98 protein-coding genes and 1 riboswitch (2 of these 99 cut by a window edge) are annotated in these 115,343 nt (G+C 44.6%); of the genes, 53 read left to right on the top strand and 45 right to left on the bottom strand.

All coding sequences use genetic code 11. The features are described from left to right. Both accB and aroQ read right to left on the bottom strand, forming a co-directional pair. A protein-coding gene (gene accB, locus KJ365_RS10840) for an acetyl-CoA carboxylase biotin carboxyl carrier protein (RefSeq protein ID WP_214451673.1) crosses the window boundary here: on the bottom strand, positions 1–17 show its 5' portion. The gene continues 430 nt to the left of window position 1, outside the view; only the first 17 of its 447 coding nucleotides appear in the window; it begins with the start codon at positions 15–17; its stop codon lies off the left edge, out of view. Between the two features lie 33 nt (positions 18–50). Continuing rightward, positions 51–476: a type II 3-dehydroquinate dehydratase gene (gene aroQ / locus KJ365_RS10835; protein ID WP_214451672.1), complete on the bottom strand. Its 426-nt coding sequence runs from the start codon at positions 474–476 to the stop codon at positions 51–53. A gap of 355 nt (positions 477–831) precedes the next feature. Here aroQ and KJ365_RS10830 point away from each other — a divergent pair, with 355 nt between their 5' ends. After that, positions 832–2,493, top strand: a complete 1,662-nt coding sequence (locus tag KJ365_RS10830) for a GGDEF domain-containing response regulator (protein ID WP_214451671.1) — start codon at positions 832–834, stop codon at positions 2,491–2,493. Positions 2,494–2,506: 13 nt separating this feature from the next. On the opposite strand, the gene KJ365_RS10825 is transcribed toward KJ365_RS10830, so the two are convergent. The 11 genes from KJ365_RS10825 to KJ365_RS10775 form a co-directional block, all read right to left on the bottom strand. Next, positions 2,507–3,556 carry a protein-glutamate methylesterase/protein-glutamine glutaminase gene (locus KJ365_RS10825; protein WP_214451670.1) on the bottom strand — a complete coding sequence of 350 codons (1,050 nt, stop codon included), beginning with the start codon at positions 3,554–3,556 and terminating at the stop codon, positions 2,507–2,509. A gap of 21 nt (positions 3,557–3,577) precedes the next feature. Beyond that, complete coding sequence (cheD, locus tag KJ365_RS10820) at positions 3,578–4,183, bottom strand: chemoreceptor glutamine deamidase CheD (RefSeq protein WP_214451669.1); 606 nt, start codon at positions 4,181–4,183, stop codon at positions 3,578–3,580. Positions 4,184–4,185: 2 nt separating this feature from the next. Beyond that, on the bottom strand, positions 4,186–5,013 hold the full coding sequence (locus KJ365_RS10815) for a CheR family methyltransferase (RefSeq protein WP_214451668.1): 828 nt from the start codon (positions 5,011–5,013) through the stop codon (positions 4,186–4,188). A 3-nt stretch (positions 5,014–5,016) separates the two neighbouring features. Then, positions 5,017–7,008, bottom strand: a complete 1,992-nt coding sequence (locus tag KJ365_RS10810; RefSeq protein WP_214451892.1) for a methyl-accepting chemotaxis protein — start codon at positions 7,006–7,008, stop codon at positions 5,017–5,019. A 1,120-nt stretch (positions 7,009–8,128) separates the two neighbouring features. Continuing rightward, positions 8,129–8,635: a chemotaxis protein CheW gene (locus tag KJ365_RS10805; RefSeq protein ID WP_214451667.1), complete on the bottom strand. Its 507-nt coding sequence runs from the start codon at positions 8,633–8,635 to the stop codon at positions 8,129–8,131. Continuing rightward, entirely contained in the window at positions 8,625–10,532 is a 1,908-nt protein-coding gene (locus tag KJ365_RS10800) for a chemotaxis protein CheA (RefSeq protein ID WP_214451666.1), read from the bottom strand. Before KJ365_RS10800 ends, KJ365_RS10805 begins: the two co-directional genes overlap by 11 nt. A gap of 12 nt (positions 10,533–10,544) precedes the next feature. Beyond that, positions 10,545–10,910 carry a response regulator gene (locus KJ365_RS10795; RefSeq protein WP_214451665.1) on the bottom strand — a complete coding sequence of 122 codons (366 nt, stop codon included), beginning with the start codon at positions 10,908–10,910 and terminating at the stop codon, positions 10,545–10,547. Further along, positions 10,910–12,583 (bottom strand): fused response regulator/phosphatase, encoded by a 1,674-nt coding sequence (locus tag KJ365_RS10790; protein ID WP_214451664.1) that lies wholly within the window; start codon positions 12,581–12,583, stop codon positions 10,910–10,912. The genes KJ365_RS10795 and KJ365_RS10790 overlap by 1 nt, the downstream gene beginning before the upstream one ends. 17 nt (positions 12,584–12,600) lie before the next feature. Continuing rightward, a complete protein-coding gene (locus KJ365_RS10785) occupies positions 12,601–12,882 on the bottom strand; it encodes an STAS domain-containing protein (protein WP_214451663.1) in 282 nt (93 codons plus the stop codon). A 20-nt stretch (positions 12,883–12,902) separates the two neighbouring features. After that, a complete protein-coding gene (locus KJ365_RS17095) occupies positions 12,903–13,559 on the bottom strand; it encodes a methyl-accepting chemotaxis protein (protein ID WP_502793488.1) in 657 nt (218 codons plus the stop codon). A 772-nt stretch (positions 13,560–14,331) separates the two neighbouring features. Next, entirely contained in the window at positions 14,332–16,188 is a 1,857-nt protein-coding gene (locus KJ365_RS10775) for a protein-disulfide reductase DsbD (RefSeq protein ID WP_214451661.1), read from the bottom strand. A 257-nt stretch (positions 16,189–16,445) separates the two neighbouring features. On the opposite strand from KJ365_RS10775, the gene KJ365_RS10770 reads away from it, so the two are divergent. The 3 genes from KJ365_RS10770 (at position 16,446) to groL (ending at position 19,091) form a co-directional block, all read left to right on the top strand. Further along, the gene (locus KJ365_RS10770) at positions 16,446–16,952 is read left to right on the top strand and encodes an FxsA family protein (protein WP_214451660.1); all 507 of its coding nucleotides are present in this window, start codon (positions 16,446–16,448) and stop codon (positions 16,950–16,952) included. 159 nt (positions 16,953–17,111) lie between these two features. Beyond that, the gene (locus tag KJ365_RS10765) at positions 17,112–17,402 is read left to right on the top strand and encodes a co-chaperone GroES (RefSeq protein ID WP_214451659.1); all 291 of its coding nucleotides are present in this window, start codon (positions 17,112–17,114) and stop codon (positions 17,400–17,402) included. A gap of 51 nt (positions 17,403–17,453) precedes the next feature. Next, positions 17,454–19,091 (top strand): chaperonin GroEL, encoded by a 1,638-nt coding sequence (gene groL, locus KJ365_RS10760; RefSeq protein ID WP_214451658.1) that lies wholly within the window; start codon positions 17,454–17,456, stop codon positions 19,089–19,091. Between the two features lie 124 nt (positions 19,092–19,215). Here groL and KJ365_RS10755 read toward each other — a convergent pair whose 3' ends face one another. After that, positions 19,216–20,067: a DUF6544 family protein gene (locus tag KJ365_RS10755; protein ID WP_214451657.1), complete on the bottom strand. Its 852-nt coding sequence runs from the start codon at positions 20,065–20,067 to the stop codon at positions 19,216–19,218. Positions 20,068–20,492: 425 nt separating this feature from the next. Here KJ365_RS10755 and KJ365_RS10750 point away from each other — a divergent pair, with 425 nt between their 5' ends. From KJ365_RS10750 to KJ365_RS10740, 3 genes are all read left to right on the top strand, one after another. Continuing rightward, positions 20,493–21,812 carry a metal-dependent hydrolase family protein gene (locus KJ365_RS10750; RefSeq protein ID WP_214451656.1) on the top strand — a complete coding sequence of 440 codons (1,320 nt, stop codon included), beginning with the start codon at positions 20,493–20,495 and terminating at the stop codon, positions 21,810–21,812. 76 nt (positions 21,813–21,888) lie between these two features. Beyond that, positions 21,889–22,560, top strand: a complete 672-nt coding sequence (locus KJ365_RS10745; protein WP_352109387.1) for a YoaK family protein — start codon at positions 21,889–21,891, stop codon at positions 22,558–22,560. A gap of 258 nt (positions 22,561–22,818) precedes the next feature. Beyond that, positions 22,819–23,190 carry a nuclear transport factor 2 family protein gene (locus KJ365_RS10740; RefSeq protein WP_214451655.1) on the top strand — a complete coding sequence of 124 codons (372 nt, stop codon included), beginning with the start codon at positions 22,819–22,821 and terminating at the stop codon, positions 23,188–23,190. 159 nt (positions 23,191–23,349) lie between these two features. Here the strand turns inward: KJ365_RS10740 and KJ365_RS10735 are convergent, their stop codons facing one another. The 4 genes from KJ365_RS10735 to KJ365_RS10720 form a co-directional block, all read right to left on the bottom strand. Continuing rightward, positions 23,350–23,487 carry a hypothetical protein gene (locus tag KJ365_RS10735; RefSeq protein WP_214451654.1) on the bottom strand — a complete coding sequence of 46 codons (138 nt, stop codon included), beginning with the start codon at positions 23,485–23,487 and terminating at the stop codon, positions 23,350–23,352. A gap of 27 nt (positions 23,488–23,514) precedes the next feature. After that, positions 23,515–23,985 carry a YybH family protein gene (locus tag KJ365_RS10730; RefSeq protein WP_214451653.1) on the bottom strand — a complete coding sequence of 157 codons (471 nt, stop codon included), beginning with the start codon at positions 23,983–23,985 and terminating at the stop codon, positions 23,515–23,517. A 64-nt stretch (positions 23,986–24,049) separates the two neighbouring features. After that, positions 24,050–24,364: a P-II family nitrogen regulator gene (locus KJ365_RS10725; RefSeq protein WP_214451652.1), complete on the bottom strand. Its 315-nt coding sequence runs from the start codon at positions 24,362–24,364 to the stop codon at positions 24,050–24,052. 23 nt (positions 24,365–24,387) lie between these two features. Further along, positions 24,388–25,404 (bottom strand): sodium-dependent bicarbonate transport family permease, encoded by a 1,017-nt coding sequence (locus KJ365_RS10720; protein ID WP_214451651.1) that lies wholly within the window; start codon positions 25,402–25,404, stop codon positions 24,388–24,390. A gap of 242 nt (positions 25,405–25,646) precedes the next feature. On the opposite strand from KJ365_RS10720, the gene KJ365_RS10715 reads away from it, so the two are divergent. From KJ365_RS10715 to KJ365_RS10695, 5 genes are all read left to right on the top strand, one after another. Beyond that, complete coding sequence (locus KJ365_RS10715; protein WP_214451650.1) at positions 25,647–26,207, top strand: GspH/FimT family pseudopilin; 561 nt, start codon at positions 25,647–25,649, stop codon at positions 26,205–26,207. A 108-nt stretch (positions 26,208–26,315) separates the two neighbouring features. Beyond that, positions 26,316–26,561: a TIGR02647 family protein gene (locus tag KJ365_RS10710; protein ID WP_214451649.1), complete on the top strand. Its 246-nt coding sequence runs from the start codon at positions 26,316–26,318 to the stop codon at positions 26,559–26,561. 30 nt (positions 26,562–26,591) lie between these two features. Beyond that, complete coding sequence (locus tag KJ365_RS10705) at positions 26,592–27,035, top strand: VOC family protein (RefSeq protein WP_214451648.1); 444 nt, start codon at positions 26,592–26,594, stop codon at positions 27,033–27,035. Positions 27,036–27,133: 98 nt separating this feature from the next. Continuing rightward, entirely contained in the window at positions 27,134–28,036 is a 903-nt protein-coding gene (locus tag KJ365_RS10700; RefSeq protein WP_214451647.1) for a MipA/OmpV family protein, read from the top strand. Between the two features lie 94 nt (positions 28,037–28,130). Continuing rightward, positions 28,131–28,991: a hypothetical protein gene (locus KJ365_RS10695; protein ID WP_352109385.1), complete on the top strand. Its 861-nt coding sequence runs from the start codon at positions 28,131–28,133 to the stop codon at positions 28,989–28,991. 16 nt (positions 28,992–29,007) lie between these two features. Here KJ365_RS10695 and KJ365_RS10690 read toward each other — a convergent pair whose 3' ends face one another. Next, positions 29,008–29,985: a GGDEF domain-containing response regulator gene (locus tag KJ365_RS10690; RefSeq protein WP_214451645.1), complete on the bottom strand. Its 978-nt coding sequence runs from the start codon at positions 29,983–29,985 to the stop codon at positions 29,008–29,010. A 249-nt stretch (positions 29,986–30,234) separates the two neighbouring features. Here KJ365_RS10690 and speA point away from each other — a divergent pair, with 249 nt between their 5' ends. Next, positions 30,235–32,178, top strand: a complete 1,944-nt coding sequence (speA, locus tag KJ365_RS10685; protein WP_214451644.1) for a biosynthetic arginine decarboxylase — start codon at positions 30,235–30,237, stop codon at positions 32,176–32,178. A gap of 5 nt (positions 32,179–32,183) precedes the next feature. On the opposite strand, the gene KJ365_RS10680 is transcribed toward speA, so the two are convergent. Together KJ365_RS10680 and KJ365_RS10675 are read right to left on the bottom strand one after the other, a co-directional pair. Further along, positions 32,184–33,377, bottom strand: a complete 1,194-nt coding sequence (locus KJ365_RS10680; protein WP_214451643.1) for a GGDEF domain-containing protein — start codon at positions 33,375–33,377, stop codon at positions 32,184–32,186. A 70-nt stretch (positions 33,378–33,447) separates the two neighbouring features. Beyond that, a complete protein-coding gene (locus KJ365_RS10675) occupies positions 33,448–34,575 on the bottom strand; it encodes a serine hydrolase domain-containing protein (protein WP_250884161.1) in 1,128 nt (375 codons plus the stop codon). Between the two features lie 133 nt (positions 34,576–34,708). On the opposite strand from KJ365_RS10675, the gene KJ365_RS10670 reads away from it, so the two are divergent. The 7 genes from KJ365_RS10670 (at position 34,709) to KJ365_RS10640 (ending at position 42,101) form a co-directional block, all read left to right on the top strand. Beyond that, complete coding sequence (locus KJ365_RS10670) at positions 34,709–36,085, top strand: DNA-3-methyladenine glycosylase 2 family protein (protein ID WP_214451642.1); 1,377 nt, start codon at positions 34,709–34,711, stop codon at positions 36,083–36,085. Beyond that, positions 36,082–36,531 carry a methylated-DNA--[protein]-cysteine S-methyltransferase gene (locus KJ365_RS10665; protein ID WP_214451641.1) on the top strand — a complete coding sequence of 150 codons (450 nt, stop codon included), beginning with the start codon at positions 36,082–36,084 and terminating at the stop codon, positions 36,529–36,531. Before KJ365_RS10670 ends, KJ365_RS10665 begins: the two co-directional genes overlap by 4 nt. After that, positions 36,532–37,452 carry a DMT family transporter gene (locus KJ365_RS10660; protein WP_214451640.1) on the top strand — a complete coding sequence of 307 codons (921 nt, stop codon included), beginning with the start codon at positions 36,532–36,534 and terminating at the stop codon, positions 37,450–37,452. Between the two features lie 67 nt (positions 37,453–37,519). Beyond that, a complete protein-coding gene (glmU, locus tag KJ365_RS10655) occupies positions 37,520–38,878 on the top strand; it encodes a bifunctional UDP-N-acetylglucosamine diphosphorylase/glucosamine-1-phosphate N-acetyltransferase GlmU (RefSeq protein WP_214451639.1) in 1,359 nt (452 codons plus the stop codon). A 17-nt stretch (positions 38,879–38,895) separates the two neighbouring features. Next, on the top strand, positions 38,896–40,725 hold the full coding sequence (gene glmS / locus KJ365_RS10650) for a glutamine--fructose-6-phosphate transaminase (isomerizing) (RefSeq protein WP_214451638.1): 1,830 nt from the start codon (positions 38,896–38,898) through the stop codon (positions 40,723–40,725). Positions 40,726–40,953: 228 nt separating this feature from the next. Next, positions 40,954–41,517 carry a DUF6933 domain-containing protein gene (locus KJ365_RS10645; protein ID WP_214451637.1) on the top strand — a complete coding sequence of 188 codons (564 nt, stop codon included), beginning with the start codon at positions 40,954–40,956 and terminating at the stop codon, positions 41,515–41,517. Positions 41,518–41,708: 191 nt separating this feature from the next. Continuing rightward, on the top strand, positions 41,709–42,101 hold the full coding sequence (locus KJ365_RS10640; RefSeq protein ID WP_214451636.1) for a ribonucleotide reductase subunit alpha: 393 nt from the start codon (positions 41,709–41,711) through the stop codon (positions 42,099–42,101). 37 nt (positions 42,102–42,138) lie between these two features. Here the strand turns inward: KJ365_RS10640 and KJ365_RS10635 are convergent, their stop codons facing one another. The 3 genes from KJ365_RS10635 to KJ365_RS10625 all read right to left on the bottom strand — a co-directional run bounded on the left by KJ365_RS10635 (position 42,139) and on the right by KJ365_RS10625 (position 45,878). After that, complete coding sequence (locus tag KJ365_RS10635; RefSeq protein ID WP_214451635.1) at positions 42,139–42,564, bottom strand: hemerythrin domain-containing protein; 426 nt, start codon at positions 42,562–42,564, stop codon at positions 42,139–42,141. An 18-nt stretch (positions 42,565–42,582) separates the two neighbouring features. Then, positions 42,583–44,343 (bottom strand): bifunctional protein-serine/threonine kinase/phosphatase, encoded by a 1,761-nt coding sequence (locus tag KJ365_RS10630; RefSeq protein WP_214451634.1) that lies wholly within the window; start codon positions 44,341–44,343, stop codon positions 42,583–42,585. A 68-nt stretch (positions 44,344–44,411) separates the two neighbouring features. Further along, positions 44,412–45,878 carry a NarK family nitrate/nitrite MFS transporter gene (locus KJ365_RS10625; RefSeq protein WP_214451633.1) on the bottom strand — a complete coding sequence of 489 codons (1,467 nt, stop codon included), beginning with the start codon at positions 45,876–45,878 and terminating at the stop codon, positions 44,412–44,414. A gap of 463 nt (positions 45,879–46,341) precedes the next feature. On the opposite strand from KJ365_RS10625, the gene KJ365_RS10620 reads away from it, so the two are divergent. From KJ365_RS10620 to nrdD, 12 genes are all read left to right on the top strand, one after another. Continuing rightward, positions 46,342–47,619, top strand: coding sequence for an MFS transporter (locus KJ365_RS10620; RefSeq protein ID WP_214451632.1), 1,278 nt, complete (start codon positions 46,342–46,344; stop codon positions 47,617–47,619). A gap of 3 nt (positions 47,620–47,622) precedes the next feature. Then, on the top strand, positions 47,623–48,822 hold the full coding sequence (locus tag KJ365_RS10615) for an NnrS family protein (RefSeq protein WP_214451631.1): 1,200 nt from the start codon (positions 47,623–47,625) through the stop codon (positions 48,820–48,822). 20 nt (positions 48,823–48,842) lie between these two features. Continuing rightward, positions 48,843–49,235 carry a SirB2 family protein gene (locus tag KJ365_RS10610; RefSeq protein WP_214451630.1) on the top strand — a complete coding sequence of 131 codons (393 nt, stop codon included), beginning with the start codon at positions 48,843–48,845 and terminating at the stop codon, positions 49,233–49,235. Positions 49,236–49,414: 179 nt separating this feature from the next. Then, a complete protein-coding gene (locus KJ365_RS10605) occupies positions 49,415–50,617 on the top strand; it encodes an alginate export family protein (RefSeq protein WP_250884160.1) in 1,203 nt (400 codons plus the stop codon). Positions 50,618–50,782: 165 nt separating this feature from the next. Beyond that, a riboswitch (molybdenum cofactor riboswitch) is annotated at positions 50,783–50,953 on the top strand. Beyond that, entirely contained in the window at positions 50,945–51,919 is a 975-nt protein-coding gene (moaA, locus tag KJ365_RS10600) for a GTP 3',8-cyclase MoaA (protein ID WP_214451629.1), read from the top strand. Its footprint overlaps the riboswitch before it by 9 nt. 68 nt (positions 51,920–51,987) lie before the next feature. Then, positions 51,988–52,602, top strand: a complete 615-nt coding sequence (mobA, locus tag KJ365_RS10595) for a molybdenum cofactor guanylyltransferase (protein ID WP_214451628.1) — start codon at positions 51,988–51,990, stop codon at positions 52,600–52,602. Beyond that, a complete protein-coding gene (gene moaB, locus KJ365_RS10590) occupies positions 52,589–53,173 on the top strand; it encodes a molybdenum cofactor biosynthesis protein B (protein ID WP_214451627.1) in 585 nt (194 codons plus the stop codon). Before mobA ends, moaB begins: the two co-directional genes overlap by 14 nt. Next, positions 53,170–53,679 (top strand): cyclic pyranopterin monophosphate synthase MoaC, encoded by a 510-nt coding sequence (moaC, locus tag KJ365_RS10585; protein WP_214451626.1) that lies wholly within the window; start codon positions 53,170–53,172, stop codon positions 53,677–53,679. Before moaB ends, moaC begins: the two co-directional genes overlap by 4 nt. Then, complete coding sequence (gene moaD / locus KJ365_RS10580) at positions 53,666–53,911, top strand: molybdopterin converting factor subunit 1 (RefSeq protein ID WP_214451625.1); 246 nt, start codon at positions 53,666–53,668, stop codon at positions 53,909–53,911. Before moaC ends, moaD begins: the two co-directional genes overlap by 14 nt. A gap of 2 nt (positions 53,912–53,913) precedes the next feature. Further along, positions 53,914–54,378, top strand: a complete 465-nt coding sequence (gene moaE, locus KJ365_RS10575) for a molybdopterin synthase catalytic subunit MoaE (protein WP_214451624.1) — start codon at positions 53,914–53,916, stop codon at positions 54,376–54,378. Positions 54,379–54,624: 246 nt separating this feature from the next. Then, on the top strand, positions 54,625–55,095 hold the full coding sequence (gene nrdG / locus KJ365_RS10570) for an anaerobic ribonucleoside-triphosphate reductase activating protein (protein ID WP_214451623.1): 471 nt from the start codon (positions 54,625–54,627) through the stop codon (positions 55,093–55,095). Then, a complete protein-coding gene (nrdD, locus tag KJ365_RS10565; RefSeq protein WP_214451622.1) occupies positions 55,082–56,899 on the top strand; it encodes an anaerobic ribonucleoside-triphosphate reductase in 1,818 nt (605 codons plus the stop codon). The genes nrdG and nrdD overlap by 14 nt, the downstream gene beginning before the upstream one ends. A gap of 5 nt (positions 56,900–56,904) precedes the next feature. Here the strand turns inward: nrdD and KJ365_RS17045 are convergent, their stop codons facing one another. From KJ365_RS17045 to narL, 3 genes are read right to left on the bottom strand one after another with little or no spacing between them, the layout of a single operon-like run. Next, entirely contained in the window at positions 56,905–57,267 is a 363-nt protein-coding gene (locus KJ365_RS17045) for a YbaN family protein (protein ID WP_214451621.1), read from the bottom strand. Positions 57,268–57,271: 4 nt separating this feature from the next. Beyond that, a complete protein-coding gene (gene moeA, locus KJ365_RS10555; protein ID WP_214451620.1) occupies positions 57,272–58,507 on the bottom strand; it encodes a molybdopterin molybdotransferase MoeA in 1,236 nt (411 codons plus the stop codon). A gap of 3 nt (positions 58,508–58,510) precedes the next feature. After that, positions 58,511–59,164 (bottom strand): two-component system response regulator NarL, encoded by a 654-nt coding sequence (gene narL / locus KJ365_RS10550; RefSeq protein ID WP_214451619.1) that lies wholly within the window; start codon positions 59,162–59,164, stop codon positions 58,511–58,513. A gap of 334 nt (positions 59,165–59,498) precedes the next feature. On the opposite strand from narL, the gene KJ365_RS10545 reads away from it, so the two are divergent. Both KJ365_RS10545 and KJ365_RS10540 read left to right on the top strand, forming a co-directional pair. Further along, on the top strand, positions 59,499–61,112 hold the full coding sequence (locus tag KJ365_RS10545; protein WP_214451618.1) for an MFS transporter: 1,614 nt from the start codon (positions 59,499–59,501) through the stop codon (positions 61,110–61,112). Positions 61,113–61,355: 243 nt separating this feature from the next. Next, complete coding sequence (locus KJ365_RS10540) at positions 61,356–61,886, top strand: hemerythrin domain-containing protein (RefSeq protein ID WP_214451888.1); 531 nt, start codon at positions 61,356–61,358, stop codon at positions 61,884–61,886. Positions 61,887–61,909: 23 nt separating this feature from the next. On the opposite strand, the gene KJ365_RS10535 is transcribed toward KJ365_RS10540, so the two are convergent. Beyond that, on the bottom strand, positions 61,910–63,766 hold the full coding sequence (locus KJ365_RS10535) for a HAMP domain-containing protein (RefSeq protein ID WP_250884159.1): 1,857 nt from the start codon (positions 63,764–63,766) through the stop codon (positions 61,910–61,912). 288 nt (positions 63,767–64,054) lie between these two features. Between KJ365_RS10535 and KJ365_RS10530 the strand changes: the two genes are divergently transcribed. The 5 genes from KJ365_RS10530 (at position 64,055) to KJ365_RS10510 (ending at position 71,736) form a co-directional block, all read left to right on the top strand. Continuing rightward, on the top strand, positions 64,055–67,843 hold the full coding sequence (locus tag KJ365_RS10530; protein WP_214451616.1) for a nitrate reductase subunit alpha: 3,789 nt from the start codon (positions 64,055–64,057) through the stop codon (positions 67,841–67,843). Positions 67,844–67,845: 2 nt separating this feature from the next. Next, the gene (narH, locus tag KJ365_RS10525) at positions 67,846–69,378 is read left to right on the top strand and encodes a nitrate reductase subunit beta (RefSeq protein WP_214451615.1); all 1,533 of its coding nucleotides are present in this window, start codon (positions 67,846–67,848) and stop codon (positions 69,376–69,378) included. Further along, positions 69,378–70,118, top strand: a complete 741-nt coding sequence (gene narJ / locus KJ365_RS10520) for a nitrate reductase molybdenum cofactor assembly chaperone (RefSeq protein ID WP_214451614.1) — start codon at positions 69,378–69,380, stop codon at positions 70,116–70,118. The genes narH and narJ overlap by 1 nt, the downstream gene beginning before the upstream one ends. A gap of 2 nt (positions 70,119–70,120) precedes the next feature. Further along, positions 70,121–70,801, top strand: coding sequence for a respiratory nitrate reductase subunit gamma (gene narI / locus KJ365_RS10515; RefSeq protein WP_214451613.1), 681 nt, complete (start codon positions 70,121–70,123; stop codon positions 70,799–70,801). Positions 70,802–70,941: 140 nt separating this feature from the next. Further along, complete coding sequence (locus KJ365_RS10510; RefSeq protein WP_214451612.1) at positions 70,942–71,736, top strand: peptidylprolyl isomerase; 795 nt, start codon at positions 70,942–70,944, stop codon at positions 71,734–71,736. A gap of 146 nt (positions 71,737–71,882) precedes the next feature. Here the strand turns inward: KJ365_RS10510 and KJ365_RS10505 are convergent, their stop codons facing one another. Continuing rightward, positions 71,883–72,791 (bottom strand): LysR family transcriptional regulator, encoded by a 909-nt coding sequence (locus tag KJ365_RS10505; RefSeq protein ID WP_214451611.1) that lies wholly within the window; start codon positions 72,789–72,791, stop codon positions 71,883–71,885. A 100-nt stretch (positions 72,792–72,891) separates the two neighbouring features. Here KJ365_RS10505 and KJ365_RS10500 point away from each other — a divergent pair, with 100 nt between their 5' ends. Both KJ365_RS10500 and KJ365_RS10495 read left to right on the top strand, forming a co-directional pair. After that, complete coding sequence (locus tag KJ365_RS10500; RefSeq protein WP_214451610.1) at positions 72,892–73,632, top strand: CPBP family intramembrane glutamic endopeptidase; 741 nt, start codon at positions 72,892–72,894, stop codon at positions 73,630–73,632. A gap of 163 nt (positions 73,633–73,795) precedes the next feature. Beyond that, positions 73,796–74,374 carry a beta-class carbonic anhydrase gene (locus KJ365_RS10495; RefSeq protein WP_214451609.1) on the top strand — a complete coding sequence of 193 codons (579 nt, stop codon included), beginning with the start codon at positions 73,796–73,798 and terminating at the stop codon, positions 74,372–74,374. Between the two features lie 186 nt (positions 74,375–74,560). Here the strand turns inward: KJ365_RS10495 and KJ365_RS10490 are convergent, their stop codons facing one another. Together KJ365_RS10490 and KJ365_RS10485 are read right to left on the bottom strand one after the other, a co-directional pair. Beyond that, on the bottom strand, positions 74,561–79,246 hold the full coding sequence (locus KJ365_RS10490) for an EAL domain-containing protein (protein ID WP_214451608.1): 4,686 nt from the start codon (positions 79,244–79,246) through the stop codon (positions 74,561–74,563). Between the two features lie 303 nt (positions 79,247–79,549). After that, a complete protein-coding gene (locus KJ365_RS10485) occupies positions 79,550–80,323 on the bottom strand; it encodes an MBL fold metallo-hydrolase (protein ID WP_214451607.1) in 774 nt (257 codons plus the stop codon). A gap of 172 nt (positions 80,324–80,495) precedes the next feature. Between KJ365_RS10485 and KJ365_RS17040 the strand changes: the two genes are divergently transcribed. Both KJ365_RS17040 and KJ365_RS10475 read left to right on the top strand, forming a co-directional pair. After that, the gene (locus tag KJ365_RS17040; protein WP_214451606.1) at positions 80,496–81,815 is read left to right on the top strand and encodes a capsular polysaccharide export protein, LipB/KpsS family; all 1,320 of its coding nucleotides are present in this window, start codon (positions 80,496–80,498) and stop codon (positions 81,813–81,815) included. A 444-nt stretch (positions 81,816–82,259) separates the two neighbouring features. Then, a complete protein-coding gene (locus tag KJ365_RS10475) occupies positions 82,260–86,648 on the top strand; it encodes a S8 family serine peptidase (RefSeq protein ID WP_214451605.1) in 4,389 nt (1,462 codons plus the stop codon). 841 nt (positions 86,649–87,489) lie between these two features. Here KJ365_RS10475 and KJ365_RS10470 read toward each other — a convergent pair. After that, a complete protein-coding gene (locus tag KJ365_RS10470; RefSeq protein WP_214451604.1) occupies positions 87,490–88,098 on the bottom strand; it encodes a hypothetical protein in 609 nt (202 codons plus the stop codon). 325 nt (positions 88,099–88,423) lie between these two features. Between KJ365_RS10470 and KJ365_RS10465 the strand changes: the two genes are divergently transcribed. From KJ365_RS10465 to KJ365_RS10455, 3 genes are all read left to right on the top strand, one after another. Continuing rightward, on the top strand, positions 88,424–88,981 hold the full coding sequence (locus KJ365_RS10465; protein ID WP_214451603.1) for a YceB family lipoprotein: 558 nt from the start codon (positions 88,424–88,426) through the stop codon (positions 88,979–88,981). A gap of 157 nt (positions 88,982–89,138) precedes the next feature. Further along, positions 89,139–89,708: a zf-TFIIB domain-containing protein gene (locus KJ365_RS10460; RefSeq protein ID WP_214451602.1), complete on the top strand. Its 570-nt coding sequence runs from the start codon at positions 89,139–89,141 to the stop codon at positions 89,706–89,708. Between the two features lie 155 nt (positions 89,709–89,863). Then, a complete protein-coding gene (locus KJ365_RS10455) occupies positions 89,864–90,376 on the top strand; it encodes a hypothetical protein (RefSeq protein ID WP_214451601.1) in 513 nt (170 codons plus the stop codon). Positions 90,377–90,381: 5 nt separating this feature from the next. On the opposite strand, the gene KJ365_RS10450 is transcribed toward KJ365_RS10455, so the two are convergent. Both KJ365_RS10450 and soxR read right to left on the bottom strand, forming a co-directional pair. Beyond that, positions 90,382–91,908, bottom strand: a complete 1,527-nt coding sequence (locus KJ365_RS10450; protein WP_214451600.1) for a M20/M25/M40 family metallo-hydrolase — start codon at positions 91,906–91,908, stop codon at positions 90,382–90,384. 201 nt (positions 91,909–92,109) lie between these two features. Then, complete coding sequence (soxR, locus tag KJ365_RS10445; RefSeq protein ID WP_214451599.1) at positions 92,110–92,562, bottom strand: redox-sensitive transcriptional activator SoxR; 453 nt, start codon at positions 92,560–92,562, stop codon at positions 92,110–92,112. A 113-nt stretch (positions 92,563–92,675) separates the two neighbouring features. Here soxR and KJ365_RS10440 point away from each other — a divergent pair, with 113 nt between their 5' ends. Next, on the top strand, positions 92,676–93,086 hold the full coding sequence (locus KJ365_RS10440) for a VOC family protein (protein WP_214451598.1): 411 nt from the start codon (positions 92,676–92,678) through the stop codon (positions 93,084–93,086). Between the two features lie 28 nt (positions 93,087–93,114). Here KJ365_RS10440 and KJ365_RS10435 read toward each other — a convergent pair whose 3' ends face one another. The 4 genes from KJ365_RS10435 to KJ365_RS10420 all read right to left on the bottom strand — a co-directional run bounded on the left by KJ365_RS10435 (position 93,115) and on the right by KJ365_RS10420 (position 98,967). Beyond that, complete coding sequence (locus tag KJ365_RS10435; RefSeq protein ID WP_214451597.1) at positions 93,115–94,227, bottom strand: c-type cytochrome; 1,113 nt, start codon at positions 94,225–94,227, stop codon at positions 93,115–93,117. A 176-nt stretch (positions 94,228–94,403) separates the two neighbouring features. Next, complete coding sequence (locus KJ365_RS10430; RefSeq protein WP_250884158.1) at positions 94,404–95,249, bottom strand: enoyl-CoA hydratase/isomerase family protein; 846 nt, start codon at positions 95,247–95,249, stop codon at positions 94,404–94,406. Between the two features lie 53 nt (positions 95,250–95,302). After that, on the bottom strand, positions 95,303–95,809 hold the full coding sequence (locus KJ365_RS10425; protein ID WP_214451595.1) for a DUF3087 domain-containing protein: 507 nt from the start codon (positions 95,807–95,809) through the stop codon (positions 95,303–95,305). Positions 95,810–96,036: 227 nt separating this feature from the next. Then, complete coding sequence (locus KJ365_RS10420; protein WP_214451594.1) at positions 96,037–98,967, bottom strand: TonB-dependent receptor; 2,931 nt, start codon at positions 98,965–98,967, stop codon at positions 96,037–96,039. A 448-nt stretch (positions 98,968–99,415) separates the two neighbouring features. On the opposite strand from KJ365_RS10420, the gene KJ365_RS10415 reads away from it, so the two are divergent. The 5 genes from KJ365_RS10415 (at position 99,416) to KJ365_RS10395 (ending at position 104,955) form a co-directional block, all read left to right on the top strand. Further along, the gene (locus KJ365_RS10415) at positions 99,416–100,729 is read left to right on the top strand and encodes a multifunctional CCA addition/repair protein (RefSeq protein WP_214451887.1); all 1,314 of its coding nucleotides are present in this window, start codon (positions 99,416–99,418) and stop codon (positions 100,727–100,729) included. 134 nt (positions 100,730–100,863) lie between these two features. Next, complete coding sequence (locus KJ365_RS10410) at positions 100,864–101,295, top strand: YeeE/YedE family protein (RefSeq protein ID WP_214451593.1); 432 nt, start codon at positions 100,864–100,866, stop codon at positions 101,293–101,295. Between the two features lie 15 nt (positions 101,296–101,310). Next, on the top strand, positions 101,311–101,727 hold the full coding sequence (locus KJ365_RS10405) for a DUF6691 family protein (protein WP_214451592.1): 417 nt from the start codon (positions 101,311–101,313) through the stop codon (positions 101,725–101,727). A gap of 138 nt (positions 101,728–101,865) precedes the next feature. Continuing rightward, a complete protein-coding gene (locus KJ365_RS10400; protein WP_214451591.1) occupies positions 101,866–103,953 on the top strand; it encodes an alpha/beta fold hydrolase in 2,088 nt (695 codons plus the stop codon). A gap of 345 nt (positions 103,954–104,298) precedes the next feature. After that, the gene (locus KJ365_RS10395; RefSeq protein ID WP_214451590.1) at positions 104,299–104,955 is read left to right on the top strand and encodes a LiaF domain-containing protein; all 657 of its coding nucleotides are present in this window, start codon (positions 104,299–104,301) and stop codon (positions 104,953–104,955) included. Positions 104,956–105,013: 58 nt separating this feature from the next. Here the strand turns inward: KJ365_RS10395 and KJ365_RS10390 are convergent, their stop codons facing one another. The 7 genes from KJ365_RS10390 to KJ365_RS10360 all read right to left on the bottom strand — a co-directional run bounded on the left by KJ365_RS10390 (position 105,014) and on the right by KJ365_RS10360 (position 114,630). Further along, positions 105,014–106,714 carry a Mur ligase family protein gene (locus KJ365_RS10390; protein ID WP_214451589.1) on the bottom strand — a complete coding sequence of 567 codons (1,701 nt, stop codon included), beginning with the start codon at positions 106,712–106,714 and terminating at the stop codon, positions 105,014–105,016. A 20-nt stretch (positions 106,715–106,734) separates the two neighbouring features. Beyond that, the gene (cphA, locus tag KJ365_RS10385; RefSeq protein WP_214451588.1) at positions 106,735–109,557 is read right to left on the bottom strand and encodes a cyanophycin synthetase; all 2,823 of its coding nucleotides are present in this window, start codon (positions 109,555–109,557) and stop codon (positions 106,735–106,737) included. A 148-nt stretch (positions 109,558–109,705) separates the two neighbouring features. Next, positions 109,706–110,524, bottom strand: a complete 819-nt coding sequence (locus KJ365_RS10380) for a cyanophycinase (RefSeq protein WP_214451587.1) — start codon at positions 110,522–110,524, stop codon at positions 109,706–109,708. Between the two features lie 5 nt (positions 110,525–110,529). Next, a complete protein-coding gene (gene iadA, locus KJ365_RS10375; RefSeq protein ID WP_214451586.1) occupies positions 110,530–111,678 on the bottom strand; it encodes a beta-aspartyl-peptidase in 1,149 nt (382 codons plus the stop codon). A 110-nt stretch (positions 111,679–111,788) separates the two neighbouring features. Further along, a complete protein-coding gene (locus tag KJ365_RS10370; RefSeq protein WP_214451585.1) occupies positions 111,789–112,013 on the bottom strand; it encodes a hypothetical protein in 225 nt (74 codons plus the stop codon). Positions 112,014–112,160: 147 nt separating this feature from the next. Continuing rightward, positions 112,161–113,165, bottom strand: coding sequence for a M14 family metallopeptidase (locus KJ365_RS10365; protein WP_214451584.1), 1,005 nt, complete (start codon positions 113,163–113,165; stop codon positions 112,161–112,163). A gap of 13 nt (positions 113,166–113,178) precedes the next feature. Then, entirely contained in the window at positions 113,179–114,630 is a 1,452-nt protein-coding gene (locus KJ365_RS10360) for a glutamate-cysteine ligase family protein (protein ID WP_214451583.1), read from the bottom strand. 200 nt (positions 114,631–114,830) lie between these two features. Here KJ365_RS10360 and cysM point away from each other — a divergent pair, with 200 nt between their 5' ends. Then, a protein-coding gene (gene cysM, locus KJ365_RS10355; protein WP_214451582.1) for a cysteine synthase CysM crosses the window boundary here: on the top strand, positions 114,831–115,343 show its 5' portion. 381 nt of this gene lie beyond the right edge of the window; 513 of the gene's 894 nt are visible here — the first part of the coding sequence; it begins with the start codon at positions 114,831–114,833; its stop codon lies off the right edge, out of view.

Below are 115,343 nucleotides of genomic sequence, written 5' to 3'. Positions count from 1 at the left end.
ATTTTACGAATATCCATAGTGTCGCCTTATATAAGTTGTGTAGTAATAATTTATGAGTTTGCAAATGCATCAACTGCCAATTTATATCCGTTTGTGCCCAAACCGACGATGACGCCTTTGGCTATGTCTGATAAGTAAGAGGTATGTCTGAACGTCTCTCTTTGATAGACGTTTGACAGATGCACTTCAATAAATGGAATTTGTGTTGCAAGGAATGCGTCGCGTAGTGCAATACTCGTATGTGTGTATGCACCAGGATTGATAATAATACCGTCAACCTTGCCCATGCTTTGTTGCACAATCGTCACTAACTCATGCTCGGCGTTGGACTGCTCGCATTTTAAGACAATCTCATGTTGCATCGCATGCGCTATGAGCATCGACTCGACATCTTTAAGCGTTTCGCTGCCATACACCTTTGGCTCGCGTGTACCGAGCATATTTAAGTTAGGGCCATTGATTAATAGTAAATTCATTTAAAAAGTACTTATTTGTTTAGATTATGACGTGATCATGCGGTTTTCATAGAAAATGAAAAATCGAAACATAAACAAGCCAACATTTTCCAAGTGTGAACTATTTTCCAGAAAATAACACACTTTACTGCATATATTCAGCAAATTACTGGTCTAATCAGCGAAGTTAGCTCAAACTGTAAACAAATAATGTGGCGCGGCACTCAGTTGTTATACAAAGCGCTTATTTTTATTGAGCATAAGCTCATGACTTGAGAAATATGCAGGTGGACTATTGTTTTTTGTTAAATTTACTATACTTGTATAAAATTTCGCTTAATGCACTTGCTTTTTACTCAAATCGGTCGATACATCTATGGAGAAAAGAAATATAGGTGTAGAAGCCATTAATACTCAACTACCAAGTAATCTCGAGCAAACATACGCGTCTGATTTAAAAGAATTGGTCAAAGCGTGGTCTCGGGCGCGCGTGAGTAAAGGCTTAGAAGATGTCAAAAGCTTTCAAGAAAACATTGCTGAAGCACATCATAAATACAGCACTTTTCAGCTAGTTTCTTTAGCACATGTTTTTGAGACCATCGATACATGTTGTGATAGAGGCATAAGTCAACAAGTATCAGTTAGCAAGACCATATCAGACATTGATTTACTGATGAATCAATTGATTCGCTCAAACAAGGTGTCGCCAGATCCTTTTCTTGTGTGTTCAGCATCTAACAAAAATTCGCGGTCATTAGGTAGTGCTACCCTTCACAAAACCAAACGCATTGCTATCATTGACGATGAACGCTCCGTAGGTATGGCGATGGTAGCGACGCTTAAACAACTTGGGCTGGACCTAGAATATTTTGATTCGATTGCGGCGTTTGAAAATACTGAGCATGAAACCCCTCCAAAACTTGTTTTGCTTGATGTTGTTATGCCCAATGTCAGCACCGAAGAAGTATTTGAGTTTGCGGCTAGACTGATAGAGCAAGATATCAAAGTGATCAGTTGTAGTAGTAATTTTAGCTTTGAAGCGCGCTTACAGGCAGTACGTGCAGGCGTAAATGGATATGCAGTAAAGCCGATAAATCCTTATGATTTACTCGAGAAAATCACGCGAGCTTTGCAGGAAGGCTCAGATCAAACCTATCAAATTGTGTTACTAGACGACCAAGAGGCGATGGGAGAGTTCTATCGTGCAGTATTTTCCCGCGTTAACGTCGATTTTCATTTTTTCAGTACGGCCGAGTCTTTGCTTGAAGCGCTTGAACACCTTCAACCCGATTTGTTTTTACTCGATAAGGTGATGCCTAGCGTTAATGGCTTAGAAGTTGCATCGATGATTCGTCAAGAATCAAAGTTTGACTTTTCACCGATTGTATTTCTGACTGCCGACGAACAGTTAGATACAAAGTTAAACGTATTATCCCATGGTGCAGATGACTTAATCGCCAAAACCACGCCAGCGCCATTAATGCTTAGCCAAATTATGACGCGACTAGAGCGCGCTGCTTTCATTAAATCCTTTGTTTCAAAAGACCCGCTGACTGGCGTGCTTAACCATGGTCAAATAGTAGAGGCCGCTAGTCATCAAATGCAGATGTTTCAACGTAATAATTCTCAATGTACTTTGGCGTTAATTGACGTTGACCGTTTTAAGCAAGTTAACGATACCCACGGGCATGCCGCTGGCGATATGGTGCTCAATGGAATTGGACAAATGCTCAAAGCCATGGTGCGTGAAACCGACTATGTTGGGCGATATGGTGGCGAAGAATTTGTCATCTTATTTGTAGATTGTGATGTTCAACAAGGGTACAAAAAGCTTGAGGCGATACGTCAACAATGTTCGCAAATGAACTTTGTGCTTGATAAACCAGAGGTATCGGTGACGTTTAGTGGAGGCCTAGTAGCGCTCGAGGATCACGAGTCTGTGCCACTTGCAGTAAGTGAAGCTGACCGTTTGCTGTATTTAGCCAAAAGCGGTGGGCGCAATCAAACATTGTTTGAAGTGCCATCCAGCGCGAAGTGAGCATAAGGAGTGTTTAAAGGCGCGTGCCTTTGCTTACCTTTTCGACTGCTTTAGATAGAGCCACTCCCATATCATCTAGCGTGACAATCTGGTCAGTACCACCTTGCTCGACAGCTGCTTTTGGCATCCCATAAACAACGCAGCTTGCTTCATCTTGTGCCATTGTCAGTGCTCCCGCTTGTCTCAGCTCTACAAGCCCTTTTGCGCCATCTTTACCCATGCCAGTCAGTACTGTTGCGATAGTGTTAGTGCCAGCCACTCTCGCCAGCGAGGAAAACATCACGTCTACCGATGGCTTATGACCAGAGACTAGAGGCCCGTCCACAAGCCGAATACGATAATCAGCGCCGTGTCGCGTCACCTTAAGATGCCGATCGCCAGGCGCAATGTACGCGTTACCAGGCAATAATCGTTCGCCGTCTTTTGCTTCTGAGACTCTGATTTTGCAAAGTCCGTTGAGGCGCTGTGCGAAAGTGCGGGTAAAATTGGGGGGCATATGCTGAGTGATCACTGTTGCTGGGAAGGCAGGTGATAAGGTCTCTAATACTTGTCGAATGGCCTCGGTACCGCCAGTCGATGCGCCAATCGCAACGATGGTTTCTGTGCCTTGATAGTTCAGCGGCACAGAGCGTACTTTTAACAATGACGGTGCGCGCGCTTTAGGTTTTGAAGCAGCCGCCACCTTAATTTTTTCTATAATTTCTGCTTGATATGCGTCCATGCCTTTAGACACGTCAATTTTAGGTTTTGCGATAAAATCGATGGCACCTAGCTCAAGTGAGCGGATAGTTGCGTCAGCCCCTTTCTCAGTCAGAGTAGAAATCATCACCACCGGTGTAGGGCGGGCTTTCATTAAACGGTCTAAAAAGGTAAGCCCGTCGACTTTTGGCATTTCTATATCCAGCGTGATCACATCGGGTTTTAGCTGCATGACCATGTCTTTTGCTACAAACGCATCTGGAGCGGCACCTGCAAGCTCGAGGCCTGGAGCTTGGTTGATGATTTCGCTCAATAAGCTGCGGATCAGCGCGGAGTCGTCTACTACAAGTACGCGTATTGTCATGTATAAAACTCTCCTAGGGGCTTAGAATAAATCAACATCACCTGACGCAGGTGTTTGACTGACTTTGACACGGTACTCACTCTCACGCTCAAGAATGGTGGTATTGTGCAACGATTTGAGCTTACGCACTTTCACCTCTCCAGTAAGCGGGAAAAAGTAAATTTTTCTGGGGTATTCGCCCAATAAATCTTTTGCCACCACCCTGATATTCTCAGTGTCTAAATACTCTTCAACGAAAGCCGCGTTTTGTTCGCCCACACTATTAATTCTTAATTGTTTGAGCACGTTTCCACCGCCAAACACTTTGGCTTCTAGGCGTGATTTTGAGGCACCGAGTTTGATCATATGGTTGATGAGGACTTCCATTGCATATACGCCATATCGAGCAGAATCAGAGTTGACGTTTAAATGGTCTTTGTTAGCAGGCAAAAGAAAGTGATTCATGCCTGCGATGCGTAAAATAGGGTCTCTCAGGCATACCGACACGCATGAACCAAGTACTGTCACAATGAGTGTTTCGTCTTTTGTTGCAAAGTATTCACCAGGCAAAATTTTCACCGCGTCGAGATTGAAATTCTTATCGAAGTAACGATTGGGGGCCAAGTGCTCATTAAATACGACGCTCATGCTTACAGCCTCTTCGGTTGGTAAATTGTTTTACCTAAGGGTGTTAACAACTGACTGACATGACTAAAATTTTCAGAGTGCCCAGCAAAATACAGGCTGTCGTAGGCCATGTGTTTGATGATCTTCTTTAAAATCTCTAACTGGGTTTGTTTATCAAAATAAATCATGACATTACGACAAAAGACAACATCGAAGTCTTTGGGAACGGACCACTGGTCATCCATTAAATTCAGCTTTTGAAAGTGCAGCAGCTTTCGAAGTTCGGGTACGACTTTTACCTTCCCCGCATTGGCGCCTTTGCCACGATGGAAAAAGCGCTTTTTCATCTCAATATCAACGCCGTCTAACTGCTCTAGCTTATATTGTCCGGCACTGGCGGTGGCAAGTACTTTGCTGTCGATATCTGAAGCGATAATGGTTACCGGTATATCAAAGCGGCCTAGTGCTTCAACTGCGGTCATGGCAAGTGAGTAGGGCTCTTCACCGGTAGAAGACGCTGCGCACCATATTTTTAATGGGCGATTGGCCGCCTTAATATAACGTTTAAGGTAATCAAAATGATGAGACTCACGAAAAAACGACGTGAGATTGGTGGTTAACGCATTGATGAACTCTTCTTGTTCATCAATGTGCTGGTCTAAATACCGTAGGTACGTTTTAAAATCGGTCAGTCCAAGTGTGCGTATGCGCCTAGCCAGACGGCTATATACCATCGAGTCCTTGCTATCTGCTAAGTTAATGCCAGTGAGCGCTTTAAGCTTAGCGCGCACGACCTCAAAGTCGGCGCGCTGATAGGCAAAATCCTTTTTTTCCGGAGCTGACGTGGTCATCGCTTAAAAGCTTTCCCATTCATCTTCTTCAGAGATGGCTGGCATTGCCTTTTTCGCTTTAGATGGCATAGCAGCGGAACTCACAGAAGGTAGTTCGTCAAATTGTTGAGACAACAAATCTGGCTTGCTATGGGACACTTTCGTTTTGACATCCGTATCGCTAAGGGTAAATGTACCGACGCGCTGCGTGAGTTCACTCGCTTGCGAGCGCATGCTTTCCGCAGCCGCCGCCGCCTGCTCAACAAGAGCAGCATTTTGTTGGGTCATTTCGTCCATTTGCATTACCGCTTTACTCACCTCATCGATACCGCTGGCTTGCTCACTAGAGGCTGCAGCGATTTCTGACATGATGTCGTTAACGCGCTTAATCGATACGACAATTTCCTGCATGGTTTCCCCAGAACGATTCACCAAGGCGTTACCACTTTCGACTTTTGTGACTGAGTCAGAAATTAAGTCTTTGATGTCTTTTGCTGCGTTTGCACTGCGCTGCGCCAAGGTTCTTACTTCTGATGCAACCACTGCAAAACCGCGACCTTGTTCACCCGCTCGCGCCGCTTCTACCGCAGCATTCAAGGCTAGGATGTTAGTTTGGAAGGCAATCCCATCAATAACACCAATGATGTCTGATATTTTTTGCGCCGAGTCGTTAATTGAGCCCATTGTCGTGACCACTTGAGAGATAAGCTCTCCGCCGTTTGCCGCAACTTCTGATGCTTGTGACGCTAAGCCGTTAGCTTGATTTGCATTTTCAGCATTTAATCTAACGGTACTTGTTAACTCTTCCATACTCGAAGCGGTTTCTTCAAGGCTAGAGGCTTGTTGTTCGGTACGCGTTGACAGGTCAGCGTTGCCTTGCGCTATTTCTGACGATGCATTGCTAATCGTGTCGCTGGCGCTGCGAATCTGACTGATGACGCTTACCAAATTTTCGGTCGTGGTATTACAGTAATTTTTCAAATCATTAAACGTACCGCGATAGTCGCTTTCGACACGCTTAGTTAAGTTGCCCTCTGAAATTGCCAGTAAGACATTACTCACTTCATTTAGGCCGCTTTCAGTCGTTTTCATTAGTTGGTTTAAGCCCTGCACTAGTGTCAGCATAAAGCCATCTTTACCCTCTTCTTGAATACGTTGGGTAAAGTCGCCTTTCAAGCTTGCTTCTACGATATTCGCGACTTCGATTTCTGCTTCTTTCTCTTTGGTGCGGTCTAACCATTCCAATACGGTCCCGATTTTTTCGCCGTTTTTCCCATTAATTGGGCTAGCGGTGAGTCGGAAGTGACGCTTGCCAAGCTTGATTTCGCTGGCATGCTTATCTGAAAGACGCTCTATCATGCTCTTTTGATGCGACGGGTCTTTGTGGAACCTATCCATGCTGCCGCCAATGATTTGATCGGCATTAAAGTGCGGCATAGCCTGTTTAATATCCGATTCAGCACCTTTGAGCATCGCCATCACCGAGCGGTTCATATAAATAATATTATGGTCAGCGTCGGCAATCATAACGTTGGTGCTGGTGTTATCTAACGCCTCTAAGATGCGCGCTACTCTGCGCTCTTCTTCGTAGATGGCCGTCATGTCATGCCACTCAACGCTGTTACCTAGGTTGTTACCCTCTTCATCACGAATAGGGTTAATCATCAGTCTGAATGAGTACTTGCCTAATGTAAGCTTCGCTTCGTGGACGGTCTTTAACTGGTCTAAAATCGCATGTTGATGTGATGGCTTTTGGTGGAAGTCGTCTATGCGCACCCCTATAAGCTTATCGGCGTTAAATTGAGGTAAATCTTTGCGAATTTCTGGCTCACACTCTTTCAACAACTTGCGGGTCGATTCGTTCATATACACAATGGTGCGATCAGCGTCTGACATCATAAATGCAGTTGAACTACTATCAAGCGCTTGCTTCACTTTGCTAGCTTCTAGCGCGACCACTTGCGCTTGTTTGAGCTGTTCGCATAAGGTGGTAAGCTCTGCCTCAAGAATACCCATTTCGTCTTTGCGGTTAGCATTAAGTGATAAATCATAATCGCCTTTTGCGATGTGCTTAAATGCGCCAATCAAACCACTTGAAGAGCTAATTAATGAACGTACGATAATCGCACCAATCACAAGGCTGATACTCATTAACACAATAATAGAAAGGAGCGTCATGTTGCGAGACGACTTAATATCTTCAAGACGCTCGTCTAATACCATGTTAAGTGAGCGAATGTTGGCGTCGTGTAAATCATATAGTTGATTGATGACCGCAGAATAACGGCTAAAGTATTCGCCATTGTCAAACGAGCTTCTGTCTTTTTGAAGTATTTCGTTTTGCGTGAGTCTCTCAAGCTCGTCAACGCTTGCTTTGAGCGCAGCAGCCTGCTGATATGCGTTTTGAAATCTTTCGTCGGCTTGAGACGCTGAAAGCATATTGTATTCAAAATCTACCAAAGGTGACTGAATATTATTTAGATAAGCACTAACGGTGCTTTTTTGCGCTTCGGTAATTTCTGGGTTTGCAAGGATGCCAGCGCCTGAGCCGCGAAGTTTTCCTAAGTTGTCGGCTAAACGAGGCATATTTTGAAGATTAGCGATGATTATGTGATAACTTGCAGCAGCCGGGTCGTAGCTTAATAAGAAGTATTTAGACAGCTCTGAAATAAGTAAGTCAGCATCGGCAATGAGAGCAGAATGCTCGATAAACGATTCGCGTGGCGCAAACTGCCTAGCCCCAACCTTGGCTTTTATTGTGCCCCAAGTTGCTTCTAAGGTGTTGAGTCTTTGTTTCAAGGAGTTAGTTTCAGTACTGTCGTTGATGGCATCTTTGACACGTATAAATTGTTGATCAACTTCAGAGCCTTTAGCACTTAATGACGAAGCAATGGAGGTGTCGCCACCAAACAAGCTTGCCGACATTCCGCGGTGCTCAGCCAGCACTTTTTTAAGTTTTACCATGGCTGTAGTGGGCGCAATACCCCTAAGCTCTTGTTCGGTAGAAGCTTGCGAATCGAAAGATAGCTGCGTGTAGTAATAGCTAGGAAGTGCTAGCCCTGCTAGCGCTAGTATTGCAATAATACTCATTTTTGCATGCAGTTTGATATTGTCAAACCAAGATAAAATTTTCATCTTACTCGTGCTCCACTTTGGTGCTGGGGTCAAAAATTCCTAACTCATCACTTGAGATAAGCTTTTGGATATTCACTAAAATAATCATCTGTTCGTTGATGGTGGTGAGGCCGTGCAAATACGCACTGTCAAACGCAACACCAAATTCAGGGGGCGGTTTAATTTGTTCGTCGTTAACTTTGATGACATCACTGACTTCGTCTACTACGATGCCCACGATGCGATCGCCAATCATCAGCATGATCACAATGGTAAATTCATCATAGGTGGCCTGACCTACTTCAAATTTCAGGCGTAAATCAATAATAGGGACAATATCACCGCGTAAATTTAGCACGCCTTTTATGTAAGGCGGTGAGTTTGCGATTTTGGTGACATTTTCATAACCGCGAATCTCTTTTACCGTCATGATGTCGAGCGCATAGTTTTCGTCGCCTAACACAAAGGTAAGGAACTCTTGCTGCTCTTCATTGGTTATTGGTTCGGCCGCGCTGGTGTTAGCTCGCAAGGGGCACCTCCTGTTTACTTGGTGTTTTGATTTCAGCGGCAATTGACTCGATATCCAAGATCATCGCGACACTGCCATCGCCCATAATGGTTGCACCGGCTACACCCGGTACTCTGCGGTAATGTTGTTCAAGGCTTTTGATAACCACTTGTTGCTGGCCTTCTAGGTCATCTACAAGGATGCCAAAGCGCTTTCGGCTAGTCTCGACTAGCACCACAATGGCATTAGATACATCTGTTTTAGCGCCATCTATTCCCATTAGCTTATGTAGCTGTACAAGGGGCCAATATTCACCACGCACCCAAAGTACTTCATCGTTGGCGAGCGTTTTCAATTGATCTTTTGTAGGCTGCATAGATTCAATAATATTCGTCAGCGGCACCACATATGTTTGTTTGCCGACAGAGACACACATACCATCTACAATGGCCAAAGTGAGTGGTAAGCGAATTCTAAAAATTGAACCTACGCCTTGGTGGCTTTCAATTTCTACCGAGCCGCCGATGGACTCAATGTTACGCCTTACAACGTCCATGCCTACGCCACGACCAGAGACATCGGTAACCGCTTCGGCGGTAGAAAAGCCAGGCTCAAAAATCAGTGGCCATACGTCGGCGTCTTCTATGTCTTCGCTAACATCTAACCCGTTTGCCATCGCTTTTTCTAAAATCTTGTCGCGGTTTAAGCCGCCACCATCATCGGTAATGCTAATGACAATACTGCCGCCGCGCTGCTCTGCATTTAAAATAACCGTGCCGTTGGGGGTTTTCCCCGCCGCTTCTCGCACATCTGGCATTTCTACCCCGTGATCAACGCTGTTTCTGATCAAATGGGTAAGCGGGTCAACGAGCTTTTCTATCATGCCTTTGTCGATTTCCGTTGCGCCACCTTCAATAATCAGCTCAACGTCTTTACCTAACTTATCTGCCAAATCTCTGACCACTCGCGGAAAGCGGTTAAAGGCAAAAGACATCGGCAGCATACGCATCGACATCACCGCTTCTTGGATTTCTCGGATGTTTCTTGATAGCTCGCCAATAGCGCCTTCTAGCTTTTCTTCAGTCTCGCCGTGGACTTCTTTACCCACGATTTTGATCATCGATTGCGTGATCACGAGTTCGCCCACTAAGTTGACAAGAGAATCAATTTTCATCGTGTCGACGCGAATTGAGCTTGCGTCTTTGGTTTCGCTTTTAGGCTTGCGAGCTGCCGGTTTTTTCGATTTTGGTGCAGGTTTTTCTACTTTATCTGCACTTGGTTGGTCGACAAAAAAGCCAAATGAATCGTTATCATCTTGAGCGTTTGCCTGATTCGTCGTAGCACTGTCGGTTTTTTGACTATCTTCTTCATCTTCAAAGAAGCCATATGCACTCTCCTCGCTTTCGTTTTCGACGGGTTCAAAAAAGCCAAAAGCGTCATCGTCATTAGTGACGGCGTTTTCGAATAAACCAAAACCTTCAATGTCATCTTTGTTTTGAGGTTCGTTTGCGTCGTTTGGGGCTTCATCGGTGGGTTTAAGCAGTTTTTCTAGGGCGATAGTGCCGCTTTCGATAGTGCTCCAATCAATGTCTTCTTCGTTTTGATAGCAGGCGAGTATGCCTTTGAGGGTATCGACGGTATTGAGCAGTTGGTCAACAATGACTTTTGTCATTTCCAGCTCATCTTTGCGCGCTAAATCAAGAATGTTTTCCATTACATGAGTTAGCCCTGTCAACGCATCAAAACCAAATACACCGCTTCCACCCTTTATGGAGTGCGCGGCTCTAAAGATGCTATTTAAGTCTTCGATGTCAGGCTCATCTAATGAGAGCTCCATCAGAAGATGTTCCATATCATCTAAGTGTTCGTGGCTTTCTTCAAAAAATACTTCGAAGAATTGACTCATGTCTACAGACATAGAGATAACCTCTTATGGTAAAACTTTTGATGCAACTGCGAGTAATTTTTGCGGGTCGAAGGGCTTCACCATCCACCCAGTTGCGCCAGCAGCGCGACCTTGTGCCTTCATTGCATCACTCGCCTCGGTAGTTAACACCACGATAGGCGTGCTGCGATAAGCACTTAGTCCTCTTAACGATTTTATTAAGGTCAGTCCATCCATGCGAGGCATGTTTTGGTCGGTGATCACAAAGTCATACTGCATGCGCTTGCATAAATCTAATGCCGCTTGCCCGTCTTCCGCTGTGGTAACCTGATAGCTAGCAGACTTGAGCGTAACCTGTACCATTTGTCTAATGGAGGGTGAATCATCTACCACTAATATATGTTTACTCATTATTTAAAACTCTCTTTGATAACAACAGACGTTTGATTACCCGGTGGGGTGATCGTGACTGATTTACACAACTGCTCAATTAATGAAAGCCCTCTACCTGACAGGGATTCATCATCCATTACCGTTGATGCCTGTAGGTCATAGCCAGGCCCAGAATCGATAATGTCAAACTTCATTTCTTTACTGACTTCACAATACTCAAACTGCATGGTGATCTTTTCTTCATCACCAATGGCTATCAGCCGCTCTTCTTTGAGCATTAAATATTCAGCAAAACCGGCGTAATCTGTTTTCAGTTTTGAATCTAACTTTAATATACCGTGATCTATTGCATTGCTGATGAGCTCTGCAAATACAGTGAAGGCACGCTGCCGCAAATCACCCGACACATCAACACTGCGCATTAAATTGTCAAACCAGCCTACGATGTCGGATCTGCCAATTAATCCACCTTCGACTAATATTGATGCACATACCTTGCCAGATTTATTATCACGGATGATTAAATCGGTGTTGGCCTGTTTATCTAAAAGCTTTTTAACCTCCACATCACAAATCGATAAATCATCTTGTAACTCCTGCATCTCATTAAATACGCTAAAGTGATTAACGATGTGGCTCAACAAAGGCTCAGTACTTTTATTGTTTTCGATAAGTTGCGTCACCCGATGCATGCCAAAAGGCTCTTTTTGAGGGTTTTCTTGTTCAACTAAGCCATCACTGAAGAAAAATAGATTTTTGATAGAGTCTGCCTCCAACGTGATAATGTTAGGGTCGAAGTCTTCTGGCTCAAGAATGCCAAGGGCCATAGTCGTTGACGGGTGGCGATGGGTTTTATGGTTAAAGTCCAATGCAATCACATCTGGCATACCACCATTGAACAAATGAATCTGTTGAAGGTAAAAGTTTACCTCTACGCCAATGAGCGCCACAAACTTGTCATCCGGTAGGTCAGAACACAACTTCTTATTCGCCTCATGCACAATGTGAGCTAGCGACAGGCCTTTTTTTATCATCGCCTTTATTGTGGCAACGAGCGGCAAAACACTGATTGCTGCGGCAAGCCCATGCCCAGTGGCATCGGCTAAGATCACCATGCGATTGCCGTTAGGTGAAATATCACTGATAAACAAATCGCCATTAAACGTGCTTGATGCTTGCAAGTAAGTATTGATATGTTCAATATCATTGTGAGCCGCCGAGGCGACGTGCTCGTAAACATATCTAGCTAATTCCTCCTCCTGAGCTTGTTTATCGAGTAAGGCATTTAGCTCATAGGCTTGTCTTGCGAGCTGTACTTCTTTGTCATACACCGATTTAACGCGTTGCATTTTTTGCCACAACAAGTCCAGTGATAATGGTTTGGCTAAAAAGTCATCAACGCCGTACTCAAACGCCTCCAACATGTTATGTTGTCTATGGTCAGCGGTGATCATAATGATAGGAAGTGAACGCCCGCTTTGGTTGACCGTCTTGAGTTTTTCGATGCAATGAATACCATCGCCATCGGGCAAATGATTATCAAGCAATACAAAATCAAAATGAGAGCTTTTGACTTGGAGTGTTGCATCACTGATGGTTTCGGCTACAACCGTAGTGCAGTCGTTGCCTTCTAAAAAGGTTTGTAGAATTTCAGCAAACAAACTATCGTCTTCAATGATGAGCACGCGCATTGTGTAGGCCTTATCGCTTACGCAATATCAAATAGTTTGTCAAAATTCGCAATGGTCAGTATCTCTAGAGCATTGGCTTTAGCATTGCGTATACGCACATTAACGTTTTGCGCTTTTGCTTTCTTTTGCAATAACACCATCATGCCTAATGCCGAGCTATCAAGATAGCTAACGCGGCTGAAATCAAGGGCAATCTCTTTTACACCGGCTACCGCTAGCAGCGCTTGATACTGCTCAGTAAACTGCTTGTGGTATGCAAAATCGAACTTTTCGGGTATTTGTAGTGCTTTTTCGCTCATGTTCGCTTCCTAAGTAATATTTAAAATAATTCAATTTCGCCCGAGGCCATGCTGGTCGCAGATACTGGGTTGCTGCTGTCACGCTTGCGCGACTTGATTTTTTCTAGATAGTCGTGCATTTCAGCGCTGATGCTTTCAATATTTTGCGGCGTAAGATGTTCGATGTGCTCTCGTACAAATGAGATGGTCTCGAGTGTAAACGCTAGGTTTTGACCGTTGATATCGCCAAACTGCAAGCCTCTAATCGCTTGAGACAGCGCGTTATCCAAATCATTTGAAACCTTCTCAAGACCTGCAGTCACTTTTGCGTCGGTCTCAGCTTTTTCGATAATACTTGCGAGTGCTTCATTAATTTCTTTTTTGGCATCGATAACGTAACTCACATCGTAACTGGCTAGGCGTCCTACCTCACCGGTTAAGCCTTCGATGCGCTCCGACATTGATTTAAGCTGCGCTTGAATGGCGTCACTGAATTGTGATGAGCGATTGGAAAGTGAGCGCACCTCATCTGCAACTACAGCAAACCCGCGACCGTGCTCACCTGCTCGTGCCGCTTCAATGGCCGCGTTTAGCGCCAGTAGGTTGGTTTGGTCAGCAATGCTGTCTATGTCTTTTACTGCCTTAAGTACCTGCGGAACCGATTCATATATTTCAGTTACTTGGTCGAGTAAGGCCATAGACGATGCAGACATATCTACGGTTGATTGAATGAATTTATCGAGGGTGTCGGATGTGCTGTCAGCAAAATGACGCATGGTGTCGCTGTAGAGTTGATCGTCATTTCCAGCAAATCGAATCAATGTTTGGATAGTATCGCTCTGAGATTTTACGAGTGCTTGAAGGCGTTCAAAACTTTCACTTAAGGTATACACAGCGTCATCTTGTGTGCTTTTGATGCCGCTGATGTTCGATTCGCTCTCTTTTAAAGTGGGCAAAATCTCGCTACATAAGGCTTCAAATTTATCAAAGGTGAAATTACTAACAGGAACCTTTGCCGCTTCTATCTGTGCTTTTACAAGTTGTTCATGTCTTTTGCTAAGCAGCAGTGGAAAGGCAACAAGTGCCGACGCCATTAAGGTAAAACCTATGTACCCATAGCCAAAAACCAATAGTAAGGCAGACACAACAATTACTGAAAGTAATGGCAGCCAAGTTTGTATAGATAGTAAACGCGTATGCATGTTTCTCGCCTTGTCAGCATAGCAAAAGGCTTCTGTAAGCATGGCAGGGCGTGGCGATATCTTCTTTATTAGCTAGATGCTTATGGTCAAACATGAAAGCGTTAGTCAGATATGCAGGTATCAAACCTTGCAAACAGAAACTTGTTCGGTCTTAAGGTTATCGTATGGAAAAGCGAAAAGTTTAGAGGGATCTTATATAGAGTGAATCATTATCGAGCGCAAATTGCTCGATAATGATTTGATACCGAAGTGTGTTTTTCCGTCGAGCTTAGTTCAACGCGCGATTGATGTGATTTGCAAACGCGTCGGCTTTCATAAATCCTGTCACCCGGCTTTGTGAAAGTTCACGGCCGTTTGCATCAAAAAACAAAATAGTCGGTAAACCTAGCACATTAAACTCTTCTTGAAAGGCAAGGTTTACAGGTGTGTTATCGGTTAAGTCAATCTGCATCCATACCGTTTCGCTCAGCGCATCTACCACGGCTGGGTCTGGGAAGGTGTATTTTTCAAACTCTTTACACGCGACACACCAGTCGGCATATAGGTCTACCATCACTGATTTACCTTCGGCGTTTGCCGCGGCTAACTTTTGGTCGAAGTCATCTAAATCTCTGACCATAATAAATTCAGGGTGCCCCTTGCCTTGAACCGCTGAACTTGGCGCACTGGAAATCCCGGAAATGAGTTGCCCACCTAAAATACCATTGGTCTGAAGTGCTTGAAAGGTATAGAGCACGGAGCCCACAAAACCCACCATAACCACTAGCGAGCGTACGCCTTTTGCGAAGCTTGTTTGGGTGTCTTGGTTCATGGTGTAGAGATAAGCAAACAGACCTAAGCCAAGGGCTGCCCACAAGAGCTGCGTCCATGGTGCTACGAAGATGCGTTCAACAAATAGAATCGCCACGGTAAGCATCATAAAGCCAAAGGTAACCTTGATAACGTTCATCCAGTTGCCGGCCTTCGGGAGGAGTTTCCCGCCAGTCATGCCAAACAATATAAGCGGAATGCCCATACCAAAACTTAAAGCATAAAGTGCCGAGAACCCAAATATCAGTGATTCAGATTGTGCAACAACGAGTAACACTGCGGTAAGCGGCGCTGTTGTGCAAGGTGACGCAACCAGGCCAGAAATCACCCCCATGATAAATACGCCAACAAGGTTGCCAGATTTTTGTTCGTTACTAAGGCCGTTTAGCTTTTCTTGCCATTTAGACGGCAACTGAATCTCATACGCTCCAAACATGGCGAACGCCAACCCAATAAATAAAATGATAAACACGCCTAGTAACACAGGGTGTTGTAGCATGGCTTGGAACTGCACGCCCGCGGAGGCGACGATTAAACCCAAAATACTGTAAGTGATCGCCATCCCTTGCACGTACACAAACGATAGAATAAACGCTTGTGAAAGTTTGATTTCTTTTTTGCCTTTACCAATAACAATGCTCGATAGAATGGGATACATGGGATACACGCACGGTGTAAAGGCAAGGCCAATACCGAGCAACAATAATAACCCTAAGCTAAGCGCTAAGCTCTCATCAGACAGCAAACGCTCTGCTAAGGTAAATTGCTGAGATACAGCGCCATCGTTTTGGGCAGTATCTGCAGAGGCATCGTCAGTGGCGCTTCCGGTGGAGCCATTTGGTAAATACTCATCTAAAAAGATGACTTTGGTAGTGGGTGGGTAGCAAAGCCCTGCTTCCGCGCAGCCTTGGAATCTTAGTTTGACTTGACCGTCTTGAGCCGTTTGAATAATAGGATAGCTAACTTCCATATCGTAAAAGAACACATCTGAGAGGCCAAAAAATTCATCTTCTATGGTTTCATGTGCGGGGTATACAGGTTCGCCAATGGTGGCGTTGCGTGTCACAGTTTGAAATTGCTTTTTATAAAGGTAGTAGCCTTCGGCAATGTCCCATTTAACAATCAGTTCACCGTCTTTTTGCTCAAAGTCGAAACCAAAAGCCTCGTCGACTTTTAAAAACGTGGGTGAGTCAGCAAAAAGAGATTCGGGTGTTTGTTGCGCAACGGCAAAATTGAGCCCAAACAGGAAGAGAAAAATCGACGTGCATGCTGCAAGCCAAGGGCGAGTGAAGGTGTGTTTCAAACTCAACGACATTAAACTGCTACCTTAAATTATGTGTACGCGCAATGAGACCGGAAAACATTGAATTCGCTTTCACAATTGGGGTCTATATTATTGCAAGTTATGCCCAGCGCTTGTAGATATCTTTATCGGTAAGCGTTTGGATCAGTATCCTATTGATTCTACTAGAGTATGAATAGAGATTGAATAATAGCAATTCATACCCCATTATTTATTTTAACTAAGGGAGCGCTGTTGCTCTCAAAACGTTCATAAAGGCAATCATAGTTTTGTTGATACTTTTTTTACTTTTCGCTGTTCTACCCATTGCTGAAATCATGTTGATCATCAATGTGTCTGACAATATTGGTGGCTGGAATACTTTCTTTATTGTTATTTTTAGCGCAATCATTGGCGCCTACTTTGTGAAGCGTGAGGGCTTAAGTACCTTGCAACAAGTACAAGCGAAGTCCGCGGCGGGCGAGCTGCCGGGTAAAGAAATCAGCGAAGGTTTGTTGCTATTGATTGCCGGTGCCCTGCTAGTAACGCCAGGGTTTATTACAGACATCATTGGCTTATTGTTTACTATTCCATTTACACGAGGCCCGATCGCGGCGGCCATTGTAAAACGCTTTATGCTGCATCAAGCAAAGCAGACAAATGTGCACTTTTCTTTTCATCAACAGCAATATCATCAGCAACAGACCCATCGTCAAACTGACGATGAAGAGGGGGAGGTGATTGACGGCGAATATCGTGACAATACCCCAAATGATGAAAAAGACCGGTTAAATTAGGTTTTTTCACAATTTTTATAAATACGCCCCTTGAGTTTGTATTGAGCAACCCCACTTAGCTTTGCAGTTAAAGAATTCATGTCAATTATGGCGTGGTAACCTACTCACATAGAGTTTTATTAATACTAATCTTTATTGGAATTTTCAGGAGATTTGAAAATGGCAATTCGTCCTTTACACGATCGCGTCATCATTAAGCGCGAAGAAGTAGAAAGCAAGTCTGCAGGTGGCATCGTGCTTACCGGCTCAGCAGCAGAAAAATCAACCCGCGGTAAAGTTATCGCAGTGGGCAATGGGCGTTTACTCGACAATGGCGAAGTAAAAGCCCTCGACGTAAAAGTTGGCGACTCTGTGATTTTTAGTGACGGCTACGGCGTGAAAACTGAGAAGTTAGACGGCGAAGAAGTCTTGATCCTGAGCGAAAGCGACATTCTAGCGGTTGTTGAATAAGTTCAACGGTCCTATCGATTTAACCTTGTAAAGATTTAGAGGAATATAAACATGGCAGCTAAAGAAGTTCGTTTTGGCGACGACGCTCGCACAAAAATGCTAAAAGGCGTTAACGTTCTTGCTAACGCAGTAAAAGTAACCCTAGGCCCTAAAGGTCGTAACGTAGTATTAGATAAATCATTTGGCGCACCTACCATCACGAAAGATGGTGTATCTGTGGCGAAAGAAATCGAGCTTGAAGATAAGTTTGAAAACATGGGTGCGCAGATGGTGAAAGAAGTGGCGTCTAAAGCAAATGACGAAGCAGGCGACGGCACCACTACTGCTACCGTATTAGCACAGGCTATCGTCACTGAAGGCTTAAAAGCGGTTGCAGCGGGCATGAACCCAATGGACCTTAAGCGCGGTATCGACAAAGCGGTTGCTGCAGCGGTTGAAGAACTTAAAAAGCTATCGACTGAGTGTGCCGACAGCAAGTCAATTGCACAGGTAGGTACTATCTCTGCAAACTCTGATTCTGTTGTGGGCGACATCATTGCTCAAGCAATGGAAAAAGTCGGTAAAGAAGGTGTTATCACGGTAGAAGAAGGCCAAGCACTACAAAACGAATTAGATGTAGTTGAAGGTATGCAGTTTGACCGTGGTTACTTATCACCTTACTTCATCAACAACCAAGAAAGTGGTTCTGTTGAGTTAGACAGCCCTTACATCTTATTGGTTGACAAAAAAGTATCTAACATCCGTGAATTGCTACCAACCCTTGAAGCAGTCGCAAAATCTTCTAAGCCGCTCTTGATTATTGCAGAAGACGTTGAAGGTGAAGCGCTAGCGACATTGGTAGTAAACAACATGCGCGGCATTGTTAAAGTGGCTGCTGTTAAAGCACCTGGTTTTGGTGATCGTCGTAAAGCGATGTTACAAGATATTGCTACGTTAGCAGGCGGTACTGTTATCTCTGAAGAGATTGGTCTTGAGCTTGAAAAAGTGCAGCTAGAAGACTTAGGTACTGCCAAGCGTGTTGTTATTACCAAAGATAACACAACGGTTGTTGACGGAGCTGGTGAGCAAGACGCGATCGAAGGTCGTTGCAACCAAATCCGCGCTCAGATTGAAGAGTCATCTTCAGACTACGACAAAGAGAAGCTTCAAGAGCGTTTGGCTAAGTTAGCCGGCGGTGTTGCGGTAATCAAAGTTGGCGCAGCGACTGAAGTTGAAATGAAAGAGAAAAAAGCACGCGTTGAAGATGCATTGCACGCAACACGCGCAGCGGTTGAAGAAGGCGTAGTCCCTGGTGGCGGTGTGGCACTTGTTCGCGCGGCAGCTAAGTTGATTGAAATGACAGGCGACAACGAAGACCAAACTCACGGTATCGTGATGGCACTTCGTGCGATGGAGTCTCCACTTCGTCAAATTGCTGCGAACGCAGGCGCTGAAGCATCTGTTGTAACAAATGCTGTGAAAAACGGTGAAGGTAACTTCGGTTACAATGCTGGTAACGACACCTACGGTGACATGCTAGAGATGGGTATTCTTGACCCAACTAAAGTAACGCGCTCTGCTTTGCAGTTTGCAGCGTCTATTGCTAGCTTGATGATCACCACCGAAGCGATGGTGGCGGAACTGCCAAAGGAAGACGGTCCGGGCATGCCTGATATGGGCGGCATGGGTGGAATGGGCGGCATGATGTAAAAATGTGCATGCCCATGCATAGCATTGTTTAACTTACAGTGTGACAAATTAAAAACCCGCAAAATGTGTATTTTGCGGGTTTTTTTACGCTTGGCCCAGGCGTATGGAACCAATGATAAGAATATTACGACCCTTTGTCTTGCCTTGGAAAACAAATATCAGTCAAATTGGTAATAAAGAAGGGAAAGTAATCATCGGTGCCAAAAAGGTTACCTGCTTCTACATGAAAGGGAATGCAAAACCCATCTACTTTACGAAAGTCTGAAAGGACTGCGCCAAATGGTTGCAGACGATGCATGCGCTCAGGATTAGCATTGCTCCAGCGCTGGAACTCACCGCGAATTGGTTGTCCGTCTTGGTCGACGGTGATGTCGACGGTTTGTACCATTTTGGCATGGCTCATTGTGTACCGTGCGGTGTTCTCATCGACGGCTTCCCATGTCACGTTAGGACCGGGCAGAATTGCCGCTGGCGTCCAAAATGCTGCTTCTGCAGCATAACGACCAAATGCTGAGCGCGCATGATCTGCGTCTCCCCCAAATCGGGCAACTGGGACAAGCCCAGCTAGCCAGAATCGCGTCCAGTTTCCTGAATCAGAGCCTGCAATTTGCATGAGCCCCTTTGCGCCCGACATCTTCCATACGAACCCATACGGTGGCGCCAACAATTGCATTGCGCGCATATCCATATAGTTTGGCGCACTCTTCGTACCAAGGCTAAATTTGCCTACCATCTGAATCTGGGCGACTGTGTATAGTGAGGTACCTTCTGTAATCGCAAACGCGAAATAGCGCCGTGCTGGCTCGGGAAGCTCGGCAACCATAGATAGCGAAAATCGCTTAGGTTCGCTGGGCTGCATCTTTGTTAGCCGCTTAATTTCTTTATGATCAGCAAAATGATCAAGCTGTCGCCAAAGAAGTAAAGGCAATACAACAATAACCACAATAAATAAGCCAATAATAAACAAGGTTGTCATTTTATCGTCTCACCGTAAGGATATGATTTATATCAAACCATCAATGTCTTTAAAGCCAATGTGTCACAACGCATTGGCGATACTTAGTTTGCCGAATATAAGCGTTAATATAATAGAAGTTAAAAAAAACACTTTGACTAGCATCAATAATGATTTCGGTAGTTATTTACATCGTGAAGCATTGCTTTCGTTGTCTTGTTCCTTGCGATGCTATTTGCTTGATGAGTTTGCCGATGCGTACTTTTCAAAAACGATGTTTTATTTTGCGATACTATCGCTCATAGCCGGATGGCTGACGATTTTCTTGCTATCGCAGTTTTGCAGGCATCGCTTAACTGCTTGATACGCGCCAAAAGTCCAATATCATAATGGTGGTTATGTCTGTCATGATGCCTTCTCGACACATTCCATTATGGATCATGAGTATGAAAACCTTCCTTTCAGTATGTTTGGCTGTTTTAGCCTTTCAATCAACGATTGTATATGCCGCTCAATGGGATTTGATTTTTGCGGGTCAATTACTGGCTATTCCCGGTGAACCTGTGGCTAATGAACAAAGCGTAATTTTAAAAGACGGCCGGGTTCATAGCGTTGAGCCGGGCTATATTGACCCTCAGAGTATTGACCGCAGTGCTTCAGACACTTTAGAAATACACGATTTAAAAGACCACTTTGTGATGCCTGGATTTATTGATGGCCATGTGCACCTTACTGTATATATGGCGTCAAACGAGTCGATGAATTGGGTGAGAATGTCTGAGGCTGACTTTGCTATTCGGGGTGCGAAATACGCGAAAGATACGCTTTTAGCCGGTTTTACCACCGTGCGTGACATGGGCGCATTTTCGGGCGATTCCATTTATGCTATTCGAGATGGTATTAACAATGGCGACATTATTGGACCGCGAACATACGTTGCAGGCCATACTATTTCCATAAATGGTGGCCATGGTGATATTACGCATTCCTACAAGCAATCAGTAGCGGATGCAATTCGCAGCGCGGGTATCTGCGATGGTGTGAGCGAATGCAGAAAAGTCGTCCGTGAGCAAATTCGTCGCACCGCTGATCATATCAAACTCACTGCTACTGCTGGTGTGTTATCAGAAAGCGCTGCCGGTTTAGAACAGCAGTTTTTTGACGATGAGTTAAAAGCCATTATCGATACCGCGCACTTAATGGGCGTAAAAGTGGCGGCTCATGCGCATGGTGCGCAAGGGATCAATGCAGCTTTACGGGCAGGGGTCGATACCATTGAGCATGGCACATTTTTAAACCAAGAGAGTATTCAACTGTTTGTTGAAACCGGCGCATACTTATCGCCCACGTTGTCTGCAGGGGCAAGCATGGAGCCGCTTGTTAATGACCCGAATAGCTTTTTAACACCTATTCAAAGAGAAAAGTCAGAAATGGCGCTCACGAGAGGCAAACAATACGTGCGGGAGGCGCATAACGGTGGAGTAAATATCGCACTCTCAACAGATGCGGGCGTGATTGAGCATGGCAAAAATGCATTGGAGTTTGAACTGTTGGTTAATTGGGGTGGCATGACACCCATGGAGGCCATAAAAGCTGGCACCATAAACGGCGCCGACAACATCGGTAAGCTCGATGAGTTGGGCAGTATTGAAGCGGGTAAGTGGGGAGATATTGTTGCAGTAAAAGCAAACCCTTTAGAAGATATCGCTGTGCTAAAAAATATAGATTTTGTGATGAAGGAAGGCGAGGTATACCTTAATCGCTAAGATGGATAAGTAATGCCTGACGCATCCGGCTGCTTATGAAGTAGGTAAAACATGTTTGTATTAATGGAGCGATTACGTGCCCATCTCATCTTTACCTAAATGGATTGAATATGGCGCATTTGTTCTGGCCTTTGTCGCTGGCATGATAAATGCGCTTGGGTTGCTAGGCTTTGAGCATCAAGCGGTATCCCATGTTTCTGGCTCTGCCACTGCATTAGGTATTGAGCTTTTTGAGTTTACACTCACGCCCATTATCCAACTGCTTGGTATATTGCTAGCGTTTGCTCTTGGCGCGGCTATCTCTGGTTTTATGTTGTACGGTAGCAGCTTAAAATTATCACGCCGTTATCACAGCGCTTTGTTTTTAGAGGCTTGCTTATTGTTTATCGCCTTTGTCATGTTGAACATGGGCTCTTTTTGGGGGCTTATGTTTGCGACCGCTGCGTGCGGACTGCAAAATGCACTTGCCACCACTTACAGTGGCGCGGTTATTCGTACAACCCATCTTACCGGTATTTTTACCGACTTTGGCATTATGATTGGCGCCGCCTTGCGGGGGGAGGCCTTTGATAAGCGAAAAGCGATACTTTTCTCTCTTATCATTTTGGGCTTTGTAACCGGTGGTTTTGTCGGTGCGGTGTTGTTCGAATACTTTTTGTTCAGAGCTATGCTTGCACCTACTGTTATTTGCTTGATTCTATCGTTAGTCTATCGTCAATATCAAAGAAAACACTTGATAGTTGATTGAACCCTCTGCGGGAAAGCTATGCGTCCAGCGACGAGTCGGGATTTGTAAATCTACTGCAATTTTGAGCAAATAAAGCCGTAAACAATTCAAGAAAGTCAACAAAATCATAAGTATTAAATCATGTCTGTGGATACTTTAGTAAGTAAACTATGTATTTGCTAATGCATGGTGTATCGTGTGTTTTTTGAGCGCTTAAGGCGGGGTTGATAGCACATTGTTTATTACGTTATCTAGCAAATACAAAAAAGGAAATTAAGTATGGTCAATGCAATGCAAAGCGAAGATATACAAGCGATAGAAAAAGTCATGCAAGCCTATGTGCAAGGCGGTCAAACAGGAAATAACGATACACTGCGCCCTATCTTTCATGAGTTAGCTACCATTTGTGGTTATGTGGGCCCCGATTTGTTTGCAGGTCCAATTGAGATGTTTTATGAGTGGCATACTGAAAATGGTCCTGCTAAAGATCTCACCGCACAAGCGCCAAAAATCGATATCGAAGGCAGCGCAGCAACGGTGCGCATCGAACTTGATAACTGGACCGGGCATCGTTTTAGCGACTTTTTTACACTGGCTAAAATTGATGGTCAGTGGCAAATAATGAGTAAGGTGTTTTTCTTACACGAATAAACATCGTAAAGGTACTTTTATGAAAAGAATTTTAATTATAGGAGGACTAGCAATTAGGCGCTATGAATGAGTAACCCCTAATTGCTAGAGCGTGCTTTGGTGCTATTGCGCTGAGCCTTGCGCAATAACGACCGTTGGTTTATTGGAAAAGGCGTGATGCTATATTCGGGATACACTTCTGACGGGCATGTTTTTAATATAGTCACGCATGCCAATGCGTGTTTCGTCATTTCGGCCTGTGAGTGCAAATTCATGAATGACGATTGTGGGGTCGACCACAATGTTGCGCTCGCTCATAATATTTAGCGTGGTTTGTAATGTGCACTATTTTAGATAAGATGTCATATAAATTTCGGCATCCAACATCCATTGCTGATCCAACGCACTGTATCGCCATTTTGCATTGTAGCTACCTGAAAAAAGCGTATTTCCATTTAGTTTACCTTTCCAATCACCATACTCCATGGCCATGTTCCCAAGTTTAGATACGACCACACAATGAGGCGTGCGGATATAGATTGTGGGTGGTTCTGGACTATCAAAATCGCTTTGCCAAATAGCTAGCTGGGCTTGTTTACCATTAAACAACTCGCTATCTGTGCCGGTTACAAGAGTGACGTTTTCATTGAGTATAGCGGCTATTGTATCGATATCGGATTGTATAATGGCATCATTGAAACGTTCTCGTTGCTCCATAACTTGGGCAGAGGCTTCATTGATATCACATTTTAATTCGGCAAATGCAGGGTGGGTGAAAAGCGCTAATATTACGACTAAGAATGCTGGTAATCGCATAACATATCCTATGTATTTTTAAATGTTTAGCCATGCGCATGTTATAGTTAAAGCTGCTGCGTAATTAAAACTTCTGCTGACGAAACACCTTCACATCGCTGAGGCTAACAATACCCGGTTGGTCTTCAAAATACTCTTCCATCAGGCGAGTTGCAATCCGGTCAGCCATATTGGGGTCAAGCACAATGACTTCAATTTTGACTATCCTAAACTCATCAACCATCGATAAATGTTGCGCCGGATGTAAATGAAAGGAGCCATTGCCGCCGCCTTCAAAAATGGTATAGCCTTTGGCGCCTTCTTGTTCAAGTACCTCAAGAATCTCTTCTTCAAAGACCTTCTCTGTCATGATTGATATGAGTGTTGCGTGATGTTTCATAGTAATGCCTTTTTACCCGCTAACTAAAAAACGATAGTAGCGAGCTCTGTGAATAAGGGGATCCCAATTGCAATACAAATGGGCGTACCGATACTGGTCGACGAGCCAATAAAGGCCGATGGATTGGCTGATGGAATGCCTGCGCGCAGGGTTGGCGGGCCAGAAATATCTGAACTTGAAGCGGCTAAAATCGCCAACAATACCACGCCGCCGGGGCTAAACCCGGTGAGATGATGAGCGATAATACCAAAGCCAAATGCGATGCCGCCGTGCAAAAGCGGGGCGATCGCGGCATACACAGCATACCAGTGTGCTACGCGTCTTAGCTCTGACAGTCGCTGCCAGGCTTCAATGCCCATAATGATCATCAGAATCGATAAGAACCCGCGGAACATTGGGTTGTAAAAGCTTTCATAAACCGGCTCAGGTTTGGTAAGAAGGCCTAATAGTAAACCTAAAATCAACGCAGAAAGTGCAGAGCCCTGCAGGCTATCGATGACAATTTCTCGGATGTTTACTTCTTTGCGTTTATGTTTGTGGGTACTTTTGAGTTCTTCTTTTTGCGTTGCAAGGCGGCCAAGTACAATAGCCAATACCAAGGCAGGGATATCCATAAACGGATACAGGGCCGACACCCAAGCCTCATACTCCATGCCTACATCATCTAAATGCAGCATGGCGGCTGCAAAGGTAGACGCGGAGACGGCGCCAAATAAACCAGCGGTTGCGATAGCGTCAACAGGGCGAATGCCAGGCAAGCGTGCTAACGCGATTTTACCGATGAAAACAATAATGACACCAATTAACACGGCAAAAAAAGCAGGCAAAAGCAACTCAGCCAAATTAGCATTGCGAATTTCCATGCCGCCTCTTAGGCCAATTTTCATCAGCAGCACGAAGATAATAAATTTATAGACTTGGTCGGGTATGTTTAGGCGACTGCCCATGGCGGCCATAAACATGCCGCCGAGTAAAAAACCGAGCGTGGGTGTTTGAAACCCAGCCAAAATGAGACTGATAAAGCCAGAAAGTGCTTCCATAGGATATTATATAACCTGCAATTGCTATCAAAACGTGATGATAGTGAACTAAAGGGTTTTGTCTTAACGCACATTAAAAACATAGTGTAGCGTAAAACCCTGATTTACCAAAAAATGATATTACGAGAATGAAAATAAATACGTGCGCAAAACGATATCTAGGCTGTTGGCCAGTTTTTACCTATCAGCAAAACTTTTATCCTTAAGCCATCAATTAAATGGTTTACACAAAGGGTATTATCGTGAATTCATCTACATTTGCTGGGCAGAAAGGAGCAACGCTACTAGAACTAATGATTGTGGTTACACTCATGGCTATTCTCCTTACCGCGGTAATACCCAGTGCTGCTGACATCATCGATAAAAGCCGAGTAACGGCGCAAGTCAATCACATCAGTAGCGTGCTGCAATACACTCGCTACAATGCAATCGACGAACATACAAGCACCAGCTTATGCCCCACAAATAATTTGCGTGACTGCGACTTTCGAGATTGGAATTTGCCAAAGATGCTTTTTTCAGATCGCAATTTTAATAACATACGCGATGAAAATGAGGCCTTAATTTATGCCACTCAAAAAACAGGTACTGGGGTTTCGATGACAGGGCCTCGACGAGCGCTTAGGTTTTATGAAAACGGCGTGATTGGCAGCCCTGCAACATTGGTTATTTGCCCCGAGCGGGATGTGCCAAAACTCAACCGCGCGCTATTTGTGAGTCTTCAAGGCCGCGTTAGACTCAGCGAAGATCGCAATCAAGATGGCATACATGAAAAAGGTAATGGCGATCCTTTGGTGTGTTGAGCAAAGACTATATTGCGCTTCGCAGTTAAACGATGATTTCCCTTGTGTAAAGGAAAACACCTACGCTAGTATGGGACTTGCTTTTCATCCGTTAACAGGAATTAGTCTATGCAGTTTAATCAAGCGCTTACCGATGAGCTTAACCTTATTTTGAAGTTCCCTAGTGACAGTTTGCTACAAGGTATAAAGATCCATAAAGATGCGGGTGAAGAAGTGGTGGCCGCAGTGCAACGTCTGTACGAAAAAGGCATTGTTACCCAAGCCGACGGTGGCTATTTGACCGACTTAGGTCACGACTTACATGCTCGTATAGAAGTGGTCGCACAGGCACTAAATAATACCGAAGCAAAATAATCCAATCTGTTCAATAACGAAGGAGTAACCATGCAATACCTTCATACTATGATCCGCGTCAGTAATTTAGACGACACCTTGCGTTTTTTCTGTGATTTACTTGGCTTGGTAGAGGTCAATCGCTATGAAAATGAGAAAGGTAAATTTACCCTTGTATTTTTGTCAGCGCCCGATGATTTAGGGTTGGCAAAAGAGCGAAAGGCTCCTCTCGTTGAGCTTACCTACAACTGGGATAGTGAAGAGGAATATGGTAATGGCAGGGCGTTTGGCCATTTGGCCTATCGTGTGCAAGATATCTATGCATTATGCCAGCGTTTAATGGATAACGGTGTTGATATATTGCGCCCGCCACGAGACGGACACATGGCCTTTGTAAAATCACCCGATGGTATTTCCATCGAGCTGCTACAAGCTGGCGACTCACTGCCGCCTCAAGAGCCTTGGGTCTCGATGGAAAATAAAGGTTCTTGGTAACATAAGCGTTAATTTCATACCTAAGGCACAACTTATGATTGTGCCTTTTTTGTATCTGCGGGGTATAAATCAAGACTTTATTACCTTAGTGGAACGCCATGCTTCGTCATTCTTTATTCGCGATAACAACTGTCCTTGCTGCAATGTTGATAACGGCCACCTCTGCGCAAGCAGAAGAAATTGACTCTCCAGACAGAGATTTAACCGGTTTTGAAGCCGCAGACGAAAGCCAGCCCCTATGGGAGTTCGGTGCAGGTGGCGGTTTTGTGGAAGTGCCTAACTACCCAGCATCATCAGAGCGAAACTTTGTTGCGCTAGCCGCGCCGTATTTAATTTACCGCGGAGATGTATTTCGTGTTGGCGGTGGAGGCGGTGCCCGAGCGGTGGTTGTAGAAGATCGTAATTTGGAAATAGATATTTCCTTAGGCGGCGCATTTTCTGCCGATAGTGACGAGAACACTGCACGAGAAGGCATGCCGGAGCTAGATTTCTTGTTTGAAATTGGCCCTCAACTTGTATATCGCGTGAAAGATTTTGATTTTGAAGGCGGTGGAAACGGACGGTTAAATTTGCGCATGCAGGCGCGCGCAGTATTTTCAACTGACTTTGACCGCATCGATGATAGAGGATATGTGTTTGAGCCGGAGCTTGCCTATCAGCAGCGTGGACGACTGTTTGAAAACACCGGATTAAATGCGTCTTTGAGTTTAGTGTTTGCGACTGAAGAACTGCATGATTATTTTTACCAAGTCGATGAGCCGTTTGTAACCAGTCAGCGTGGCTTGTATGACGCATCAGGCGGATATTTAGGCGCGCAATTGGGCGTGAGTTTCTCATTTCCCATTCGGGAAAATATGCGTGGGTTCTTAGGCGGCTCCTTTCGCTTCCATCAGGGTGCTGCGAATGAAGATAGCCCGTTGTTTGAAGATGATATTACCTACAGCATTGGCGCTGGGTTTGTGTGGCGATTGTATAAAAGCGAAACAAACGCTAACTGGTAATTAATATTCAAGCAAAAGCCTTCTGGGAACGATAACCACTATAGGTGTGCAAAGCACATCATACTAGCGGTTGTTTATGCTCCCAGGAGGCGAAGTGTATACCCTTTCTCAAGTGCACATTGATATGGCGCGCAACTCCACTGACGATTTTAATCTGTTTCATGATCAGTTTCGTTGGTCGTGGGTGAGAAACAATCCGTTTAAAGGTCCTATTTCTCTGGCGTTTCAGCTTGGTTGCGTGATTGAAACGCACCTACCGCAAAACAGCCCTCATATTACCGTGGATATGCTCCGCTTCAGCAGTTTTGAGTTGAATTTTGTGCACATTATCAAACTTGGCGATGTACTAGAGGCTGAGGTTAAAAAAGGTAGGCTCATCCATACGCCAGATGGCAAGCAATACTCAAGTCGCGTGTGTTTGCGAGTGAACAACAAGCCCGCGATCGTAGGCTTTAAAAGAGACGGTGAATTCCCTACCTTAACGCCTGAATTTCCAGAGCTGCTATTGTCTGAGCTACATGAATCGCCAGACCGAAGTTTTATTGCCGACGGCGAATACTTTTTAAAACGCAAATGGATGATTGTGGGCAATGCCAAAAACTTTTTGTTGAGCGCTTTTGCTGACCAAACCAATTACATTGATGAGTTTGCCAATAAGGTGACCTTTCCTCAGATGTACCCCTTATCTTTGATTTCGTCAGCACTATTAGAGCGAGCGCAGGCCGCAAAATACGATCTCATCAAACATCCAATGGTCTATACCTCCCAGCATTTAAGTGTGGATAAAGCCCAGTTGAAGGAGCTGCGCAGTAACGATGCCTTGCATATCCTCATCAAACGTCCGGTATCACTTGAAAACGGCAACGAGCGCATTATATGTTTTGGCTACGTAAATCAGCAAACTCCCATGTTTATCGCACAAGTCGATTTGGTGCCTGTGTCGAAGCTACCGTAGTCGCGCAAACCACCGGTTATAGGTTGACGCTTTGCTCCATACCATCAATCCCTAAAATTGACGGGGTGTGAAGTACAGTAGAAAACACATCGCCATCGCTTTGGATCAACAAGTCTTTAGTCGTCTTTATCAACTCGTCGCAAGAAGAGCCACCGGCGGGCGCCGCTACCGTGTAGGCAACCGTACAAGCAATGTTTTTGCCCGAATGAGGGTGGTTAGCCATAAAATGTGGGTGATCGAGTTTGTCTTGAATCTGCGATACTTTGAGCTGCGCCCCTTGCACGCTGCAATCAGACAAAAGCAGCGCAAACGTGTTGTCATCCAGTGATGCAAATAGATCGCCTGGCCTCGCGCCGACGCTACACAAGTCATCAGCCATGCTGGCAATGACCGCATAGTATTCATCTAAACCATAATCTTGTTTAATCAAGGCTGTATTGTTGACCTGCACAAATATCAAAGACAAATGATGCCAATATCTTGCGCAACGTGACCACTCTTGGCGCAAAACTTCATTGAATTTTGCCGCATTCGGTAGATGCGTCAACGGGTCAATGTAAATAAGTGATTCGAGTTTTTTGGTTTTGTGATATTGATGAATATGGTGATTCAGGCGTGCACACAGTTCAGCATTATCAAAAGGCTTCGCTAAAAAGTCAGCACAGCCAAGTTCAAAAACCTGAGTTTTGATCACCGGGTCAATCAGCACCGATAAAAATACCCGTGGGATATCGTTAAAGCTTGGGGCTTCTTTAATTCGATGGCAAAACTGTAACCCAGCGCTGTCTGCTTCACTGATGGATACATCTAATACGATAGCGTCAGGCAATGGTGCACGGTTTAACAGTTCCCAGGCTTGGTCGGTAGAGTTAATAAACGATACAGAGTAGTGTTTTGCTAGTTCAGAGAAGTAGTGCTGCTGCTCAAGCTCGCCAGTGTCTATCACCATGATGCGATGCTTTTGAGGTTCACTTTGATGTTGTTTTGTTTCCATGTCCAGTCACTCCTGTGTTGCTTTCAACACATACTAACTGCGTATGGTGGTTGTCTTGACAATAACAAATTACACTAGCTTTTAGTGCGGGGCAAATGAAAACCGTCGAAACCTAGATTAAGTCTTTTTTAGAATACGCAAATATATCAATTATTTTAGGATTGATGAGTTGCAAAGCTAGTAACTACATCATCTATGACTATAATACACGTCCTTAATGACATGCTATGAAATATAACGGGTGGCGCAATGAGTCAAAGCACACAAACTGACGTAAACAAATGGACTATCGAGGATGCTGAGCGCGTTTATGGCGTATCTAGTTGGGGCGGTGGTTATTTTGAAATTGGCCAAAATGGACACGTGCATGTCATTCCAGAACCTCATCATCATAATGTGCGCATCGATCTGAAGGCGGTAATTGATGAGATCCGCGATGAAAACATTCAATTTCCCGTGGTGGTGCGCTTTCACGATGTGTTGCGCTCGCAGGTGGTCAACTTGAATGAAACCTTTGCTGAAGTAATTGCCGATGCAGGCTATCAAGGCAAATACAGAGGCGTTTACCCAATTAAGGTAAACCAAATGCGCGAAGTCGTCGAAGAGATTGTCGATGCCGGCGCGCCATACGATTACGGACTTGAAGCGGGCTCTAAGCCCGAATTGCTCGCGGTACTGGCATACAACACTAACCCCAATTCGTTGACAATTCTCAACGGCTACAAAGATGAAGAGTTCATCAAACTCGCGCTTCTTGGGCGTAAATTAGGCCGTAAAGTGGTTGTGGTGATTGAAAAGTTCAGTGAGCTTACCTTGCTAATCAAGGTGTCAAAAGAGATGGGTATTTCGCCCATTGTGGGCTTGCGCGCAAAAATGCAGTCTAAAGGCCAAGGCAGATGGCAGGGTTCAAGCGGTGAGCGAGCTAAATTTGGACTGAACATTTCTGAAATCATCAAGGCGGCACGTTTACTTGAGCAAGAAGGCATGTCAGATACCTTGCAGTTATTGCATTTTCATATTGGCTCACAGCTACCTGAAATTCGCGCTATAAAAGACGCAGTAAATGAAAGCGCCCGCATATATTCAGAGCTTGTCAAAATGGGCTTTGGCTTGAAATATGTTGATGTAGGAGGTGGATTAGGCATTGACTATGATGGCAGTAAATCCACAGCTGACTCCTCGCGCAATTACAGTGTTAAAGAATATGTGGCTGACGTTATCTATGGTATGCGTGAAGTATGTGACTTAGAGGGCGTTCCTCATCCTCATATTGTGACCGAAAGCGGCAGAGCGATTACTGCGCACCATAGCTGTGTAATCACCGAGGTGGTAGGCGAAATAAAACCTGACGGTGCCCAGCTTGATACTAGCGAAGGCAGTAATGACCATATTCTGTTGAAGAATATGCGTGATTTGGCTAAATACCTTTCTGCCGATATCAATTTGCAAGAATCATACAACGATGCCACCCAATATAAAGAGCAAGCTTCTGATGCGTTTAAATTGCGCGTAATCAGTTTAGAAGAGCTTGGCAAAATTGAGACTTTGTATTGGCAAATCATGCGCAAGATTAAATATTTTTACGCCGACCGTGATTTTGTGCCAGAAGAAGTGCAGTCCCTAGACTTCTCGCTATCGTCGCAATACCTATGCAACTTTTCTATTTTCCAGTCTGCGGTAGATAGTTGGGCGATTGATCAAATCTTGCCGGTTGTGCCCATTACCGGGCTTGAAAATGCACCCGTCAACGACGGTTCATTGGTAGATATCACCTGTGACAGTGATGGAAAAATCGATAAGTTTGTTATCGAGCACGCCATTGATCATGTGCTTCCTATGCCTAAAATCACCCCGGGAGAACCTTTTTACTTAGGTTTGTTTTTAACTGGTGCTTATCAAGATGTGATGGGCGATATGCACAATTTGTTTGGCCGCTTGAATGAGGTGCACATTTTTAGTCACGATGATGACCCCCAAGATTTTTACATCGAAGAATTTGTGCGTGGTTCGAGTGTAGAGCATGTGTTGTCTGTGATGCAGTATCATCCAAGCGCCATGGCGATTGACGTTAAGAAGCTAATCGATAAAGAAGTGGCAGCTGGGAATATTAAACCTCGAGAAGGGGTGAAATGGACCGATTTCTACGAGCATTGCTTGGCAGGCTATACCTATTTGAACACCACGAATAAGTAATACCGTTAGACTAGGTCTTGGTCAAACCCTAAAGAGGCGTATGCTTTAACACGATTGCGCCCTTCTTTTTTGGCTTGGTACAAGGCTGAATCGGCTTGCAAAATGAGCTGTTCAGGAGAGTGTTTCATTAATGGAACGACGGTGGTTACGCCGGCGCTTATGGTCACACAATCGAGCGTCGTTAGCTTTGTGGTGCTGTGTTTTAAGCGCTTGCTTTCAACATATTTTTGCAGGCGTTTAGCAAATGCGAGTGCGCCATTGGCATCGATGCCGGGCAAAATAACCGCAAATTCTTCACCGCCGTATCGTGCGACTAAATCGCCTTTGCGATTGGCTTGTTGCTGAATTAATTGCGCGACTTCTATTAAGCAGTTGTCACCTGCTACGTGGCCGTAGTGGTCGTTGTACTCTTTAAAATAGTCGACATCTAGCATCACTAGCGATAATGCAGTGTGGTTGCGATACGCGCGGCCTAGCTCGGTGTCTAACACTTCATCAAAATAGCGCCGGTTAAATAAGCTAGTTAACGAGTCTCTGCGAGAAATATCATAAAGCTGGCGTTCAACCAGTTTACGCTTATCGATTTCTTGCTGATTTTGGTAATTCAGTTCGATCGATTTTACAAATGCGCGATTTACGCCTCTTATCAACGACAGCAAAATGACCATAAATGTAATGATAGCAACGCCGACTACCATGGCTCTTTCGTCAGGTGCTTCAAATAATAAATATGCAGAGGTTAAGGCTGAAACGGGCACGACCATGCACACGATTGCGTAAACGCTGGCAGCGTAACTTACCGTCGTTGCGCCACATAATCCAAAGATCAGTAGGCCCATTGCAAACACAAACTCGGGTTTATCTAGAGGGGTGAGAACTATGGCAGCATAGGCGTATGACAATGACAATAAAACGGTTAAAGCAGTCCAGGCATTCAGCCATATGCGCTGACTAAAACGGTTTTCAGCATAGATACGATAAGCTCCAGAGAGACTGAATCTGGCCATTGAGATAACACCTGAGAAGACTAACCATGGTAGCAACGCTTGATACGCAATCTCCCCATACAACCAAAAACCGTAAATACTGATTGTGCACACGTGTGCCATCAATACGCTGCCTGCCGGCGCAAAAATTAGATCAACAATATCCTTTTGAGTTCTCTGCGCTACGCTTGTTGGTTGATGTTCTTGGGTCAAAATTTACCTAGATTGGTTTGATTGTACTAATGAATATACTCGAAAATATATCGGCCGACACATAAATAAATTAAGGGGTTTGATAACGGATGGCTTTTGCCCAAAACTCAGCGGTCACTTCGTTAATCAAGTTACTCTCAGCATTCATTAAAAATGCATATCCAATGCCTAGCTCAGGGGAGAAAGACACATCAGCACGATATCCTTGTACCCAACCACCATGGTAGTTTAATTGTACATTGTCAAAATTGTATACGCGCCACCCAAGTCCATAATGAGCGCTTTTTAGGTGGCCACGCCATGCTCGGCGGTTTAGCTCATTTTTGGTTTGTACGCGTGGCAAAGTCATTTCGGTGACCATATCGGCGGTTATAACGTCAGGGTATTCTAGCAACATTGCCCGTAACCAAATTTCCATATCACTTGCGCTGGCGTTTATACCCGCGGCTGGAGAGAAGCGATAATAATCGTCTTTTACCCTCACTTTCGCCCATCGATTTCTGGCAATGGCGGCGTGAGGTTTAGCCCAGCTTTCAGATTTTTGCAGTGCTTCTTTGCCAATGCTGGCCGACATATTTAGGGGCTTGAATATGCGCATCTGCATCAGTTGGGAGTAAGAAGTATCGCGTTGCTGAAGGTGTTCTTCTATGACTCCAAACAATGCGTTTTGATAGGTATAACAGTAGCCTGGCTGACACAACGGTTCTAGCTTGGTGAATTCTGTAAGCACACGTTGGCGTTTATAATTCGCCTCAATCAGATTGTCGTATGCATTTGGCATAAACCCCGTTGACTGGCCGATAATGTGGCGCAGCAGCAGGGGTTTATCGGGGTATTTATCAAAATTATATTCTGGTGTGAGGGCTGAAACGGGGGTTTGCCAGCTAATGGTAGAGGCAATGGGGTTTTCAGCGGATATCAGCGCCGCGGTAAAGGTTTTAGACACCGACGCCAGTCGAAATACGGTATCACTGTTGATGGCTTCGCCACGTTTTTCAGTGCGTCCGAAGGTGTAAAACTTGGCGGGTTTGCCTTTTTCAACCACCACAAACACAAAACCAGGAATGTTACGATCACGAGCCTCTTGACGCACATCATTAGCAAAATCGTTTACCCACGACATCTCGGCCCAAGCAAAACTAGGCAACATGAAGTATAGGCTTAAAGCAAAGATAAAGGACGTGATGGTTCGATTCATGCGACTCTTTTTGTTGTTTTGTGCATATGATTAGTCTGTCAATAAAATAGTCAGTTCCGAAAACAACGTGTTTTTTATTATTGTTGTCGTACACTGCTATTCAAGTGCAAAGCATATCACTAAATGGACAATAATGTTAACGAGAGAACTGTGTCAACGTGCTCGTATGGCGAGAGATCCGCGCTTTGACGGACGATTTTTTATCCTTGTTCGCAGCACCGGAATATTTTGTCGCCCAGTGTGTAAGGTCAGAGCGCCCTTGGAGAAAAACGTAGATTATGCGTTCTCTGCTATTGAAGCCATGAACAAGGGATATCGGCCATGTTTGCGATGCCGTCCCGATTCATCCCCATACTCATATGCATGGCAAGGCGTGAAAACCACCGCGCAAAGAGCAGCCAAAATGTTGGTTGAAGCGCCACATCAAAGTATTGACAAAATATCTGAAAGGCTGGGGATCAGCGCGCGCTACCTGCATAAACTTATGCTCGCGCATTTTGATATTCCGCCTAAAAAGTATCGGGTGTTTCATCAGGTGTTAATGGCTAAACGCTTGCTGCATTACTCGAACATGAGCGTTGAGCAGGTTGCACATGGCGTTGGTTTTAACAGCGCTCGGCAGCTTCAAAATCATATTAAAAGTGTGACTGGCCTCACACCCTTACAAATTAGACAGTCAAAAAGAGTACCTATGCAAACACCGCAGCAAGACAATATGATTATCGTGCATTTACAGTATCAGGGGCCTTACGATTGGCCTGCGCTTAGAGACTTTTTTGCCAAGCGTTTAATTCAAGGTAATGAAAAGATAAGCGAGCATGCATTTACCAAGACGTTTTCTATCAATGGGGATGCGGTTGAAGTAACAATGCGCTACATGCCCAAGCAAAGTTATTTTGAATTGGATTATAGCCATGAATATGTGCATCACTGTGCGCAAATTATTAGCATGGCGTCGCGGATTTTAGATATTAGTGCCAACCCGTCGGTGATTGCGCCTGCTTTGGAGTTGTGTGGTTTACAAAGTGCTCAAATTCGACCGGGTTTACGTATTCCGGGAATATGTAGCCGCTTTGAAGCGGGGGTGCGAGCTATTTTAGGGCAGCAAGTGTCGGTGACTGCCGCCATCAGTCAGGTAAACAAATTACATGCTGCCCTGTCGCCAAGTGCCCATGAATTTGTGTCTCCCCACACCCTTTCACAATCCGATTTAGCATGTATTAAACTGCCCGAAACACGCAAAAATGCCCTCCGAAGCTTTGCCAAGTTGATGCATGAAGACCCCAATGCGGATTTTGAAAAATGGTTAGCAATCAAAGGCATTGGCCCTTGGACGGTCAACTATGTCAATTTACGCGCTACTGATAACCCTGATGTTTGGCTAGATACTGATTTAGTGATTCGCCAACGCCTCAAGGCCCTAGCAGAGGCTGGGCAAGCCATTGACGCAGACAAATGTGCCCCTTGGCGTAGCTACCTGACTTTTTCACTTTGGAACCTAGAACTATGATGTATAACAGCCAAATAAAAACGCCAATTGGCGTTTTGCAAATTCACGCCAACGATACGCATATTGTATCTATTGCTTTTGCAGATGAGCCTTTAAAGGTTCAGTCAAATGAGATAAGTGAGTTAGGTGCGGCGCAACTGTCACAATATTTCAAATGCCAACGAAAGCGCTTCTCATTGCCATTGAAAGCATCGGGGACCCAGTTTCAAAGCGACGTTTGGAACGCACTTTGTGATATTGACTACGGTAAGACAGCATCCTACTTAGATATTGCAACAGCCATTGGCAATCCTAAAGCATGCAGAGCGGTTGGCGCGGCTAACGGTAAAAATCCCATTGCTATTGTGGTGCCATGTCATAGAATAATAGGCGCAAACGGCGCATTAACCGGTTATGCCGGTGGCATGCATCGTAAATCTTACCTACTTACCCTTGAGAGCCGTTGATTGAAAACATCTGATTTTGCCGAATTGTTGCTGTTAGGCGCGATTTGGGGAGCATCTTTTATGCTAATGAAAGAAGCCGTCCCCGCTTTTGGTATTTTTGCTCTGGTAGAGCTACGTGCGCTGGCAGCCACATTATGTTTAATGCCATTGGTTTTTTATAAAGGCCAAGGCGGCGATTTAATCAAACATTGGCCAAAGCTCTTATTTGTGGGTGTGATAAACACCGCAATCCCATTTTGCCTATTCAATTACGCCTTATTGCACCTAGACGCTGGTTTAGGCGCAATCCTCAACGCCACCGCGCCGATGTTTGGTGTGGTCATCGCCTATTTATATTTAAAAGAATCCATTGGCTGGAAAGGTTTATTCGGCATCGGTTTAGGTTTTGCCGGTGTAGTGATGATTTCGCTTGAGCAAAAGGCTGGCTCACAGGCGCGCGCCATTACCTCATTGTTACCTATTTTTGCTGCCCTTGGTGCAACCTTTTGCTATGGCATTACCGCGAGCTATTTAAAGAAACACCTTGCTGACGCTCGACCTTTTGCTGTGGCGGCAGGCAGTCAGATGTTTACGGCTATTGTGCTGTTGCCATTCGCGCTAATGAATTTGCCCGATACCATGCCCACGTTAAGTGCATGGATGAGCGGATTAATATTGGCGTTTTTATGCACCGGTTTGGCCTATGTTATGTATTTTGACCTGATCAGCAAAATTGGTGCATCGCGCGCTATTACGGTGGGCTATTTAGTGCCGTTATTCGGTATTTTTTGGGGTGTGGTGATACTTGATGAAGTTTTATCTTTGCAATCAATCTTGGGCGGAAGCTTGATACTGCTCGGTGTCATGATGGCAACTAATGCACTATCAATAGTGAAAAAGTTACTCAAACCCACTAAAAAAAACTTAAAGCAATGCCCTTAAGGAAAACATACTGACAAATGCGGTCAGCTTCGCTACAATTTTGCGACTAAATTTTTGAGGATTAAAAATGGCGTTATCCGTTATCATTTTGGCAGCAGGGAAAGGCACCAGAATGAAATCCGACCTACCTAAGGTCTTGCATACCCTCGCCAACAAGCCAATGGTTGAGCATATCATTGACACCGTTAAGCAAATTAATTGCGACAACGTCCATTTAGTTTACGGGCATGGCGCTGAGCAACTTCAAAGCGCATTGCAGGCTCATAGTGTTAGTTGGTGCTTACAATCAGAGCAGTTAGGTACTGGCCATGCTGTTATGCAGGCGCAGCAGCATATTAGCGATAATGAAGATGTATTGATATTAGTGGGCGATGCGCCATTGGTATCGGCGCAAACCCTCACCCGCTTAGTAGAGGTGAAAGCCCATTGTGACTTAGCCTTGTTAACGGTGAACCTAGACGACCCAACCGGCATGGGGCGCATCATTCGTGACGGTGACAATATTACCGCGATTGTCGAGCATAAAGATGCCAGCGACGCCCAGCGCCTAATAAAAGAAATCAACACCGGCATGATGATTATGTCGGGCAGCGACCTTAAACGCTGGCTAGGCAAGCTTTCTAACGATAACGCACAAGGCGAATACTACTTGACCGACGTGATTGCCATGGCCGCATCAGAAGGTAAAAAAGTGCAGTCCGCGCAGCCAGTGTGGGAGCGCGAAGTCGAAGGCATTAACAATCGTATGCAGCTCGCCTCATTAGAGCGCGCATTTCAGCTAAAGCAAGCCGAGAACTTGATGGAGCAGGGAGTGCGCTTAGCCGACCCTGCGCGTTTTGACGTGCGCGGAACGCTTGTCGTGGGTCGTGATGTCAGCATTGATATTAACGCGGTTTTCGAAGGTAAAGTCGTACTTGCCGATAATGTGAGCATAGGCCCTAATTGTGTACTCAAAAACTGTGAGATTGGTGAAGGTAGCTTTATCGAAGCGTTTTCGCATATTGAAGATGCCAAAGTGGATGCTAGCTGCCAAATAGGGCCATATGCGCGTTTGCGCCCCGGTAGCGATTTACACCCAGGTGTGAAAATTGGCAACTTTGTTGAAGTCAAAAAGAGTATTATCGGCAAAGGCTCAAAAGTGAATCACTTAAGCTACATTGGTGATGCGCAAATTGGCGAGGCGGTGAACATTGGCGCCGGTACCATTACGTGTAACTACGATGGTGTGAATAAGTTTAAAACCCAAATTAACGACGGCGTGTTTATCGGTTCAAATTCCTCTTTAGTAGCGCCTGTGGTGATTGGCAAAGGCGCAACGGTGGGTGCAGGTAGCATTATCACCAAGTCGGTAGAAGATGAACAACTCGCCATTGCGCGTGGCAAACAACGCAACATTTCGGGCTGGCAGAAGCCCACTAAAAAATAATATTTGGAAGTTAGTATATGTGTGGAATAGTAGGTGCAGTAGCAGAGCGTAATGTTGTGCAAATTTTGCTTGAGGGCTTACGTCGTCTCGAATATCGCGGCTACGACTCTGCCGGCGTGGCGTTGATTCACAACGATGACCTGAATATCGTGCGTCGCATTGGTAAAGTCAAAGCGCTAAGCGATGCCATAAACGATGAAAATGGCCTTGGCACCACAGGTATTGCCCACACGCGTTGGGCTACCCATGGTGGCGTAACCGAAGCAAATGCCCATCCGCACGTAAGCAGCGAGCGTTTTGCTGTTGTGCACAACGGTATTATTGAAAATCATAAATCTCTTCGTGAGAGCCTAACAGCTAAAGGCTATCGCTTTAATTCCGACACCGACACCGAAACGATTGCCCACACTGTAGCCGATATCAGAAAAGGCACCGACACTTTACTAGAAGCCGTACTTAGCGCAGTTAAGTCTTTTCATGGCGCTTATGGCACCGTGATTGTCGATAAACACGATCCTTCTACCATGGTGGTAGCCCGCTCAGGTTCTCCTTTGGTGATTGGATTGGGTATTGGCGAAAACTTCATTGCCTCTGACCAAATGGCTCTATTACCGGTGACGCGCCGCTTTATCTTTTTGGAAGAAGGCGATGTGGCTGAAATTAAGCGTGAGTCGGTGCGTATTATCGATGCTAACGGCAATGACGTTGAGCGCGAAGTGACCGAATCAAACGTTGAGCACGATGCAGGCGATAAGGCCGGTTATCGTCATTATATGCTCAAAGAGATTTATGAGCAGCCAAGTGTTATCCGCAATACCTTGCAAGGGCGCGTTAGCCCAGACGGTGTAGCGAGCGACATCTTTGGCCGTGGATCTGATGAGATTTTTGCAAAAACCGAGCACGTTAAAATCATCGCGTGTGGCACCAGCTACCATGCTGGCATGACTGCTCGCTACTGGTTAGAAGCGTTTGCTGGCGTGTCGTGCGACGTAGAGATTGCCTCTGAATTTAGATATCGCAAGTCGGTAGTAAAGCCTAACTCACTGTTGGTCACTATTTCACAATCGGGCGAAACGGCAGACACCCTAGCAGCCCTTAAGCTTGCAAAAGAAAGCGGATACATGTCGAGCTTGGCGATTTGTAACGTAGATGGCTCATCGTTAGTACGCGAGTCGGCGCTTTCGTTTATGACCAGAGCAGGCGCTGAAATAGGTGTTGCCTCAACCAAAGCATTTACCACTCAACTAGCTGGCTTTTTAATGTTAGTGCTTGCCATTGGCAAACACAAAGGCATGAGTAGCGAGCAAGAGCAAGCAATATTGCAAGGGCTTGCCGAGCTCCCTAGCAAGCTAGAAGAAACCTTGGCGCTAGCCAATGAAATTGATGACTTAGCCGAAGAGTTTTCAGACAAGCATCACAGCTTATTCTTAGGTCGCGGAGATCAATACCCTATCGCGATGGAAGGGGCCTTAAAGCTAAAAGAAATCTCCTACATTCACGCAGAAGCCTATGCCTCTGGTGAGCTAAAACATGGACCACTCGCCCTGATCGACGCCGATATGCCGGTGATTGTTGTTGCACCAAACAACGAGCTACTCGAAAAACTACAGTCAAACGTTGAAGAGGTGCGGGCACGCGGCGGCATTATGTATGTCTTTGCCGATAAAGACGCGCAGTTTGCTTCTGATGAGACGATGCGCGTAGTGAATGTGCCACATTGTTCAGAAGCGATAGCGCCGATTGTTTACACCCTCCCTTTACAACTGCTGTCGTATTACGTGGCATTGATAAAAGGGACGGATGTAGATCAGCCTAGGAATTTGGCTAAGAGTGTTACTGTGGAGTAGATTTGGGGGGTGAGGGGCTATGTTTTGTCCGACAATAATAAAGTTTGATAAATTTTACTAGAGTTTGATAATGCAAACGATAACCCCCCGCATTTAGTTCGAAGAATTTTGACTGACAAGCCCCGCTTGACGCACGAACATAGCTGAAACATTCAACACGTCATCCTTGCGAAGGCAAGGACCTTCTTAGCGGCATCCATTTTACGTTTGTTAATGTAAGGTCGGTTCATGATAACGATAAACAGCACAAAAAAACTCATCAATAAACTCCCTATAAACGCTGATGGTACTTTGCCTATTTTAAACTCAAGCGCAGCTGCCAATGATGCAGATCAGCAAATAAGCAATAGCAACCCATTGTCTAACTGGCATGCGAATCTACTCACAATTCAACGTCGTAACTCAATATTTTTGCTCCACGACCAAACCCGTTTTCCATTGTTCATAACATGCCTCGTCAAAAAAGACTTTGCTAATCTCAACCACCTGTTTGAGGACGCTTTACTAAACACGTTGCTGAAATTAGGCGCTTCACAATCGCAATTCGAGGGGGCGGCGCGGCATATAGACAACATTCGAGTGGGCAATGATTGCAAACGTTCAGTGCAAGGCACTATGAATCAAATGTCACAAGAGCTAGCGCATATCTTATGGTATGACCGTGTTAGCATTAGTGACATTAGTCCTTATCGAATGGCTGCACATTTGGCGGATCGTCCTTGCACAGTTAAAGGTCAAAAAGATTGCATTTGGCCTAAAGCGGCTATGCTAACGTTGTTGGATAATTTATGACGAACAAGGCCGTCATAAACTCCGCGATCAGGTGAATATTATGTTTGCGCGTGGCGATGCTCTTAGCAAACTCACAGGTTCTAGCACAATCTACCTCAAAGTAGGTACAAGCATACCCACTACTTGCAATTCACAACTTATGTAAGTTAGCGTAACGTTAAGCATAGTCTTTACATGTTTACGGAATTACGATGATATCAATGTTTAGTGATTTGCTTTCCATGGCAAATGAACAACCAGACCCTCAGCGATTATTGTTTTTATTTGCCTCAGCACAAGCAACAAAGAAAAGCAAAAAGCGAGATGACCAAAAAGGAACAATCGAGCCAACCATGGTGGTAGACAAGCTACCTGATGAGCTATCAACATTTGAGGCTTTAGTAAAAGAGGCCGATGCAATTAACAAAGAGTGGGATTTTGTATTTATTGCCAGTCTAAGTGGTCAGATGCGCACACCGCCAACGAGTGATGAGGCGCAAACATATTTAGATAAAATGACTGATGACGTTATGACGGGTAGCAATATTCGTAAATATGTGGTCTTTGATAGGGAGGAAAACCCTATAGAGTTGATTGCTAGTTAATGCTCTTTGTTCGCGTCTCAAACATCTGCGGCGCGAACTACATATCTAAGAAAATTTCCATACACCTTGCTTCGTTAATTTCGCGATCACATTGCTCATACAAAACGTGTTCTTCTTTTTCATTATGCAATAGCATTAGCTCTGATAAATGTTGTTCGAGCGCATCGCAATCAGTCTGAGCAATGAGGTGTTGCCTAATACTCTCAACTATATTTATGATTTGTTGGTGCTCCTGACATAAGAGAAGGATATTGTCATGATGCTTAGCTTGCGTGCTAATTTCATAGGCGGGAAACAATAAATCTTCTTCCCAAGCAATATGTTGTTGCAAATGCTCACTAAACTTTTCGAAAAGAAGCGCCGCTTGATAGCGATTATGTTGTTTGTATTTTCGGTACATACGAAACAAAAAGTCGATTTTTTCATGATCAACACTAAAACATTGAGTAATAAGATTGTTCATGTCTCAGTGCTCCCAACGTTACGTGGTCGTTGAAAACAACACGATTACGATTAACAGCAACACAACCCAAAAACCCGACATAAGCTGCCAAAATAATAAGCCTTTACTGTTTTTAATCGTAGGATCATCTTTCAGAAACTGTGGATTAGGACGAGTGATATCGTTAATAAAGTCTGTTAACGAACGATAGCGATTGGCTTGAATTAACGTGGTGCCTTTTTCAAGCGCGCGATCAAACCATATTGGAATAATCGGATTGTGGTAACTTGCCGAAGTATAACGAAGCTTATCAAAGTCGTTAGCATTAACGGATTGCTCAATTTTATCTCCATAGGGCAACTCGCCAGTGAATAGTTCGTAAGTGATGGTAGCTAAAGAGTAAATATCTCCCTGAATTCCAGTGTTTTGACCTTGTATGTAATAAGGGTCGGAGTACGTTGCAGTGCCAAGTGCGCCTTGATGTTCAATAGGAATAAAAATTTCAGCGATACCGGCTACAAAAACGGAGCCAAAATCGATTAATTTGATGTGCATGGCATCGTCAACCATAATGTTGGCAGGTTTTAAATCTTGATGGATGGTCTCAGCATCATGAAACGCCGCTAAGGCCTCTGCGATTTGCTTAACCAAGGTGATTGCTTTTTTCGGGGTTGGCAAGGGATTAGCAAGCATCCACTTATCTAGGGATTTTCCAGGAACGTACTCCATTAGATAGTATAAGCACGAGCGAGGACGGTTTTGCGTAATTATTTTAACGACAAAGCTATGATTTATACGCTTACCAATCCACTCCTCTTGAATGAACCTATCGATATAGTGAATATCATCTTCAAAGTTCAACGACGGTGTTTTCATCACTATTTGTGTGCTTGTTTCAAGGTCGGTCACCAGATAAACTTGGCTTCGGCTGCTCGCAAATAGTGCTTTTTCAATCCTATATCCGTCTAGCGTCATGCCCGGTTCGAGGTCTGGCGGAAATGGTAGGCGAGTAAGCTTATTACTAAAATCGTCACGGCTCTCCTGAGGAAGTTGCACAACCTTAGCAATAGCACAACTAATATTGTCGTCACTATGGGCTGCCTGAGCAATTTCTATGATTTGGTCACACTGCACCTGTGGCGGATTTGTTTGACTCAATATGTCAATTAATGCGGCAGGGCTGACAAAATCATGTACCCCATCGGTGGTTAACAGCAGCACATCGCCCACTTCTAAGGGTGACTTGCCATAATCCACTTGCAGCACGTTATCCATGCCAACAGCCCTAGCTAATATGTTTTTACCGCCACCAATGTTTATTGCATGGTCACGAGTTAACTGCGTCAACTCCCCGTTTCTTAGCCGGTAAATGCGAGAGTCACCCGCATGGAAAAAGTGAGCGGTTTGAGATTTGATCACCAGCGCGCTAAATGTACACAAATAGCCTTTCTCTTGATGGGTAAAAACATGGCTTTTTTTAAATAAATTCAGGTTAATAGCTGAAAGTGTTTTTTGTCCAGCATGTTTTACAGACCAAGTATCTGGAGATAGATAATATTCCTCTATGAAGTGTGAAACGGCGTATTCGCTTGCTTCTTGCCCTGCCTCAGCACTGCTTACACCGTCTGCTATTGCAATGGCAATGCCCTTTGAAACTAAAGCATGTTGCTGCTCAGGAATATGCGATGCCACAGCATCTTCGTTAATTGCTTTAACGCCTCTGATGGAGGCATGGCCGAGCGCGACGTTCAGCTGAGTGCTCTGAGAATGACAATCGGCAGGGTTTTGCATAGTGGACATTGCTTACATCTCTTATGTGTTAGGCAAAATTACTCGTCAAAGCATATGCTTCAACGAGCATTCATTGATTAGCCTACATCAATCATATGTACGCTGCCATCTTCTGCAACTTCAGCGATTTGGCCTCTAGGCTCTTTCATGAATAGTAAGGTAAATAAGCCAACAAGCGCGGTCGCAGCGATAACAAAAAAGAAGGTGCTATAGTCAACAAAAGATAACACGGTGAGGAAGGTCACCGCCCCCACGTTTCCATAAGCACCTGTCATGCCTGCAATTTGTCCAGTCATTCTGCGTTTTATAAGCGGTACAACGGCAAATACAGCACCTTCACCAGATTGGACGAAGAACGAACATCCCATTGCTAATGCGACGGCAAGCCAAAGAGGCCACTGCCCATCAACCAAGCCCATTAGGCCATATCCTACTGCTAAACCTGCCGTTAAAATCATGAGCGTCGATTTACGGCCAAATTTATCGGAAATCCAACCACCTGCTGGCCTAGACATCAGATTCATAAACGCATATGCACCCGCCACTAAACCAGCAAGCACAGGGTCTAATTTGAATGTTTCGGCAAAAAATAAGGGCAACATTGATACTACCGCCAGCTCTGACCCAAAGTTGGTAAAATAGAGAATATCGAGCACCGCTACTTGTTTAAAATTGTAACGATGAAGCTCTGGCACGTCTTTGGTAAAGATGCCCTTGTTTACCTGCCATACTTTATAGACTTCCGCTGCATACAGTGCGGCTAGGCCGACATAAATCCATGTCACAACCGTTTGACTAAGCATGTCAACACCGCTTGGTGAGAGTTTCCATGCGAGTAATGCAATGGCCGCATACATAGGGATTTTCATTACGAGCAATAAGAAAAAGTCGCCTTTTGACGTGACTTCCATTGCGCCTACGTTTTTAGGTTTAAAATAAGTAGAGCCTTTTGGCGTGTTAGTTACGTTTGTGTAGTAAATAAAAGCAAAGAGCAAACTGATAACACCTGTAATGCCAATTGCATATCGCCATCCGTCTTCTCCGCCAAATAGCAGTGCTACCGTAGGTAGTGTGAATGCTGCCGCTGCAGAGCCAAAGTTACCCCAACCTCCATAAATGCCTTCAGCCGTGCCTAGTTCATTGTGCGGGAACCATTCTGAAACCATGCGTATACCAATCACAAAGCCAGCACCAATAAAGCCAAGTAGGAATCGAGCAATGGCTGCTTGAATAAAGCTATCGGCCATCGCGAACATAAAGCACGGAATTGAGCATAGTGCTAACAGCCAAGAATACACCAGCCTCGGACCGTATTTATCGGTCAACATACCGATAACAACCCGAGCCGGTATCGTTAATGCGACGTTCAAAATAAGTAGTGTCTTGATTTGGTCTGTTGTTAAGCCCAAGGTTTCTTTAACTGCTTGTAATAGCGGTGCAAAGTTAAACCAAACAAGAAAGGTGATGAAAAATGCCATCCAAGAGAGGTGCAGTACCTTCATCTTTCCATGGAATTTAAAAATGTTAAATTTTTCGCTGTTCATGAGTGTCTCTCAATGAGTGTGTAATATTTTGTTCATTATTGGCATTACTGCTTTGTCTTTATTGATCCACATCAAGCGATGAAAGCCAGTAATCACAATGCTTCCGAGCTACCTAGTAAGGGATATAGCCTTAGATATGTATGGGTAGGTCGGGAGACAAAATGTGCTAAATTCATTTACAAATAGTCTCTATTCAAGCCTAAATGAAGGTGCTGAAATTCATATTCCATTAAGGGGGTAATTTGTCACTTTTAAGAGGTATCACTGCAGATGAAAACCGACTTCGTTAGTCCTCAAAAAGTCATGAAAAGCGCTTTTATTGCGCAGTTTAAGTGACTTAAGCAGGCTACTCATTAAGTGGTATATGCGAGTTTACTAAGGTCAGTTGATGCTCAACTGAAGTCTAGAGAACCTAACTAGCAGAGGTTATAGTGAGCCTAAGGTTAACCCATAGGTAATCAACTTGGCATCACAAATAAAAGCTAGTCAAGCGACACTTGCACTGGTATTAGCAACCATAACCTTTGCGGTAAACTTTTCTGCCTGGACCCTGTTTGCCGTGATGATAGTTGAGCTAAAACAGACGCTTAACTTGTCAAATACTCAGGTAGGCATATTGTTATCAGCACCCATTCTTACTGGTGCCTTGCTAAGGCTGCCCGTTGGTTTATTGTGCGAGCGATTTTCGCCCAAGGTTCTATGGTTGGTGCAAATGCTCATTACGATCCCCCCGCTCCTGCTTTTACCAGCAATAGAGAGTTTTACCGAGTACGTTTTCGTTGGTCTTTTAATTGGTGTTTCAGGTGCTTCATTCACCATCGGCATTCGTTACATCACCGACTGGTTTGACAGCGATGAGCAAGGCACTGCGATGGGTGTATTTGGTGCGGGTAATGCAGGGGCTGCTTTAAGCCTTATCTTGGTGCCCTATATCAGTAATCTTTGGGGCTCGCAGTATATCGGTTGGGTGTATGGAGCACTGCTCTTGGTAAGTTGTGTGGTTTTTGGTGTGTTTGCGCCTAGCACACCTAAGTATTTACAAGTAAAAAAGACGCAGCAGCTCGCTTTTTACATCAAGCCTTTAACGCAACCAAACGTCTGGCGCTTTGGTTTGTACTATTACTTTGTGTTTGGCAGCTTTTTAGCACTGCTATTGTGGTTGCCACAGTACTACGTCAATGCCTATCAACTCAGCTTTAACGAAGCGAGTTTACTGACCCTTCTTTTTGTTACCAGCTCCAGCATGGCAAGAGCCGCTGGCGGCTGGTTTGCAGACAAATTTGGTGCGCGCCAAGTAAATTGGAGCGTTTTTTGGATTTGTCTTGTCTGCCTGTTTTTTCTGAGCTATCCGCCCACAACGATGACTATTCATGGTGTCAGTAAAGACGTCAATTTACAGATTGAGATAAACGTTTGGATATTTACGCTACTGTTGCTGGTGATAGGCATTGCCCAAGGTTTTGGTAGAGCGAGTGTTTATAAATTAGTAAATGATTATTACCCCGAACAAATGGGTAGCGTTGGTGGCTTTGTTGCCATGCTTGGTGCCTTAGGTGGTTGCACATTGCCCGTTATGTTTGGCTTGGCGGTTGAGCTCATTGGTGTCTACAGTGCCTGCTTCATGCTGTTATATGGCGTCTTGGCATGCTGCATGTTTTTAATGTTTTTAGCCATTAAGCGAGAGCGTTATCAACAAAGAGTCTTCAGAGCGAAGCAACAAAACTTTTTAGAGATGGATTAAGTCATGATAAATGTAAGCAAGCTGAGCGATGAAAAAAACTTGATACCCATATTGAGGTTGGGGTTTCGCCCATTTTTTTTAATGGGTGCATTATTTGCTTTTCTGGCTATAGCGATTTGGCTTCTCAGCCTTAACAATACAGTCAGCGTAAAGCCCCTAAACGGCGTATTGTGGTGGCATAGTCACGAAATGTTGTTTGGTTTTGTGCCGGCTATTATTGCTGGGTTTTTGTTAACCGCGGTGCAAACGTGGACTGGTGTGCCAAGTGTAAAAGGCAATCGTTTATTGTTTTTAGTGCTAGTGTGGGCCTTGGCTAGGATTTTTATTTTAATTCCTATAGGCCTTTCAACATGGTGGATTATAGCATTAGACTTAGCGTTTTTGCCGCTGGTAGGAGTCTTTCTTGCTATTCCATTAATCAAAGTAAACCAGACACGTAACATGGTGTTTTTACCTATATTATGCTTAATGTCTTTGGCGAATTTACTGACTTATCTCCCGCAGTTGGGCTTTGACAACGCCTTCAACGCACAAGGTTTATATTGCATGACCATGCTCACTACAGCGTTGGTGGCTTTATTGGGAGGCAGGGTTATTCCCATGTTTACTGCCAACGGCACAAATACGACTAAAGTGCTGCCTAAAGCGTGGCTTGAGATCACGTCGATGGCGAGTTTATTTATTATTTTTATTTTCTTTGCGGCGGGTTTGACACGCTTTTCGAGTCTGCTGGCGGGGGTTTGCGCGCTAAGTGCATTCTTACACTTTTATCGTTGCTTAAGATGGCGTCCATGGGTAACCCTTACCACTCCTTTAGTGTGGTCATTGCATGTTACCATGATGTTTATCCCTATTGGACTGGGGTTGATGGCAGCGCACTTTTGGTTCGCACCGTTCAATTTAAGCGTTGCTATTCATAGCTTAACGGTAGGTACCATCGGAGGGATGATTTTAGCAATGATGTCTCGAGTGTCTTTAGGGCATAGCGGAAGGCCGTTAAAAGCTCACCCAGTTATGAGTATGGCCTTTATCTTCATTATCTGTGCGGCACTCACACGAAGCATTGGCGTTGCTTTTTTACCACAAAAGATGGTCCAGCTTTGGGGGCTTTCAGGTATTTTATGGTGTGCCGCATTTGCTTGTTTTGTCATTATATATTTTCCCATACTGAGCCGCGCGCGGGTAGATGGCAAACCCGGTTAGCGAGGCGTTAAGGGGCCGTAATGTCTTCATTTATTGCATACACGCTCATTAAGCACGTTCACATCACTTTGGCGCTAGCAAGCGTGACCTTGTTTTGTGTACGCTTTTACATGTCACTGAATTATTCTGCTAACCTAACAAAAACCTGGGCGAGGGTATTACCTCATTGTATCGACACGCTTTTATTGAGTTTAGGTATTTACTTGATGGTCACCATGAAATTGTGGCCTAGTGAGCAGCCCTGGTTATTGGTCAAGCTATGCGCTTTGGTGGTGTATATCGTTTTGGGTAGTGTCGCAATAAAATACGGCAAAACGGTGAAAGTAAAAAAGGTTGCAGGTGCATTTGCACTTCTTACTTATGGATACATGGTTAATGTAGCCTTATCCCACCAGCCATTGGTCATCTTGTAGTGGCTTTGTGATAATAGGGCCAAATGATTCATACATCAGATGTAAATGCTCATTCGTTGGTAACGTAGCTACCCCTTTATTGATAGCGACTGGGCATTGTTGGTAATTTACTGTTTTTAAAGGATTTTCATAAGGTTAAGGTGTATATTTTCAATAACTATTCACACTAGGAAAAACACATGAAAAAATATACATCCTTAATGGTGGTAGCTACTTTAGGTGCTACTCTTCCTCTCTCAGGCCACGTGTTCGCTCAAGACTCGACGTTGAAAGAAGTGCAAAATGCTATTTCAAAGGGCGACACCGATATAAGCATGCGCTATCGGTATGAACGCGTCGATCAAGACAGCATTGATAAAACCGCCAACGCCTCTACCTTGCTTACTCGACTGACTTATAAAAGTGCCGACCTTAATGGCTTTTATGGCGTGTTTGAAGTGGATAATATTACCGCTATTGGTAATGAAAACTATAACAGCACGGTAAATGGAAATACGGTTTACCCTGTGGTGGCCGACCCAACCCTTACCGAGGTTAATTTGGCTTTTGTAGGTTATAAGACAGGTGGTTTTGATTTGTCATTTGGGCGACAGCGCATCAATCACAATGACCAGCGATTTGTGGGTGGGGTAGCGTGGCGTCAAAATGAACAGACTTACGACGCTTATAGAGTGCAATATGCAGATGAAGGCAAATTCAAGTTTGACTACAGCTATGTGTATAATGTTAATCGCATTTTTGGCCCCGATAGCCCAAATGCTGACCTACAGGGCAATATTCATTTGCTCAACGTTAACTATAACTTGGATAAAACGCATAAACTGACCGCTTATGCATACGAACTAGACTTTGATACTGCCTTAGCCATTTCAACGCGCACCGTAGGGGCAAGTTACGATGGTAATGTTGGAGATATAAAACTGCATGCCGCTTATGCGGTTCAGTCAGACACCGGCAATAACCCTAATAACTTCTCAACGCAATATGTAGCGTTAGAGCTAGGTACTAAAGTGTCGGCAGTAAATGTAGGTATTGGCTACGAATCTCTTGGCAGCGATAATGGCGTAGGCTTCACTACTCCCCTTGCAACCTTGCATAAGTTCCAAGGCTTTGCAGACAAGTTTCTAAATACGCCGGGGGTAGGTGTTAATGACTTGTATGTCAAAGCATCGGGTAAAATCGGTAAAGTCAACCTTACCGCGGTGTATCATCAACTGGACTCTGATGTAGGTTCAATTGACTACGGTAATGAGCTTAATTTGATTGCGACTTATCCTGTTGCAGATAAAGTAAGCTTGTTATTGAAGTATGCAAATTATAGTGCCGATGGCTTTGCGGTAGACACTAACAAATTCTGGAGTATGGTTAACTTCAAATTCTAAGGCGCCGCCTTATTGTTACATTCTCATTTTATGGGGGCTCAATAGCATACATTTGAGCCCCTATTGTTATCAAAAATGCACTGAAAACCCACCGCCAGGCTTGTACCTCTTTGGGGGTATTCCTTCAGACTAATTACAAAAGTGCATTCTATAGTCCACAATTTAATCATTACTTAACTCCGAGCTTTATTTTCTAAGGTGTGTCGTTGCGGTTTAGCGATAGCTATGAAATGTAAGCCGCGTTGCGAATAAACATTAAATTTCTTCTCAACGCCTGGTTAACCAGAGAAATCTGCTAGCCTCCCGGCAATTGGAAAGGTGTTTAACGTGCAACTAGAAGATACATTTGGCAGAAAATTTAAGTACCTGCGCCTTTCAATCACTGAATTGTGCAATTTTAGATGCAACTATTGTTTGCCTGATGGCAACGCTTGCGATACACCCACTGGCGGGCTTAGCATCCGCCAAATTGAGACTTTGGTGCAGGCCTTTGCAAAAATGGGGACAAGTAAAATACGTATTACCGGTGGTGAGCCAGCGCTCCGTAAAGACTTGGTCGATATCATTTCCCTATGCAAGCAAACCCCTGGTATAGATAAAGTGGCATTGACCACAAATGCTTATCGTTTAAACAAGGACGCACAAAAGTATAAAGATGCAGGTCTTGATGCGCTAAATGTTAGTGCCGATAGTCTTGACCCTCGGATGTTTGCTGCAATTACCGGTAAAAAGAAATTAGAGGATATCCTGCAGGGTGTGGATTCAGCGCTAGCTGCTGGGATTAAGACGGTGAAATTTAATACCGTGATGCTTAAACAGTTTAACTACAAAGAATTAAGTAGCTTTTTGGCTTATTTAAAACAGCATGAGGTCACTTGGCGTTTTATTGAGCTAATGCAAACGGGTGATAATCAGGTGTTTTTTGAGCGCAATCATGTGCCAGGTCAAGCCATCAAAAATACCTTACTCACGCAAGGTTGGGAACGCATTATTCGAGGCGGTGACGCTGGGCCTGCTCAAGAGTTTTCACACCCTGACTATCGCGGAAATATTGGCTTGATCATGCCTTATAGCAAAGACTTTTGTGACACTTGCAATCGTTTGAGAGTGTCGTCTCAAGGGAAGCTACATTTGTGTCTGTTTGCTAATGAAGGGCATGACATTTTGCCCTATCTTGAAGCTGGCGATGTGGATGCGACGATAGAGGCTGTTGGTCTTTCTATGAAAGATAAAAAAGCGACACATTTCTTACAAGAAGGTTTTACAGGCGCTACCAAGCAGTTAGCTATGCTTGGCGGTTAACACCAAAAATCGACGGTAAAGCCAAACTGATCATAAATAACATAAATCGAAATAACAGGATACAACAGATGAAAGACAATCAAGAAAACCGAAACGTGATGGGCGTAGTCCTTGCCGGTGGCCTTTCGTCTCGTATGGGCAAAGACAAGGCACTGCTTAAAATCGCTTCTTCAACCATGATAAAGCGCACAGAGCGGCTATTACGCAATACTTCGGTTGATAAAGTGGTGATTAGTCGAAACGATGGAAACCCTTCTCACTTTTCAGATCTCATCTCGGGTGCGGGCCCTCTTTCTGGCATTCATAGTATCGCGACCCGCTTTCCACATTATAACCTGTTAATTCAACCGGTAGACCTGCCATTAATGGATACAAAAAACCTAGAATCATTGATTGCATGTGGACGAGAGCAATCAAAAAATGTCAGATTTAAAGGCAGTAATTTGCCACTATTTGTGCAAAACACCCCTCAATTTAGACAAATCCTAGATTACACGCTTAAGTGCACGCAATCGTACTCAGTTGCGCGGCTTTGTTCACACTTTTTGATGCTAGAGCTTCGAGTAAGTGCCGGTTCAAAAATATTTAATACCAATACTCCTGAACAATGGCGCTTCGCAATGCAACACTTTGAGAAAAATCATCAACCAAATACACAGGAGGCGCGCTATGAGTCATTCTAATAAAACGTTTGAAGCGCTAAATATCGCGGTACTTACCGTATCTGACACAAGAGATCAAACCACTGATACGTCTGGCGAGTTTTTGGCCGTAAGCGCCAGTGACCAAGGCCATCAAGTCGTTCGCCGAGATATCGTGATAGACGATGTTTACCTTATTCGAGCGAGAGTATCGGAGTATATCGCTGATCCGAATGTGCAAGCGATATTAATTACTGGCGGTACAGGATTTACACAACGAGACTCAACGCCTGAGGCGGTCGCTCCCCTATTTGATAAGGAAGTAGAAGGCTTTGGCGAACTTTTCAGGCATTTGAGCTATCAAGAAATTGGAACCTCGACCATTCAATCCCGCGCAATATCTGGCTTAGCCAATAACACAGTAATTTTTTGTGTACCGGGGTCGACGGGTGCATGCAAAACAGCGTGGAACGGCATTATTAAGCAGCAGCTAGATGGTGCACAAGGACCTTGCAACTTTGTTCCCCATCTAAAGCGTGTCAATGTTGCTGCCAAATCAGATGCTAATGATTCAAGTCAATTTCAGCAGCAGCTTTGTAGGTCCCGCTCATGAGTACATCCACAATCGGCAGTGCTAACCTAACTCACGTGGATGAGCATGGCGCGGCTAATATGGTGGATGTTTCAGGCAAACAAGAGACAAGAAGAGAGGCAACAGCAATCGGCGCTATCTCGATGAGCGCTGAGACACTGTTAAAAGTGCAGCAGAACAAAATGGCAAAGGGAGATGTGTTAAGCACCGCTAGGATAGCCGGCATACAGGCGAGTAAGAATTGTGCCAACTTAATTCCACTGTGCCATCCATTGATGTTGAGTAAAGTTAGTATCGATTTTGAAATGGATGAACAACATAATGAAATTCGCGTGTTATGTCATTGCAAATTAGATGGGGTAACAGGCGTTGAAATGGAAGCGTTAACGGGGGTGTCTGTTGCGCTATTGACTCTATTTGATATGTGTAAGGCGGCAGATCCAAGCATGATCATCTATGCTATAAGAGTGTTAGAAAAATCAGGCGGTAAGTCTGGCGTCTGGAGGCGAGAAAATGATCCAAATTAAATTTTTTGCAAGTCTACGAGAACGTCTTGGTGTAGCGTCTCTGAATTTTGAGTACTCAGGTCAAAGGACTGTCAGTGACCTGCTTCGTGAATTATTAGAAAAAAGCGAGCAGTGGAGCGTATTAAAAGAAAATGATGTGCTCATAGCAGTAAATCAAACGCTTTGTGGTGCAGATGCGCGCATAAATGACGGGGATGAAATTGCGTTTTTCCCTCCGGTAACGGGTGGATAATTATGATACGCGTCCAGCAAGAGGATTTTGAGCACTGTGTTGAGTATCAAGCACTTCGGGATAATGCCGACAGTGATGGCGCTATCGTAACGTTCACCGGTTTGGTGAGAGAGTTCAATCCTCAAGGTGCGGTATCGAGTGTTGTCATTGAACATTACCCTGGCATGACCGAAAAGTCGCTGATGAAAATCTGCTCAGCTGCAAGAAAGCGCTGGGAGCTCGGTCATATTCGCTTGATTCATCGAGTGGGGCAGCTTGAGGCAACCGAACAAATTGTGTTTGTTGGTGTGACCTCAAAACATAGAAAGAATGCGTTTGAAGCGACAGAATTTATTATGGATTACCTAAAAACCAATGCGCCTTTATGGAAGCAGGAAGGCACATCAACAGGTCTGAAATGGGTGGAAACTAAATCCAGTGATCATCAAGCGATAAAGCGTTGGTTTGAGCCCCATTCATCATTATAAAACCTGTTTTCTATCGTCGTATTTTTTGTTGTATGTCCTTATCGCATAAGCGATCACATTAGCACTTGCCTCTAGCGCGCTCTGCGTCCCTTGATTGTTTTAAAATCCCTAAGTCATTGGCGTCTCGGCTTTGTGGGAAAACCCACCATTTAATCGCATTTTAAGAGGTGAAACTTTGATCCAGATCATACTACATGTTGTGTTCTAAGAGTATAAAAACACTACATATAGTGTTTTGGAGTGTTAATGTTTAACTCTTTCGAGCCCCAGGTTTTATTTCAAGAAGTCCCAGATCATATTAGCTTGTGCTTTACCATTACTGGTTGCCCTTTACGTTGTAAAGGCTGTCATAGCAAAGATACTTGGCCAAGCACTGCAGGTACGCATCTGAGTGATGAACGCTTTAACCGTTACCTAACTCAGTACTCTCAATATGTGAGCTGTGTGCTGTTCTTCGGCGGAGAATGGTGCTTAGAAGCACTATGTTCAAAACTAAAAAAAGCACGTGAAAGCGGCATGAGTACCTGTTTATATACGGGTCTTAACGACGTACCCGACACACTTAAAAGTTTACTTACTTATATAAAAACAGGTCCATATATTCGCACGCTAGGTGGACTTGAAAACCCCAACACTAATCAGCGCTTTATAGAGCTTGCAAATGAGCAAGTATTAAACATTAAATTTCAGGAGTCTTCACTCAATGCTACCACTTAATCAAGAACACATTAATCATAAGCTAGATTTCATTGCTAACTATCTAGGAGCCGACAATGCCGCCGATGGCGCGACTTTAGACGCAAACGCTAACGTAACGAGTAAAAATATTGCTACTTTAGAAGCTGAGCTTATGAAAGACTTCTTTATTCAAGTTAATCGTGCGTCGGTCAAACAAAAAATACAAACGCTTTTTGGCGCCCCGTTGGCTAAAGAATATGAGCGACAAATTCGTCAACATGAAATATATGTGCACGACGAAACGAGCTTAAAACCCTATTGTGCATCTATTACCATGTATCCGTTCTTGTTAGATGGCTTAACCAAACTTGGCGGCGAATCGAAAGCCCCGCAGCATCTGTCATCATTTTGTGGCAGCTTTGTGAACTTAGTTTTTGCCATTAGTGCACAATTTGCTGGCGCCATTGCGACAGTAGAGTTTTTAATGTACTTCGATTATTTTGCGCGCAAAGATCTTGGCAACGAGTATCTGACCACGCATAAAAAAGAGATAGAAAATCATCTACAACATGTGGTCTATGCGATTAACCAGCCCGCAGCCGCCAGAGGTTACCAAAGCGTATTTTGGAATATATCCTTATACGACAAGTATTACTTTGACGCCATGTTTGGAGGTTTTGTGTTTCCTGATATGACCGCTCCTAAGTGGCAAAGTATCGAAAAACTTCAAGGCTTTTTTGTTGACTGGTTTACCCAAGAAAGAAGCAAAGCTATTTTGACATTTCCAGTCGTTACCGCTGCAATGCTGACGGAAAATGGAGCAGTTAAAGATGCAGCCTTTGCGCAAATGTGCGCTCGCTCAATGAGTCAAGGCGCGTCATTTTTTGTGTATCAATCTGACAGCCCAGACTCTCTGGCATCATGTTGTCGCTTGCGTAATGAAATTTCAGACAATACCTTTTCATACAGTTTAGGTGCCGGTGGCGTTTCTACAGGCTCGATTAATGTCATTACCATGAATATGAATCGACTCATTCAGAAAGGTATGGACATTAAGAAGACGGTTGAGAATATTCAAAAGTATCAAGTTGCTTATCGCGCGCTCGTTGAGGAGTATTTAACAGCAGGCGCGCTTTCTGTGTATAGCGCGGGTTTCATTGATTTAAAAAAACAGTATCTTACTATTGGCATAAATGGCATGGTCGAGGCCGCCGAATTTTTAGGCATTCGTGTCGATAATAATAACGACTATAAGCACTTTGTTCAGCAACATTTAAGAACCATTTACGACGCCAATAAGCGCGCTACCAAAGAATATGGATATATGTTCAACACTGAGTTTGTGCCGGCGGAAAACCTCGGTGTAAAAAATGCCAAATGGGATCGAGAAGATGGATTTTGGGTCACGCGAGACTGTTATAACTCATATTTTTATGCCGTTGAAAATGCGGGTATTAATCATCTCGATAAATTTTTCATGCATGGGCATGAAATGACGCGCTATCTCGATGGTGGATCTGCGCTTCATGTCAATTTAGAAGAAACCTTAACAGAAAAAAACGCACTGCGGATTTTAAACATCGCAGCTCAAGCGGGTTGTAACTACTTTTGTATTAACGTAAAAATTACCATATGCAATGAGTGCGAGCATATCGATAAACGTACTTTATCTGCTTGTAGCGCATGTAATTCAAAAGATATTGATTATGGCACGCGTGTGATTGGCTACTTGAAGCGAGTCTCTGCATTTAGTAAAGGTAGACGACATGAGCATGATATACGCCACTATCATCGACAAACTAAGGAGTATAGTGCATCACCCGACGAGGCATATAAGGTTTAGTAAGGTTAAATTGCGCTCGGCTTGGACCAAATAAATCCTAACACGGCCAATATGATGCTTATTACAAGTCCTCTAACCCAATAGTTGTTAATCATATAAATCAGCGGGTAGGAAATCATGATAAGCATTAAAACGCTCGCAATCCATTTGGTCTTGAGCCGTATTATGTGATTAGTGTGCCAATCGCTTATCACTGGACCAAAATACGCATTGTTCATTAGCATCTGGTGAACCCGGTCAGAGCTTTGTGAAAAAAAGTAGGCTGCTAACAATAAAAATGGCGTAGTGGGGACTAAGGGTAAAGCTACGCCGATAACAGCTAGCGCGAAAAATAACCAGCCTAAACATAAGAGGAACCCGCGCCGCATTAGGCTACTTGACGAGAGTGCTAAAAGGTAAAATGTTTACCGATTCACCCTCTAACACTGCGCCGCGCACATTTTCTAGCACCGCATAACAATTGCTATCGCTAAAACCAGAGAGTACTCCTGAACTTTGGGAAACACTAGGCGTGACGCAAAGCTCCCCCGAGTCGTCGGCATAGTAATATGCTCTTTGATAGTCTGTCCTGCCTGGGCGCTTTTTCATTGCACTTTTTGCCACAGCTTTCAGTGGCACTGTCACCGGGCTTGATTCTCCAGCCAAATAAGCAAGTGCGGGGGCGGCAATTTGATCAAAAGTAACAGCCGATGAAACTGGGTTGCCCGGTAAACCAAAAAAGATGCTGTCGCTTAAGCGGCCAAACGCTAAGGGCTTGCCCGGTTTTATTGCAAGCTTCCAAAAATCAATCTGGCCGTACTCTTCTAAGATTTCTCTTGTGTAGTCAGCCTCGCCAACAGAAACGCCGCCACTGGTTATGACGCAGTCAGCAAGGTTATTCGCCTTTTCAAAGGCTGCTTTAATATCGGCTTTACTGTCGGCGATGATGCCTAGGTCAATGACCGATGCCCCTAGACGTTCTAACATAGCAATGAGCATTGGACGGTTACTGTCAAAGATTCGATCTTCTCTAGCCGTTTCACCGGCGGCTAACAATTCGTCACCCGTAGAAAACACCGCTACACATAGGCGGCGTACAACAGGTACTTTATTGATGCCTAATGAAGCTAACAAGCCAATGTCAATTGGGCTGATTCGTTTGCCTTTTTGCAGTACCACACTGCCAAGCTTTATATCATCACCGGCAGGCCTAATAGCATCGCCTTGTTTTACCTTGCCAGTGAAGCTTATTTGAAGCTCATCGGCTTTGGTATTCTCTTGCATCACCACTGTATCTGAGCCGTTTGGAATTTGCGCGCCGGTCATAATGCGAACGCACTCACCTTCCTTCACCTCTTCCATAAACGCCGTTCCTGCAAAGCTTTTTCCTATCTGCTTAAGGGTAGCGGTGAATTGCAAGTCACTTGCTCTGATCGCATAACCATCCATTGCTGAATTATCATAGGCTGGGACATTAATGGGTGAAACGATATCTTCAGACAACACCCTTCCAAGGGCATTGTGAAGCGCGCAGTGCTCACGCGCATTTATGGGTGTTATCGCGCGAAAAATCATATCTTTCGCTTGTTCAATGGGCATTAGTCCCGGCGCATCACATCCGCACTTCATTGTTTATACTCCGTTTTGGTGATTGACCATCCATACGGCGGCCTCTACACGCGAACGTAAATTGAGCTTTTTAAGAAAGTGTTTAACATGCACTTTGACCGTGCCATCGGAGATATCTAGCTCGCGAGCAATCAGTTTATTGCTCATGCCTTTCGCAATTAGCTTCAGAATTTCTAGCTCTCGACTGGTTAAACTGGCCAATGCACGACTACCCGCGCGTTCAGGCTTTCTAAGTGCTGTGGCTAGAATTTCTGTGAGCTTTGCGCTCATCACCATTTTGCCCAGCGCGGCTTCTTTTAGTTTGTCGACAAGTTCTTCAGGGTCCATGTCTTTCAATAAATAACCGTCTGCACCGGAGCGAATAGCCTCCACTACATCTTCGTCATTATCAGAAACGGTTAACATGATTATGCGTGAGTCTACGCCCTTGTCTCGCATTATCTTCAGTGTTTCTAGACCATCCATGCCTTGCATGTTCAAATCAAGTGTTATCAGATCAGGCTCTAGTGAAAGCGCTAATTCTATGGCTTCTTGGCCGGAGGAAGCCTCACCAATAACGGTTAAATCATCTTCAAATTCAAGTAGCTGATTGAGCCCCTTTCGCAATAAGGGATGGTCATCTACCATCATGATTGACGCGGGTTGATCATTAAACATGCAGTTCTTCCTTTGGCGTTGGTGTGTGGCGACGATTCGTACATTAAACCGTTACAGACACCACTATACATCATCATATTCATCAACAATAAGTTTCTTTGGGGTAAAGCGACTACCTACAAGTAGGTAACTGACTACCCATGTTCAAGTCCTTACTAGATGCGGACTACAGACAGCTTTCGAAGAGAATTAAGGTGGTTTTTTATCAGTACTACCTTGGTTTGTTTGCCTACAATAATCCTCAGATATACCTATCAATGCAGATTGTGAGTGAGGCCCGTGTGGACCATAGTGCATGTAATTTATTGAAGACGACATTGACTGGAGAATGCATATGTCAGATCTACACAAGTGGGATCCGGAAGACACAGAGTTCTGGGAGAAAGAAGGTAAAAAAATCGCTAACCGTAATCTATGGATTTCGATACCAAGCTTATTAGCAGGTTTCGCGGTTTGGTTATATTGGGGCATCATTACTGTGCAGATGCTCAACTTAGGGTTTGATTTTGCAAAGGCAGAGCTATTTACCCTAATGGCAATAGCCGGATTAACTGGCGCAACACTGCGTATTCCTAGTAGCTTTTTTATAAGGCTGTGTGGTGGGCGCAACACCATGTTCTTTACTACAGCGCTGTTGATGGTACCTGCCGTTGGCGCTGGATTTGCCTTGCAAAACCCAGATACGCCACTGTGGCATTTTCAGCTTCTAGCACTATTGTCGGGTTTTGGTGGAGGAAACTTTGCCTCATCTATGTCAAATATAAGCTTCTTTTTCCCCAAAAAACAGCAGGGCTTAGCGTTGGGACTCAACGCTGGACTGGGCAACTTTGGTGTTACAACCATGCAAATTGTCGTGCCATTATTTATGACATTTGCTGCCTTTGGCGCGCTAAGCGGCGACCCTCTGGTGTTAGTTAACGCATCGGGTACGCTTATTGGTAAAATACCTGCAGGTACCGAGAGCTATATCTCTAATGCTGGCTTTGTCTGGCTCTTGCTTCTCGTACCATTATTCTTCCTAACATGGTTTGGAATGAACAACATCCGTACGCCAGAGGTATCCCCAAATATTGGCAACCCATTAACATCCTTTGCACTCATCACGGTAATGCTTACTATTGGTCTTGTGATTGCCGCCGTGGGTTTATGGTTAATGCTGCCAGAAAGCGCTAATGGCTCCGGTTTTGGTGTGCCTAAAGAGCTTGTACTGGTGCTAGTTGTTGCCGCTACGGTTATCGCGCTTAAAGTCTTACCGGGTGCCATTGGCCAAAGCCTTACTCGTCAGTATCAAATTTTCAACAATAAACATACGTGGGTAATGAGCATTATCTACACTATGACCTTTGGCTCATTCATTGGGTTTGCGGCATCCTTCCCGCTGGCAATAAAGGTTATCTTTGGCTATAGCCATGTTATGGTTGATGGGGTCATGACCCACGATACTATTAATGCAAATGGCCCTAGTGCACTTATGTATGCTTGGATGGGTCCATTTATTGGTGCACTCATTCGTCCTGTTGGCGGTTGGATATCAGATAAATTAGGCGGCGCTTTTGTGACGCAAGTGTGCTCCATTGTGATGATTGGCAGTGCCTTAGGTGTTGCTTATTATATGAAGCAAGCTTATCAGTCGGCTACGCCTGAAGAGTACTTCATTCCGTTTTTCGTCTTATTCCTATTATTGTTTGCGGCTACTGGTATAGGCAATGGCTCAACGTTTAGAACCATCGCCATGGTGTTCCCAAAAGAACAGGCTGGTCCTGTGTTAGGTTGGACGTCAGCGGTTGCTGCCTACGGTGCGTTTTATATCCCTAAAGTGATTGGTGAGCAAATAACAGCAACCACACCAGAGGTGGCGCTGATAGGTTTTGCGGTGTTTTATGGCGTGTGCGTACTCATTAACTATTGGTTCTATTTGCGCAAAGACGGTGAGTTTTATAACCCATAGCATATGACGTTAAAGCGTTTTACGTACAAGGGGGGCATGCATAGTTATGCTCCCTGCATCAAAGAACATTGAAAGTGGTTGTGCCTTCTAGCTCTATAGAGGGCGATAAATAGCGAGGTTATCATGAATTTTGAGCGAACCAGCGCTTCGGAGATTGCCGTAAATTTGCCAGGTGCAACGGCGGTTTTTTTTGCCCATAAAATAAACTTTTGCGCCCAGAACCATGAAGCCTTAGGGGTGGCAATGCAAAATCGGCCTGCCGATGCCGAGCGCATTTATGCCGAATTACAAAGCATTATCGATAGGCAAGAGCACATACAAGAATTCGATACATGGCCTAAACAGCAGATTATTGAATACATTGTCACTCGCTTTCATGATGTACACAGGCAACAGCTACCTGAACTCATTCGTCTGGCAGAAAGAGTTGAGACAACGCATGTTGATAGCAAGTACTGCCCTATTGGCCTGACCCAGTATTTAGTGCAAATACAAAATGAACTTGAAGAGCACATGCAAAAAGAAGAGAACGTACTTTTCCCGATGCTAGCTCAAGAGCATTTATCTCTTCCAGCTGGGCCTATTCAGGTAATGAAGCGCGAGCATGATGATCACTTATCACACATAAGTGACATTTTTGAAATTACAAACGACATCCAGTTGCACCCAGATGCGTGCAACTCTTGGAAGGCGCTTTATTTGGGTTTACAGGCTTTTATTAACGACATCTATATGCATATTTTCATTGAAAACAATGTGTTGTTTGTTAGATAAAAGCGGCTTATTCATACACTCTTTTATCCATTCTGTGCTGAGAGCGCCTCTTCACGAGCATATTCGGGTGTGAAACTAAATCTCACTTGAGTTCCGTTTGGTGAGGCTTTCTCAATATTCAGCGTGCCATCTAAATTTCGGCTACGCTCCACCATTATTGCCAAACCATAATGATTTAGCTTATTTGGGTCACCCGGAATACCAATGCCATTGTCTGTCACGCACAAAGTAACTTCCGATGAGGTATTGTTTGTAATAGCGATAATGATTTCACTCCCTTTTGAGTGATAGAAAGCATTCTGAGTGGCCTCTCTGGCAATTTGTAATAGATGAATTTCTTCTTGTGGTGTAAACGGTATGTTTTCTACGTCGTATTGCAAAGTAAAGGTAAATGAATCAGAGCGAGTTTTGAGCTGTTCTATGGTTTGCTCCAAAGCTGCTTTGATGCCTTGCCCATCTAATTTAAGCCTAAAGGTGGTAAGTAGCTCCCGTAACTCACTGTATGCCGCCCCCAACCCGTTTTTAAGCTCGTTGATAACTAAATCAATTTGTTCTTGTGCATTTTCCATTTTTTGTAAACGTTGCAAGCGAGTAACTTGTATTTTCAAATACGAGAGTGCCTGGGCTAAACTATCGTGCAGCTCTCTTGCAATGACCGTTCGTTCGTTCATTAACGCCACACGTCGGCTTTCATCTTGACGGTGCTTGCGACTTAACCCATTGGCAATTTGCTCGGCTACAGATTCAAAGAGTTGGTTTTGCCAGTCATCAAAGTGCTGACTCTCTTTGGGGTTGACCGTTAATACGCCGTAATTGTATTCACCTAGAGTGAGCTGATAACGCATCTGATTGCTGGCTTTGGGGAAAATTGCATTATGTTCAGTACAATCACCGCATTGGTGACGAATGCATTTTTCTGGCAGTTCTTTGTTTGCGGTTACAAGATGCTCATAAGGACCATTGCCCTGTGCGGTCATGATGCATAAATCTAGGTCAGGGTTTCCGGTGACACTGGCTAGTCGTTCTAGCAGTGATTTGAAATCAATCGTGTTTGGATCGCTGTTGTTCATGCGACGCGATATCTCATACAACACATCGAGAGATTCATTAGAACGGGATAGTTTTTGTGTTTTTTGTTTTACCAATGACTCTAATTGACTGCGGGAGCGGTATACAGAGTCACTCATTTTGTTGATTGTACGAGCGAGCAAGGCAAGCTCATCTTTTCCACTTTCGTCAGCTCTTGCGGTAAAGTCCCCTCTGCCAATTTGTTTTGCTACATCGGTTAGGCGAGACAAAGGCTTATCGATATGTCGATTCACAATCATCATTGCAAAAGCGATTAGCAGCAGGGTACTAAATAAAGCGATGCTTTGAATAAGCCTGATGGTTGCAATATTGCTTTCAGCGTGCATTTGATAACTCGATACAAGTTCATTGAGCTCTTCAATAAAGGTTTGCGTCGCAATGTTAAGCTCAGCGCCATCAACTGAAGAGCTCCTCTGAGCGTCAATAAGCATGGGCTTAATTTGCCCAAACCACTGCGTGGTTAACTGTTCTAGCAGTACTTCCGAGTTGTTTGCACCCATAAGAGCCTGTTTGTTAACCAATATCCCTTTGGTCAGGTCATCTTCGAAGGCGCTTATTAGCTCGGCGAATCGCTCAAAATGCGCAGGCGATTTATCTTGCAGTTGCACATGACTCACCAGACGATAGCTTTGCATGCGCAGGGAGCCGGCTACATTTATCGATGCTGCGTCAGTTTGCGCACTGTCACTTATAAACACAGAGCTAAACATACTTGCTACTGCTAAAAAGCTTACTGAAAACATCAGCGCGGCAATTTTAAATACAGTGGAATGGAAAAAATTTTGCATCATAAGCATGTACCTAAGGCCAAATTGTGTGAGTCAGAGGTGATACCTACAAAGACTAATGGTCGAAATATTTAAATCATTAATTGTGAACCACCAGTCTATACGCCTTTAAACTAAAGGAAAAGGCATATATTAACGCCTACCTCTTTGGTGGTATTAAGGTAGTTTGATGCCCATTTAGCCCTATTGTATAGCGTAAAAATATGGCTTTTAATCCAGACATAGCTTGAATTTGCAGCATTATTTGAAAGATATTTCAGTGCTGCATTCTTATTAACCAAGGAGTCTGGCGTGAGTCACTTTTTAGACAGATTGCAGTTTTTTAAACGCAAAGAAGAATCGTTTTCGGATGGTCATGGCGTAACAACCGAAGAAAATAGAGATTGGGAAGATGGTTACCGCCGTCGCTGGCAGCACGATAAAATCGTTCGCTCTACACACGGTGTAAACTGCACTGGCTCATGTAGCTGGAAAATCTATGTTAAAGATGGTCTAGTGACTTGGGAAACACAGCAAACTGATTACCCACGCACCCGCCCAGATCTGCCGAATCATGAGCCTAGAGGCTGTCCTCGTGGGGCAAGTTACTCTTGGTACATTTACAGTGCTAACCGCCTCAAGCATCCAAAGATTCGTAAGCGCTTGGTTAAGTTATGGCGCGCGGCAAAGCTAGAACATAAAGACCCTGTGCTCGCATGGGGCTCGATTGTTGAAAACCCAGAAAAAGCGAAAGAATATAAGCAGCAGCGTGGGCTAGGTGGCTTTGTGCGCGCGAACTGGTCTGAAGTCAATGAGATCATAGCGGCCAGTAACGTGTATACGGCCAAAACCTATGGACCTGACCGTATTACTGGCTTCTCACCTATTCCTGCCATGTCGATGGTTTCTTATGCGGCGGGCGCTCGGTATTTATCTCTCATTGGCGGCAACTGCCTAAGTTTTTATGATTGGTATTGTGACCTTCCGCCAGCTTCACCACAAATTTGGGGTGAGCAAACTGACGTGCCTGAATCGGCCGATTGGTATAACTCTAACTATATTATTTGCTGGGGCTCAAACGTACCTCAAACACGTACGCCAGACGCACATTTTTTAACTGAAGTTCGCTATAAAGGCACTAAAGTCATCGGCATTACGCCAGATTACTCTGAGGTGGCCAAGCTTACCGATCAGTGGCTAGCGCCGAAGCAAGGAACAGACGCCGCATTAGCCATGGCCTTTGGTCATGTCATTTTAAAAGAATTCCACCTAGAGAATCCGTCTAAGTATTTCACCGACTACGTAAAACGCTACACTGATTTCCCTGTGTTGGTCATGTTAGAAAAGGCTGAAGATGGTTCTTTACATCAAAGCCGTTTCTTACGCGCTTCTGACCTTAACGGGAATCTCGGCCAAGAAAACAACCCAGAGTGGAAAACTATTTCGATTAACGACAAAGATGGCGAGCTTGTCTCTCCAACAGGTTCGGTTGGCTATCGCTGGGGCGAAAAAGGCAAATGGAACATTACGCAGACCGATGGTAAGTCAGGTGATGAGCTTGATTTACGCGTCAGTTTAAAAGGCTCTCACGACGAATTAGTTGAGGTTGGCTTCCCATATTTTGGTGGCGCTGAGCATGAATTCGGCTACTTCCAAAACACCGAGCATGACGATATTTTGGTGCGTAAAGTACCCGCCAAAAAGCTCACCCTTGCTGATGGTACAGAGGCCTATGTCGCCACAGTGTTTGACTTAACCATTGCAAACTACGGCGTTGATAATGGCTATGACGACCCGAACGTTGCCTCAAGCTACGATCAAGACATTCCTTATACTCCTGCTTGGCAAGAGCAAATCACTGGCGTACCACGCTCAGAGGTGATTAAAATTGCTCGTGAATTTGCCGACAATGCTAACAAAACCCGTGGTCGTTCTATGATCATTGTGGGTGCGGGTATGAACCATTGGTATCACATGGACATGAACTACCGTGGCCTCATCAACATGCTAATGATGTGTGGTTGTGTTGGCCAAAGTGGCGGCGGATGGGCGCACTACGTGGGTCAAGAAAAGCTACGTCCACAAACTGGCTGGCAACCCCTTGCATTTGGCTTGGATTGGCAGCGTCCACCACGTCATATGAACGGTACATCGTTCTTCTATAACCACTCCAGTCAATGGCGTTATGAAAAGCTAGAAATGACCGAAGTTGTTTCTCCACTTGCTGATAAGAGCAAATGGTCTGGTTCTATCATCGATTTCAATACGCGCGCCGAGCGCATGGGTTGGTTACCGTCTGCACCACAACTTAATATGAACCCTTTACAACTTTGTAAAGATGCAGACGCGGCTGGAAAATCACCTCAAGAGTATGCAGTAGAGCGCTTAAAATCAGGAGACTTGGACTTCGCTTGTATGGAGCCTGAAAACCCTAAAAACTTCCCTCGTAATATGTTTATTTGGCGCTCCAATTTACTTGGCTCATCGGGTAAGGGGCATGAATACATGCTGCGTCACTTGCTGGGCACCAAGCACGGTTTGCTTGGTAAAGACCTAGGCGAAGAAGGCGGGAAAATGCCAGAAGACGTTAAGTTCGAAAAGCAGGCTGCGGAAGGTAAAGTCGACTTGTTGGTAACCCTAGATTTTAGAATGTCTACCACATGTTTGTATTCAGACATCGTTCTACCTACCGCAACATGGTATGAGAAAGATGATTTAAATACCTCTGACATGCACCCTTTCATCCACCCTCTAAGTGCAGCAGTTGACCCTGTTTGGGAATCTCGCTCTGACTGGGAAATCTTTAAGGGCGTCGCCAAAGCATTTTCAAAAATGGCAGAAGGGCATTTAGGTGTTGAGAAAGATTTAGTCACTGTGCCTATTTTGCATGATACGCCTGCGGAGATAGCCCAACCATTTGGTGTAAAAGCTTGGTGGAAAGGTGAGTGTGATCTCATTCCTGGTAAAACAGCCCCTAACATGGTGGTCGTTGAGCGTGATTATCCTAATACTTATGCCCGTTTTACTTCTATTGGTCCGGCCCTAGAAAAGTTAGGTAATGGCGGCAAGGGCATCAGTTGGAATACCGAAAAAGAGGTGGAGTTCTTAGGTGAGCTAAATCATAAGCATTTAGAAGAGGGTGTGAATAAAGGACGGCCGAAGCTAGAGTCGGCCATTGATGCCGCAGAAATGATTTTATCACTGGCGCCTGAAACCAATGGACAAGTCGCCGTGAAGGCATGGGCAGCGTTGAGCGAGTTTACAGGGCGCGATCATACCCATTTAGCGAAACCGAAAGAAGAAGAGAAAATTCGTTTCAGAGACGTTCAGGCTCAGCCGCGTAAGATCATCAGCTCCCCCACATGGTCAGGGCTTGAAGATGAACATGTATCTTACAATGCAGGCTACACCAATGTGCATGAATACATTCCTTGGAGAACGGTGACCGGTCGTCAGCAGTTCTATCAAGATCATGAGTGGATGCGCGACTTTGGTGAAACCATGTGTGTATACAAGCCACCCATTAATTTAAAAACCGTTAAGCCCATTATGAATAAGGACTCAAACGGCAATAAAGAAATTGCACTTAACTTCTTAACACCACACCAAAAGTGGGGTATTCACAGCACCTATTCAGACAACTTGCTGATGCTGACACTGTCACGCGGTGGTCCTGTTGTGTGGATGTCGGAGGTTGATGCAGCAAGAGCTGACATCGTGGATAACGATTGGATTGAGGTGTTCAATATTAACGGTGCCATTGCGGCAAGAGCCATTGTGTCTCAGCGCGTGCCAGAGGGGGTGAGCATGATGTACCACGCACAAGAACGTATTGTAAACGTGCCTGGCTCAGAGCTTACTAAAACACGCGGCGGGATTCATAACTCAGTGACTAGAGCGGTCATGAAGCCCACGCACATGATTGGCGGCTATGCGCAACAATCCTACGGATTTAATTACTACGGAACCGTTGGCTGTAACCGCGATGAGTTTGTCATTGTGCGCAAAATGGCGAAAGTTGATTGGCTTGACGATGATAGCGTCGACCAAAGCAAAGAAGAATTTAACAGTGTTGTTAACAACAATAAGGTAGAGGGCTAATCATGAAAGTTAGAGCTCAAATCGGCATGGTGCTAAACCTTGATAAATGTATCGGTTGTCACACGTGCTCAGTTACTTGTAAGAATGTTTGGACCTCACGCGAAGGTGTTGAATACGCCTGGTTTAACAACGTAGAGACTAAGCCTGGTATTGGTTATCCCAAAGAGTGGGAGAATCAAGAGAAGTGGAATGGCGGCTGGAAGCGTCATGCCAATGGAAAGCTAACGCCAAAACAAGGCGGTAAGCTGCGCATACTCGCAAATATTTTTGCCAATCCAGATTTACCTGGCATAGACGATTACTACGAACCGTTTGATTTTGATTATCAGCATCTACACAAAGCGGGTGAGAGTAAACACCAACCGGTAGCCCGTCCACGCTCGTTGATCACCGGTCAACGTATGGAAAAAATTGAATGGGGACCAAACTGGGAGGAGATTCTTGGTACTGAGTTCTCAAAACGTCGGGCCGACAGCAACTTTAACCAAATGCAGGCTGATATGTATGGCGAGTTTGAAAAAACTTTCATGATGTATCTACCGCGTTTATGTGAGCATTGCATTAATCCAGCTTGCGTAGCCTCTTGTCCCTCAGGCGCTATTTATAAGCGTGAGGAAGACGGCATCGTCTTGATTGATCAAGATAAATGTCGCGGTTGGAGAATGTGTGTAAGCGGCTGTCCTTACAAAAAAATCTACTATAACTGGAAAACTGGTAAGTCTGAAAAATGTATTTTCTGCTATCCGCGTATTGAAGCGGGTCAACCGACCATTTGTTCAGAAACCTGCGTAGGCCGAATTCGCTACTTAGGCGTCATGCTATATGACGCAGATCGCGTACAAGAAGCGGCATCAGTTGCAAACGACAAAGACCTATATCAAGCGCAGTGTGACATTTTCCTTGACCCATTTGATGAAAGTGTTCAAGAAGCCGCTCGCAAAGAGGGTATTCCTGACGCGTGGCTAAAATCGGCGCAAGAGTCACCGGTATACAAAATGGCAATGGATTGGAAGGTTGCATTACCTTTGCACCCAGAATATAGAACATTACCAATGGTTTGGTATGTGCCGCCTCTAAGCCCTATTCAAAATGCAGTAGCTGCAAATAAGGTACCCATGAATGGTGTGTTCCCTGACCTAAAATCATTGCGTATTCCGATGAAATATTTAGCGAACATGCTTACCGCTGGTGACGAAGCGCCCGTAGAGAAAGCATTAGAGCGCATGATGGCAATGCGTATATTTAAACGTTCACAACAAGTCGATGGCGAATTGAACTTAGACGCCTTAAACCAAGTGGGTTTGACCGAAGCGCAAGTTGAAGAAATGTATCGCTATATGGCATTGGCCAATTACGAAGACCGCTTTGTGATCCCAACCAGCCATAAGGCCTACGCGGAAGATGCTTACGATATGAAGTCTGGTTGTGGCTTTACTTTCGGCAATGGCTGCAGCGGCGGCGACAGTGAAGCGGACTTGTTTGGCGGTAAAAAACAAACAGTACGTCAAGTTATTCCAGTAGAGGTGCGCGACTAATGAAAATTTTAAGCCTTATTTCAAGACTCATCGATTATCCAAGCGACGAGCTATATGCTCACGCTGCGGATGTAAGTGATTATATTGCGGGTAATGAAGACCTTGCAGAGTCTGATAAAACAGCCTTGCAAGCTTTTGTGGCTCAGCGCTTTGGCGATAGCTTACTCGATTGGCAATCGGATTATGACGGTTTATTTGAGCGAGGGCGTTCGCTGTCTTTACTCATTTATGAGCATATTCACGGCGAATCCCGCGACCGAGGTCAAGCTATGGTCGACTTGCTGGAGCAATATAAAGCTGCAGGCCTTGACATTGGCGTGCGTGAATTGCCTGACTATATTCCATTATTTTTAGAGTTTGTCAGCACCCAAGGGAATGAAAATGCAAAAGGATGGTTGCAAGACATTGGGCCAGTACTAGCTTTACTCACCGTTAGGCTTGAAAAGCGAAAGTGTAATTATAGCAGCTTGTTTCAGGCCTTAGTGAACTTGTCTGAAGTAGACATCGATCTAGATGCCTTGCGCGAGCAAGTAAAAGAAGAAAAACGCGATGACACCAAAAAAGCCCTCGACAAAGTGTGGGAAGAGGAAGCCGTTACTTTTGGCGGTGATGCTACAAATGGTGGTTGTCCAACCAATACGTCTAAGCCTTCTGAATCTCAACGACGTGATCAAGATGTGCCTATTCAATTTATAGATGCTGCTAACAACATACGCAGCGAAGAAAGTGTAAGGGGTTAGTCATGCATATCATCGACACAATATTTTTTGGGATTTATCCATATTTAGCAACGGCTATTTTCTTTTTGGGTAGTCTTATTCGATATGATCGCGAGCAATATACTTGGAAGACAGGCTCTAGTCAGATGCTTAGCAGCAAAAACTTTCGGATAGCCAGCGTGCTTTTTCATGTCGGTATAATTGCCATTCTATTGGGGCACTTTGCAGGCTTGGTATTACCTTGGGAGATTTGGCACGCGCTAGGAATCAGTTTGGCCGCCAAGCAGGTAATTGCTATGGGCGTGGGTGGCTTCTTCGGTATTTTATGTTTTATTGGCCTAAGCATGTTGGTATACAGACGATTGTTCGACCCTAGAATAAGAGCGAACAGCAGCCTCATGGACACTGGTATTTTACTCTTGATTTACCTGCAGCTAATTATTGGTATGCTCACTATTGTTATCTCGACTGGTCATATGGATGGGTCAGTTATGTATAACCTAATGAGCTGGTCGCGTTATACCTTAACTTTTAGACCTGCTGAGGCTGTAGAATATATCTCCTCGGTACACTGGTTATATAAGATGCACGTAACGCTAGGCATAACTTTGTTTGTGTTATTCCCATTCAGCCGCTTAGTACATATTTGGAGTGTACCAGTGCAGTATGTACTTAGAAGCTACCAAGTAGTGAGACAGCGTTAAGCTACCAACGATACACTCATGGCTGAACTAGGGTGAGGAATACCCGCAAAATGGCAAGGACGCCTCGTTTATCCAATGCAAAGTGAAAGCAAGAATTTAAGTAAATCATGTGATTTTGCGCCCGTAAATAGGAACTAATAATGTCACTTACTAATACCCCAGAAATTACCGTGAACGGCAGTCTGATTTTAGCCTCTGCAATTGACACAGAAGTACAGTATCACCCCGCGGAAACTCGCAGGGAGGCCATGGTTCAAGCCGCTCAGTCATTAATCATCGCAGAGGTGATTGCCCAACAAATAAAAGAAAAAGGTATCGACGAAAAGGCCGACCGAGCGTCGATAGAAGCCAACCCAGAGCTGATAGATCAATTGTTCGCTTTAGAGATTGATATTCCAGAGGCCACAATGGAAGAGTGTGAGCGCTACTTTAAGGCAAATCCAGAGCAGTTCACCTCATCGCCGCTAGTTGAAACAAACCATATTTTGCTTGCAGCAGATCCCAAAGATTTGGAACACCGAGCAGAAACGCTTAGCGTGGCTGAAATCATTATTGAACAGCTAAAATCTAAGGAAATCAGCTTTGCAGAAGCTGCGAAAAAGTACTCTGTCTGCCCCTCAAAAGACCAAGGTGGCAATTTGGGACAGTTATCTAATGGTCAAACGGTAAGCGAATTTGAAAGACAAGTTTTCGCAGCAGATATCGGCTTGATGACAGTGCCTGTTGAGTCACGTTTTGGCTACCATGTTGTTGAAGTGGTTAGAAAGGTTGAAGGTAAGCCGCTAACGTATGATTTGGTTGAAGATAAAATCAAAAAATATTTAAATGACAAAGTACATAGAAAAGCGGTTTCGCAGTACTTACATCGCTTAGTTGCAGAAGCAGACATTAACGGCTTTGAGTTTAACTTCGATGAGTCAAGGGTAATGCAGTAGTGCCGCAAAAATGCTTGACGGCCTCTACCCCATTTTTCGTTTAAGGGGGTTAAAATGTCGCTTAAATATTCGTTGTAATCGGCAAGTTGATATTGATTGATAAGTAACGCAAGCATCTCGAATTAGTTTTATTTTTGTAGCACGCGCTAAAAACACCATTCACTTCGTTTGGCAGCAAAAAAATCCAAAAAAGCACGTACTTTGGGTTGAATAGGGCGTGACGGATGATAATAGGCATATACTTCTGCGCCCTCCCACCAGTGTTCTTCCAATATCGGTTGTAAGCGCTTTTCTGCCACAAGCTGGCGTATCGTAGCAGTATCAGCAGGTGCATTAATAATACCTAGCCCTGCCTCTGCGAGCTCTTGCAGACCTGTAACGGTTTTAATTTGACACTGTGCGTTAATAAAGTGGGGTTGTCCATCGTCGCCGCGCGCTACTAGCACATTGGTAGGTTGATTGTGGGAATAGCCAATCACTTTGTGCTGTTTTAGATCTTCAATCGTTGCCGGTATGCCGGCGTTGCGCAAATAGTCAGGCGACGCGAACAACCCATAAGCTGACTTCCATAATGACTTTTGCTTGAGGCCCGAGTAACGCTGCCCTAAGTATGGGCCTATCGCCCAAAAGATATCAAAGTCATCTTCTAAAATGTCAACAAGCCCTTCCTTAACGTCGAGCGTAATGCCTAGGTTAGGATACAGCTGCACAAACTCTGCGAGCCATGGAACGAGGGTTTCTCTAATTATTTCGTTGGATTGGCAAACAACGCGTAACTCGCCGCTAACTGTGTTTTCATTGTTTTGCCCCCAATCAACTAGCGATTGATAATGCTCCAATAGCCTTTCAGTTTTTAGTTTAAATTGTTGGCCAAATTCAGTTAACACCAACGTCCGACGGCTACGAATAAAGAGCGCCTGATTTAGCTCGGCCTCAAGTCTGCCTATTTGTTTACTTATTGCCATGACCGACTTCGCTTCTGCTTGTGCGACTCTCGACATATTGCCAGTGTCGGCAACTTTGCAAAATATGCGTAAATCTCTTGGATGCAACATTATTAAACCTTTAGTTTAAATATACTAAAAAATTAATCTATTTATTTATTAAGTGCAAGGCTTTACGCTTTGATCATTGCTAAGCGCGAGGAGAAAAAGCATGCATTTGCCAATGGGAGAATGGGTTTTATTGGTTGTCATTTTAGGGATGGTTGCTTTTAGCCTGTGGGAGGCCGACAAAGCAAAAGTTGCGGTGTTAGATGGGCATAAAACCAAGATAAGGGCATATAAAGAGGCAATGGTGTTTATGTGGATACCCACCGTGCTTTTAATGCTATTGCTACTTATTGGCACAATACTGCCATCAGCACTTGGTTTAACATGGCATAACTCATGGCGCAGTTGGGGTGGCGTAGCTTTAGCGTTAGGTGTTATAGGGTACTTTACTTACTCGGTGTATTCGCTTGGCCAATCAGCCGAAAAACGACACGCATACCGTAAGGCTATTGCGGGCAATCACGACTGGATGATGCCTTCAAACACATCTGAGCTGCGCTGGTTTACTCTTGGTCTTTCAGTGTCGGCTGGTATCTGCGAGGAATTGCTGTTTCGTGGGTTTTTGATTGGTGTACTGAGCCAAGAGATAGGGATTGTGACTAGCGTAACAGTCAGTAGTGTGTTGTTTGGTATGTGCCATCTGTATCAAGGTTGGAAAAACGTGCTACGAACGGCTTTAGTTGGTCTGGTACTAGCGCTTATATTTGTTTTTACTGAAGTGTTGTGGGTTGTTATCGCGCTGCATATTGCGGTTGATGTATACGGGGGCATAGTGGGTTATTTGTTAAATAAGTCTGAGCAGATAGTAGCATCGGAGTTAGGACTCGCTCGTGACTCAGGGTAGGTGATCGTAAACGCTATGTACAAGTGTTGGCTGTTATAGCATAACGCCGCTATAACCATAGCAACTGATAAACAACAAATCGCTCTTTTGATTTGATAGCGTTTGCAATCGTGTTGGCTCTATACTCCTTCGTATCATTTTTAAGAAGAACGAGTACCCATTTTTGAGCACAATTAAATCAGAAGTATTAGCAGCAAATGCGCAATATGCCGAAAACTTTGGTGACAAAGCAGACTTAGCGTTACCCCCTGCAAGAGGTTTCGCAATTTTAACGTGCATGGATGCCCGCCTCGACCCTGCAAAATACGCCGGCCTTGCAGAAGGTGATGCCCACGTCATTAGAAACGCTGGAGGACGCGCTAGCGACGACGCCATTCGTTCATTGGTTATTTCTCATAAATTGTTGGGCACAAAAGAGTGGTTTGTCATTCATCATACCGACTGCGGCATGGAATTGTTCGACAGCAACATCATGGGCGATTTACTAGAAGAGAGTCTCGCGACCGCTACAGTAGATGAAAACGGCTGGCGCAATCAACAAAGCGAAGGTGGCAGCACCGACGGTAAATACATCAACTGGCTCACGTTTAAAGACAACGCAAAAAGCGTGGTTGAAGATGTTCAGCGTATACGTTCTAGCAATTTAGTGCCCAATACTATTCCGGTATATGGCTATATTTATGATTGCAAAACAGGGAAGTTGGTAGAAGTACCAGAAGCCACAAAGATTGGTAGCGTATAACGCAGTAACAGTATCAAGTATTGAGCGAGCCGATATCAAATAAGATCTACCCTTTAAGCGGCGACACCCACTGTTACTGGGTGTCTACTGCTTAGATTAAAAGGCGTCTAAGCTTAAGCCCGTCTTGATGAGCAAGCCTATCAACAGGAACCTTCGTCTACAATTATTGTTAGCCATTTCTACTCGCTATCCCCACGTTTTTTCAAGTAAAGCTATCGCTTGCTCCCCTGGAACAGGTCTTGAAAAATAATAACCTTGCAAGTGTTGGCAATTGTGTTGATTGAAAAACTCAACGTGTTGCAGCGTCTCAATGCCCTCTGCAATACAGCTCATGCTCAACTGCTGTGCCATGCTAAGCGTGGTTAAGATGATCGCTTCATTATTTTTGTTTTTACCAATATCGTCGGTAAAGCTTTTATCAATTTTAATGATATTGATTGGAAATTCTTTCAAATATTTTAAGGAAGAATAACCAGTGCCAAAATCGTCAAGTGCAATGACAAACCCTTTTTTGCGCAAATAGCTCATATATTTTAAAGCACTATCGTAATCACGCATCAACGCACTTTCCGTGATTTCAAACCGAATAGCGTCAACGGGTATATTATTTTTTTCAAGGGCAGCAATGATGAGATAAATCGATGATTGGTTCTCAAAATGCTTCGCCGAGAGATTGAACGACATGTAACCATCGAATCCGTCTTTCTGTAGGGTTTTGAGAATCGGCATGGCCCGTTCTATTGCATCTAGGGTCATGCTCTCAATTAAGCCTAGTTCTTCAGACACTGGAATGAATATGTCGGGGGGGATCATTTCGCCATTAGATTCCCAGCGCATCAAGATCTCAAAACCTTCAATCCTTTTTGATTGTGTATTGATTATTGGTTGATAATGGTTTTGGAATACTTTCGCTTTGTGTGCATCTTTCAGCTCGTTTTCTAGTTCCAATCTTCTTTTTACTAGCTCGTCCATTTGCTGGGTAAAGAATTGAAAATTGCTACGACCTTTTTCTTTAGCATGGTACATAGCGATATCGGCGTTTTTGAGGAGTTCATCTGCGGTTTTACCATCTCCTGGAAACAACGAAACACCAATGCTAGAAGAAACACTTACTGACTGAGAGCCGAGGCTTATTGGTAAATCAATAGAGGCACTAATTTGAGATACTAAATGACTAATGTCTTCGATTGATTCCACCTCTTCAATCATAATGACAAACTCATCACCCCCTAAACGAGCAACCGTATCTTCTTTGCGTACTTTACGACTCAACCGTTCAGCAACGACCTTTAATAAGGCGTCACCGGCTTTGTGGCCTAGGCTGTCGTTTACTTGCTTAAATTTGTCTAAATCGATAAAGAAAACAGCTAAGTTACGCTCTACTCTCTGAGCATGCTCAATGGCTCTGTTAATACGATCTAACAATAAGGTTCTATTTGGAAGACCTGTTAAAGCGTCATAATTAGCCAATATACGTAACTTCGCTTCAGCTGATTTTTGTTCGGTGATGTCGGATATTATTACCAAGACATGTTCAATTTTGTCTTTTTGAAGTTCGTTAGGTACCGCATTGATATGCATCAGAACATCGCACAACGTATTGTCTGGTAGTAAAAGCTTATCTTCGCCCTTCCAATGCTCTCCAGCTTTCAGCGTGCGAATCTTTTTCCATGTTTTACCCGCATTGTCAGGTTGACTTTCAAGTATAGAAGAGAGCTTACTGGCGGCGTCTGAATCACCTTCAAGCTTGAGTTTTGTTTTAAAGGCGTCGTTGCAGGCAACAACATGATAATCACTGTCGTAAATAATGACCCAGTCTAATGTGTGCTTAAATGCTTCGCCGAAAAGGCGCAAATTACCCTTATCAACCATTGATCTGGTTACATTGGTATACGTTCCGGTCACAACCGTTGGAGTGCCGCTGTCGTCAAACTTAACTTTCTTACCAACATCTCTAAACCAATACCATTGTCCTTGTTTTGATAACATCCGATAAGTGATATCAAGTTCGACGTTAGGTGTTTTTATAAAGTGCTTCCAAGCTGACTCAAAACGCTTTTTGTCACTTGGGTTCACCAATGCCAATTGCTCGTCAAAGCTTTTGGTAATCAGCTGAGTGGTACTAGAGTAGAGCTTGTTCACCCAAAATAAATCGTTATTGATGTCGTATTCCCAAACACCGCTATTACTTGCGCTCAATGCCAGTTTTAGTTTGTCGTTACTTTCTAAGGTTTGTTGATGGGCGATGGCTAACGCCTGATTTTGTTTACGCTTATATTTCCACAAAACGCTTAACAGTAGCAAAAAGAATGTGACGTAAAGAGCGTAAGCAAAGGGCGATAAAAACGGTGGGTAAGCAACCACAATATTCAGTGATGCAGGCTTAAAAAAGTTATCATTTTGTGCATCGAACTTAGCTACTACAAACTCATAGCTTCCAGGCTCTAACCTAGGAAACATAATGCTCGACGAAGTAGTCGTTGGATAAACAATATCCTCGTTGCCTCTTAACTCATATTGGTATTTAACGTTTTGTTGATTTTCATACTGCAAAGTAGAAAAGGATATATTTAAACCAACATCATCGTGAGCTAACTCGACGACTTGATTGTTTAATGCCTTAAACGGCAAGTCTAGAGGGTTAGTTGATAAAGTAACGTTGGTGATTGTCGTTTCTTGGTGTTTAATTGAGGCCGGCTCAATATTTTGTGGGTTGAAAATAGTGATGCCCTTTGGGGACCCATAAACCATGCGGCCGTCGTAAAGCACTGTGCTCGCGTCAAAATTAAAGTCAGAGTTGGTAAGGCCACTGTTTTGGTCAAAACGTTCAAGTTGCAAGTTATCTGTAGATAATCGCAGCAATCCTGTGTTTGAGGCCATCCATATATTTCCGTTTTGATCGGTATTTAAATCAAAGATGACGTTGGTAGGGAGTACATTGCTTTTATCAAAAAAATATTTCTGTTCGTAGGTAGTCGCATCGAGACCAAATAATCCTAAACTTGGATAGGCAACCCACAAAATATTGTTGTCATCGAGTATTACATCGCTTGGATAGACTCTCGCTTTCTTGTGCTCTGAATCTAGGCGGTGAACCAGTGTAAGAGTATCGTTTGTTTCGTCCATTGCCCACAACTCACCATACACACTCACCCAATAAGCACCCTCTTTACCGCTAGGTTTAAAGCCAACGGTTTCGTGATGATTAATGAAGGCACTGAGTGTTTCAAGATCTTGCACTTCATTCGACGAAGGCGAGTAACGAAGAAAACGCTTGTCGGTGATGAGCATTAAATCGCCATTATCAGCAAGGTAAGAGCTCCACAGATATACCTCCAGTTTTGCTTGATCTACTTCATTATTTGCGATTATTGGCAAACTTGTGTTGGTTTTTGTATCAAACTTGATTAATCCATCATTAGTTTGAAGCCAAAGCGTGCCATCGCCTGCGGGATGAATATTGAGTATGGAGGAGCCTGAATATTGCGCTTTCGTATCTTCCGACTCCAAAAATTGTTGGGTTTCGCCAGTCAATAAGTTGTATTTATTGAGCCCGTTTTTTGTTCCCACCCACAGTGTTTCGGCATCCTGCTGGTGCAAGCTCCAGACATTGTTGTCTGTAAAAACCTTAGCGCCGCGCCCGCCAAATAGATTCAATACGTTTTTAAACTCGGTAGTGTATTGCGTCCAATAAATAGCGCCATCATTGCCAGAGCCGATCCATAGATTATTATTGTTGTCTATAACGACGCTCTTTAATGTGTCGTTAGAAATGGTATAGCGGCTATCGGTTGGTAAAAAGATCTGTTCGACCTTATTATCGACAGGGTTTAATTGATAATAGCCAAGGTCGGTCACGATATGTAATAGGCCAGTTTCGTCCCCTGAGATAGCCCAAATGTTACGGTCTTTTATAGTTTCTTCCGCAAAAGGAGCGGGTTGCTTTTGATTAAGAGAATAAACGAGTTCGCTTAAAGGCATGCGATACAAACCTTCCACGGTACCAATCCACACATTATCAAATTGATCTGTGACGAGTGTTTTTACATTTTGGTTGTCGACGCTTTTGTTTTCATCAGCTAAAAACACTATTTCAGTTTGTACTTTTGTTTTTCTGTCTATAGCGATGAGACCATACGATGAGCCTACAAACAAAAAATCAGGTAAAACGAGATGGCTTCTGACTATTTCAGTGCCTAGTTTTTCAGTAGGTAGTGAAAACGCTTTGCTTATTGTCTGAGTGTCGTATGAATATTTGACAAGGGATTGGTCTAAACTAAACCAAATATCACCATCGGCATCCTCGGTTATTTTACTTGCTACTTGTATGTATTCTGGATCTGTCGTGTAGGGTTTGCTTATTACTAATTTTGAACGGTTACTGCCTAAATCATATTGATGGATTCCGCCAACACTCTCGCTTACCCACATATTTCCTCTGGAATCTTGAAATAGATAAGAAACCGGCATATCCACAAATTCGTTGTTTGGCCCTTTGACTTGTATGGTTTGGTATCCGTCATATCTATTTAATCCGGCCTCGGTGCCTAACCAAAGAAATCCTTCGTTGTCTAAAACCAGGGTGTTGACGGTATCTTGCGACAATCCGTTTGCGGTAGATAATCTCTGAAAATTAGGCTCTTGAATGATTGGTGTTGCATGGGAAATACTTGCATAGCTCAAGCAAAATGAGACGACGATAAAATAAATAGCACTTTTTAATTGTTTTAAATAGATGAACAAGCGCGAGGTATCTGATTTAGCTTTGCGGCCAAACAGATAGTGTCTTACTTTTTTGGCCGTTAGACGAAGTTGGACTATGTTTCGCTTTATTATATCAACACCCGCATGATGTAGCGCTCTAGTTTGCATAAAACCTAAATGTTTTTGTTTTCAGGTTCAAATTAACCTGCTGAATAATAGACAATATTAGTATTATCTACAATCAATGCGTTTTTTACTATTAAATACTGGTGAATTAACAGACTTACATTTTTGTGGCTTATGGGAGTTTCGCGTTTTTGTATGGGTTCACGTTGGGTGGGTATGAGAGCGGTGCGGTCAAATCAATTGTAGAACACCATTTAAATATCAAAGCAGAGCAGATCAATATTTAAATGACGTTTGTAATTGGCATTGCTGGTAAGTTGGCAGTAAGCTTTTATCTGCCTGCATTTACGCAATATTACTAATATCCGCTGTCGCGCTTTGAGGGCGCTTTATAGCAGCGATATCTTGCAGCAAATAGCTAAAACCGATTTGGGCATATTGCAAACCGGCTTCTTCAAATTGTTGTTTATCGGCATGGGTATGATAGTGATAACAAATCATTCTTTGAAGTATTTGGCCAGAGTATTCAGCAAATAAATCGCTAATGCCAGAGTGGCTAGGGTTGCCTTTAACCGCACAGTCATGAAAGATCGTTTCGGTGCTGCTTAAATAATGATGAATGATTTCAGGGACGGGCCGGCTATCTCCTGAGTAGAAAAGCACACCCGGTAAATGCAAAGAAAATGCACTCATGTAACGATGGTGCCGCGCTGGATACACGTTAAATAACGTTCCGTCGTGGTAAAAGCTAGTATCAATGGGAATGAGTTTAAATACATCCCACAGATTTTCTTGGCCTTCGGCGATGGTGCTAGTACCAAGCAGCTTTACTATTTGCGGCACCAAAGAGCAGGGAAGGTAAAGTGTGGGGGTGTGTGACGAAAATCGAGATTGAAAATAGAGCTGCTCAAGTCCACCGATGTGATCGTAATGGCAATGGGTGATAAACACCGCCGGCGGCAGCGTGCCGTCATATCGCTGCTTGTAGCGTTCTAAGCTATCAAAGCCGCAGTCAATCATCAGCCAAGGCTGATTGTTTTTGCGCAGTACAAGAGATGAGTTGCCCAGCTCTTGAGAAATGGCGCTGCCAACCCCTAAAAACTCAGCTTCTAATTTCATCAGGCTCTCCAACAAAGCGGCATCGGCATGCGCCTTGAGTGATTTAACGCTACCGATTAACCATATCAAACTAGCTTGAAGGAAACATGACAGTTAAATTTCATTAAAATGACACACAAACCATTTAGCGTTAACGCACCTTCGCTTTAGTTAGCCTTATGGAAGTACCACAGTGACCGAGCTTTGTTCCCCAGCATCAACAAAAACACTCACTCGATTCAAAACTAAAAAAGCAATTCAGCCTTCTGATATAGATGAGCAAGATTCAAAAAAGCCAATGCCCATCTATGCAGAGCTTACCACCCTTAAAGACCGGCCGTTTTTTATCGTATGTACACGTAAATTGTATGCAAAACTGTCTCTTGTATTGCAAACAGACAAGGCTCTGCAAACAAAACCCGTATTGCTGATAGATAGCCCCGATGCCCTCTCAGAAAAGGCCCTTGTGGATTTTGCGTTAGCCAATAAGCTAGCTATGCCAATAAATGCTATAGTCACGGTGTGTGAATGGGGGAGTATTAAGCTATCTCAAGCCATTGATAGGTGGGCAAAGGGCGCAATGAGCAACCTCGCAATATTCGATGCGACCGCGCAGGTGCTAGGCAATAGTTGCTTTTATAAAGCCTCGCCGGTGCAAAAATATGTGATTTTATATAGTTTGAACCCTGTTGAGCAGTATCCAATGTGGCTTAAACATATCGAAGCGTGGTTAAACAGCGCCGGCATAGAGCTCATTTTAAGACACCCTTTGCAAAACATAGACATTGCGCTTCACCAGCAAAGTGAGGGCGCGTTGTTATGGAACGGTAGCTTAAACACCTTTGACTCGTTAAAACATACACTCGCGCAGTTTAAAATACCGTTTAGCTTTGTAGAATGCGGGTTTTTTACGCAAAAAGAGCACGTTTATTTTGATAAACAAGGCATCAACTTACATACGAGCCTCGCCAATGATAATTTGGATTGGGTGCCAAACAACTACGCACAAATGGTTGATAAAAAAGCGCATCAGCTGTTTGATAATGTTGAGGCCTTTGACGAACGCAAAGACTATATCTTTATACCCCTTCAACTAGGGCATGACTCTAACATTCAGCTCAATTCTTCGTTTACAAGCGGTATGCAGGCGTTTATTGATTATATTGAAGCAACATATCCTTATCAAACACTCGTTTTTAAAGCACACCCGCTGGATACTAATGAATATGCGTTGAGCAATACCAATAGCTATTGGTCGACAGCAAGTTCGTTGAGCTTGATTAAATCGGCAAAATGCGTGCATGGTATCAACTCAACCGTGTTGTTTGAGTCGACACTTTATGGTGTACCTACAATATTTGAAGGCGACAGTCTGCTGGTGCGTCATTCGCATCAACCAAAAAAGCTGCTAGCGGCACTTTTATGCAAACAAATATCGATTAGTAGCGCGCATACGATTATTGATGAGGTGTTGGAGAATATTGGGGGGAATAGTTGTGTTGGTTTGGGTTAGTCTTGGAGCTTCCCTAATTGAACTTATCTAGGTCCTTACCTATAAACACCACTTCTTGGCGCATTTCCTTAGCCAGCAGGGAGCTTTTTGGGCGTTAGCAAAATCAAATTGATTGGTGCCAATGATTTTGTTTATCTGTGGGCGACTGAGTGCAGATGCGTGTCAGTATTTTTTACACATTTTTAAAGATCAAAACCCAAAAGTCAGTAAGCGATTGAAATTTATAAGAATATTCTCGTGGAATGATATTTGCATTTGCTTCAGGTGCTCAAATGGTTGCCAAATATATAATAATAAAACGATGTAACCCTACGGGAGATAGTTGAGCCGTATCTCACCCCCGACTTCGCGAAATACCATGTTCCGACGTTAAAAGCTATACCGAAGGTTTCATCAGTTTGGCACCTGCTAATCCAGGTACTATGAATCAACCGGAGAATTTATATGATTCGAACGCTTACACTAGCGTCATCCGCCATCCTATCGATGATGGTTGCGACCGCGCCACAAGCACTGACAGACGGAGATACCCTTTCACAGCAGAAATTGCCTGTGATAGGTAAAGAAGCCCCATCTCTTGAAGCAGCCACAGCCACTTTAACCCGACAAGCAGCGCTAAAAGCGCCAGAACTATCGGGAGTTAATGAACAAGAACATCGCTACATTATTCAATTTGTAGGTGATGCGGTACCTCTTGCTATTGCTGAACAGGAGAGAACGTTTAGCAGTACAACATCTAGCGAGGGCAGATTAGACTTAAAATCAGCTCAAGCTCAGGCTTATGTTGATAAATTGCGAGACAAACAAAGCAAAATGTTGGCACAAATGTCCACTGCGGGCGCCATAGAAGTTTTGCGTACGCATCAGCACGCGGTTAACGCAGCCATAGTAAGAATGACACCTACAACTGCTAAAAAAGTAATGAACATGCCCGGCGTTGCTTTTGTAGAAAGAGACCAAGCGGTTGAACTTAATACCCCAACTAGCGTTCCGTTCATTGGAGCCGACCGTGTGTGGGATGGCAGCGCAACCGAAGGCGTTCCTTATTTAGGTGAAGGTACAGTAGTCGGTATTATCGACAGTGGTATAAATCACTCTCATCCTTCTTTCGCGGCGACAGGGGCAGATGGATTCACCATTACCAACCCACTAGGCGAAGGCAACTATCTTGGTGAGTGTCAAACTATAAGCGGATTGTGTAATTCCAAGTTAATCGGCGCTTACACTTTCTTAGACGGACAAACAAGCGATCCGGCTGATGAGGTTGTGTTACCAGGCGATGCACCGTCTGTCGACACCGATGGTCACGGTACGCACGTCGCTTCTACAGCTGCAGGAAGTGTTGTCGCTAATGTAGCGTTAGAAGATGTTGAAGGCAATCCAAGCTCGGTCGTTTTTGACGCCGTTTCTGGTGTTGCTCCGCATGCTAACATCGTCGCGTATAAAGTATGTGCGCCAAGCTGCTTCTTTGTTGACATTGTATCTGCTGTTGACCAAGCAATAGAGGACGGCGTTGTTGACGTACTCAACCATTCTATCGGTTCTCCAGCAGGCAGCCCGTGGAATTCGTCTCAAGCGACGGCATTTTTGAATGCACGTATTGCAGGCATATTCGTTTCTAACTCAGCGGGTAACAGTGGACCAGCGCCAGCTACCGCCACGGCAGCAGGTAACGCACCATGGGTTGCAGGTGTTGCGGCAACTACGCATCCTCGTTCATTTCCGAGTAAAGAGTTGAATAACTTATCGGGTGGCGATACAACTCCACCAGCTGATGTTACCGGTCGAGCAGCTTCTGGCGGCATTACCGGCGAAATCGTTTATGCTGGTGATTTCTTCACAGAAAACGGCAGTGAGAATGACTCACAGCCAGAGCAGTGTTTAGATCCGTTCCCTGCAGGTACCTTTACATCTAGTCAAATCGTTTTGTGTGACCGCGGTGCAATTGCACGTGTAGCCAAAGGACAAAACGTTAGAGACGGTGGTGCAGGTGGTTTCATCCTTGGCAATACTGCTGGCGGTGCAACCTCAGTTAATGATGACCTTCATGTTATTCCTGCCATTCACATAAACGCTGCAGATGCCGACGCTATGCGCAGCTGGCTTGCCAGTGGTAGTGGACATACAGGGACTATTACAGCAGTTGATAGCCCAATAAGCGATCCTGCCGCCGGTGATAACCTAGCAGGTTTCAGCTCGCGTGGTCCATATACTGACTTTGATATCCTTGCTCCGAATACCGCTGCGCCAGGTGCAAATATCTTCGCTGCGGGTGCTGAATTAACGCCTGAGCAGGTTGCTCTTATTGCAACGCTTTACGCAGGTACATCTTCTGAAACACCAGCAGTGCCAGGTAAGTATGGTGCTATCAGTGGTACATCAATGTCTAGCCCGCACATAGCTGGTACAGCGGCATTGTTGAAGCAAGCTAACCCTGACTGGACAGATGCTGAAGTACTTTCTGCCATTATGACAACTGGTACATGGGACCTTGTGAAAGAAGATGGTGTTACCCAAGCTGACCCATTTGATTTTGGTGGTGGTCGCGTCAGAATTGACCAAGCCATAAATGCGCCTCTATTACTAGACGAAAGTGGCGCCAACTTTATAGCGGCTAACCCTGCTTCAGGTGGCGATCCTAAGACGCTTAATACCGCAGGACTTGTCAATCAACAGTGCGCTATAACGTGTTCTTGGACACGTACGCTTACTGCTGACGAAAGCGGTACATGGAATACTTCAACTTCAAGCTCAGCGATATCTGTATCACCCACAAGCTTCTCGCTTGCAGCAGGTGACACGCAAGAGATCGTTGTGACTGTAGACAGTGCAAGTTTACCAAATGGTGAGTGGGTGCACGGTCGTGTCAACTTGTTGCCAACGGTTGAAACTCAACCAGACCAGCACCTGACAATATCTGTTGTGCCTGCTGGTGGTGAATTACCTGAAGAGATTGCCGTTACTGCATCGCGTGACGCCGACTCTTTCCTTGTACAAGGTCTTACAGCATCTGAAATTACGGACCTTCAAGTGTCTGTTAGCGGTTTAGTGCGTGGCAATGTTACTGGATTGAGCCTTTCGCAAGACTCTGACAATACCACTCCATTTGATGATCTATCAGACGGTGTAGATTTTGTGCTATTAGCAACACAGCCAGGCCCTGCACGCGTAATCGCCTTTACTGAAGATGAAACATCTGAATCACCAGACGTTGACCTGTATTTAGGTTTTGATGCTAACGGTAATGGACTTCCAGATGCAGATGAATTGATTTGTTCAAGCACTACCCTAACAGCTGCCGAACAATGTGAAGTAACCGGCGTATCTCCTGGCGGTGACTTCTGGGTGCTAGTACAGAACTGGGGTGCATCTACCACGCCTCCAGACGCAGTAGCATTAACGACAGCAGTGGTTAACGGTGCTGATGAAGGCAATCTTACTGTTACTGGACCAAGCTCCGTATCGGTACTAACACCATTTGATCTTCGCCTAACTTGGGATCTTCCTGAAGCAAGCGCGGGTGACGTGTTCTTTGGTAGTGTTACCCTTGGTACTGATGCATCTAATCCTAGTAGTATAGGTACGATTCCTGTGACCATTACTCGCGGTGCTAACGACGTTGTTTACTCAGTGGACAGCGAGACTGCATCTCCGGGCGATACACTTACTTTCAGCGTAGAAGTTGCTGCTAACTTCACTCCTGAAGATCGTAATTATGCGGTTTCGGCCGATATTCCTGAAGGATTCACGTTGGTACCGGGCTCTGTTTCTGGTGGTGGTGTTGTTTCTGACAACAGTATCGCATGGGATGTGACTATGACTTCTCTGCTTACAGTGGCACCTGGCTACGAAGTTACCACGAGTATGGAAACTCCTAGCTGTGCGGTACCGTTTGCAAACAGTGGCGGGTATGTTGACTTAGAGCAGTTCGGTATCCTCCCGCAGGCTACTATTGAAGGCGATTCAATAACGTTCAGCGCATTTGCCAACCAGAACTTTAACTTCTTTGGTGAGAGTTTTGTTGGTACGTTTAACGCGACTGATGATGGTTTTGCGTTCTTTGACCCGGCGATTCCAGGAGCTGTTCCGTTCATTAATCAGTCTCTTCCAGACGTTGCTGATCCTAACAAATTGATTGCAGGTTTATGGAGAGACTTCGTTATCCCAACGCCGAATAGTACTCCAGGAAACGTAGCGGGTGTAACGCTAGCTACAGCTGGAGATAATCTATCTATAATTGAGTATGACAACCTTGAACTGTGGCCAGGCGGTGGCGGTGATAGCGTCGACTTCCAAATGGCTATTCGCGGCGTAGCAGACGATACTCCGGGTGTCTTTGAGATTATGGTGGCATTTGATAACGTTCAAACGCCTCAAGGTTTCGGGACTATTGGTGTTGAGAATGCAGACGGTACATCGGGTACTCAGTATGCATACAATGATGTTGCGATTAGTGATGGAATGGCAGTGTGTTTCAACTTAGTTGGACCTTCGCCAGCCCCAGCTGTATTGACCTATCAGGTTACAGTTGACGCATCGGCTGCTGAGTCAGTGGTAACTTCGACAGCAAGCAATGCAGTAGACAGCATTGGTAGTCAAGTTGTAGAAGAGGCCTTAGAAGTTACAGTAGGCCCTGCACCTCTACGCGGTGATATAAACGGTGACGGCATTATTGACCGTGCTGACCTTATGTTAGTACTTGCAGCACGTAATACGCTAGCTGATGGACCTAATGATCCTCGTGACCTAAATGGTGACGGTATTATTAACGTACTAGATGCTCGTTTAGTAGTGCTTGAGTGTACGCTACCTAGATGTGCTACACCTGGCTAGATATAGCTTAAAATATATGTAAAAAGGGAGTGATTTTCACTCCCTTTTTTTTGCCTTAAATTTTCATATAACATTCCTTCATGCAGATACTAAAACGCTGAGCGCAAAAGTGCTTCTATGCTCACCTATCTTTCTATATAAAACGACAGTGCGATGTATCGTAAAGGTAAAGGGTAATAGGGAGCTCGTTAACCACTATGCGGATAAAGCATTGGCTCATACTCAATTACTTAACACCTGAGTAGTTAGTAAAAAAGTAACGACTGGAAGTCGGTCTTAGATGTAAAGCGGTTATGCCCAATACAGCATGCATTAGCTGAACGCTATTGTTGACTGAGAGGAGAGGTAATTTTTATTGTAGCAAGGCAGCATATGCTCATCTCACGATTTAATCATCATTCTGTTAGTGTTGATAGGGAAAATCAAATCAACTCCCTGAAATCGCTTCTAAGGGCTCGCCAATAGAGTATTGAGCTGTGTTTAGCATCTATTAGTTTACCCGCTATCGCGATAGCTAACTGGAAACATACTTTAGTCCCTAATTTTTCTATAACCCAGACTCTTTAGATTCAACTACTTTGACTGAACCAATAGAGCTATTATACGCCTTGTGCATACACAGATAATGCTAAGTTATTTAATAGTGCGAGTGACATCATTGCCAATGGATTGGTCTTAGAACAAATTGAATGAGCGTGAATAACGGAGCGGTAAAGTGTGGTTGTGCATTGATAGTGAAAAAAAAACCCGCGATTTATATCGCGGGCTCTAACATTTGCATGCCAAGTAAACAATAAGTGGTAATAGCCATCAGGCTAAACGGTTATTTTTACTCTGGTATTTATGCTTTACGACGTCTGGCGACCAACAGTCCTAACAGGCTTAAGCTCATTAGAGAAAGGCCTATAGGCGTTGATACGTTAACTGATACGCCAGGGCCAGTGAAAACGGGGCCCGCATCAAATAAGGATCCAGCGTTCTCGTCTGAGAGGTCAAATATTCCTAAGAAACCAACAGATGAAATACCCTGAGCAATCGCCTGAAACTCAATAGTGGCCAGCGTGAACACATTTCCAAGATTATCCTGAGCTGCTGCTGTTGCTGCTGCGCCAATTAATGAAACGTCAAACAATTCAACTGTACCTGGTCCAAACGAGTCCGCGAAACCAGATAGAAAGTCAAAACCTGTATCAAACGCTTCTGGACCAGCTTGAAAACCGGTATACGCAAGCAAAGTTTCATCGAAAGACAAAACTAGGTTGTAACCCCCTAAATAAGTTGGTGTGCCACCATTTGTGCCATCAAATACTAAATCAATAGAAATGGTGTCACCTACGTCGCCAGTTGTTACTACCGGCTCCAATGTAAGCAACGTCGCATTACTAAAGCTAACAAAACCTGTCAAAGCCACTACAGCAAAAACGGTCTTAATCTTTTTATATAAACTCATTTTTAATCCTCTTATACTTCTTATGATTCTTGACAAGCAAGCCATATACCCTAAGCAAGTATTGTACCTAAAAATAAATCTAAATTTTTCAATGGCATATGTAGATTAAAAAATCCTTTCGCTTAAAAGTGTAAATAAACCTGACAGTTAATTTGCGCAAATTTTTAACACCGGCTGGGTATACCTTGGGCTTGGCTGTCATTCTTTAAATTGTGATTTTTTGCTCGCAAATGCGTACCCATTATTTGTTCATATACGTATTTCGATTAGGGCTTATATGGTTATAATGAGCAACACATAAGCAACTTTAACAAGCCTAACATTTATGAAATATCTATTGCTCATATTGGCCTTACTTTTTACTAACGCTTGTTCGACATTGTCACAATTGTCAATTTACACCGTATCTGAATCTGAGATTGAGCAGCTGCTAGATAATCAACTTGCTAATTTGCAAACCAACGCTTCTCTTGCGGGTATACCATTATTGTTAGAGGTCAATGAGATGACCGTTGAGATTGGCCCTGATGGACGAGATGTGGTGCAGTTAGGTACCGATGCAACCGCAAAGATTGAAGCATTTGGTTTAAGCTATCCAATTAGCGTAAGCCTGTCGTTAGAGGGCACGCCTTACTACGACAGTGAACAAAAAGCGATTTATGTGCGCTCACTAGCATTACTAGATAGCACGGTTGATGCTGGCGGGTATCGAGGCAACCTTGCACCATTAAGCGGTGAGTTTATGCAAGTGCTCAACGCTTATTTAGCAAGCAATCCGGTGCATACGCTGGATGCTTCAAATAAGGCTGTGAGCCTGCTCTCTACTATTCCGTTAGAGCTCACCGTTGAGCAAGGGCAACTTGCGCTAAGACCTAAGCGTTGATGTAACTTTTATCTTAACAGTGTAAAACCACTGTGATGCACCCTGGCGCTCGTTTAACCGTCTTGCACACAGACTTCGCTTGTTCTAATCTTAAAAGCAAGTAACTTTGAGGACGCTAGCTTTGGATATTTCACAATGCACTTCATGTGATCATGAAATGAAAGGTATTTCTAGATATTGCCCTATGTGCAATGCTGCCATGAAATTAGTGGTAGAAGATGGCCCGCGTACGTGCCCTAGATGTCAAATAGAGTTGAATATCAATAAGTATCAAGAGCACGATATTGATACTTGCGCCAAGTGCGAGGGAATGTGGATTGCACCAGAAGTCTTTCGTGCTGTGACAACAGAGTTTGATGTTTACAACGATGATAATTCCAACCCTGATTATCAGAAGCCATCTCTTCCTGGCTCAGAATCTTATATGCCGTGCGCATGCTGCAATCAACTGATGGTCAAAAAACAATTCAAACGCATCTCTGGGGTAATGATCGACCTATGTATTCACTGCGGAGTATGGCTTGATAAAGATGAGCTGATGAATATCCGTAATTTCATTGCCAGTGGCGGGTTAGACAGTGCCCAAGACCATGAGTTTGAGCGCTTTAGTAGCGATACAACACAAGCCCTAGATCAAATTGATAATCGATTATCAGACTTAGAATATATGGATAAAGTGATGAATATCTATAGCCCTAGATACTGGTTTCATAGGTTTACTCGTTAGGTCACCGGCTTATATAGAGGTGTGCGCTAATATGGTTTTATCGTATGCAAGCACGGTATTGCTTGTGCCAAAGACGAGTTGGTTTGTTTTTTGGCAAATACTAGGAGATAACAATCAAGTACTTTGATTACAAAAGACCACAAAGAAAAAGTGCAATGATATGTTTGTTAAATGTTGGTGTTGCTTCGCTAATGTATTATGGCGCCCTCACATATTTGCCCAATATGGACGATAAGCAAGCCGTTGAGCAACTGCTTGCAGTAGCCCAACCGGCTTACTATGTGGTGGTGTTTGTATTGTTAGCACTTGCCTTGTATTTCTATATTAAAAACAAAGCGATTCGCGTGTGGGTGTCGCCATCGCAGTTGTGCATCATTGACCCTACGTTTGGAGATTTTGAGCTTCTCGTAAATGTAAATGAAATTGCTGAATTTAAACAAACGATAAGTGCTGGTTCTGATTTATTAAGTACCGGCCTATTGATGAAAGATGGCACATATACCCCCCTCGTACTTAATAACTATAAACTTGATCGCGGCGCTTTTTTTATGGCACTCAAAAAGGCTAACTCAGCCATAAAAGTGCCGGCTAGCCCCTACCGATATACTAAAGTGCGCCCGACATGGGCGAAAAAGTTAAGGGCGAAATTAGGCCTTAGCCGAGACTAGCAGGTTTAGCGATCATACTCAGATAAAATCGCAGCATATATCTCAACCGCGTCCCATAAATTTTGTAAACGCAAATTTTCGTTGCGTCCATGCTGATTATTATCGTGATTGGCAATGGGCAGAATAATTATGGGCATGTCTAATGCCTCTTCAAACAAGTAGATGGGTAGGCTGCCGCCTAAAGTGGGTGTTAAAATAGTGGGCTCGGTTGATAGTGAGTCCATAATGCTTGTGAGCTTTATTGCTTCTGGGCTATCGATTTCAGAACGAAAAGCCGGATACGGGCCTGGTCGCCATTCTAACTTCGCCAGTAGTTTGTTTTCTCTACGCATCTCAATGGTCGGGTCGTCGTAGGTAATCACAAAACCTTGTTCTACAATATGTGCTTCCATTTTTTCTCGCAAAAACGCAGGGGTTTGGCCCGCAGACAATCGAAGATTAAGGGACGCGGTCGCCTCAGGTTGAATAATATTACGAGATTGGGAGCCCACTCCTCCTGCTTGGAATCCTTTTACAATAATCGCTGGTTTGAGCACTCCTTCTTCTACACGAACGGTTTTGCCAAGGCTTTCTGCAATGGCTAAATCGTGTCGCAACTGCGCATCGATGTTGGGAATATTATCAATGGCTTGTTGCTCAGCGGGGCTTATTGGGCGAGTTTGGTCGTTATAGCCCTTTATTAAAATGTTGCCATCAGTGTCGGTCATTGAGGTGAGCAAGCGCATCAACCGGTCGGTTGGGTTGGGGGAGAAGTTGCCGTAATGCCCGCTATGCAATGGTGATAGAGCACCGTAAGTTGTTAGCTCCAGGGTCATGCTGCCGCGCATGCCAAATACCAACTGTTGAATACGACTTGGGTGCATTGGCCCATCGCAAAACAGCATGAGCTCTGCATCCATCTTGTGTCCATGTTCTTTTAAAATCGCTTCAAGCGTGGGGCTGCCGATTTCTTCTTCACCGTCTAACACAAGCTTTATATTTACACTTGGCGTTATATTTAGTGCCTCCATGGCATCTAGCGCCGCCATTAGCGCAATCACAGGCCCTTTGTCATCCCCCGCTGAACGTGCAGCTAGACGCCACTGTGGATTAAGAGGAGCCTTACCGTCCCATTCAACCGGCTTACCGCCAAGTTCAATAGGCTTATCTATTAGGGTCGGTTCAAACGGCGGTGTTGCCCAATTGCTCGGTTCAACCGGTTGGCCATCAAAGTGAGCATAAATCAGGATGCTTTTTGAAGCGCCGGGCACTTTCTTTTCAGCCAAAATATAGGGGGCACCGCCAGCGGTCACCACTTCTGAGGTAAATCCTCGCTCTGCAATATAGGCGGTAATCCAATCAGCATTTTTGAACATGTCCTCAGGCACAGCACTGATATTGGGAATCGCTAAAAGCGCCTTAAAGTCTTGCAAAATTTGAGCTTGGTTGGCCTGTGTGTATGCTTTTATATCTGCAGGAGCGTCGGCCTTAGCCAGAAAAATTGGAAGACAAACGAGTATGAACAGTGAATACCATGACGTGCGCTTATGCATTAATTTTTACCAATTTGGATAGGTGTTTTTAACATAGATTATATGGGGAGGGGATGCAACATTGGCTATTGACTGCATGTCGGTATTACACTCGAATTGATGCAAGTTAAGGGCTGTTGCGTGAACCAATTGTTTGAATGGCCACTGCTTGTTTACTTGAATTCATGCGTATTGGTACTCGTGTAGCGGTTCAAAACACCCTTAAACTAATTTATTAATTTGCTCTAACACTACGCCGCCGGTGCCGAGTTTCGCTAACTTATCTTCAGGATTATAAATAGGACAATGCGTCAAAGATAAACATCCACAACCAATGCAGCCATCCATCTTATCTCGTAAATTTTGTAGGCGAATGATGCGTTCATTAAGCGCCTCTTGCCATGCGCTCGATAAATCGCTCCAGTCTTTGGCGGTGGGAGTGCGGTGATTGGGTAAGTTAGATAAGGCTTGTTTGATTTCTTCAAGACTAATACCGATTTTTTGCGCTGCTTTTATGACCGCGACCCTTCTCATCACATCGGGTTTGTAGCGCCTTTGATTACCTAGGTTTCGGGTACTGTTCACAAGGCCTTTTTGTTCGTAAAAATGCAGGGTAGACACTCTTACCCCGCACCGTTTTGCAATCTCGCCAACGCTGTATGCTTGTTTTTTCATGTTCTTCTAATAAAACGCTTTACCTCAAGTATAGTTGAGGTTTTATGATTAACGCAAGACACTCAAGAATCACTTGAGTGATTGGCTTTTTGCATCAACACCGGAGAATGAACATGTTTAGAATGGAACACATTAATATGACGGTCACAGACCATGAGGCAAGCTTGGCGTTTTACCAGCTAGCATTTCCACAATGGTCTGTGCGCGAGCAAGGTAAAGCCCATTGGGGAAGCCGGCCCTATGATTGGATTCACTTTGGAACAGATACCAACTACATTACCTTAAACCAATTTGAAGATGGCCTCGCTATATCAAGACAAGGCGCTGGTAACGTTAATCACATTGGGTTTGAGACACAAGATATTGCAGGGTTAATTGCAAGGATGAAAGGCGCAGGGCATCAGCCTTCTTTGGCCGGCCCTGAACATCAATATAGGCAAAACATCTATTTCGCAGACCCCGATGGTTTTGAAATTGAGTTTGTGGAATACATGTCGGATGATCCTAACTTACGCAATTTGTAGCGTTTTGAGAAAAAGGTTGGGTTTAGCGCTAGTGCGCGCTAGCCCCTAGCGTTTCACCTTCGGCATCTGCACTTGTTACTGGATACCCTAGGTTCATCCAACCGAAGATACCCTCGTATAGCACCGCGGTTTTATCGTAACCTAAATCGCGCAACTGCCTTACGACGTGCTCTGTTGCTGCGCGAGGGCAGGAGCAATAACCTACAATTTGCACGTCTTTTGGGAGGTCTTTCACCTTTTCTTCTAGGTCGGTGTAGTAAGGAAAGGGGATCGCGCCGGCAATATGCGCGCGCTGCCACACAGAAGGCACACGAGTATCAATCAGAATCATTTTATTGTTCGCTTCAATAGCCTTGTACAAATCTACCGACGATACATACATACCGTCTGCAAGGGTGAAGTCGGGATCGTCGCCATCTGGATTCAACACGTACTGATCAGGTGTGGGTAAGCCCTGCAATACTGTTTCTTGTTGTTCCCACCCATTTGCGCGGCTGCGAAGAAACGCGGTGACGTTATCGATATCAGCTTCTGACAATATGTCGCTAAAAGATACCATTGGCGTACCCTGGCGACCCATTTCAATAGCGTAGCGGATGAATTCATCTTTGTTGTGCGCTAGGGCCGACTGATTGGCTAACGCGGGAGCATTCACCCCTTCTCCATCTTTACCATGGCACGCTGTGCAGTGTTGCTGATATACCGCAGCGCCCCGTTCGATATCACCTTCTACTGGGTTTTCGCTAAGCTTAACGCGCTGCGCACCAGACTCCCAGAACAACCAGTAGGTTAAGTCCCAAACTTCATCTAGCGACATTGGCCCGCCTACATCATCTAAGTATCCCGCCATTGCGGTGCCTTGGCGTCCATAGGAGATTGGCCTTAATATTGAGTGAGGTACGCCCGATTCAAACAGGCTTTTAGATCGCAATGAGGGGGCATGATCATTCTTGTACCCTTCGCGGTTTTCACCATGGCACAAAGAGCAATATTTTTGATAATTGGACGATGCGCGTTCGGCTTGTTCGGGCGTAAGCGTACGCGGTGGATTTTGAGGTTCGTACTCTTTTTTCGCAAGGGTTGTGCTTGAAAAGGTGGCGCATAAAAGAGCTGTGAGGATAATAAGAAGGCGCTTGGTCATTTGCTTGTTTCCTTGCAAGCATGAAATTAACATCCATGAGAATAAACGACATGATACACAGATTCAATGGGTTATTTAATAGCACATGCTATTACTTAACCCAGCATGAAACATTCGGTTTATGTAGGTAAGGTGCCCCGTTTATTGCGGCTGAATGGGCACAAGTCGGCATACATTTATAAAAATAATCGCCAAAGTGGACGCAAAACCCAAAGCAAAAAGAACATCATCGCGGGTACGTGCTTTTTCTTGCTCCACAAAAACTTAGCTTGGCCTTTTAAAAAGGGCCCGCTTAAAAAGCAGTTTGCCAGCTCAATAGATTCGCGCGCATTTACCGCCTGAAGCTCTGTTAATTTGCTACCGCCTAAAAAGCTGCGTTTACGGTTCTCTTTGACCCACTGAACAGCAATTGCTTGTGCTTGCTGCTGTAGTGTTTCTGCCGGGGCAACATGTTGTATTAAACCCACCTCTAGTGCTTCTTGGGCATTGGGTCGCCAACCTTCGCTAAACAGCATGCGCTTTGCATTTTCTTCGCCCATTAGTCTGGCAAATTGGATACTCGAACAACCTTCGGGCGTAATGCCTAGGGCGGCGAAAGGGGTGGAAAAGGTGGCGGTTTCAGAGGCTATAATGCCATCACACAGCGTGGCAGAAGTCACGCTCGCGCCAATAGCTGGGCCATTCACCGCTACTAAGATAGGTTTAGGAAACGTTAAAAACAGGTCAAACAATGCTTCATTATTTTTAATAATTAGGGTGTGAAGCTTCTTCGGTGCCATGAGTTTTAGCGTGCCGCCTAAATTCACCCCTGCACAGTAATAGTTACCAGTCCCAGTAAAAATCACGACCTTGCATCCGTCATCTGCTTTCGCCTTTTCAAAGGCACTTCTAAAAGCCGCCATCATTTCGCTGGTCCAGCCGTTTAATTTTTTCGGCTTGTTCATCGTGATGGTGACTACACCTTCATCGAGATGGGTTTGTATGTATTCGCTTTCTTGTTCAGTCAGTTGCAAGTAATTCAAAGTAGCTCTCATTTTAGGTGATAGGGTTTACGTGCACGGGCACCTTACTTATGCTAAAACTGCTCTAATATTTTAGCGTCGTAATTATCTACATTTAAGGTTAAGTTGTATTTTTCGGCAAGGCGATCGAGTTCGGCCTGCGCAATGGCTAAGTCATCCATAATAATGGTGTTGTCATCGAGTTGCCATAACAGTCGCGAGCCAGCGTAGCTGTATTGAATAGCGAGCATCGCATCGACATTCCCTTGTTCTGCCGCTGCTTTTAACTTCATCATTTTACGATTTATCTTATTTAAAGACTGCTTTAAATCCCACACGTACACCACTTCCGTCATAAAGTCGTGGGTGCGATATTTATTAAGCGTAAGGCCAATGGCTATGCTGGTGATAAGTACGCCAGTGAGATTCCAATGGAAATGGCTGCCGCTCGGATCTGGAAAAAGGGCGATGAGGGTTTGTGCAATACCCAGGCTGCCAATCACTAATACCGCTATACAAGCAGCGATGACGCGATTTAAATGGCGTCGATATCTGGTTTTGTCTATGTTGATAAGTTGCATAAATCCGCATATATCGTTGGCTTTTGTAGGCGCTATTGTAACGAAAGCAACGAAAGATCAAACATATTCTTATGAGATTTAACCTAAGCTATACAAGGTTTGCATACGTGTGCGGTGAGGTAGGCGTAAAGTGAGTCGTTATTATGCAGCGAGTCATTGCCGCCACTCTTGGGCAGTGCCATTAAAAAAGCCCCGCAAAGCAGGGCTATTTTACCAGTGTTAAGATATCAGAATCTTAATGATACGGTTGCCTGAACACGGCGAGGGTTTTCGTAACTACGATATTCACCTAAGTCATCGCTGTTGTAGCGTGGCTGTGGGTTGTAACCGGTTTGGCGATCAAAGATATTGAATACGTCTAAACGTAGCTGAACGCTATAATCGTCGCTCACATCAAAGTTTTGAGTGTAGTTCAAATCTATTTGCCAATGGCTCGGCGTTCTTCTGCTGCCGCGTGGCTCAAGGTAGAAAGTACTTGGCCATTGATGCGCCCAAGTATGACCAGACTGCCAGTAAGCTAAATAACCAAGTGACGCATTCCACGGAAGCTGATAGGCGCCAAAGCTTTTGAGCTGCCAAGTACGATCGGCGCGCATTTTACCATCCGTAAAGCTACCCCATAGCTGTCCATACCAGCTATCTGCGATATTTGACGAACCGATGAAGGTTCCTTGGTCGTTGTTAAAACGCGTGGTTCCATCTTGGTCAAAGTTACCGTAATAGTGGCTCCAAACAACCGATGTTGTAGTGAAGAAACTCTCAGAACGATAGTCAAACTCCATACTCGCTTCGAGATATTTAGTATATGCGCCATCGAGTTGGGCAATAACGTAGGTACCTTCACCAACTAAGTTATTCACCGGCACATAAAGCTCTTTTGGCTCAGGTGAGTCTAACTGGCCTGCATTTGCTGCCGCAACAATATCCGGATACAAGTCACCAAAACTGGCTAAGCGGCTTTGATAGTCTGCAGCGTCATAGACGATACGTGCGTTGTTATTGGTATCTTCCCAGTAGTTCCAGCTGCGACGATAGCGAAGATGGTTGCGAATATTCCAATTATTACCCCATTCCATTTGATGACCAATAATAAACTCTTGCATGGTTCGAGGGTTTAGGCCATCGGCAAAAAGTTTACCGGTAGATGAAATATTCGTTTCAGAATCAAGGAACCCGCCGTTTTCATCAAAGTAAACAAAAGTAGTACTGCCGCCTGTATTACGATCCCAAGAAGCGGCACGTGCAAGCGAGCTCACCGCAGGGTTGTATCGTGCAAAGCTAACGAAGGCTGAAGCGGTATAGCTGTAGTTCCATGTTGCCGTCATACGAGGTTGGAAGGTCTCGCTGAAGTCTACTTTTTTCATAACATAAGGGTTGCCGCGCGCTTCTTCATAGCCTGAGCTGGTATTAGCTGGACGCAAGCCCTGACCAATCAACTCGTCTTGGCTAAGCAAGAATCCAACATCAAATATAAAGTCGTCCCAGAAAATGGTGTCGTTTACGGCAATGGTTTTTGATTTGGTTTTAGAAACCAGTGGACCGGTTAAACCGCCTGCGTCAAAGCCGCGAGTTTGCACCGTGGCTCGATAAATAGTGCCAACGGGAACAGGATCTCCATCTGGCGCTACCAGGCCACCGTCATCAAAGTCTAAACCGCCCCAATAAGCGATTGATCCCCAACCATTTGATACTCTAAACAGCTCTTCAGCGCCTTCTTCTTCTTGGTAGCCAAAGTGAAGCTCGTGGGTCATGGTGTCGGTTTCGATAATGTGATTGAGCGACACTTCAAACGTGTTGCCTAGATATCGATTATCGTTAACGGTAGACGCACCGCCTACCGCGCCAAGTGCTTCGCCGTCAATCCCAAATGCTGAGATAAGGGGAGCAGCCCCTGCGTTGAAGGCGTCTACAAGAGCTTGTTCTTGCGCATCAGCCCCGGTGCGGGTTTCTAAAGAGGGTACAAAAAACAGTCCCTGGGATGCCAAATCATTAACATCTAGATTACCATTGACCTGACCTCTAAAGCCAAGATCGTTGACAGGGAATGATCCTGTTGATTGGGTGGTGTCTGCATAAGAAATATTGAGCGTTGTGTCATCGTTGATGATCCACGATGCGTCAAACACGATCACTTCAAAGTCGTCAATGCCGTTTTCTGCGGTAGACGCTGTATCGTTAATGCCAATGCTTTGATTGCTGCTTGTTACCTCAGACGTACGGTAGCTGGCATTAACAAGAATGTCGGCGGTAGGCGTCCATGTTACCTTACCAAAATACTCTTCACGTTCGTTGGTAATATCGGGCAATGCGCCCCGCGCATTTGTTCCACTTTCCTTTGAATCATCACGCGTGTAGTAAGAGCCATAAAAATACAATTGCTCTGGAATAATCGGGCCGCCCACACCAACAGTGATAAAGTCGATATCATCTTCTGTGCTCAAGCCATCTTTATCTTCGGCCTGCCAAGAGCCTTTTTGAAGTCGATAGGTTACATCTCCTGTAAACTCGTCGGTTCCAGATTTACTTTCGGTGTTAAGGGTAACGCCAGCATTTCTGTTAAAGCCAACGGCTCGGGCACCGCCTCGCTCAACCGATACGTGCGCCACATCGTGAGTGGACGGAGAGGAAGCTAAAATTCCAAACAGTGGAACAGAAAGGTTTGCGCCGTCAAATCTGAAACCATTGTCTTGACCACTTGCACCTGCGCTAGGCCCCCGAACACTATCAGAGGTTACCTGCACGCCCGGCATTAAACGGATCAGTGAGCTGTATTCCACAAACATGGGTAACTGCGCTAAGGTTTCGGCATTAAGGGAATTCCCCAATGCAGCATTGGTAGATGTCGTTAATGAATCGCCATACACCACAATATTTTCAACATCGCCTGCATTCAATTGCACGTTTAATGGTGTGGTTTGGTCAAGAAATACAGAAACGCTCACGGTACGCGTTTCGCCACTTGCGGTAGTAAAGGTAACCTCGTAATTACCTGGCGGTAGCAGCTGCAAACGGAAGCTACCGTTGGCTTTAGATTCTGCTGTACGGGGTTTGGGCAACACGTCTCCTTTTGCTTCGATGGTGACGCCTTCAAGTGGCAAGCCGTTGGTGCCTGAAACCTTACCTACAATTTCACCTACTTGCTGTGCAGATGTTTGCATTGCAACTCCAAGCAATGCAAACATCAACACAAACGATGCCGCCCACCTCAATGCTTTTCCAATGGAGTGTGTTTGTGTTGAGGTGTTTGAATTCAATATATTCATCGTGTGAGGACCGTTGAAAGCATAATGGCCTAATGACAATATCGGGATTTTTATTAGCATGATAATACCCTTTTTGGTTGAGTGTTTCTGAGTAGTCTTTCGTTCCAAATTGAATGCCTTTTGCTCCTAAGTACCAAACTACTGAATTTTCGGAATGAGGGGAAATAAGACTTTAGTCCAATAAAGGGAACTAAAAATGAAATTGCTTGTGTGGGCCGTCTAAATGCGACAGGTATCTATTTATCTGTCTCGCCACACCAATCAATACATCCAATGATGCCTTTATCACGCGCATTAGGTATTATGGCAAGATAGTAGCCAGGTCATAGAAAGGAAGTATTAACTGATGCAGCCTCTTAAACACGTGTATTTAGTCGGTGGTGCCGTGCGAGATATCTTATTAGAAGATATCAAGCGGGGCGTGATGTCGCCTCAGCGTGTGATAGATGTAGCATCGGTATCTACAAGCGCTAGCCACGATATGGATTATGTGGTGGTCGGTGCTACTAGCGAGCAAATGCTCGAACGGGGCTTTACGTCGGTTGGAAAAGACTTTCCGGTATTTTTGCACCCCCAAACCAAAGACGAATATGCATTGGCGCGCAAAGAGCGTAAGTCAGGGAAGGGCTATACCGGCTTTGAAGTAGATGCAGCGCAAACAGTCACCCTCGAAGAAGACTTGGCGCGTCGCGATTTAACCATCAACGCGATGGCAATGGCGCCTGACGGCACCTTGATTGACCCTTTTGATGGTCAATCCGACCTGCATGCTAAGGTTTTACGACACACCACCGACGCATTTGTTGAAGACCCCGTTCGTGTATTACGTATCGCTCGGTTTTTAGCTAGGTTTGGTGAGCAGTGGACAATTCATCCAGACACGCTCGCTATCATTAACCAAATGAAGGCTAAAGGGGAGCTCGAGCACCTCGTGCCTGAACGCGTCTGGAAGGAGACCGAAAAAGCCTTGAGTGAAGACACTCCCCAGCTCTATTTTGAAGCATTATTGGGTCTGGGCATCTTTCCTGAAATCGATGTTATGCGCGATGTAGTGCAACCGGTTGAGCATCATCCAGAAGGCGATGTGTTCACCCATACGATGCTTGTGTTAAAGCAAGCGGCCGATCTTAATTTTGACCTTGCCACCCGTTTTGCTGCCCTCACCCATGATTTTGGTAAGCCCATTGCCTATGAACAAAGGGGGCGCTTGCGTGGACATGAACTTGATGGCGTGCCGGTGATTGAAACGTTTTGTGACCGCTTACGCATTCCTAATAAGTTAAAGTCCTTGGGCATGTTGACCAGCGAGCATCATCTTAAATGCCATAATTTTTTTACTTTAACCCCTAAAACCATTCATCAAATCATGATCAAGTCGTTTGATGCGGTCAAACAACCACAGCGATTTGTGCAGTTTTTAGATGCATGCCAGTGCGATGCGCAAGGCCGTGGCGAAGATTTTGTGAACAAACCATACCCTCAAAAAGCGCTTGGGATGCATTTACTCAACGGCCTCAGTGAATTTGATACTAAACAAGTTGTTCAACAAGCCATAGCTGCAGGCAAGCAAGGGGTGGAGCTAGGAGAGGCCGTTCGTATTGCTCAAATTGCTAAAATCAAACAGCTTATGTTGGAATACCCACTTAACCAAGCGTAGAGAGCTGTGCAAATAAATGCTCATGGCCACACTCAGTGACGCTTTTAATGCATTTCAAATACACAAGTGAATCAATCCAGTTTATTATTTATCTAATCAAAATCTCTGCAAATTAAACATTAGGATAACGAAATATGACAGAATTTACGCCCATTTCGGCATTCATTGGCGGTAGCCTCATTGGTCTATCTGCATTAATGCTCATGTATTTATTGGGTAGAGTGGCAGGTTGCTCCGGTATATTAAGTAGCGCCTTGAAACCCTTTTCATTGCTTAAGGGCGATTGGTCTTGGCGAGTATTCTTTATTATCGGCTTGATCGTGGGCCCCGTGTTCGTGTCTTCACTCAGTGAATTCTCTCTTCCAACCGATTATACCTTCTCAAGTACGGTTATTTTGTTAGGTGGTCTGTTAGTCGGTATCGGAGCTGCTCTTGGGGGCGGATGTACAAGTGGTCATGGGATTTGCGGCATGGGTAGAATTTCTAAGCGCTCTATTGTTGCAACCGCTGTGTTTATGGTCGCTGCCATCATTACCGTGTTTGTCACAAATCACGTTTTGGCCTAGCAAGGAGCTATTGATATGAAAGAGTTTGTTGGATTAATTGCAGGCATTATTTTTGGTATCGGGCTAACGGTATCGCAGATGGTCAACCCACAAAAAGTGAAGAACTTTTTAGATTTAGCCGGGAGCTGGGACCCTAGCTTGATGTTTGTAATGGGCGGCGCACTGATCACATTTGGACTGGGCTACTGGCTGTTCATAAAGGGTAAAAAGAAGTCGCTACTAGATAACGACATACCGCTAGTATCTCAAGACCCTATTGATGCCAAATTGCTCATTGGCGCCAGTATATTTGGCATTGGTTGGGGTATATCGGGAGTGTGTCCAGGACCGGCTATCGCAAATGTTGGCGGCCTTAATACGACAATGCTGATGTTCATAGTGGTGATGATTGTGGGCTTACTCATTGGCGAACAGTTTAAGAAACGGATGTAAATACCGCAAATGTGAAGGCTGCTGTGTATTGAACACAGCTCCTGAATATAATATGGTCGTTAAATCGTATAAAAAACATGCACAGGTAAGCATTAACTTGCGCCGCGCATCTACTAAAAAAATAATAAGAGGTCGCAGATGTTTAAAGTTATTCATGTATGGTTTGTCACGCTAATTGCACTGTGCTTTTCTCATGCTGCATTAGCGCAACAAAGCGAAGAAAACGAAGCGGACGCACAATACGTTGCCCAACAATACGTAAGTGATGTTACAAGCCTTGTTTGTCCATTTAAAAATGATATTGATTACGAGCCTGAGCGTGTGCGCTGCGGTTTTATCACGGTGCCAGAAAACCGAGAAGCTCAAGACAGTCGCCTTATTCGCGTGGCCTTTACGCATATCGTTGCCCAAGCTCGCATTGAAGATGAAGACGCTGCGGATGAAGAAGAGCCGCTTGTCGTAAGAGAAGACCCAGTAGTCTATCTAACAGGGGGACCTGGAGCGGGGATGGAGTTTTACGTTGGGCGTTTTTTAGAGCACGACTTAACGAAAACGCGCGACGTGTACATCTTAAATCAGCGCGGAATCGGTGATTCAGAAGAGCTTTGTCGCTATTACAGCTCGACCGCGCGAGAAAACGTAGTGGTGGGAACGTTTGAAGAGCAACAACAAGAAAGCGCACAACGTATGCAGGCTTGTTTTGAGACTGCAAGTGCAAGAGGTGTCGATTTAAGAGGATACAACACGGTAGAGAATGCAAAAGATGTACGTGCGCTTCGCCTAGCACTTGGTTTTGAAAACTGGAATGTTTGGGGTATTAGCTACGGCAGTCATCTCGGACAAATGCTAGTCAATGTTGACCCAGAGGGAATTCGTGCGCTTGTGCTGGATGCCATCGTACCTAATGATCTTGTTGATTTAATGCGCCTGCATCGATGGATAGCCAGAAATCATCGGCTTATTTTTGATGAGTGTGAACGCCAAGGTGCGTCGATTTGTGATGGCTTAGAAGAGGCCTTTTATGCCGCTGGAGACGCATTGCTCGAAGAGCCTTTAGTGGTGGATGCCCTGGACAAAGAAATCTTTCCTTCTGGAGAAGTGCTGGTATCCCCCATGCTTGTTGCCTTTGCGCCGTTTGCAATGATGTATGAGCAAGACGGTTACCCGGCCCTTCCTGCAGTCATGCGAAGTCTTGTGGATATGGTTGAAGGGCGCGACGAACAGGTATTTCAAGGTTTGGTGAGTGGCGCTGATGTCTTTTCAGGGATTTCTGAAGGCATGGGTAGCGCTATTCGCTGTAACGACGGTTATATGGCCGCAGAAGCAAGCGTGGCTGCAGAAGATTTACAAGAAGACTTTGGTTTTTCACAGGGTGCATTTTCAGTAGCGAGCTCACAGTTGATGGCCGACACCTGCGTAGCAGCAGGACTTGCACCTCTTGCTCGAGATGATTATCAACTGATTGAGACCGACATCCCCACACTGATTGTAAACGGCGATTGGGATCCGATTACGCCGCCGCCCTTGGCAAAGCGTATTGCACCCGGGTTCAGAGCAGGAAAACTCATTATTGTTCCATACGCGGGCCATGGGCCAACGCGTTCAATGCCAGAGTGCGCGACACAAGTCATGACGGATTTCTTTGATGATCCAACACAAAACTTGGATGACTTAGATACTTCATGTTTAGAAGAGGGCGCCACGCCTCCGGAGTTTTTAGATTTTTTGCAAACGCACATGCCTTTGAAGTTTGCTGCGATGGCGGCGGAGGATCCTAAAAAACTTGCACTTCCTGCTTTATCGGCAGCAACCCCAGTATTCGTTTCGTTGATTGGTTTGATCATGATTTGCTGGGGTGCATTAACCCGCCGTTTCAGCTCAAGCACACTTGTTGACACGAGTGTAGGACCTGCTTCGCCGAGAGTGGCAAGCGCCGTCTCTGCTTTTTTATTATTGCTTGGAGTCGGCCTAATAGGTGGGGGTATCTCAGCGGCTGTTGAAATGGAGCCGATCAGTATTTTGGCTGGCTTTGCACCGCCTGCTGGTCTAGGTGCATTACTGGTCATGTTAGCAGGTATGATGAGCGTGTTCGCGATTTGGCTCACCCTTAAACACCATCGAGAAACCAAGATCAGACGCCGTTCGGTGATTGGCTTTATCATTATGGCCCTAACCACCATCATATTCACCATCACAATGGTGATGTGGAATATCACGCCTTGGTGATTGAGTTACAAAGTTAAATGCCCGTATGATGTTTCTAGATTGATAGAAGCATCATGTGGGGCATTTAGCGATTAAGCTTAAGCGTTATAGTTAACGAAAATGACTAATTTTTAGTGATATATTAAATTTTGAAAATAGCTGCATATGGTAAGTAACTGTTTATATTGAACATAAATTTTGGCATTAGGTGTGCTTACCAGGTTTACTAGTTAAACTACAAGATTGTTTAGCCCTTAAGTATGAGGACATACAAGAGGCGCATAGGGTTTGTTTTTAGCAACCAAAGTCATGTTAAAAACGAATCAAATATTATAAATAAATTACGTTATTGATGAGGAGCTACCGATGAATGTAAAGCTAGAAGACCGACCAATTGAACAAGTCAAAGAAGAAGTCATTGATATCCTAGTTTACAACTACAGCCATAGCGTTATTTCTAGCGAAGCGTTTGAACGTCGCCTAGACGTTGTGATCACCAGTACCTCTCATCAAGAAATGATGGCGCAAGTTGAAGATTTACAACCCTCACCCGACGATACCGTTAAGAAGCACAAAGAAGAGGCTTTTGCGGTCAATTACGCGACCGAAGGTGCGCAAGCTACCGAAACCCTCATTAATGTATTAGGTGAGTCTGACCGAAGCGGTGTTTGGACCGTGCCGCGAGAGCTCAAAATATATACTTTCTTAGGAAGCTCGGTTCTAGATTTCACCAACGCCCGTTTTAGCAGTCCTCATGTAACCATTAAAATAGTAAGCATACTAGGCGGTGACAAAGTGTATGTGCCAGAGAATATCAATATTGTTTCAAAGGCCTTTTGCATTTTAGGCAGTGTTAAAAACAGAGCCCCCTCTATTGCAAGCAATCAAGCGCCTACGATTACCATTGAAGGTGTAGTGCTGCTCTCGGAATTAAGCATTAAGATTAAAACTACGATGAAAGAGTCGTTTGTCGCTTTTGCCAACAAAATGAAAACGATGTTTGATTCTAACCAAGGTATGTAATAAAGCGAGCTCACGCTCATCGAGTAGCCCTGTATAGCATGAGTGAAGTGCCTTGTTGTTAAGACAACAAGGCTTGCACACGCTCTCTGTCGCTTAATACAAATAACAATACTAAATCGCCCGATTCAGCTCTAGCAAGGCATTGCTTAGCGCCATCTAGAGGGTCGGTGGCGAGTAAAATATTGCTTTCATTAACCCCTTTCGACAGCAGGTGTTTGTGCACAATGGCCGAAATTTCACCCAACTCTCGGCCTCGAAGGTAGGGCTCTAACTCAGCGAGCACGTATGATGCTGGCGCCATATTGTGCACAGCATTTGCCACTCCAATGATATCTTGATTGCTACGATCGCCAGCATGACTAAACATCACATGAATGTTTTTAGCGGGCATTTTAGCGGCCATATCCATTACCGCTTGCATGCTATGACTGTTGTGAGCAAAGTCTACTATGACCTTAACGCCATCTAGCTCATAAATATTGCCGCGCCCTGGATTATCTTTGGCACTGCTGGCAAATGAACGTAAGCCTGCTTTTATATATTGTTCATCTATTTGCAATGCTTTACACAAGCCAATGACGCCGAGGGCATTTTGTACATTATGTGCAGCTGTGCCGTTGAAGGTCATAGGAGCGTGTTGAATCTGCGTAATTTCATGAGCTTGCTGATGATGGTATACAAACGCGCCTCTATCGGTATACACACATGGCTGCTGATTGGCGATGGCAGCTTCTATCATCGGGTTATGCTTGTTTGGACTAAACCAGCAAATAGGCACATTAAGATGCTTTGAAATATCACACAAGCGAGGATCATCAGCGTTTAATACCAATATGCTGTTGGCGTTGGCACTTGATGGGTCTATCGCTTTCGCTACCATGGTTTTTACTTGAGCAATTTCGTCTACGGTATTAATACCATATTGACCTAAATGGTCGCTTGCCACGTTGGTAACAAGCGCAGCTTTTGCATGTGAGAGCGGTAGTCCTCGTCTAAGAAGCCCACCACGAGCCACTTCCAAAAACGCCATTTCAGTGCGATTATCTCGCAATAGCATGCGAGCGCCACCGGGGCCTGAGTAGTCACCTTCATCAATGATGGTGTCGCCAACCTTTATAAAGTCGGTTGATGTGACGCCAGCGTTAATAGATGCAGCCTTTGCTATCTCAGCGGCAAGTCGAACGCTAGTAGATTTGCCGTTGGTGCCGGTGATAAGTGCCAAGGGTATTTCTTTGTAACGAGACCATTCGATGGTGTCAGTATCTGGCAAATTATCGATTGTCCAAGTCTGTGCACTCGGCCCTGTGCCTAAACTGACGTCATCATCATCTGCAAGGCATATCACGCCTTGAGCATCTGCTTGTGCGAGTAAATTGAGCAAGGCAGGGTGTCTTTCTTCAAAGATGCTTTGTTTAAGTTCGGTCAGTCGTTGTGAGCGATTGAAGCTTGCGTCTTGAGGCGGTAAAAGCTCGTTAACACACAAATCCCAAGCCAACTCGAGCACGTCGCAAGCGCTATACAATAAATCCATGGGCGCAGAGATAGACAGGCTTAGCCCACCATCATAAAAGCGATGGTAATATTGCACTGGCGCAGGCCATTGAACGGCATCACAGGTTTCAACCAAATGCTTTTGCCAACACATCAGCACGTCTTGAGCGAGCGCATCAGAAAAAAGCACATCGGCAATTGCGCCGGGTTCATCAGATAACAAATTTGGCCCGGTTAAGCGCCTTACCTCATCTAATTGAAACGACATATTGTTCGCCCTTTAATTGCTTAATCTGACTCTTCGTCTCTGTCGACAACAATATGCACACCGCGCTCGTCATGCACAATACGTTGCCCTTCGCCTAATTCAAACTTATGCTCAATGGGTTCATATAGTTTTTCAGGGAAGTCATGTGACGGCGTCGCGTCGTTGGTTTCGCTTACGTTATTTTCATTACCATTGAAATGCACGATCTGCTTCCAGCATCGTGTAATATTGTCGCCTAAAATGATGAGCAAGTCGCCAGGTGCACAGCTTGCCAATCCGGCTTCGACTGCATCTTTTTCGCTAGGAATGACCTCAATACAGTCGCTGCTAACACCATTGGAAATGAGCGTATCTTTTATGAGCATAGGCACTTCATCGTGTCCTCGCCCGCGCCTATCATCATCTGCTTTACACACAAAACTGTCGAAGGTTTTCGCAATGATGGTTGCCGCTTCTTGAATATCCTCATTGCGTCTATCGCCGGGCATCGCCATTACAATTCGACGCTTACCTTTCACATCTAATCTAGCAGCAAGATTGGTGATTGTTTTGATCGCAGCGGGGTTGTGCGCATAATCGAGAATCACTTTAAACGGATGTTCATCAAAAATATTAAGACGCCCGGGCGCCTGATAGAAAGACGTATTGAATATCCGCAGCCCTTGTCTGATATCTTCTAATGAAGTGTCAAAGCTATACGCCATCGCCGTGGCAAACATGGCATTTTGTACGTTATGGGCTGCCTTTCCTTCAATAGTTGCGGGTATTAAATGCGTCCAGAGTAGTGGAATGTGAGCACCCTTGTCATAAATGGTGATCATGTCGCCATTAATACCTTTTTCGAGTACCACGGCCATACCACCTTTGCGGATATGTTCACGCACTAAGCCATGGCCTGGGTCCATGGTGACATAGCAAATCTGTTTAGCATTACAAAATTCAGCCATTTGCAGGCAGTGTACGTCGTCGGCGTTGAGGACGACGCAGTCTTGCGCAACTTCCACCACGACGCGTTTGATTTGCGCGAGCTGTTCGAGTGTATCAATACCGCGTTGCCCAAGATGGTCTGCTGAGATGTTTAAACACGCCCCTACGTTACAAGATGTGTAGCCTAAACCGCGTTTAACGATACCGCCGCGAGCAGTTTCCATGATCGCAAAATCTACACTTGGATCGCGCAGTACAATTTGCGCGGAAGTAGGGCCGGTCATATCCCCTTTAACTGTTAGATGACCATCAATATATACGCCGTCGGTAGAGGTCATGCCGGTGGTAAATCCGGCGCTTTTCATAATGCTGGCAAGCATTCTAGAGGTGGTTGTTTTGCCGTTTGTGCCGGTAATCCCAGCCACCGGAATACGTGCATTGCTGCCAGTAGGAAAAAGCATGTCCATGACTTTCCCAGCAACATCTCTAGGTTGCCCTTCACTCGGTGCAACGTGCATCCTAAAGCCCGGTGCAGCGTTACACTCGCATATGCCGCCACCAATTTCTTTGTATGATTTGCTGATATCGTCAGTCAGGAAATCTACTCCGCCAATATCAAGGCCAATGGCGCGAATCGCTCGCACGGCCATATCACGGTTGTCGGGGTGGACAATATCGGTGACATCTATTGCAGTGCCGCCGGTTGATAAGTTAGCGGTAGAGCGTAAATAAAACACCTCATCCTTTTCTAAAATGTGCTCTTTGGTAATGCCTGCTTCTTGCATCAGGCGGTTTGCTTGATTATCTAGCTCTAAACGCGTGAGGACTTTTTCATGTCCTACGCCTCTGCGCGGGTCTTGGTTAACTATTTCGATTAATTGCTCGATGCTGTGCATGCCATCACCTACAACATGCCCTGGGACACGTTTTGCGACGGCAACAAGTTCGTTGTTGACCACTAACATTCGGTGATCGTAGCCGGTTAAAAAGCTTTCAACGAGGACCGCGCGACTAGTGCCGTGCTTTTGTGCTTCTGCAAACGCGGTAAGCACCTCTTCATCGGTGGTTAAGTTAATGCTCACACCGCGACCATGGTTTGCATTTAGCGGCTTAAGTACCACCGGATAGCCTATACGCTTAGCCGCGCGAACCGCTTGACGGTCACTGTACACCATCATTTGTTGTGGAACGGGCAGGCCTAAGTCGTTTAGTAGATTATGCGTGTCTTCTTTGTCGCAAGAAATTTCTACGGCAATATGCTTGGTTTCGCTGGTGATGGTGGCTTGTATGCGCTGTTGGTACTTGCCATGACCAAACTGCACTAAGCTATAATTGTTTAGACGAAGCCAAGGAATTTCACGATCTTCTGCTGCCGCCACCAACGATGCTGTGCTTGGGCCAAACTCCTTACGCTGCGCCATTTTAATAAAGTCGGTAAGCTCGTGCGCAAAGTTAAATTCGGGGTCGATATCTGCATTAATAGCTTGTTGAACGTTTTCAGGCATCAAATGTGTGAGCAGTTTTAAACCTAACGAACCTGCTTCTAGTCCAACATCACGTTGATGATATTGGTAAACGACGTAATAACAGCCTTTGTCTTGTAAACTGCGGGTGCGGCCGAAGGTGACGGGTGAGCCCGCTAAGTTTTGTAACTCAAGCGCAACGTGCTCCCAGATGTGGCCAATCCAAGTGCCCTCATCTTCTCTTAAGCGTCTTAAAAAGCCGCCCTCTTCGCCATAAGAGCAACCGTGTTGTTGCAGAGAGGGAAGGGCGTTCACTAATCCTTCAATAAAATCGTGCCCAAGCTTAACTGACGGCCAATTTTCTAGCTCACCAATATCAATTTGATAGCAAATGACGGGAAAGTTTGCATATACGTTTGGACCAACATACACATTTTTACTGAGAATCTTCATTGTGGTTACCCTTCAAACAGCCTTTATTACGTAATGTCGTTAAACACACTCGTGGATAGATAAAGCTACATAAAAAAGGCAGCGAACGCTACCTTTGTATTTACTTTAGAGCTAATCATCGGTTTCGCTCATTTTGCAATTTGTTTACCTAGCTTGTATAGGCTTTTCGCTCGCCAATATCAAAGCGCCCACCGGCGGCTAAAATATGGACCTTTAGGTTAAGTAGCGTGAGGGCATCGCCAGAGCGCGCTTCTGCCATTGAAGAGTGTTCAATATCGCTTGGGTCAACAACGGTTATTGCACCGCTTCCTACAGTAGTGAACACATTGTTATGGTCGATAAAGGCTGCTGTGTCCTCATCTAGACCAATGCCAATTAAAAATGGGTTATAGCTAACCGCAGAAAGCAAACGTGCTAGGCGGTTGCGTTGATTAAAATGTTGGTCGACAACAATCGTATTAATTAAACCCATGCCCGGCGCAAGGTTTACCCCATCCTCGGTGGGCACAATGCCGGTATTACCGCCGGTAATCATATGCTGCGACACAATCGCTGCGCCTGCTGAGGTACCTGCATAGTGCACGCCTTTCGCATTGAGTTGCCTAACCGCTTTAGCAATTGGCGTACCGCCTAAAATGGTTGAAAGTCGAAGTTGATTACCGCCGGTGATAAAAATGCCGGTGCTCTTCTCGAGGGTTTTCACATACTCTGGGTTTTGTGCGTCGCTGCGCTCAACAATAGGCAGTGAATAGGTTTTTTTAACGCCTATGTCTTCAAATATTTTTTGATAGCGAGCGCCAGTGTCGTCCAACTGAGATGCGGTGGGTATTACGGTTATAACAGCGTCTTCGCCGCCACATAGTTCAACAAACTTAGCGAGAATTTCTGGGTTATCTAGTTTTTCTTCTGCACCGCCAATAGGGATAACATACCCGCGTTGTGTGCCTTGAATATCAGGAGATGGCATAGTATTTACTCAAAAGTGCCTTTAATGATTTGCTGTTGATGTTTCACATGCCAACGGCCCATTGCCATAACATGTTCTATTCTATTGTGCTGATTAAGCATAATAATATCTGCGTCTGCTCCGTTTTGAATACGTCCTTTTTGATGGAAGTTCATTAACTGTGCGACGTTTAAAGTGAAAAACGGTAAAAACTGTTCAATGGCCTCGCCATTATCGAGCAACGCGTAGAATATATCGGTCATTGACTGAGAATCCGCAAAGCTCATATGTTTTAAACTGCCATCGGCATGAAAGTCTGGTAGGCATCCGCCGCCGTCAGAACTGATGGTGAGTTTATCTTGAGGTAAGTCTTGCTGCATATATCGCAAGAGTGCATCTGCAGGCTCGTAGCCTTGTTCGCCAGTTTCAAAGGCGGTCACATCTACCCAGCAGCCTTTTTTAGCCAAGTCACAGGCTTGTTCAAACAAAAAGCGCTGCCGATTTATATGAGTAGGGTTATATGTTCTAGGCGGTATTTCAGCAGTTTGTAGCGCCTCTTCAATCATCGATAAGCCGCGCTCACCGTCACCTAAATGCAAATGTACCATGCCAGCCTTACCGGTCATGAGCCTCGCGACATGCGCTTGTGACGCAATTTTTAAAATCTCGTTGAGGGTTGGCTGACTTGAGCGATGATCGCTAATCGCAAGTTCGCCCACGCCAATAATAGGTTCAATAAAGACAATATCGCTTTTTACCGAGCCGGTAAGCGTGGTGAGCGGTAAGTGGTAACCGCCTGTGTAACAGTAAGCAGAGAAGCCTTCTTCACGCAGACCATAAACTTGCGCCACCATCGATTCGGTATTACGCGTGATATCGTCGGTGCCAAGTAAGCCTACTGCAGTGGTTACACCTGCACTTGTAAATCGACTGAGGGGAACAGGGGGGACTCTTGTTGAGAAGCCAGCTTCGCCACCGCCACCGGTTAAATGGGTATGACCATCGATAAAGCCAGGCATCAAAACCCCGCCTTGTGCGTCGATAACTTCATGCTCGAGGTTAATCTCGGGCACAGTATCGCCAATATAGGCAATTTTATCGTTTGCAATGACCAAATGCTTTATTCCCAGCGCGCGTGGTGCAAATACATTGGCGTTTTGAATAATCGTGATCAAACTCTCTATACCCTTATATGTTAACGTTGCTGGCTGAATGTGCAGTCAAGCGAACAAAAAATGCGGCATGATTGACCTGCCGCATTTGCATGCTCAATGATGGATGCTAACTAGCGAAATCTTGCTGCGCTAATAATAGACCAAAGGTGAGCAATTGCCCCAACGGGCCACAAAAATATCAAGATAAGTGTTGCTGACAGTGCGTAGCAACCCGCAGCAACGACAAAAAACGCCAATGCAGCTAAAATGCGACCTTGTACTAATTGTCCTAAGCCCGGAATGAATAAACTGCATATCGCAGCGATAACATTTCCACCTGATCCTTGTCCTGGCATAAATCCTCGCAATGAATAGTTGTGTTTGCCCAATTGCTTTGCACTATACAGCAATGGGTGGGTAAAAAACCAGTGTTTGTAGTGCGCTCAATCAAGCATTGTCTTGATGGTTTGGGATGTTTGGGCGTATCAAAAACCAATCTGAGGCTACGGTTTTTCAGCAAAATAAAGCAAGCAGTCTGACTTTGCGATGTCTACGCGTGTTGTGATCATAAACAACACCAAGTGTTTTTTGGTCACCAGCATGCCATCGACAATAGAAAAGAAGTCATCTACTCGTTGTGTAGGCTCATCTAAATGAAAATGATGCAGGTCGTTGTCCTTTATCCATCCTAATGGCGTGTTTTGCACCACGTTACCAAAATTGAATCCTTCAATATCCTGTCGCAAGGTAATGTCTACTGCAGGATTGAGATGGTCGCCATAGTGCAAGCTACTTTCTTTACAAAGCTCTAGACGCCGAGGGTGGGTGATGAGCGCAAGTTCTTGGGCTTGCGCGAATAACATGTCGGCGCTCAAGTAAGCGCGGATACCATTAATGGCGGTAACATCGGCTTCAGTGTCTTGAGAGCCACCAGCTTCAATCGTCACAATAGGGCAGCCAAAGTCCTTTTCCATGATTGAGCCTAAGCGAATATCTGTGAAAATAAACCGATGGGTAAAGTACGACGCAATCGCTTGATGCTGCCTGCTACTATCGATGCTAACCGAGAATGATGGGCCGCTGCCAGAAGTGTTATGAATATCGACGATCCCTTCTGGCTGGCATGCCTTTATTTCTTCACAGATGGCGTTAGCGAGCATGTGTTGCAAGTCTTTTTCATCGTGATTAAAACAGCGGTTTAAGTCGCGCTTTCCGGGTAGCATTCTGTGAGTAAATACGGGCTCTGTGAGCGAAGCAACGACCGAAGCGATGATGATTTTGGTATTCACCTGAGGGACAAAGTTATCGCACAGGAGACTGTGAATAGCCTTTAAACCTGAAGGTTCGTTGCCGTGCAGTAGCGTCACAATCACTCTGCATCGGCTCTTATCTTTTCCGGGTATATGTATGACCGTTGGACCGCCTAAGTTAGACAAAAACTGCAGCGTATTAGCCCCTAAGAGCTGCGGACTTATTTCCGATACATGATTAAGCTTTATCCCACTCATCGCGTAATCAACATTATAGTTGCCATGTTGAAACCTCATCTCCTAGCTGTGAATGTTCCATGTAATCGGTAAGCATGGAACGCATCGCCTGCACGTCATCGTATTTTTTATGATAATGCTCAAGTCTTGCTAGCTGCCACTTTGAACCGGTTTGACCATTGCTAATGCGCTGCTCAATGACCGACATCAGTTTGTTAATTTCGCTGCTGTCGACGCCTATTTCAGCAAGGCCGTCTGATGCTGAGTTGAGAAGGCTCGCGGCAACATCTGATATCGCACTTTCACGCAGGCCATGTTGTTTTTGCATAGGCCATAAAATATTGGTGTTTAATCCCTCTTTGGCTGAGCGATAAAAATTATATTCAGCATATTGGAAGGGTAACTTGGCGCAAAGATCATCGGTTTGATACGACAATGATTGCGTCAGCCCAATGGCAAATGCGGCGTTGGCCATCATATCGATGGTGGTTGGACCGGCAGGTAATGCTCGATATTCAATGCGCAGATGCCCGCCGTGCTTTGGTTCAAACACCGCTCGGTTCCATGACCATATGGTTCCGTGGTGTAAATTGAGTTCAGCAAAAGGTTTGTTGTCTTCGCTTACATACGGCATAAGAGGGCTATATAAAGCCACGTTTTCAGCAAATAACTCCCACGCACCATCACGCACCCAACCATGACCGAAAGATACGCGCGCCGGCTGGCGCCACTTAGTGAGTGCCGGTATACGATTATCAATAGACTGTTTGAAGAGGGCAATACGCGTTTCATGCCAAAGCCTCTGACCTAAAAATGTAGGGGAATTCCCTGCTAAAGCAAGCACGATTGGGGTAGTGAGTTGCGCCGCATTGTATAGGTGTGCAAAACGGTCTGCTGGCGCTTTTAAATGTACTTGAAAAGAGGTGTTCGCGCCTTCCAAAGTGACCTCATTGCTGCGCATTTTGACCGAATCGATACCGTTAATATCCACTAAAAAGGGCTCACCTTTTAAAGCGCTTAGTTCATTGGTTAATGCTCTATAACGCGGTTGGTCAGTCATAAAATCACGGTGTAAGTGATTACTGTTTAGGGTAGGGAGAATGCCAATACTGGCGATTTTGCACCCCAGCGTAGATGCTTTTTCTTGTAGCGATTGCATAACCGGTGAAAGTTCATCGGTCATTTTACTAAATGGGCTACCTGCGGCATCAACCGGTGACAGATTAAATTCCAGATTAAATTGATTAAGTTCTTCGGTGAGCAGCGGATGATTCATCATCTCGATAAGCGCGGCATTTTTAGGGGCAGGCTGTAAGTCGTTGTCGATAATATAAAGCTCAAGCTCTGCGCCAATACTCGCATTCCCTGATGAAAAGTTGGGCTGACTCACAAATGACTTTAAATCATCTACTTGTTGCTCAAGCCGCTTTCTAAATTCATCGTGATCCTCAGGCGTAAAACTGTCTTTAGTTAAAAACTGTCCCATTACATCGCTCCTTATACTTCTTTACTGAGTATATTCACTGTTCAGAGTAAAGGAATTGCGTTAAATCAACAAGATGCACAGTTAAAGTGAGCTCGCAAAGCAAAGTATCGCGCATCTCTTGTATAGGTCTTATCGTCATCACACGCACCGTGATACACTAGCCAATAAGATGAACTGCATAGAAAATATTGGCAACAAACATGACCTTTAAAACGATAGAAGACTACGTCGGCAATACCCCTTTGGTAAGATTGCAACGTTTACCCGGCAACACCTCTAATATTATTCTTGGCAAACTTGAGGGAAATAACCCCGCGGGTTCGGTCAAAGATAGACCCGCCCTTAGCATGATTCAACAAGCTGAAAAAAGTGGAAAGATTAAGCCCGGTGACACGCTGATTGAGGCAACTAGTGGCAACACGGGCATTGCCTTGGCTATGGCCGCGGCTATCAAAGGGTATCGTATGATTTTGATAATGCCTGATAACGCCACCGAAGAGCGCAAAGCGTCGATGTCTGCTTATGGGGCAACGCTTATTCCTGTCACTCGTGAAGAGGGAATGGAAGGGGCACGAGATCTAGCCTTAAGAATGCAGGCCCAGGGCAAAGGTTTAGTGCTGAATCAATTTGGCAACCAAGACAACCCCTTAGGCCATTACGATGGGACCGGCCCTGAGATCTATCGCCAAACCGAAGGGAAGATCACCCACTTT

It is taken from the genome of Glaciecola sp. XM2 (genome assembly GCF_018595715.1).
In the GTDB taxonomy this organism is placed as follows: domain Bacteria; phylum Pseudomonadota; class Gammaproteobacteria; order Enterobacterales; family Alteromonadaceae; genus Glaciecola.
This window is presented reverse-complemented; position numbering and strand designations above follow the sequence as displayed.

Excerpts from the sequence above, each read along its gene's own strand:
- aroQ (WP_214451672.1), bottom strand. The coding sequence starts at position 476 with ATGAATTTACTATTAATCAATGGCCCTAACTTAAATATGCTCGGTACA.
- KJ365_RS10830 (WP_214451671.1), top strand. The coding sequence starts at position 832 with ATGGAGAAAAGAAATATAGGTGTAGAAGCCATTAATACTCAACTACCA.
- KJ365_RS10825 (WP_214451670.1), bottom strand. The coding sequence starts at position 3,556 with ATGACAATACGCGTACTTGTAGTAGACGACTCCGCGCTGATCCGCAGC.
- cheD (WP_214451669.1), bottom strand. The coding sequence starts at position 4,183 with ATGAGCGTCGTATTTAATGAGCACTTGGCCCCCAATCGTTACTTCGAT.
- KJ365_RS10815 (WP_214451668.1), bottom strand. The coding sequence starts at position 5,013 with ATGACCACGTCAGCTCCGGAAAAAAAGGATTTTGCCTATCAGCGCGCC.
- KJ365_RS10810 (WP_214451892.1), bottom strand. The coding sequence starts at position 7,008 with ATGGGTATTCTTGAGGCAGAGCTTACCACCTTATGCGAACAGCTCAAA.
- KJ365_RS10800 (WP_214451666.1), bottom strand. The coding sequence starts at position 10,532 with ATGTCTGTAGACATGAGTCAATTCTTCGAAGTATTTTTTGAAGAAAGC.
- KJ365_RS10795 (WP_214451665.1), bottom strand. The coding sequence starts at position 10,910 with ATGAGTAAACATATATTAGTGGTAGATGATTCACCCTCCATTAGACAA.
- KJ365_RS10790 (WP_214451664.1), bottom strand. The coding sequence starts at position 12,583 with ATGCGCGTGCTCATCATTGAAGACGATAGTTTGTTTGCTGAAATTCTA.
- KJ365_RS10785 (WP_214451663.1), bottom strand. The coding sequence starts at position 12,882 with ATGAGCGAAAAAGCACTACAAATACCCGAAAAGTTCGATTTTGCATAC.
- KJ365_RS17095 (WP_502793488.1), bottom strand. The coding sequence starts at position 13,559 with ATGGCCTTACTCGACCAAGTAACTGAAATATATGAATCGGTTCCGCAG.
- KJ365_RS10775 (WP_214451661.1), bottom strand. The coding sequence starts at position 16,188 with ATGTCGTTGAGTTTGAAACACACCTTCACTCGCCCTTGGCTTGCAGCA.
- KJ365_RS10765 (WP_214451659.1), top strand. The coding sequence starts at position 17,112 with ATGGCAATTCGTCCTTTACACGATCGCGTCATCATTAAGCGCGAAGAA.
- groL (WP_214451658.1), top strand. The coding sequence starts at position 17,454 with ATGGCAGCTAAAGAAGTTCGTTTTGGCGACGACGCTCGCACAAAAATG.
- KJ365_RS10755 (WP_214451657.1), bottom strand. The coding sequence starts at position 20,067 with ATGACAACCTTGTTTATTATTGGCTTATTTATTGTGGTTATTGTTGTA.
- KJ365_RS10750 (WP_214451656.1), top strand. The coding sequence starts at position 20,493 with ATGAAAACCTTCCTTTCAGTATGTTTGGCTGTTTTAGCCTTTCAATCA.
- KJ365_RS10740 (WP_214451655.1), top strand. The coding sequence starts at position 22,819 with ATGGTCAATGCAATGCAAAGCGAAGATATACAAGCGATAGAAAAAGTC.
- KJ365_RS10735 (WP_214451654.1), bottom strand. The coding sequence starts at position 23,487 with ATGAGCGAGCGCAACATTGTGGTCGACCCCACAATCGTCATTCATGAA.
- KJ365_RS10730 (WP_214451653.1), bottom strand. The coding sequence starts at position 23,985 with ATGCGATTACCAGCATTCTTAGTCGTAATATTAGCGCTTTTCACCCAC.
- KJ365_RS10725 (WP_214451652.1), bottom strand. The coding sequence starts at position 24,364 with ATGAAACATCACGCAACACTCATATCAATCATGACAGAGAAGGTCTTT.
- KJ365_RS10720 (WP_214451651.1), bottom strand. The coding sequence starts at position 25,404 with ATGGAAGCACTTTCTGGCTTTATCAGTCTCATTTTGGCTGGGTTTCAA.
- KJ365_RS10710 (WP_214451649.1), top strand. The coding sequence starts at position 26,316 with ATGCAGTTTAATCAAGCGCTTACCGATGAGCTTAACCTTATTTTGAAG.
- KJ365_RS10705 (WP_214451648.1), top strand. The coding sequence starts at position 26,592 with ATGCAATACCTTCATACTATGATCCGCGTCAGTAATTTAGACGACACC.
- KJ365_RS10700 (WP_214451647.1), top strand. The coding sequence starts at position 27,134 with ATGCTTCGTCATTCTTTATTCGCGATAACAACTGTCCTTGCTGCAATG.
- KJ365_RS10690 (WP_214451645.1), bottom strand. The coding sequence starts at position 29,985 with ATGGAAACAAAACAACATCAAAGTGAACCTCAAAAGCATCGCATCATG.
- speA (WP_214451644.1), top strand. The coding sequence starts at position 30,235 with ATGAGTCAAAGCACACAAACTGACGTAAACAAATGGACTATCGAGGAT.
- KJ365_RS10675 (WP_250884161.1), bottom strand. The coding sequence starts at position 34,575 with ATGAATCGAACCATCACGTCCTTTATCTTTGCTTTAAGCCTATACTTC.
- KJ365_RS10670 (WP_214451642.1), top strand. The coding sequence starts at position 34,709 with ATGTTAACGAGAGAACTGTGTCAACGTGCTCGTATGGCGAGAGATCCG.
- KJ365_RS10665 (WP_214451641.1), top strand. The coding sequence starts at position 36,082 with ATGATGTATAACAGCCAAATAAAAACGCCAATTGGCGTTTTGCAAATT.
- glmU (WP_214451639.1), top strand. The coding sequence starts at position 37,520 with ATGGCGTTATCCGTTATCATTTTGGCAGCAGGGAAAGGCACCAGAATG.
- glmS (WP_214451638.1), top strand. The coding sequence starts at position 38,896 with ATGTGTGGAATAGTAGGTGCAGTAGCAGAGCGTAATGTTGTGCAAATT.
- KJ365_RS10645 (WP_214451637.1), top strand. The coding sequence starts at position 40,954 with ATGATAACGATAAACAGCACAAAAAAACTCATCAATAAACTCCCTATA.
- KJ365_RS10640 (WP_214451636.1), top strand. The coding sequence starts at position 41,709 with ATGATATCAATGTTTAGTGATTTGCTTTCCATGGCAAATGAACAACCA.
- KJ365_RS10635 (WP_214451635.1), bottom strand. The coding sequence starts at position 42,564 with ATGAACAATCTTATTACTCAATGTTTTAGTGTTGATCATGAAAAAATC.
- KJ365_RS10630 (WP_214451634.1), bottom strand. The coding sequence starts at position 44,343 with ATGTCCACTATGCAAAACCCTGCCGATTGTCATTCTCAGAGCACTCAG.
- KJ365_RS10625 (WP_214451633.1), bottom strand. The coding sequence starts at position 45,878 with ATGAACAGCGAAAAATTTAACATTTTTAAATTCCATGGAAAGATGAAG.
- KJ365_RS10615 (WP_214451631.1), top strand. The coding sequence starts at position 47,623 with ATGATAAATGTAAGCAAGCTGAGCGATGAAAAAAACTTGATACCCATA.
- KJ365_RS10610 (WP_214451630.1), top strand. The coding sequence starts at position 48,843 with ATGTCTTCATTTATTGCATACACGCTCATTAAGCACGTTCACATCACT.
- KJ365_RS10605 (WP_250884160.1), top strand. The coding sequence starts at position 49,415 with ATGAAAAAATATACATCCTTAATGGTGGTAGCTACTTTAGGTGCTACT.
- mobA (WP_214451628.1), top strand. The coding sequence starts at position 51,988 with ATGAAAGACAATCAAGAAAACCGAAACGTGATGGGCGTAGTCCTTGCC.
- moaB (WP_214451627.1), top strand. The coding sequence starts at position 52,589 with ATGAGTCATTCTAATAAAACGTTTGAAGCGCTAAATATCGCGGTACTT.
- moaC (WP_214451626.1), top strand. The coding sequence starts at position 53,170 with ATGAGTACATCCACAATCGGCAGTGCTAACCTAACTCACGTGGATGAG.
- moaD (WP_214451625.1), top strand. The coding sequence starts at position 53,666 with ATGATCCAAATTAAATTTTTTGCAAGTCTACGAGAACGTCTTGGTGTA.
- moaE (WP_214451624.1), top strand. The coding sequence starts at position 53,914 with ATGATACGCGTCCAGCAAGAGGATTTTGAGCACTGTGTTGAGTATCAA.
- nrdG (WP_214451623.1), top strand. The coding sequence starts at position 54,625 with ATGTTTAACTCTTTCGAGCCCCAGGTTTTATTTCAAGAAGTCCCAGAT.
- nrdD (WP_214451622.1), top strand. The coding sequence starts at position 55,082 with ATGCTACCACTTAATCAAGAACACATTAATCATAAGCTAGATTTCATT.
- KJ365_RS17045 (WP_214451621.1), bottom strand. The coding sequence starts at position 57,267 with ATGCGGCGCGGGTTCCTCTTATGTTTAGGCTGGTTATTTTTCGCGCTA.
- moeA (WP_214451620.1), bottom strand. The coding sequence starts at position 58,507 with ATGAAGTGCGGATGTGATGCGCCGGGACTAATGCCCATTGAACAAGCG.
- narL (WP_214451619.1), bottom strand. The coding sequence starts at position 59,164 with ATGTTTAATGATCAACCCGCGTCAATCATGATGGTAGATGACCATCCC.
- KJ365_RS10545 (WP_214451618.1), top strand. The coding sequence starts at position 59,499 with ATGTCAGATCTACACAAGTGGGATCCGGAAGACACAGAGTTCTGGGAG.
- KJ365_RS10540 (WP_214451888.1), top strand. The coding sequence starts at position 61,356 with ATGCAAAATCGGCCTGCCGATGCCGAGCGCATTTATGCCGAATTACAA.
- KJ365_RS10535 (WP_250884159.1), bottom strand. The coding sequence starts at position 63,766 with ATGATGCAAAATTTTTTCCATTCCACTGTATTTAAAATTGCCGCGCTG.
- narH (WP_214451615.1), top strand. The coding sequence starts at position 67,846 with ATGAAAGTTAGAGCTCAAATCGGCATGGTGCTAAACCTTGATAAATGT.
- narJ (WP_214451614.1), top strand. The coding sequence starts at position 69,378 with ATGAAAATTTTAAGCCTTATTTCAAGACTCATCGATTATCCAAGCGAC.
- narI (WP_214451613.1), top strand. The coding sequence starts at position 70,121 with ATGCATATCATCGACACAATATTTTTTGGGATTTATCCATATTTAGCA.
- KJ365_RS10510 (WP_214451612.1), top strand. The coding sequence starts at position 70,942 with ATGTCACTTACTAATACCCCAGAAATTACCGTGAACGGCAGTCTGATT.
- KJ365_RS10505 (WP_214451611.1), bottom strand. The coding sequence starts at position 72,791 with ATGTTGCATCCAAGAGATTTACGCATATTTTGCAAAGTTGCCGACACT.
- KJ365_RS10500 (WP_214451610.1), top strand. The coding sequence starts at position 72,892 with ATGCATTTGCCAATGGGAGAATGGGTTTTATTGGTTGTCATTTTAGGG.
- KJ365_RS10490 (WP_214451608.1), bottom strand. The coding sequence starts at position 79,246 with ATGCAAACTAGAGCGCTACATCATGCGGGTGTTGATATAATAAAGCGA.
- KJ365_RS10485 (WP_214451607.1), bottom strand. The coding sequence starts at position 80,323 with ATGAAATTAGAAGCTGAGTTTTTAGGGGTTGGCAGCGCCATTTCTCAA.
- KJ365_RS10475 (WP_214451605.1), top strand. The coding sequence starts at position 82,260 with ATGATTCGAACGCTTACACTAGCGTCATCCGCCATCCTATCGATGATG.
- KJ365_RS10470 (WP_214451604.1), bottom strand. The coding sequence starts at position 88,098 with ATGAGTTTATATAAAAAGATTAAGACCGTTTTTGCTGTAGTGGCTTTG.
- KJ365_RS10465 (WP_214451603.1), top strand. The coding sequence starts at position 88,424 with ATGAAATATCTATTGCTCATATTGGCCTTACTTTTTACTAACGCTTGT.
- KJ365_RS10460 (WP_214451602.1), top strand. The coding sequence starts at position 89,139 with ATGAAAGGTATTTCTAGATATTGCCCTATGTGCAATGCTGCCATGAAA.
- KJ365_RS10455 (WP_214451601.1), top strand. The coding sequence starts at position 89,864 with ATGATATGTTTGTTAAATGTTGGTGTTGCTTCGCTAATGTATTATGGC.
- KJ365_RS10450 (WP_214451600.1), bottom strand. The coding sequence starts at position 91,908 with ATGCATAAGCGCACGTCATGGTATTCACTGTTCATACTCGTTTGTCTT.
- soxR (WP_214451599.1), bottom strand. The coding sequence starts at position 92,562 with ATGAAAAAACAAGCATACAGCGTTGGCGAGATTGCAAAACGGTGCGGG.
- KJ365_RS10440 (WP_214451598.1), top strand. The coding sequence starts at position 92,676 with ATGTTTAGAATGGAACACATTAATATGACGGTCACAGACCATGAGGCA.
- KJ365_RS10435 (WP_214451597.1), bottom strand. The coding sequence starts at position 94,227 with ATGACCAAGCGCCTTCTTATTATCCTCACAGCTCTTTTATGCGCCACC.
- KJ365_RS10425 (WP_214451595.1), bottom strand. The coding sequence starts at position 95,809 with ATGCAACTTATCAACATAGACAAAACCAGATATCGACGCCATTTAAAT.
- KJ365_RS10420 (WP_214451594.1), bottom strand. The coding sequence starts at position 98,967 with ATGCAAACATCTGCACAGCAAGTAGGTGAAATTGTAGGTAAGGTTTCA.
- KJ365_RS10410 (WP_214451593.1), top strand. The coding sequence starts at position 100,864 with ATGACAGAATTTACGCCCATTTCGGCATTCATTGGCGGTAGCCTCATT.
- KJ365_RS10405 (WP_214451592.1), top strand. The coding sequence starts at position 101,311 with ATGAAAGAGTTTGTTGGATTAATTGCAGGCATTATTTTTGGTATCGGG.
- KJ365_RS10400 (WP_214451591.1), top strand. The coding sequence starts at position 101,866 with ATGTTTAAAGTTATTCATGTATGGTTTGTCACGCTAATTGCACTGTGC.
- KJ365_RS10395 (WP_214451590.1), top strand. The coding sequence starts at position 104,299 with ATGAATGTAAAGCTAGAAGACCGACCAATTGAACAAGTCAAAGAAGAA.
- KJ365_RS10390 (WP_214451589.1), bottom strand. The coding sequence starts at position 106,714 with ATGTCGTTTCAATTAGATGAGGTAAGGCGCTTAACCGGGCCAAATTTG.
- cphA (WP_214451588.1), bottom strand. The coding sequence starts at position 109,557 with ATGAAGATTCTCAGTAAAAATGTGTATGTTGGTCCAAACGTATATGCA.
- KJ365_RS10380 (WP_214451587.1), bottom strand. The coding sequence starts at position 110,524 with ATGCCATCTCCTGATATTCAAGGCACACAACGCGGGTATGTTATCCCT.
- KJ365_RS10370 (WP_214451585.1), bottom strand. The coding sequence starts at position 112,013 with ATGCCAGGACAAGGATCAGGTGGAAATGTTATCGCTGCGATATGCAGT.
- KJ365_RS10365 (WP_214451584.1), bottom strand. The coding sequence starts at position 113,165 with ATGAGTGGGATAAAGCTTAATCATGTATCGGAAATAAGTCCGCAGCTC.
- KJ365_RS10360 (WP_214451583.1), bottom strand. The coding sequence starts at position 114,630 with ATGGGACAGTTTTTAACTAAAGACAGTTTTACGCCTGAGGATCACGAT.